The organism is Endozoicomonas sp. ISHI1 (assembly GCF_024606225.1).
Lineage (GTDB): Bacteria > Pseudomonadota > Gammaproteobacteria > Pseudomonadales > Endozoicomonadaceae > Endozoicomonas_A.
The window spans coordinates 57,672-172,433 of sequence record NZ_JAGRPU010000002.1 but is presented as its reverse complement, the minus strand read 5'-3'; the positions used below and the strand labels follow the sequence as shown (position 1 = coordinate 172,433).

108 protein-coding genes and 5 tRNA genes (2 of these 113 running past the window's edge) are annotated in these 114,762 nt (G+C 47.8%); 58 read left to right on the top strand and 55 right to left on the bottom strand.

The features are described 5' to 3' along the window. The 10 genes from KBW69_RS02855 to frdD form a co-directional block, all read left to right on the top strand. Positions 1–134 carry the 3' portion of a TyeA family type III secretion system gatekeeper subunit gene (locus KBW69_RS02855; RefSeq protein WP_257279842.1) on the top strand. Its footprint begins 1,141 nt before the window's first position, so the window shows 134 of its 1,275 coding nt (coding positions 1,142–1,275); its start codon lies off the left edge, out of view; the stop codon is at positions 132–134. 47 nt (positions 135–181) lie between these two features. Continuing rightward, a complete protein-coding gene (locus KBW69_RS02850) occupies positions 182–553 on the top strand; it encodes a hypothetical protein (protein WP_257279841.1) in 372 nt (123 codons plus the stop codon). A 60-nt stretch (positions 554–613) separates the two neighbouring features. After that, the gene (locus KBW69_RS02845) at positions 614–1,030 is read left to right on the top strand and encodes an EscI/YscI/HrpB family type III secretion system inner rod protein (RefSeq protein WP_257279840.1); all 417 of its coding nucleotides are present in this window, start codon (positions 614–616) and stop codon (positions 1,028–1,030) included. A gap of 78 nt (positions 1,031–1,108) precedes the next feature. Then, a complete protein-coding gene (gene sctJ, locus KBW69_RS02840) occupies positions 1,109–1,897 on the top strand; it encodes a type III secretion system inner membrane ring lipoprotein SctJ (protein ID WP_257279839.1) in 789 nt (262 codons plus the stop codon). Further along, complete coding sequence (locus KBW69_RS02835) at positions 1,897–2,592, top strand: Yop proteins translocation protein K (protein WP_257279838.1); 696 nt, start codon at positions 1,897–1,899, stop codon at positions 2,590–2,592. The genes sctJ and KBW69_RS02835 overlap by 1 nt, the downstream gene beginning before the upstream one ends. Further along, positions 2,571–3,236, top strand: a complete 666-nt coding sequence (locus tag KBW69_RS02830; protein ID WP_257279837.1) for an HrpE/YscL family type III secretion apparatus protein — start codon at positions 2,571–2,573, stop codon at positions 3,234–3,236. Before KBW69_RS02835 ends, KBW69_RS02830 begins: the two co-directional genes overlap by 22 nt. Before the next feature lie 486 nt (positions 3,237–3,722). Continuing rightward, entirely contained in the window at positions 3,723–5,507 is a 1,785-nt protein-coding gene (frdA, locus tag KBW69_RS02825) for a fumarate reductase (quinol) flavoprotein subunit (protein WP_257279836.1), read from the top strand. Positions 5,508–5,521: 14 nt separating this feature from the next. Continuing rightward, a complete protein-coding gene (locus KBW69_RS02820; protein WP_257279835.1) occupies positions 5,522–6,268 on the top strand; it encodes a succinate dehydrogenase/fumarate reductase iron-sulfur subunit in 747 nt (248 codons plus the stop codon). Then, positions 6,268–6,654 carry a hypothetical protein gene (locus tag KBW69_RS02815; RefSeq protein WP_257255520.1) on the top strand — a complete coding sequence of 129 codons (387 nt, stop codon included), beginning with the start codon at positions 6,268–6,270 and terminating at the stop codon, positions 6,652–6,654. Before KBW69_RS02820 ends, KBW69_RS02815 begins: the two co-directional genes overlap by 1 nt. An 11-nt stretch (positions 6,655–6,665) precedes the next feature. Continuing rightward, entirely contained in the window at positions 6,666–7,016 is a 351-nt protein-coding gene (gene frdD / locus KBW69_RS02810) for a fumarate reductase subunit FrdD (RefSeq protein WP_257255521.1), read from the top strand. Positions 7,017–7,076: 60 nt separating this feature from the next. Here frdD and KBW69_RS02805 read toward each other — a convergent pair whose 3' ends face one another. Continuing rightward, entirely contained in the window at positions 7,077–7,955 is an 879-nt protein-coding gene (locus tag KBW69_RS02805) for a hypothetical protein (protein WP_257255522.1), read from the bottom strand. A gap of 51 nt (positions 7,956–8,006) precedes the next feature. On the opposite strand from KBW69_RS02805, the gene KBW69_RS02800 reads away from it, so the two are divergent. Together KBW69_RS02800 and KBW69_RS02795 are read left to right on the top strand one after the other, a co-directional pair. After that, entirely contained in the window at positions 8,007–9,011 is a 1,005-nt protein-coding gene (locus KBW69_RS02800; RefSeq protein ID WP_257255523.1) for an adenosine deaminase, read from the top strand. Continuing rightward, positions 9,004–9,693 carry an SDR family oxidoreductase gene (locus tag KBW69_RS02795; protein WP_257255524.1) on the top strand — a complete coding sequence of 230 codons (690 nt, stop codon included), beginning with the start codon at positions 9,004–9,006 and terminating at the stop codon, positions 9,691–9,693. The genes KBW69_RS02800 and KBW69_RS02795 overlap by 8 nt, the downstream gene beginning before the upstream one ends. Positions 9,694–9,738: 45 nt before the next feature. Here KBW69_RS02795 and KBW69_RS02790 read toward each other — a convergent pair whose 3' ends face one another. The 5 genes from KBW69_RS02790 to KBW69_RS02770 form a co-directional block, all read right to left on the bottom strand. Then, positions 9,739–10,434 carry an anti-sigma factor domain-containing protein gene (locus KBW69_RS02790; RefSeq protein WP_257255525.1) on the bottom strand — a complete coding sequence of 232 codons (696 nt, stop codon included), beginning with the start codon at positions 10,432–10,434 and terminating at the stop codon, positions 9,739–9,741. Then, on the bottom strand, positions 10,416–10,991 hold the full coding sequence (locus KBW69_RS02785; protein WP_257279834.1) for an RNA polymerase sigma factor: 576 nt from the start codon (positions 10,989–10,991) through the stop codon (positions 10,416–10,418). The genes KBW69_RS02790 and KBW69_RS02785 overlap by 19 nt, the downstream gene beginning before the upstream one ends. Positions 10,992–11,237: 246 nt before the next feature. Continuing rightward, a complete protein-coding gene (locus KBW69_RS02780) occupies positions 11,238–11,561 on the bottom strand; it encodes an Hpt domain-containing protein (protein ID WP_257279832.1) in 324 nt (107 codons plus the stop codon). A 65-nt stretch (positions 11,562–11,626) separates the two neighbouring features. Continuing rightward, complete coding sequence (locus KBW69_RS02775) at positions 11,627–13,975, bottom strand: DUF1631 domain-containing protein (protein WP_257279831.1); 2,349 nt, start codon at positions 13,973–13,975, stop codon at positions 11,627–11,629. 229 nt (positions 13,976–14,204) lie between these two features. Beyond that, the gene (locus tag KBW69_RS02770) at positions 14,205–14,483 is read right to left on the bottom strand and encodes a hypothetical protein (protein WP_257255529.1); all 279 of its coding nucleotides are present in this window, start codon (positions 14,481–14,483) and stop codon (positions 14,205–14,207) included. Positions 14,484–14,721: 238 nt separating this feature from the next. Here KBW69_RS02770 and KBW69_RS02765 point away from each other — a divergent pair, with 238 nt between their 5' ends. Then, positions 14,722–15,027, top strand: a complete 306-nt coding sequence (locus KBW69_RS02765) for a hypothetical protein (RefSeq protein ID WP_257255530.1) — start codon at positions 14,722–14,724, stop codon at positions 15,025–15,027. Between the two features lie 79 nt (positions 15,028–15,106). After that, a complete protein-coding gene (locus KBW69_RS02760; protein ID WP_257255532.1) occupies positions 15,107–15,634 on the top strand; it encodes a GNAT family N-acetyltransferase in 528 nt (175 codons plus the stop codon). A gap of 109 nt (positions 15,635–15,743) precedes the next feature. Here the strand turns inward: KBW69_RS02760 and sctV are convergent, their stop codons facing one another. Genes sctV through KBW69_RS02745 form a run of 3 tightly spaced genes read right to left on the bottom strand, consistent with a single transcriptional unit; the run spans position 15,744 to position 18,571 of the window. Then, positions 15,744–17,831, bottom strand: a complete 2,088-nt coding sequence (gene sctV / locus KBW69_RS02755) for a type III secretion system export apparatus subunit SctV (protein WP_257279830.1) — start codon at positions 17,829–17,831, stop codon at positions 15,744–15,746. Between the two features lie 51 nt (positions 17,832–17,882). Continuing rightward, complete coding sequence (locus KBW69_RS02750) at positions 17,883–18,176, bottom strand: hypothetical protein (protein ID WP_257255534.1); 294 nt, start codon at positions 18,174–18,176, stop codon at positions 17,883–17,885. A 23-nt stretch (positions 18,177–18,199) separates the two neighbouring features. Continuing rightward, positions 18,200–18,571 carry a hypothetical protein gene (locus KBW69_RS02745; protein WP_257255535.1) on the bottom strand — a complete coding sequence of 124 codons (372 nt, stop codon included), beginning with the start codon at positions 18,569–18,571 and terminating at the stop codon, positions 18,200–18,202. A 252-nt stretch (positions 18,572–18,823) separates the two neighbouring features. Between KBW69_RS02745 and sctC the strand changes: the two genes are divergently transcribed. From sctC to yvcK, 3 genes are all read left to right on the top strand, one after another. Further along, complete coding sequence (gene sctC / locus KBW69_RS02740) at positions 18,824–20,986, top strand: type III secretion system outer membrane ring subunit SctC (protein ID WP_257279829.1); 2,163 nt, start codon at positions 18,824–18,826, stop codon at positions 20,984–20,986. Between the two features lie 151 nt (positions 20,987–21,137). Then, positions 21,138–22,709, top strand: a complete 1,572-nt coding sequence (gene glpD / locus KBW69_RS02735) for a glycerol-3-phosphate dehydrogenase (RefSeq protein WP_373690664.1) — start codon at positions 21,138–21,140, stop codon at positions 22,707–22,709. A 75-nt stretch (positions 22,710–22,784) separates the two neighbouring features. After that, on the top strand, positions 22,785–23,699 hold the full coding sequence (gene yvcK / locus KBW69_RS02730) for a uridine diphosphate-N-acetylglucosamine-binding protein YvcK (protein WP_257279828.1): 915 nt from the start codon (positions 22,785–22,787) through the stop codon (positions 23,697–23,699). A 20-nt stretch (positions 23,700–23,719) separates the two neighbouring features. Here the strand turns inward: yvcK and KBW69_RS02725 are convergent, their stop codons facing one another. The 3 genes from KBW69_RS02725 to KBW69_RS02715 are packed head-to-tail and all read right to left on the bottom strand — an operon-like array spanning position 23,720 to position 26,666. Beyond that, positions 23,720–24,358 (bottom strand): sugar transferase, encoded by a 639-nt coding sequence (locus KBW69_RS02725; RefSeq protein WP_257253707.1) that lies wholly within the window; start codon positions 24,356–24,358, stop codon positions 23,720–23,722. Between the two features lie 60 nt (positions 24,359–24,418). Continuing rightward, on the bottom strand, positions 24,419–24,580 hold the full coding sequence (locus KBW69_RS02720) for a hypothetical protein (protein ID WP_257253705.1): 162 nt from the start codon (positions 24,578–24,580) through the stop codon (positions 24,419–24,421). Then, positions 24,555–26,666: a bifunctional diguanylate cyclase/phosphodiesterase gene (locus tag KBW69_RS02715; protein ID WP_257279827.1), complete on the bottom strand. Its 2,112-nt coding sequence runs from the start codon at positions 26,664–26,666 to the stop codon at positions 24,555–24,557. The genes KBW69_RS02720 and KBW69_RS02715 overlap by 26 nt, the downstream gene beginning before the upstream one ends. Positions 26,667–27,134: 468 nt before the next feature. Between KBW69_RS02715 and KBW69_RS02710 the strand changes: the two genes are divergently transcribed. Beyond that, complete coding sequence (locus KBW69_RS02710; protein WP_257253124.1) at positions 27,135–27,467, top strand: STAS domain-containing protein; 333 nt, start codon at positions 27,135–27,137, stop codon at positions 27,465–27,467. A gap of 121 nt (positions 27,468–27,588) precedes the next feature. Here the strand turns inward: KBW69_RS02710 and KBW69_RS02705 are convergent, their stop codons facing one another. The 7 genes from KBW69_RS02705 to KBW69_RS02675 all read right to left on the bottom strand — a co-directional run bounded on the left by KBW69_RS02705 (position 27,589) and on the right by KBW69_RS02675 (position 34,076). Next, positions 27,589–27,741, bottom strand: a complete 153-nt coding sequence (locus KBW69_RS02705; protein WP_257279826.1) for a hypothetical protein — start codon at positions 27,739–27,741, stop codon at positions 27,589–27,591. 23 nt (positions 27,742–27,764) lie between these two features. After that, positions 27,765–28,124: a hypothetical protein gene (locus KBW69_RS02700; RefSeq protein WP_257279825.1), complete on the bottom strand. Its 360-nt coding sequence runs from the start codon at positions 28,122–28,124 to the stop codon at positions 27,765–27,767. 90 nt (positions 28,125–28,214) lie between these two features. Continuing rightward, positions 28,215–28,883 (bottom strand): vancomycin high temperature exclusion protein, encoded by a 669-nt coding sequence (locus KBW69_RS02695; protein ID WP_257279824.1) that lies wholly within the window; start codon positions 28,881–28,883, stop codon positions 28,215–28,217. A gap of 58 nt (positions 28,884–28,941) precedes the next feature. Beyond that, positions 28,942–30,120: a glycosyltransferase family 4 protein gene (locus tag KBW69_RS02690; protein ID WP_257279823.1), complete on the bottom strand. Its 1,179-nt coding sequence runs from the start codon at positions 30,118–30,120 to the stop codon at positions 28,942–28,944. Between the two features lie 126 nt (positions 30,121–30,246). Continuing rightward, entirely contained in the window at positions 30,247–31,332 is a 1,086-nt protein-coding gene (gene trmA / locus KBW69_RS02685; RefSeq protein ID WP_257279822.1) for a tRNA (uridine(54)-C5)-methyltransferase TrmA, read from the bottom strand. A 74-nt stretch (positions 31,333–31,406) separates the two neighbouring features. Beyond that, the gene (locus tag KBW69_RS02680; protein WP_257279821.1) at positions 31,407–32,699 is read right to left on the bottom strand and encodes an NCS2 family permease; all 1,293 of its coding nucleotides are present in this window, start codon (positions 32,697–32,699) and stop codon (positions 31,407–31,409) included. Positions 32,700–33,062: 363 nt separating this feature from the next. Next, positions 33,063–34,076, bottom strand: a complete 1,014-nt coding sequence (locus tag KBW69_RS02675; protein ID WP_257279820.1) for a GIY-YIG nuclease family protein — start codon at positions 34,074–34,076, stop codon at positions 33,063–33,065. 684 nt (positions 34,077–34,760) lie between these two features. On the opposite strand from KBW69_RS02675, the gene KBW69_RS02670 reads away from it, so the two are divergent. Further along, positions 34,761–35,423 carry an RICIN domain-containing protein gene (locus KBW69_RS02670; protein ID WP_257279819.1) on the top strand — a complete coding sequence of 221 codons (663 nt, stop codon included), beginning with the start codon at positions 34,761–34,763 and terminating at the stop codon, positions 35,421–35,423. Between the two features lie 221 nt (positions 35,424–35,644). On the opposite strand, the gene rimI is transcribed toward KBW69_RS02670, so the two are convergent. The 3 genes from rimI to KBW69_RS02655 all read right to left on the bottom strand — a co-directional run bounded on the left by rimI (position 35,645) and on the right by KBW69_RS02655 (position 38,571). After that, positions 35,645–36,100, bottom strand: coding sequence for a ribosomal protein S18-alanine N-acetyltransferase (gene rimI / locus KBW69_RS02665; protein WP_257254733.1), 456 nt, complete (start codon positions 36,098–36,100; stop codon positions 35,645–35,647). Positions 36,101–36,196: 96 nt separating this feature from the next. Continuing rightward, a complete protein-coding gene (locus KBW69_RS02660; protein ID WP_257254734.1) occupies positions 36,197–37,018 on the bottom strand; it encodes a hypothetical protein in 822 nt (273 codons plus the stop codon). Between the two features lie 5 nt (positions 37,019–37,023). Then, entirely contained in the window at positions 37,024–38,571 is a 1,548-nt protein-coding gene (locus KBW69_RS02655; protein ID WP_257279818.1) for a 2-isopropylmalate synthase, read from the bottom strand. 545 nt (positions 38,572–39,116) lie between these two features. On the opposite strand from KBW69_RS02655, the gene KBW69_RS02650 reads away from it, so the two are divergent. Both KBW69_RS02650 and KBW69_RS02645 read left to right on the top strand, forming a co-directional pair. Beyond that, a complete protein-coding gene (locus tag KBW69_RS02650) occupies positions 39,117–39,686 on the top strand; it encodes a YajG family lipoprotein (protein WP_257279817.1) in 570 nt (189 codons plus the stop codon). A gap of 228 nt (positions 39,687–39,914) precedes the next feature. Further along, positions 39,915–40,598 carry a hypothetical protein gene (locus KBW69_RS02645; protein ID WP_257279816.1) on the top strand — a complete coding sequence of 228 codons (684 nt, stop codon included), beginning with the start codon at positions 39,915–39,917 and terminating at the stop codon, positions 40,596–40,598. A gap of 88 nt (positions 40,599–40,686) precedes the next feature. Here the strand turns inward: KBW69_RS02645 and hemH are convergent, their stop codons facing one another. The 4 genes from hemH to hemA form a co-directional block, all read right to left on the bottom strand. After that, the gene (gene hemH, locus KBW69_RS02640; RefSeq protein ID WP_257279815.1) at positions 40,687–41,709 is read right to left on the bottom strand and encodes a ferrochelatase; all 1,023 of its coding nucleotides are present in this window, start codon (positions 41,707–41,709) and stop codon (positions 40,687–40,689) included. Between the two features lie 155 nt (positions 41,710–41,864). After that, the gene (gene prmC, locus KBW69_RS02635) at positions 41,865–42,722 is read right to left on the bottom strand and encodes a peptide chain release factor N(5)-glutamine methyltransferase (RefSeq protein ID WP_257279814.1); all 858 of its coding nucleotides are present in this window, start codon (positions 42,720–42,722) and stop codon (positions 41,865–41,867) included. After that, positions 42,709–43,806, bottom strand: coding sequence for a peptide chain release factor 1 (gene prfA / locus KBW69_RS02630; protein ID WP_257279813.1), 1,098 nt, complete (start codon positions 43,804–43,806; stop codon positions 42,709–42,711). Before prfA ends, prmC begins: the two co-directional genes overlap by 14 nt. Positions 43,807–43,911: 105 nt before the next feature. Beyond that, positions 43,912–45,198: a glutamyl-tRNA reductase gene (gene hemA, locus KBW69_RS02625; RefSeq protein WP_257279812.1), complete on the bottom strand. Its 1,287-nt coding sequence runs from the start codon at positions 45,196–45,198 to the stop codon at positions 43,912–43,914. Between the two features lie 725 nt (positions 45,199–45,923). Between hemA and KBW69_RS02620 the strand changes: the two genes are divergently transcribed. The 9 genes from KBW69_RS02620 (at position 45,924) to pth (ending at position 56,497) form a co-directional block, all read left to right on the top strand. After that, positions 45,924–47,699 (top strand): tetratricopeptide repeat protein, encoded by a 1,776-nt coding sequence (locus KBW69_RS02620; protein WP_257279811.1) that lies wholly within the window; start codon positions 45,924–45,926, stop codon positions 47,697–47,699. 80 nt (positions 47,700–47,779) lie between these two features. Further along, entirely contained in the window at positions 47,780–48,427 is a 648-nt protein-coding gene (gene lolB, locus KBW69_RS02615; RefSeq protein ID WP_257279810.1) for a lipoprotein insertase outer membrane protein LolB, read from the top strand. Between the two features lie 122 nt (positions 48,428–48,549). Continuing rightward, a complete protein-coding gene (gene ispE, locus KBW69_RS02610; protein WP_257279809.1) occupies positions 48,550–49,434 on the top strand; it encodes a 4-(cytidine 5'-diphospho)-2-C-methyl-D-erythritol kinase in 885 nt (294 codons plus the stop codon). A gap of 40 nt (positions 49,435–49,474) precedes the next feature. Beyond that, a tRNA-Gln gene (locus KBW69_RS02605) sits at positions 49,475–49,549 on the top strand. Between the two features lie 222 nt (positions 49,550–49,771). Beyond that, positions 49,772–50,713 (top strand): ribose-phosphate pyrophosphokinase, encoded by a 942-nt coding sequence (locus tag KBW69_RS02600; protein ID WP_257279808.1) that lies wholly within the window; start codon positions 49,772–49,774, stop codon positions 50,711–50,713. A gap of 693 nt (positions 50,714–51,406) precedes the next feature. Further along, positions 51,407–51,826 (top strand): nucleotidyltransferase substrate binding protein, encoded by a 420-nt coding sequence (locus KBW69_RS02595; RefSeq protein ID WP_257279807.1) that lies wholly within the window; start codon positions 51,407–51,409, stop codon positions 51,824–51,826. Further along, positions 51,819–55,103 (top strand): HsdR family type I site-specific deoxyribonuclease, encoded by a 3,285-nt coding sequence (locus KBW69_RS02590; RefSeq protein ID WP_257279806.1) that lies wholly within the window; start codon positions 51,819–51,821, stop codon positions 55,101–55,103. Before KBW69_RS02595 ends, KBW69_RS02590 begins: the two co-directional genes overlap by 8 nt. A 111-nt stretch (positions 55,104–55,214) precedes the next feature. Beyond that, positions 55,215–55,847 (top strand): 50S ribosomal protein L25/general stress protein Ctc, encoded by a 633-nt coding sequence (locus KBW69_RS02585; protein ID WP_257255437.1) that lies wholly within the window; start codon positions 55,215–55,217, stop codon positions 55,845–55,847. 56 nt (positions 55,848–55,903) lie between these two features. Continuing rightward, complete coding sequence (gene pth, locus KBW69_RS02580; RefSeq protein WP_257279805.1) at positions 55,904–56,497, top strand: aminoacyl-tRNA hydrolase; 594 nt, start codon at positions 55,904–55,906, stop codon at positions 56,495–56,497. Between the two features lie 2 nt (positions 56,498–56,499). Here pth and KBW69_RS02575 read toward each other — a convergent pair whose 3' ends face one another. The 7 genes from KBW69_RS02575 to KBW69_RS02545 form a co-directional block, all read right to left on the bottom strand. Continuing rightward, entirely contained in the window at positions 56,500–57,504 is a 1,005-nt protein-coding gene (locus KBW69_RS02575) for a D-alanine--D-alanine ligase (protein WP_257279804.1), read from the bottom strand. 83 nt (positions 57,505–57,587) lie between these two features. Further along, complete coding sequence (locus KBW69_RS02570) at positions 57,588–58,301, bottom strand: glycosyltransferase (RefSeq protein ID WP_257279803.1); 714 nt, start codon at positions 58,299–58,301, stop codon at positions 57,588–57,590. A gap of 2 nt (positions 58,302–58,303) precedes the next feature. Then, complete coding sequence (locus KBW69_RS02565; RefSeq protein WP_257255497.1) at positions 58,304–59,164, bottom strand: MTAP family purine nucleoside phosphorylase; 861 nt, start codon at positions 59,162–59,164, stop codon at positions 58,304–58,306. Positions 59,165–59,189: 25 nt separating this feature from the next. Next, complete coding sequence (locus tag KBW69_RS02560) at positions 59,190–59,630, bottom strand: arsenate reductase ArsC (protein WP_257279802.1); 441 nt, start codon at positions 59,628–59,630, stop codon at positions 59,190–59,192. Between the two features lie 24 nt (positions 59,631–59,654). Next, on the bottom strand, positions 59,655–60,584 hold the full coding sequence (locus KBW69_RS02555; RefSeq protein ID WP_257255499.1) for a radical SAM protein: 930 nt from the start codon (positions 60,582–60,584) through the stop codon (positions 59,655–59,657). Next, the gene (locus KBW69_RS02550) at positions 60,575–61,627 is read right to left on the bottom strand and encodes a methyltransferase domain-containing protein (protein WP_257255500.1); all 1,053 of its coding nucleotides are present in this window, start codon (positions 61,625–61,627) and stop codon (positions 60,575–60,577) included. Before KBW69_RS02550 ends, KBW69_RS02555 begins: the two co-directional genes overlap by 10 nt. Then, positions 61,620–62,327 carry a DUF2064 domain-containing protein gene (locus tag KBW69_RS02545; RefSeq protein ID WP_257279801.1) on the bottom strand — a complete coding sequence of 236 codons (708 nt, stop codon included), beginning with the start codon at positions 62,325–62,327 and terminating at the stop codon, positions 61,620–61,622. The genes KBW69_RS02550 and KBW69_RS02545 overlap by 8 nt, the downstream gene beginning before the upstream one ends. A gap of 288 nt (positions 62,328–62,615) precedes the next feature. Here KBW69_RS02545 and ychF point away from each other — a divergent pair, with 288 nt between their 5' ends. From ychF to cls, 7 genes are all read left to right on the top strand, one after another. After that, positions 62,616–63,707 carry a redox-regulated ATPase YchF gene (gene ychF, locus KBW69_RS02540; protein ID WP_257255502.1) on the top strand — a complete coding sequence of 364 codons (1,092 nt, stop codon included), beginning with the start codon at positions 62,616–62,618 and terminating at the stop codon, positions 63,705–63,707. Positions 63,708–64,002: 295 nt separating this feature from the next. Then, a tRNA-Met gene (locus tag KBW69_RS02535) sits at positions 64,003–64,079 on the top strand. 90 nt (positions 64,080–64,169) lie between these two features. Then, a tRNA-Gln gene (locus KBW69_RS02530) sits at positions 64,170–64,244 on the top strand. 6 nt (positions 64,245–64,250) lie between these two features. Further along, positions 64,251–64,327 (top strand) — tRNA-Met (locus KBW69_RS02525). A 6-nt stretch (positions 64,328–64,333) separates the two neighbouring features. Then, positions 64,334–64,408: transfer RNA gene (locus KBW69_RS02520), tRNA-Gln, on the top strand. Between the two features lie 312 nt (positions 64,409–64,720). Continuing rightward, positions 64,721–65,500 carry a TSUP family transporter gene (locus tag KBW69_RS02515; RefSeq protein ID WP_257279800.1) on the top strand — a complete coding sequence of 260 codons (780 nt, stop codon included), beginning with the start codon at positions 64,721–64,723 and terminating at the stop codon, positions 65,498–65,500. Between the two features lie 113 nt (positions 65,501–65,613). Next, positions 65,614–67,080, top strand: a complete 1,467-nt coding sequence (cls, locus tag KBW69_RS02510; RefSeq protein WP_257255504.1) for a cardiolipin synthase — start codon at positions 65,614–65,616, stop codon at positions 67,078–67,080. Positions 67,081–67,301: 221 nt separating this feature from the next. Here cls and KBW69_RS02505 read toward each other — a convergent pair whose 3' ends face one another. The 8 genes from KBW69_RS02505 to KBW69_RS02470 form a co-directional block, all read right to left on the bottom strand. Continuing rightward, the gene (locus KBW69_RS02505; RefSeq protein ID WP_257253610.1) at positions 67,302–67,838 is read right to left on the bottom strand and encodes a DUF3299 domain-containing protein; all 537 of its coding nucleotides are present in this window, start codon (positions 67,836–67,838) and stop codon (positions 67,302–67,304) included. 13 nt (positions 67,839–67,851) lie between these two features. Next, positions 67,852–69,114 carry an ABC transporter permease gene (locus KBW69_RS02500; protein ID WP_257279799.1) on the bottom strand — a complete coding sequence of 421 codons (1,263 nt, stop codon included), beginning with the start codon at positions 69,112–69,114 and terminating at the stop codon, positions 67,852–67,854. After that, positions 69,114–69,863 carry an ABC transporter ATP-binding protein gene (locus KBW69_RS02495; protein ID WP_257279798.1) on the bottom strand — a complete coding sequence of 250 codons (750 nt, stop codon included), beginning with the start codon at positions 69,861–69,863 and terminating at the stop codon, positions 69,114–69,116. Before KBW69_RS02495 ends, KBW69_RS02500 begins: the two co-directional genes overlap by 1 nt. Position 69,864: 1 nt before the next feature. Continuing rightward, positions 69,865–70,527, bottom strand: coding sequence for a DUF2796 domain-containing protein (locus tag KBW69_RS02490; protein WP_257279797.1), 663 nt, complete (start codon positions 70,525–70,527; stop codon positions 69,865–69,867). Between the two features lie 569 nt (positions 70,528–71,096). Then, positions 71,097–71,591, bottom strand: coding sequence for a cytochrome b/b6 domain-containing protein (locus tag KBW69_RS02485; protein ID WP_257253615.1), 495 nt, complete (start codon positions 71,589–71,591; stop codon positions 71,097–71,099). Further along, positions 71,584–71,976, bottom strand: a complete 393-nt coding sequence (locus tag KBW69_RS02480; RefSeq protein WP_257253616.1) for a cytochrome b562 — start codon at positions 71,974–71,976, stop codon at positions 71,584–71,586. Before KBW69_RS02480 ends, KBW69_RS02485 begins: the two co-directional genes overlap by 8 nt. A gap of 159 nt (positions 71,977–72,135) precedes the next feature. Then, a complete protein-coding gene (locus KBW69_RS02475; protein ID WP_257279796.1) occupies positions 72,136–72,585 on the bottom strand; it encodes a rhodanese-like domain-containing protein in 450 nt (149 codons plus the stop codon). A 59-nt stretch (positions 72,586–72,644) separates the two neighbouring features. Then, the gene (locus tag KBW69_RS02470) at positions 72,645–72,935 is read right to left on the bottom strand and encodes a PA4642 family protein (RefSeq protein WP_257253619.1); all 291 of its coding nucleotides are present in this window, start codon (positions 72,933–72,935) and stop codon (positions 72,645–72,647) included. Between the two features lie 242 nt (positions 72,936–73,177). Between KBW69_RS02470 and KBW69_RS02465 the strand changes: the two genes are divergently transcribed. Then, positions 73,178–74,602, top strand: coding sequence for a hypothetical protein (locus tag KBW69_RS02465; protein ID WP_257279795.1), 1,425 nt, complete (start codon positions 73,178–73,180; stop codon positions 74,600–74,602). Between the two features lie 50 nt (positions 74,603–74,652). Here KBW69_RS02465 and KBW69_RS02460 read toward each other — a convergent pair whose 3' ends face one another. Beyond that, complete coding sequence (locus KBW69_RS02460) at positions 74,653–75,210, bottom strand: hypoxanthine-guanine phosphoribosyltransferase (RefSeq protein WP_257279794.1); 558 nt, start codon at positions 75,208–75,210, stop codon at positions 74,653–74,655. A gap of 287 nt (positions 75,211–75,497) precedes the next feature. On the opposite strand from KBW69_RS02460, the gene upp reads away from it, so the two are divergent. Beyond that, positions 75,498–76,124 carry a uracil phosphoribosyltransferase gene (gene upp / locus KBW69_RS02455; RefSeq protein WP_257253624.1) on the top strand — a complete coding sequence of 209 codons (627 nt, stop codon included), beginning with the start codon at positions 75,498–75,500 and terminating at the stop codon, positions 76,122–76,124. Between the two features lie 143 nt (positions 76,125–76,267). Next, entirely contained in the window at positions 76,268–77,527 is a 1,260-nt protein-coding gene (locus KBW69_RS02450; protein ID WP_257253625.1) for a uracil-xanthine permease family protein, read from the top strand. Between the two features lie 25 nt (positions 77,528–77,552). Here KBW69_RS02450 and KBW69_RS02445 read toward each other — a convergent pair whose 3' ends face one another. Further along, positions 77,553–77,927 carry an STAS domain-containing protein gene (locus KBW69_RS02445; RefSeq protein ID WP_257253626.1) on the bottom strand — a complete coding sequence of 125 codons (375 nt, stop codon included), beginning with the start codon at positions 77,925–77,927 and terminating at the stop codon, positions 77,553–77,555. A gap of 247 nt (positions 77,928–78,174) precedes the next feature. Then, on the bottom strand, positions 78,175–79,785 hold the full coding sequence (locus KBW69_RS02440) for an AbgT family transporter (protein WP_257253628.1): 1,611 nt from the start codon (positions 79,783–79,785) through the stop codon (positions 78,175–78,177). Between the two features lie 469 nt (positions 79,786–80,254). On the opposite strand from KBW69_RS02440, the gene KBW69_RS02435 reads away from it, so the two are divergent. Continuing rightward, positions 80,255–81,451, top strand: a complete 1,197-nt coding sequence (locus KBW69_RS02435; RefSeq protein WP_257253630.1) for a hypothetical protein — start codon at positions 80,255–80,257, stop codon at positions 81,449–81,451. A 127-nt stretch (positions 81,452–81,578) separates the two neighbouring features. Next, positions 81,579–82,634 carry an endonuclease/exonuclease/phosphatase family protein gene (locus KBW69_RS02430; RefSeq protein ID WP_257279793.1) on the top strand — a complete coding sequence of 352 codons (1,056 nt, stop codon included), beginning with the start codon at positions 81,579–81,581 and terminating at the stop codon, positions 82,632–82,634. Positions 82,635–82,703: 69 nt separating this feature from the next. Here KBW69_RS02430 and gatB read toward each other — a convergent pair whose 3' ends face one another. The 4 genes from gatB to KBW69_RS02410 form a co-directional block, all read right to left on the bottom strand. After that, positions 82,704–84,206 carry an Asp-tRNA(Asn)/Glu-tRNA(Gln) amidotransferase subunit GatB gene (gatB, locus tag KBW69_RS02425; protein WP_257253632.1) on the bottom strand — a complete coding sequence of 501 codons (1,503 nt, stop codon included), beginning with the start codon at positions 84,204–84,206 and terminating at the stop codon, positions 82,704–82,706. Positions 84,207–84,284: 78 nt separating this feature from the next. After that, a complete protein-coding gene (gene gatA, locus KBW69_RS02420) occupies positions 84,285–85,736 on the bottom strand; it encodes an Asp-tRNA(Asn)/Glu-tRNA(Gln) amidotransferase subunit GatA (RefSeq protein WP_257279792.1) in 1,452 nt (483 codons plus the stop codon). Between the two features lie 64 nt (positions 85,737–85,800). Then, the gene (gene gatC / locus KBW69_RS02415; RefSeq protein ID WP_257253635.1) at positions 85,801–86,088 is read right to left on the bottom strand and encodes an Asp-tRNA(Asn)/Glu-tRNA(Gln) amidotransferase subunit GatC; all 288 of its coding nucleotides are present in this window, start codon (positions 86,086–86,088) and stop codon (positions 85,801–85,803) included. 219 nt (positions 86,089–86,307) lie between these two features. Continuing rightward, a complete protein-coding gene (locus tag KBW69_RS02410) occupies positions 86,308–86,997 on the bottom strand; it encodes a tellurite resistance TerB family protein (protein ID WP_257253636.1) in 690 nt (229 codons plus the stop codon). 474 nt (positions 86,998–87,471) lie between these two features. On the opposite strand from KBW69_RS02410, the gene KBW69_RS02405 reads away from it, so the two are divergent. The 7 genes from KBW69_RS02405 to tldD all read left to right on the top strand — a co-directional run bounded on the left by KBW69_RS02405 (position 87,472) and on the right by tldD (position 97,851). Beyond that, positions 87,472–88,509, top strand: a complete 1,038-nt coding sequence (locus tag KBW69_RS02405) for a rod shape-determining protein (RefSeq protein WP_257253637.1) — start codon at positions 87,472–87,474, stop codon at positions 88,507–88,509. Positions 88,510–88,607: 98 nt separating this feature from the next. After that, a complete protein-coding gene (mreC, locus tag KBW69_RS02400) occupies positions 88,608–89,513 on the top strand; it encodes a rod shape-determining protein MreC (RefSeq protein WP_257253638.1) in 906 nt (301 codons plus the stop codon). Next, positions 89,510–89,998: a rod shape-determining protein MreD gene (gene mreD, locus KBW69_RS02395; protein WP_257253639.1), complete on the top strand. Its 489-nt coding sequence runs from the start codon at positions 89,510–89,512 to the stop codon at positions 89,996–89,998. Before mreC ends, mreD begins: the two co-directional genes overlap by 4 nt. A 5-nt stretch (positions 89,999–90,003) precedes the next feature. Next, positions 90,004–90,603, top strand: a complete 600-nt coding sequence (locus KBW69_RS02390; RefSeq protein ID WP_257253640.1) for a nucleoside triphosphate pyrophosphatase — start codon at positions 90,004–90,006, stop codon at positions 90,601–90,603. A gap of 232 nt (positions 90,604–90,835) precedes the next feature. Continuing rightward, a complete protein-coding gene (gene rng, locus KBW69_RS02385) occupies positions 90,836–92,308 on the top strand; it encodes a ribonuclease G (protein ID WP_257253641.1) in 1,473 nt (490 codons plus the stop codon). A gap of 31 nt (positions 92,309–92,339) precedes the next feature. Beyond that, complete coding sequence (locus KBW69_RS02380; protein ID WP_306674473.1) at positions 92,340–96,281, top strand: YhdP family protein; 3,942 nt, start codon at positions 92,340–92,342, stop codon at positions 96,279–96,281. A 130-nt stretch (positions 96,282–96,411) separates the two neighbouring features. Next, positions 96,412–97,851 (top strand): metalloprotease TldD, encoded by a 1,440-nt coding sequence (gene tldD / locus KBW69_RS02375; protein ID WP_257253214.1) that lies wholly within the window; start codon positions 96,412–96,414, stop codon positions 97,849–97,851. A gap of 29 nt (positions 97,852–97,880) precedes the next feature. Here tldD and KBW69_RS02370 read toward each other — a convergent pair whose 3' ends face one another. Together KBW69_RS02370 and KBW69_RS02365 are read right to left on the bottom strand one after the other, a co-directional pair. After that, the gene (locus KBW69_RS02370) at positions 97,881–98,507 is read right to left on the bottom strand and encodes an NUDIX hydrolase (RefSeq protein WP_257253212.1); all 627 of its coding nucleotides are present in this window, start codon (positions 98,505–98,507) and stop codon (positions 97,881–97,883) included. Between the two features lie 60 nt (positions 98,508–98,567). Continuing rightward, positions 98,568–99,626 carry an AI-2E family transporter gene (locus KBW69_RS02365; protein WP_257279790.1) on the bottom strand — a complete coding sequence of 353 codons (1,059 nt, stop codon included), beginning with the start codon at positions 99,624–99,626 and terminating at the stop codon, positions 98,568–98,570. Positions 99,627–99,942: 316 nt separating this feature from the next. Here KBW69_RS02365 and KBW69_RS02360 point away from each other — a divergent pair, with 316 nt between their 5' ends. Continuing rightward, positions 99,943–100,335 carry a hypothetical protein gene (locus tag KBW69_RS02360; RefSeq protein WP_257275303.1) on the top strand — a complete coding sequence of 131 codons (393 nt, stop codon included), beginning with the start codon at positions 99,943–99,945 and terminating at the stop codon, positions 100,333–100,335. Positions 100,336–100,587: 252 nt separating this feature from the next. Here KBW69_RS02360 and KBW69_RS02355 read toward each other — a convergent pair whose 3' ends face one another. Next, positions 100,588–102,084 carry a carboxypeptidase M32 gene (locus tag KBW69_RS02355; protein WP_257279789.1) on the bottom strand — a complete coding sequence of 499 codons (1,497 nt, stop codon included), beginning with the start codon at positions 102,082–102,084 and terminating at the stop codon, positions 100,588–100,590. Between the two features lie 272 nt (positions 102,085–102,356). Here KBW69_RS02355 and KBW69_RS02350 point away from each other — a divergent pair, with 272 nt between their 5' ends. Beyond that, a complete protein-coding gene (locus KBW69_RS02350; protein ID WP_257279788.1) occupies positions 102,357–103,316 on the top strand; it encodes a hypothetical protein in 960 nt (319 codons plus the stop codon). Between the two features lie 166 nt (positions 103,317–103,482). On the opposite strand, the gene KBW69_RS02345 is transcribed toward KBW69_RS02350, so the two are convergent. From KBW69_RS02345 to KBW69_RS02330, 4 genes are all read right to left on the bottom strand, one after another. Continuing rightward, positions 103,483–104,244, bottom strand: coding sequence for a sulfite exporter TauE/SafE family protein (locus KBW69_RS02345; protein ID WP_257279787.1), 762 nt, complete (start codon positions 104,242–104,244; stop codon positions 103,483–103,485). A gap of 9 nt (positions 104,245–104,253) precedes the next feature. Beyond that, positions 104,254–104,760: an 8-oxo-dGTP diphosphatase gene (locus KBW69_RS02340; RefSeq protein ID WP_257279786.1), complete on the bottom strand. Its 507-nt coding sequence runs from the start codon at positions 104,758–104,760 to the stop codon at positions 104,254–104,256. 80 nt (positions 104,761–104,840) lie between these two features. Continuing rightward, complete coding sequence (locus tag KBW69_RS02335; RefSeq protein ID WP_257279785.1) at positions 104,841–105,506, bottom strand: metallophosphoesterase; 666 nt, start codon at positions 105,504–105,506, stop codon at positions 104,841–104,843. Between the two features lie 54 nt (positions 105,507–105,560). Then, on the bottom strand, positions 105,561–106,922 hold the full coding sequence (locus KBW69_RS02330) for a hypothetical protein (RefSeq protein ID WP_257279784.1): 1,362 nt from the start codon (positions 106,920–106,922) through the stop codon (positions 105,561–105,563). 168 nt (positions 106,923–107,090) lie between these two features. Between KBW69_RS02330 and KBW69_RS02325 the strand changes: the two genes are divergently transcribed. The 7 genes from KBW69_RS02325 to KBW69_RS02295 form a co-directional block, all read left to right on the top strand. After that, a complete protein-coding gene (locus KBW69_RS02325; protein WP_257274807.1) occupies positions 107,091–107,516 on the top strand; it encodes a nuclear transport factor 2 family protein in 426 nt (141 codons plus the stop codon). Between the two features lie 343 nt (positions 107,517–107,859). Then, on the top strand, positions 107,860–108,426 hold the full coding sequence (locus KBW69_RS02320) for a recombinase family protein (protein ID WP_257279783.1): 567 nt from the start codon (positions 107,860–107,862) through the stop codon (positions 108,424–108,426). A 22-nt stretch (positions 108,427–108,448) separates the two neighbouring features. Then, complete coding sequence (locus KBW69_RS02315) at positions 108,449–109,552, top strand: RNA-guided endonuclease TnpB family protein (RefSeq protein ID WP_257279782.1); 1,104 nt, start codon at positions 108,449–108,451, stop codon at positions 109,550–109,552. 63 nt (positions 109,553–109,615) lie between these two features. Then, complete coding sequence (locus tag KBW69_RS02310; protein WP_257279781.1) at positions 109,616–110,926, top strand: MFS transporter; 1,311 nt, start codon at positions 109,616–109,618, stop codon at positions 110,924–110,926. A gap of 124 nt (positions 110,927–111,050) precedes the next feature. After that, complete coding sequence (locus tag KBW69_RS02305; protein ID WP_257274472.1) at positions 111,051–112,109, top strand: phospholipase A; 1,059 nt, start codon at positions 111,051–111,053, stop codon at positions 112,107–112,109. Positions 112,110–112,460: 351 nt separating this feature from the next. Next, on the top strand, positions 112,461–113,423 hold the full coding sequence (locus tag KBW69_RS02300; protein WP_257279780.1) for a hypothetical protein: 963 nt from the start codon (positions 112,461–112,463) through the stop codon (positions 113,421–113,423). A 436-nt stretch (positions 113,424–113,859) separates the two neighbouring features. Then, positions 113,860–114,762: the 5' portion of a hypothetical protein gene (locus KBW69_RS02295; RefSeq protein ID WP_257279779.1), read on the top strand. The gene runs 24 nt beyond the window's last position; 903 of the gene's 927 nt are visible here — the first part of the coding sequence; the start codon lies at positions 113,860–113,862; its stop codon lies off the right edge, out of view.

The window sequence follows — 114,762 nt, the reverse complement described above, 5'->3', positions numbered from 1 at the left end:
TTGAAGAAGCTGTTTTGGATACCGGGCTGGATGATAATTTCCTGGGTGAGATAACCGCCTCTCTGGATTTGCCATCAAGTAAGAAAGTTGAAACGCCTTTTTTTTCTGCTGAGAAGGAACAAAAATCTCAGTAGCCACCATTGAAGACTGTGAAAGCGGGATAGCATGAGGGAAGCAGGCTATGGATTGGCGCGATGAAGTGGTTTCGGATATTGGCCGGGGAGTAGGTATTGACGGGCTCAGTTTTGGCACATCCGGAGTGATCAGCATTGAGTTTGAATCTGAAAAGACGCTGTATCTGGAGACACAGGAAGAGGGTGTTCTTATTTACATGGTTCAGGGGTTGTCCCGATTTGATGCCTGCAAAAGCCTGGTTCATGCGCTAAGAAAATGTCATTACACCCAGTCTCTTGCGCTGCCATTGCAGGCAGGGCTGAAAGGAGAAGAGGAACTGGTCTGGTTGATTCATCTCAATAATGAACAGTTCTCCCGTCCAACTGTTGAAAGTGCCATCGAAACAATAGTAAGACAATCTGAGCAGCTTGCTGCTTGAGGTTGCAGGGTGGCAGGCCCAGCCTGCTGAAAACGGAGACCAACTCAAGAGGTCTGCTATATGGCCGAAAATATTATCAACTCAGAAGGCCTGACAGAGAAAGCGCTTGAATCTGCCGAAACGTTTGCCGTTCCGGAGAAAGTGGATGCAGGTGCGGCAGAAAAATTTGGCAGCTTGCTTTCGGGTGATGCCGATGGACAGCAGGCAATACAAGCTGCTTCAGCAGTTGGACAACCTGATGGGGAAGCCTTGACTCTGGGAGATAAGATTCTCAGAGGTATGCAGGGATTGAAAGAGCATGTTGAAGCAGGTAAGGAAAATGTCGTTTCTAACCTGCAGCCTGGTGAAACGATGACCATGCAGGACATGTTTAAAACCCAGATGGCCATGACCAACCTGATGGTCACCGAGGATTACATAGGGAAGATTGTCAGTAAGAGTACTCAGACGTTTGATACTCTGCTGCGTAATCAATAATTCCTGACAAAATCCTGAAGCAGGTGCACAGCCGTCTGGTTATTTTGAATCCAGAAATACAGCCGGAGTTACCCGTTCATGAGCAAGGGAACTGTGCACCGTACTCTGAAATACCTGGGATTCATCTGCCTCAGCTTTCTGCTGTCAGGGTGTCAGGTTGAGCTCTATTCTGGCCTTTCTGAAAAGGAAGGCAATGACATGCTGGCCATCCTGTTGGATGGCGAAATACCTGCGGAAAAGCTTATCAATAAGGACAAGATGGTGACCCTGATGGTGCCATCTGAGGAAGTTTCAAGATCCATCAAGTTGCTTCGTGGTTACGGATACCCCAAGGAGAAATACTCTTCAATTGGTGATATTTTTCCAAAAGACGGTCTGATCTCTTCACCCACTGAAGAGAGAGCTCGTTATACCTATTCCATGTCACAAGAGCTTTCATCAACATTATCCATGATTGATGGTGTTATCACCGCTCGTGTCCATGTTGTCCTGCCTCAGGAGCAGGATTCTCTGAGTGATGTCAATTACCCTTCCTCAGCCTCTGTGTTTATCAAGTACACACCAGAACTGGAGCTGGCTGGCTTCATTCCAAAGGTGAAAACACTGGTGTCTAACAGTATTGAAGGCCTGTCTCTTGATAAAATCACGGTTTCTCTCTTTCCTGCTACTCGCATTAATCAGGGGAGCAGTGCCGCGCCCAAAATGGAATCGGTTTTTTTCGTTAAAGTGAATCCTTCTTCCGCCGGTGCTTTGAGGGGCGTTGTCTACGGACTCCTGTTTCTCTTGATCGTGGCACTGGCCGGTTGTGGAGCACTGTACTGGATGATGTTCATGAAGAAAGGCAAGAAAAAAGTCAGGAAGAGTTAATGAACGCAGAGCAGCGATACCCCGAGGAAGACCCACAATTAGAGCTGTTTCAGTCCGTTGCTGAATTTAACCTGTACTTAGTGCGCTTTATTCATCACAGCTGGTTGAAAACCATCAAGTTATCACCACTGGTCAAACAGCTCAGAAAAGCCGGTAATGCAGATTACCATCTGTCTCATTTTTTACTAAAAGAGTTTGATCTGAGCAATGACTATGATTACGACTTTGATGAAAAGCACAAAAGAGTAGCCCTGGCGAACGAAGAAGCCATTACAAAGCTGGCTTTTTATTTGGGTATTATTCTAAACGAAAGCGTTATTCGAAATACCCTTCGTAAGCAGGAAAGACTGTTGCTAAAGAAAACACTGGGAGAGGATGGGTTTCGTTTTGCTGTTAAAAAGGCGCAGTTTTTCAGTCGCATCGGAAGTGATCTGGGACCAAGTTTTTTGATTGACTGGGATCATCTTGATAGTTTTAAACGTTATCTTATGCAATCTGGTTTTCAGGTGCTCGGAAGGGCTTTCTCAGACAGTCCTCCTGCCTTTATCAAAAGGCTGGAATTAAAACTGCCTGTTTCATTTCGCGATACTATCCGGAGTTCAGAGAGGTCGGACCTGGATATCAATCAGTGCAAGACACTGGTCGTTAAAGCACATAAAGAGGTGAATAGAGAATGGCGTCACCTGTTCGTCTGACTTCCGGACAGTTGACGATTGACCCGTCAGCGAAAGTCCTGAAAACACAAGATTATGCAGACTATCTTGAGTCTAAAGACATTATCAAGAAAGCCCGGGATCATGCCAGAGAAATACTGGAGCAGTCTCGTCAGGCCTATGAGAAGGAAAAGCAAAGAGGTTTTGAAGAAGGGTTAGCAGAAAGTAAGGTTGATCAGGCTGAGCAAATGCTTAAGGTCGTCAGCCGAACCATAAACTATCTCTCAGAGGTGGAGAAAGCTCTGGCTGATATTTTAATGTCGGGGATTAAAAAAATAATTGGTGAATATGATCAGGAAGAGCTTGCCGTAAGTCTGGTAAAAAATGCACTACAGCACGTCAGAAATGAAAAGCAAGTCACCATTCGTATCCCGCCCAGTCAATTCAAGATGGTTAAAGCAAGGCTTAATGAAATACTGGCGGAATACAAAGGTGTAGGCTTTATCAACCTGGTTTCGGATCAGCGTCTGTCTACGGGGGATTGTATCATGGAGAGTGATGTTGGGGTGGTTGATGCCAGCGTGGATCTGCAGATCAAGGCACTACAAAAACGTTTTGAAAGAATTAATTCTGAAGCTGTAAACAGTATTACCAATGATCACTCCATGTTCGATGAGACACAATGATCGTGACTCATATTTGAAAATATAATCTTCTATAGTTTTTTTCTCACTCCCTGACTCAGGGATGCTTACCGTTATCCACAGGAAAATGTCTGTCTGTTACACATCATGCTCAGAAACTGATTTCTCTGAATGTTTTTGTTTGAAGGAAAATGGTTCAGAATTTGTACTTTTCCCTGTGAGAGTCAGGATGTGTTGAATACTCATATCTATGGGATTTCACGTGATTGCTTCAGATGTTATTAGTGAGTATATTGAACTCGTTAACTTGTTAACGGGTTTGGCTGACCACTGCGATGGCATGAGCCGTAAGGGTCTTGAATAGAGCTATACTGATTTTCAATGTGAGCACTGAAAATCCTCTCAATAGGCAGTATCCAGACATTTCCCAATAGGTTTCCTTTCAACGATTTCACTTAACCCTGTCCGGTTGTGATGGAGTCTGCTGCCAGGCTGAAAGACCGGACCTTCAGTAGAGGTTGGCATAAAATGCAGGTCATCAAGACCGATGTTGCAATTGTAGGTGCTGGTGGTGCCGGACTTCGTGCTGCTATAGCGGTTGCAGAAAAAGACCCAAACCTGAATATTGCACTGCTCTCAAAAGTATACCCGATGCGCAGTCACACCGTGGCGGCAGAAGGGGGGGCAGCAGGCGTTATTCAGGATCATGATTCTTTCGAGAATCACTTCAAGGATACCGTTTCCGGTGGCGACTGGCTTTGTGATCAGGATGTTGTCGATTACTTTGTTCAGAACTCTACAGAAGAAATGATTCGTCTGGAGCACTGGGGATGCCCCTGGAGTCGTAAGCCGAATGGTGATGTTAACGTACGTCCTTTTGGCGGCATGAAGATTGAGAGAACCTGGTTTGCTGCCGACAAATCCGGTTTCCACATGTTACACACGCTTTACCAGACATCCGTCAAATATCCTGCGATTGAACGTTTCGACGAATACTTTGCTACCGATCTGATTGTTGAAGAGGGTCGTGTTCAGGGTGTGGTTGCTATTGAAGTAAAAACAGGGGAGCCGAAGGTTTTCCTGGCAAAATCCGTGATTCTGGCAACCGGTGGTTCTGGTCGTGTATTCCGCTTCAATACCAATGGCGCCATTGTCACCGGTGATGGTCATGGTATGGCTATGAGAGCGGGGGCGCCACTGAGAGATATGGAGTTTGTTCAATACCATCCAACCGGTCTGCCCGGTTCGGGCATTCTGATGACCGAAGGTTGTCGTGGCGAAGGTGGCATTCTGCTCAATAAGCATGGCTATCGCTATCTTCAGGATTACGGTCTGGGGCCAGAAACACCGGTGGGCCAGCCAAGGAACAAATACATGGAACTGGGCCCGCGTGACAAGCTCTCCCAGGCTTTCTGGAATGAGCAGCGTAAGGGCAACACCATTGAAACTCCTCTTGGTGATGCTGTGCTGCTGGATCTTCGCCATCTGGGTGAAAAGAAATTGATGGAGCGCCTGCCCCTGATCTGCTCACTGGCTAAAAACTATGTAGGTGTTGATCCTGTTCATCAGGCTGTTCCGGTTCGTCCTGCGGTTCACTACACCATGGGGGGGATCCGTACCGATATCAACTGTGCGGCCGATATTCCAGGCCTCTACGCTGCCGGTGAATGCGCCAGCATTGGCATGCACGGTGCTAATCGTTTGGGCTCAAATTCCCTGGCGGAAACGGTGGTATTCGGTGCAATGGCCGGTGATAAAGCGGCCGGGTTTGCTCAGCAGGCTGTGATGCCTGATGAGAAAAAGCTGTTGGATCAGGCGAAAATGCATCTCTCCAGCATCGAAAATCTGCGCAATGCGAAGGGCACTGAAAAAGCTTCTCACATTCGTCAAGAGATGGTGAAAACTATGGAGCGTTGCTTTGGTATCTTCCGAATTGGCGAAGAGATGCAGGAAGGGGTCGATAAGATTGCAGAGCTTCGTGAGCGCTTTCGTAATTTACAGGTTGAAGACCGCAGCAAGGTTTTTAACACTGAACTCTTGCAGGCTTTTGAACTGCAAAGCTCCCTGGCTGTTGCTGAAACCATTGCAGTAGGAGCGCTGAATCGAAGGGAATCCCGTGGTGCTCATCAGCGAATTGATGGTTTTGACAATCGTGACGACGAGAACTTCCTGAAACATACTCTGGCATATTATAACGGTGACTCAGCTCCCCGTTTGGACTATCAGGATGTCAATATTACTCGTTATCAGCCAGAAGAGCGTGTTTACGGTGCAGCGGCTGAGAAGGGTGCTGCGGTGCCGGATGCAAAGTGACGGGAGGGCTGTAAATGAGTAAAAAGACAATCAACATCGAAATTCTGAGGTACAACCCGGAAAGCGATGAGAAGCCCGGCTACGGTAGATTTGAGGTTCCTTTTCTTGAAGAGTGGTCTGTGCTGGATGCCCTTGAGTACATCAAGGACGAACTGGACTCTTCTCTGGCCTATCGCTGGTCTTGCCGGATGGCTGTTTGCGGAAGCTGCGGCATGGTCATTAATGGCACGCCCAAGCTGGGCTGTGAGACCTTCCTGAGGGATTACAAAAGCACCATCAAGGTAGAGCCACTGGCCAACTTCCCGATTGAGCGTGACCTGGTGGTGGATGCAGAAGACTTCATCAAAAAACTGGAGTCTGTGAAGCCTTATATTATTAATGCAATGGAAAAACCGGTTGCAGAAGGTGTAAACAAGCAGACACCCAAAGAGCTGGGCCTTTACAAGCAGTTCTCCAGCTGCATTAACTGCATGCTCTGTTACTCAGCCTGCCCACAAATGGGGATTAACCCACTGTTTACCGGGCCAGCCGTTATCGCACTGGGACACCGTTACAATCTGGATACAAGGGATGACGGGTATGATGAGCGCACAGAAGTGATTCAGAGCAAGAACGGTGTTTGGTCCTGTACCTTTGTGGGCTATTGCTCAGAGGTCTGCCCAAAGAATGTCGATCCTGCTGCAGCTATCAACCAGAACAAGTTGCATGGTGCTCAGGATTGGGCTTTGTCTTTCCTGATGCCGCGTAAAGGAGGTAAGTGATGAGTCGTCGTCCTTATGTGCGTCCTATGAAGCGCACTTGGTATATGGATCATCTTTTTTATCGCACCTACATGATCAGGGAAGCGACCTGTGTGTTTGATGCGCTATACAGCATCAACTTGTTCTTTGGTATTGTTCAGCTGACCCGTGGTGGAGACGCCTGGGAGGGCTGGCTTTCTTTTCAGGCTAATCCTCTGATGATTCTGTTCACGGTTGTGACGCTAGGGATGACTCTGTTTCATGCAGCCACTTATTTTGATATGACACCACGGGTATTGCCTCAGCAGATTCGCAAGATGGTGGCTGATCATGTAGTCAATAAACTGATGTATGCAGGTCTGGCAGGTGTTTCTGTCATTATTTTCGCTGCTGCTGTGCTGTTTTGAGGGAGATGGTCATGAGTCAGAAAAGACACATTGAGCCGTTGCTTTGGAGCCTGTTCGGCGCTGGTGGAACAACAATCGCTTTTTTCTTCCCGGCTACGATCCTGGTGATTCTGGCGGTATCTTTGGGCGTGATTCCAGCAGAAGCACTGTCTTATGAAAGAATGTCTGGTTTCTTCTTGAATAATCTGATTGGACAGTTGGTTCTTCTGGTCGCCCTGGTGCCTTCCTATTGGGCCTGTATCCACCGTATTTACCACGGCCTGCATGATTTGGGTGTTCATCCGGGGGCAGGGCTTAAAGTAATGTTATATGGAGCTACTCTGGTTTTGAGTGTGGTGACTGTGATTCTGGTACTGTCCTGATTTAATGAGGTTTCCGATCAAGAAAAGCCGTCAGACAGCCTTTGACGGCTTTTATCATATCTAAGTGCCGTTAAAAGCCGACATTTCGATGCGCATCTGACGAAGCTGCTGTTCCACAGCTTTCTGCTGGTCAGGTGTCAGCTCACCTTCCTGTAACATTAATCCGAGTTTGTTGGCTGTCTGACTTAAAGAGAAGAGGCATTTCTCCTCCATGAGTCTGGTCATTTCCTGAAGTTGGTTCTGTCCCAGACTGCTGTTACTGAGGTACTCATCTGCCCTTATTTTGGCAATTGTTCTGACCGGGCTCTCTGAGGTTCCCAGCTGGGTCATGTAGCCACTGATTTGTTCAAACTGTTCTTCCAGTGAAACGTCTGAAACCACCAGTTTACTGACAATATCGTCAGCAGTGAGCTGCCCAGCGAAGGTGACTAACAATTTTTTGGCTCCCTCTGATTGATCTTTTGGTAAGGTAGAAATCAGTTTATCGAGTTGATTCAGATCCTTGATGAAACGTTCCATGGATTCCCGAGCACCGACCAAATCACCTTTTTCAAAAAATTTCAGCATCATACCCAAGTCTGCAGGTGCCAGTTTACCTTCTGAAGGCGTTGATTTGACGCCTCTGGAGAGAATCGATTTCTTTTCTGGTCCTGACAGCGGCTTCTCTTTTGAAAGATATTTCTTCGGTTGCGTTTCATCAGAAGCACCACTGCCCTGATTTACAGGCGGTCGGCTGGGTTCAAATTGTGTTTGGGAGGGAGGTTGTCCTGAGCCATCAATCTTCGACATAGTGCCATTCCATGGTTTTTTGCCGGAAAAGACGCCTGAAAGCGAAAGCATCCTTCCTGATATCGCTGCCTGACTTGCAGCCAGAGCGTTATAATAAGTATCTTTAGAAAGAATAGCTCTTTTTAACGTGGAAATGCAGTATTCATTCAAAGAACAAGTTCCTGACGATCTTTAATGACAGATGAAAAGGTAGATTCTTCCATGATTGACTCGTTACCCAAGGCAGAACTTCATCTGCATATTGAAGGTACCCTGGAACCTGAACTGATGTTGTCTCTGGCTGAAAGAAATGAAATCAGCCTGCCTTACCAAAGCGTTAAAGAAGTCCGGGACGCCTATCAGTTTTCCAACCTGCAATCCTTTCTGGACATTTATTATGCTGGTGCAAATGTTCTACAGACCGAACAGGATTTTTATGATTTGACCTGGGCGTATCTGGAGCGCTGTCAAAAAGACAATGTAGTTCATACCGAGATTTTCTTTGATCCACAGACCCACACTGGCAGAGGTATCCCGTTTGGCACTGTGTTTGAGGGAATGGATGCCGCTCTTCAGGATGGCAGAAAGCAGTTGGGTATCAGCAGTCATACTATTATGTGTTTTCTTCGTCATTTAGGAGCTGAGGCAGCGCTGAATACTTTTGAAATGTCCAAACCATGGCATCAGCGACTGGTCGGTGTGGGTCTGGATTCAACGGAGCTGGGGCACCCTCCGGAGATGTTTGCAGAGGTCTTTGACCAAGCCATACAGGCTGGGTTGAAGACCGTTGCTCATGCGGGAGAAGAGGGTCCGGCAGACTACATCTGGGGAGCTTTGAATGCACTTAAAGTGTTGCGGATTGACCATGGTGTTCGATGTTTGGATGACGAGAGTCTGGTTCAGTATCTGGTTGAGAACAAAATTCCCCTGACAGTGTGTCCCCTTTCGAATGTCAAATTGTGTGTATTTGACAGTTTGTCAGAACATAATCTGAAGCAGATGCTGGATAAAGGACTTTGTGTCACTGTCAATTCTGATGATCCTTCCTATTTTGGTGGTTATATCAACGATAATTTCCATGCTACGCAGCAAGCCTTAGGGTTGGACGATCAGGCTGTTTATCAATTGATACGAAACAGCTTCAATGCCAGTTTTCTTGAGAGTTCAGAACGATCCCGGCATCTGGCTCGTCTGGACACTCTCTATAAGGAGTTAAGTGATGACTAAAACGGTGGTGGTGACCGGTGCAAACCGGGGTCTGGGTCTGGAGTATTGCAGGCAGTTTTTGGAAAAAGGCTACAAAGTATATGCCTGCTGCCGGGCACCAGAGTCGGCAGAAGATTTGCTGAACCTGAAGCAGCAGAACAGCGAAAAACTGGAAACGGTACCTCTGGATGTCACCAACCCCGCACAGAGAATGAATCTTAAACATACGCTGCAGAGAGAGCAGATCGATATACTGATTAATAATGCGGGTATCTATGGTCAGCGGGCGAAATTTGGCGAGGTTGAATCTGAAGAGTGGCACAAGGTCATGGAGGTCAACACCATTGCACCGGTTTTGCTGGTGCAGGAACTGTTTGAGCTGATGCCTCAAGGTTCAAAGATTGTATTGATGACCAGCAAAATGGGGAGTATTGCTGATAACACAAGCGGTGGAAGCTATATCTACCGTTCCTCAAAAGCGGCATTGAATGCTGTTGGCAAAAGTATGGCGCAGGATCTATCTGATAAGGGGGTCAGTGTGGCTATCTGTCATCCGGGCTGGGTTGTGACGGATATGGGCGGACCCAATGCTTTGATTGATACCCGAACCTCCATAAAAGGGCTGATTTCTGTGATTGAGCAGCTTGGGCCGGAAAATACCGGGCAGTTTTTTAACTATGATGGTGCCCTGATTCCCTGGTAATTAGAAGATCAGGCACTGCCCCGTCAGGCAGTGCCTCGAAACAAGTTAGTAAGTTCGAGTGCTCCAGTCACCTTTATCCAGAACAGGCCCCATGTCCCAGCCGTTGGGTGCGCCCTTCTGGTCTTCAAGTGTGACAATAATTTTCGCTTTGGAAAGCTTCTCTGCCCATCCCTTGGGTATCGTCATCTCTTTTGTACCTGATTCAGGCAGCATTCCCAGAGAAACAGGCTCTACACCATCCACCACCAACCAGAGTTCACAGGCTTTCCCTTCAGGGATGGAATCAGGCTGAACGGTTTCCATAACCAGTTTTTTACTGCCCAATGATGCGTTAAGAATCCACCCGGGGCTTTTTTTCTGGTTGTTGACGACATAAACGTATTCCATGTTCGCCGGGTTTACCGACTGAAAATTCGCCAGAGCCACCATAAGAGCCAGGGCAACCGAAGCAAAAGCGGAACCTTGCCAGAACTTCAGGCTGCTCCAGAATGATTCTTTATTGTTGGTAGCTTGCTCAATATTTTTCCAAATATGCTTGGGAGGCTCGACAGGAGGCAGAGCCTCGTTCAGAGTATCCAGGTACTCTCGCCACTCGTCTACTTCACGCTGAACATCGTGACTAACAGCCATTAATACTTCAAATTGAGCCTTTTCATCAGGCGTCAGCAGGCCGAGCACATAGTCTGCTGCAGCCTGATTTCTTTCATCAGGATTGCTTAGATCTAAGCGGTCGTCATGCATTCCTTCAACCTCATCAGTCCACGTCGAATCCACGTTTTCACTGTTCCGATAGGAACTTCCAGCTGGTTAGAAAGATTCTGATGAGTCATTCCATCAAAATAGCTGAGTTCCAGACAGCGTCTCTGGTTATCATTCAAAGTTCTCAGACAGCGGTGGACTTGCTGACTGTTCTGTGTTTCTGTCATCTTTTGTTCCTGACTGGAACTCTGGTCGACCTGCAGGTCAAGCGCCTCCGTTTCCACCTGGGGCTCCCGGTTCAGTTTCCGCAGATGGTCCAGTGCCTGATTTCTGGCAATGGTGTTCATCCAGGTCATGGGAGCAGCTTTGCTGCTGTTATAGCTGGAGGAAGCCTGCCAGATCTTTATATAAACCTGCTGAAGACAATCTTCTGCAAGCTCTCTGTCTTTCAATATACGCAGGATCAAGGCAAAGAGTTTCGACGAAGTCAGCTGATAAAGATGTTTAAAGGCTTTTTGTTCCCCCCGGGCACATCTGGCCAGATCTTCGGCAAGACTCTGGGGAGAGGGTGTTGATATTGGGGTGGAGGTCAGACTCATTCGAGTTGTACTGTTTATGGGTTAGGACGCTTACTCTACCGGATAAATCACTCTCATCAAACCTCCATAAAAGACTCTCACCACATCCAGTCTGACGGCCTTATACAGGCAGGGGGTATGAGTCAGTGTTTATGCAACCTTGATCAGGTCATAGGAATGATTCTGGGAGTGACGATATTGGAGGTTGTCCGACAGTGTCTTTCTGGCTTGAGTAAAGGTAACATGACACATATACAGTTTTAGATTTCATAGCTTTTTGATAGCTTCAGAAACGCTGCTATAACACTTCCTGATATCAGAGAGTAATGATTCGAACTTCTCATTCTCAGCCTGTTTGCCCGCTTCTTCCAGCTCATTGGTCAGCTGTATCAGCTGATTGGCTCCCACAATCATTGATGAGCCTTTTATTCGGTGTGCCAGACTGGCGATCTCGCGGTGTGTCCTGTTTTCAACTGCCTTATCCAAGGACCTGAGATCCTCTTCTGTGGTGTTGAGGAATTCATCCAGAAGCATCTGCATCATTGGTGCATCGTCTTCGGTGAGTTGTTCCAGGTTCCCAAGGTCGATCAATGGATACCTCCTTTGTATCTGGATCAGTTGGGGAAAACATTCAGGTTATGTGTCGTCGACAGATGCTAAAACTTCAGGAATTTGTTCATGACAGCATGCAGAGCCTTGTCGAAGAATTGAGTATCTTCAATAATACGAATGCGCTCATTTTCTATACCGGACTTGATTGCGTAGCCAGACATTTCGGCTACTTTCATGCCAGAACTATTAATGAAGGTATAGCGATGGGAGACTGTATTAATAGAAGAGAGTTTACAACGGAAATGATGATCCTGCTTGCCAATGAATTCAACCCACTGGCCTATGCTAAGTTCTACTCCGGTATGCTCTTCCAGAACATCTTTTTCGATGACTCCGTCTTCCTTTGGAGTCGTATCAACGACCTCGGGAATGAGTAAGTCTGATTCAAGGTGAGGATGATCTAACCTTTGACTCTGAAGTACGATCTCTTCTGTATCCGATTCTGTAAGCTCTTCTTCTGCTGCTGAATCTTCGAGGGTTACATTAATAAATTCTTCTTCTATTGGGAGTTCAACAGGCATTGATATCAGTGTGGTCAAATCATGCATCCATTCAGTGAAGATAGAGGGGTCATGACCGGTTTTGTTGAGATGGTCGAGCAACATAGTTTTTAATAGGAGCCAGTCTTGAGCTGGGACCGAATCACGGTTTTCTGGTTGTAGATTCCATAACAAGATATCCAGTGTATTAATGGCATCGAACCATGGAATGTCAGCTGAATCATTGGTATTAGCAGTGCTCTTCATACCAGCGGTTTCCAGAACATCAGACCAAACTTCATTAACCAGCTTTTCCATTGAGTCCGGCACTGTATATTGCCGGGTAGAAATGAGATTGGAGATGATTAGTTGAAACTCACAGTTTACCTTGCTTGTCTGAGCTTCAAGAACAATATCTTCCGTACTAATGGCCTCTTCACCCTCTGCAGGTTCAGTCTGATTGGGCTCTGTTCTAGTTTGATTCTGGTCTAAAGAATCCCTGATTTTAAGTAGCTTATCGTTGAATGTTTTATGACAGCTGGAAAATATGTCAGGGTCTTCGGTGAAATGTTTGATAATGTACTTGACTGTTTCTTCAATCAACTCGATAACAGGCTTTTCTGTTTCTGGTTCCAGTGTCGTATGCATGCCGGCTGAGGTCATGTCATTGAGTAACTCTCTTGCCGCATGGCGACGGTCAGTTAAAAAACTTTCTTCCAGTAAAGTCAGTTTCAAAACAGGAATCTGAAGTAAACCAATCAGATTTTTAACGTCATCCGGTAACTCATGATCGTCCAGAATAAACTCGAACAGCATGCCGACCATGTTGATAAGGTCACGGTGCCTTGGTGAGAGCTTTTGTTTTACACCCTTGTCCTTCAAGGCACTCTTGATCGATTCTGCCAGACTGAAGATAGAGTCATGTTGACCCGAGAGCTCTTTCTGTATGGATGTCAGTGTACTGGCTAGCTCGATGCTGGCAAACAGTCTGGCATCACCACTCACCGTTGCATTAGAAGTCTCTGACGGGGTATGTAGTAGTCCTTCTACTCTGGAAAACAGCCTGTTTACCAGTTCATTCATGAACGCTTCATTCCAGGTTTGCGATGAATCCTCCGTTTTTGACGTCGTCTCAGGTTCAGGCGCTTCTGAGCGATATTGGGGAGCAGCCTCTCTGCTATTGGCTTCTGGTACTACTTGAATGTGTTTGGATTTTGAAAAGGGTTCATCTTCTGGTATTTCTGCAATTTTTGTAGCTGGCATGCTGATTTCAAGCCCCATAGAATCAAGGTACTCGTCTACTTCATGCCAGAGCTCCATCACAGCGGGTTTTATCTTGAGAGCAAATTGTAAAAGCAGTTCCTGGGTCAGGTCTGAAGACAGCTGAGCGGGTACCAGCGCTAGCGCGAAGCTCTCACAAATCTTCTGAGCTCCTAGTGGATTATTCTCTGGCTCAAGATGAATTAATCCAGACAGCCTGTTTTGTATATTGTTGAAGCGTTGAAGTTGGTCATTTATGCTAAGTTGACTGGCGGCATATTGCCACGCCAGCTTTTTCTCAAGATCGCCATTGTCAAGCAATGACAGCTCACTCAGAGAAACAGAGGCATGTGTATTGTCCTCTTCTTCAAGATTATTGAAATGTTTTAATGCCTCCTGCCGGAAGCATTGTATGATCTGATTTTTTGATCTTTCCAGGTTTTGCCTGGCTTCCATGAACTGCATGATTTGAGCGTTGTTTTGGCCAGCATCAGAAAGCTCCACGATATGCTGAGCCAGGTCAGTAAGAATATGATCGACAGGAGGGAATACCCATTTTTGGAAAGCATTGATGAGAGAGGTGTTTATTTCACCCACTTGAGAGAGTTTTGTTGAACTCGGTAGCGTGACAACATTGCTCGACGTTCCTGTCATAAATACTACTGCTCCCTGTATGACAATTAGGTCTGAGTTTACGTTTGATTGTTTATGGGGTTACCTGCTTAAATGGCCTGAGGCTTATTTCTGGCGGTGCCTTTAGCCAATATGTTTGACTTATTTGTCCTATTGTAATTTATTTGAATCAATATATTTATAATCAAAAGAAGTAAAAACGGCTAAAGGGTTAACCTGTTGTCAAACTTGTGATAACAGTAGTTGCAGGTTAGCCCTCTTTCAGCTCTTTAGATATTTCCCGGGCTTTCTCCATGGCCTTGTTGAAGCCGTTCTTGAAAAGGTTCTCCCTGATCTGCCTCTGAAGCTCTTCCGGGCTGATCATGCCGTCTTCCACTTCACTGGTCTCAGCTTCTTCCATTTCTGCCTGTTTTTTGAGATTAGCAAAGCGCTCTGCCTCAGCAGCATCAATTGGCTGTACTGGCTGGGTTGGGTCAACTTGACCGCGGTTGGAAGGTTGGATCGGTTCTGCGTCATGGTTAGTGATCATGCTTCTCTCCCTGTGGGTTGAAAATTCTGATGAGCGGTAATGTCTATCCTTATTTATATCGCCCATAACCATATTTCATTGTAGATAAAAAGGTTAAAGAGTTTGTTAGGGGACAAAATGGAAGTTGTTCTATAGACCATGGATTATTATTTCCAATCTATGTAAGAACAGGGGGTTCACACCTTAAAGCCCTCCATAGCTTCGCCGACAACTGGATTAGTTATGTTTGGAGAATGTTATGAGTGGACAGCATTTCACATTGACCATCAGTCAGAGTACAACAGACGCAGGCGATTTTGCCATCCACATGAAAGAAGAAGGTAAATCCGAGCAGCTTCTTGTACACCTTCGGTTTATGGATTCACCCATGCTGGACGAAAAGTTCCTTGATGATATCGTTGGCGTTCTGGCTCGAAAACTAGCCAAACGTGTCATTGAATGGCGTGTTGCCCCAGATGTTAACCCTGATACCATGCCCGATGCCCAGGATGAAGCTAGAGCCGTTGTCAATGCCATGCTCGATAAAATGAAAAAAGGGCAGTGACAGCTCTGATACCCCTCTTTAGCCACACAGTATTTTGCCGATTGAATACCTGATGAATTGATCATGTCAGGCAATGGATATGCGTTTTGATCTGGGTAACGGATATTGTGTTAGAAGCTTTCTTTACGGTGATGCACCATCACTTTCACGTCACGGCAACAACTGGAATGTGGCCAAAAATCTCAGGGATAGTTTTCCACATCCTTATACGATAGAGCATGCCAGAGCATGGATTCAGCATGTGAAGGAAAATGAAGCTGATACCCGTTTTGTGATCGATCATGAAGGGGAGGCCATTGGTGAGATCGGCTTTGTAACCCAAGTGGATGTTCATCGTTTTACGGCTGAAATTGGCTATTGGTTATCTGAATCCCACTGGGGAAAAGGGGTAATGACTCAGGCTCTCAGCCGTATCACACAGTATGCCATGGACGAGCTGGGTCTTGTCCGCATTTATGCCGATGTGGTTGATTACAACAAAGGGTCTGGAAAAGTACTCGAAAAGTGCGGCTTCCAACTCGAAGGTATCTTGAGAAAACATATTTTCAAAGGTGAAGACTACTTTGATCAATACGTTTACGGTCTGGTTCGCTCTGAACTCCAATGATCCTCAAGTGAATGGCCTCTGAGCAAACATCTTTTTTCACTTCCTGCATTTCTTTTCTGACCAGACAGCCTTTTACTAAAAAGAGTGGGCTGTCAGTTATCAACATTGATCAGAGTGATATACGACCCAGAGGTTGTACTGTGATTTCTTCTGTAAGCTCTTGGTGAGACAATACGGCCAGATCATAAACTTCCAGCTCCAGAAGCTTCCTGACGTATCGGCGAATATCCATCGATGTGATCAGTACAGGTTTATGTTCAAGGTGCCCAATTTTGCCTACTGTGTTTTTTACATTCTCAACAAAGCGAGCAGACTGGGACGGATCAAGAGCCAGATAGCTGCCTGCTGATGTCTGTCGGATGCCACCACGAATAGTATCTTCAACATCTTGATCAAGAAGGTAGACAGGCAGCATGTTTTTACCATTCGAATACTTGTAACTGATGTATCGTTTCAATGATGAGCGGACATATTCTGTTAACTGAACCACTTCCTTTTCTTTGTGGCCCCAGACGACCAGTGCCTGAAGTATGGATCTCAGGTTCCTGATCGAGATATCTTCCGAGACCAGTCGCTGGAATATTTCAGTGATTTTATTAACTGGCAGAAGACGCTGGACTTCTTTGATCAGTTCGCCAAAGGAAGACTCCATTTTTTCCAGCAGGTATCGGGTTTCTTGAATGCCGATAAACTCTTCTGCATATTTTTTCAATACGTGAGCCAGATGAAATGTCAGTATTTTCGGAGCATCCATGTAATTAACATTATTTTTTTCCAGCTTCTCTTTCTGGCTTTCTTCTGCCCAGAGCGTATCAAGGCTGGGCAGGAAATCTTCTTCCTGTTCATAAGGGATTTTCAGCATTTCCAGATGGTCAATGGTTTCACGAACGAAGACATAGCCAGGTCTGAAATGACCGCTCGCCACAGGAACTTCCTGAAGCATGATGGAATAGCTGTTGTCCATCATGGCGTCATTAAAGCGAAGATGGATACCAGGAAAGGGAACCCCGAGATCCATGTACAGAGCTTTTCGAACCTTCAGAAGCTCATCGTTAAGCATCTGGGTGTTCAGTGTTTCCTGAATGGAAGTAGGTACATCAATAATAAGTGGCAGTGTCTGCGTAAACTCTTCCTGCTGGTCCAGTCTGGACTTTGCATCTCCGGCTGATTCAGTCGCGGCAGCCATGGCTGGAATCCCGCCTTCGGCTTCCTGAGCCATCTCGCGGGAGGCTTTCCTCAGCAGGTAATAACCTCCGCCGCCAATTATCAGCGCCAGCATTAGAAATATGAAAGTGGGAAAACCGGGAATCAGAGCAAAGCCAAGCAGCAGGACGCCGCCCACCAGCAGCGCTTTGGGCTTATCAAGGAGCTGTCCACCAATTTCGTTACCCAGATCTTTGGAGTCTTCATTGGACACCCTGGTAACGATAATACCGGAGGTTATGGAGATCAGCAGAGCTGGTATCTGTGAAATCAAACCATCACCTACAGTCAGGATGGCATATAGCTGCAAAGCCTCACCCGCCGTCATGTCATTCATCATGGTACCAATGGCGACACCGGCTGTGATGTTCACAAAGATAATGATCAGACCTGCGATGGCATCACCCTTTACGAACTTCATGGCGCCATCCATTGAGCCGTACATCTGGCTCTCTTTCTGCACCAGTTCCCGACGTTTTTGTGCTTCTTCCATTTCGATAGAACCGGCACGAAGGTCAGCGTCGATACTCATCTGTTTACCGGGCATGCCGTCCAGTGAGAAACGAGCACTGACTTCTGCCACCCTCTCAGAGCCCTTGGTGATGACAAGAAACTGGACAATAGTGATGATCAGGAAGATCACGATACCGACAATCAGGTTGCCGCCCACCACAAAATTACCGAAGGTATAGACGATTTCACCCGCGTCAGCCTGAAGAAGAATCAGTCGGGTAGTGGTGATGGAGAGCGCCAGTCTGAAAAGGGTTGTTACCAGAAGTACCGCTGGAAACGAAGAGAATTCCAACGGAGATAACAGATAGATAGACGTCATCATCAGGATGAAAGAGAGCCCCATATTGAGGGCAATAAGAAAGTCCACCAGAACGGTGGGCATGGGCAATATGATCAGGCTGACGATGGCTACCAGCATGACTGCCAGCATCAGGTCATTTCTTTGGCCTAGTTTATTAAGCCCTGCGACGACAGGATTCATGCTTTATGACCAGTCTGTTTGCAGGGGAGAGCAGTCTGGTCAAGCAAGAGATTATTTTACAGCGGCTTTCTTTCTCTTTTTGAGCAGTGCTCGCCCCTTGATCCATTTAATGGCCCGGGTATCCATTCCAGGCTTCGCGTACTGCAAAAAAGTATCGGCGGCCTTGATAGAATCTTCAGGTCGATCAACTTGCAGGTAGGCGTAGCTGAGCATTCGATAAACATCGGGGTTTTGGGGTTCAAATCGTTTAACGGCTTCCAGCAAAGCGATAGACTTTCGTGGCTGAAGATACTCCATATAATAAGAGGCCTGAGCCAGTAACCACTGCCTTAATGGCTTATTCATGGTGTGTTTCCCTGTTGTTCTTATTAGCCCGCGACCAGAACATTCCGTGTCATGGTCAGGTATTCCTGCAATTCTTTTGACTCTTTTAATACGGCTAGAGCTGCTTTTGCTTCTGGCCACTCTTCGGCATGCTTGCTCAGAAGGCTCAGAGCCATATCCGTCATCATGTTATGTTCATCAGGGGAGAGTGAAGGAGCCTTTTCAGTCAGGTTGAGGGCGAATTTTTTTTCACGATCCTGGAAGGTGCGACCCATTTCAAGGGCTTTCCAGAAGTGAGCCGCAATGCTTTTACCGGAGGGTTTAAAAGAAGACTTGTCTTTCGGAAAGTCTTTATCAATAAAGTCATTGTTGACGAATGAAATACCAGAAAGGCCGTTTTTAAAAGACACGTCCATAATGCAGAGCCTCTGTTTAAATGAATTGATTCTCTTCGTTTTAGCGTCGGCTGGATGACAGCAAACTGTAGCACTGGCCCTAAAACTGTGTAAATGATTAGAATTGAAGAGTAATCTTGGATACACTGGTTTTATTCTGTTGTGTATTTAAATTAGCTATAAAAAATAAAAAATTGATTAGAAAAAGTTTATTTAGCCGTTAATACCTTTATTGTGGGTTGTTTAGAGGACGGGCATGGAGGCACTCTTCGGATGGGGTCAAAAACTCTCAAACTCTGGCTAGTTTTGTTGCCTGCTCTGGCTTTGTTGATTCCATTACTGTTTGCCAGCACGTTCTTGTCATACTCCCAGGCGGCGGTCTGGTCTTCCGTTCCACAAAATGACAGTACTCGAAGGCATATTGTGCGCCCTGGTGAATCGCTCTCCATTATTGCGCAGAACTATGGCTTTGAGCTCCGTGAGCTGGCTGAGTTTAATAGCATTACCAACCCTTCCAAACTGATGGTGGGACAAACCATATACCTTCCCGAGAGTTCTACTGAATATGTTGGGCCCGGGTTTCAGGCAGCCTCTCCCGCAGAGCCTCCGCCACAGGCTCTGGATGCAACCGCATTTCCTCCGACAAGATCAAGACCTGATGAAGAAGAGTATTTCAGGTTGCAGCAATGGATGGGTGGCCAGAAACAAACGACAGGTATCGAAAGTATCGATTACAACTATGTGAGAAAAGCTCCACAGCCTCAGGTCGAGGTGGGCTTTGATATTCCTCTTGAAGCTGAGGACCCATCCGGAGGAAACAGTACTTCTGAGTCATCGGTCAAACAGATGGAAAATATTGAAGTAGCCGGCAAGGAGTTGTTGGAAGAAGTGGAAGAGGAGGTCAAAGATTCAGAGTCTCCAGCCTTGGCCGTCTTTGGAGACCGTCCTTATTCCTTCTATGGCAGTGGTGAAGATTTGCTTGAGGCATTACAGAATTTTGCTGCCAGTTACTATGTTCCAGTCGTTATCTCTGAAGATGTCGTAGGTGAAGTAAACGGCAAGATTGGTCCACTGACGCCCGTCGATTTTCTGGATCACATGGCCAATATTTACGGATTCATCTGGTATTTTGATGGCCACTCACTCTATATCTACAGTGGCAGTTCAGCTGAGCAAAAGATTATCAGTCTTGGATACATGACAACCCGGGACTTCAAGACAACACTCAAAAAAGTGGGTATCTGGGATGGGCGTTTTTTTTGGAAAGAGCAGCCAAAAGATGGCCTGATCTATGTATCCGGACCGCCAAGGTACATTGAGATGGTGAGTCAAACGGCTGAGCTTCTCGACAATAAAGAAGGTGAGCGTCAAAAAAGCAAATTGACCGTGCGTATGTTCAGTCTCAAATACGCCTGGGCTACCGATAAAAGTTTCAATTTCAGAGGTCAGCAGATCGTTGTTCCCGGTGTAGCCAGCTTGTTAAGAAACATCATCAGTGGAGGGGGGGTCTCCAGCGTTGATCGCAAGCCTGTTGAGCCTCTTAAGATGCAGCCCGCAAAAGGTGTTGTTCGTAACGGTGTTAACAATAATCAGCAGGCCCGGCAAACTGAAGAAGCATTGAATTCCGGTGCTTATATTGAAGGGGCTTACATAAGTGCAGATCCAAGGCTGAATGCCATTATTGTTCATGATCTGGAGTCCAAGATGGCCATGTATGAAGGTCTTATTGAGTCTCTGGACAAACCTTCTTCCCAGGTCGAGGTCAGTGTCTCCATTATTGATGTAAATACCGCTGACATAGAAGCTCTGGGCGTTGACTGGAACAATACCCGTGGAACCAATTCCGAAGTTAAATTTGATCCGGGTTCTTCCGCCTATGCAGATGACTTCTCTTCATTCACGACGGTTCTGGGTATCAATATTGGCAGCTTTAATGCCCGACTCAGTCTGTTGGAGGATGAAGGTCGAGCCAAAGTGGTTTCCAAACCTTCCATTCTCACTTTGGACAACCTGGAGGCAGTCTTCGATAACAGCAGCACCTTTTACGTTCAGGTGGCCAGTCAGGAAGATGCAGAGTTGTTCCCTGTGACTTCGGGTACCGTCGTTCAAGTCACCCCCAGAATTGTCAAAGAAGAGATAGGTCGCCGGATTCACATGAGTGTGAATATTCAGGATGGTGGCGATTCCAACGACCAGAATCTTTCCCTGCCAAGGGTTAGTAACAGTTCGATCAGTACACAAGCGATCGTAAACGAAAATGAAAGTTTGCTGATTGGTGGCTTTTACAAGGAAAGCCAGGATCAGAAGACGACCAAAGTTCCGGTGCTGGGCGACATACCTGTTCTTGGTCGCTTGTTTCGTGCTGATAAGAAGCAAAACATCAGTCAGATGCGCTTGTTCCTGATAACCCCTCGCATTCTCAGTGCAGGAGCCTGATTGATTTGGAGCATTCCTGCACCTCCTACTTGTGTCATTCTCTTGTTATAAACCACCTGTATATTCGTATTTCTTCGAATTGGTAAATATGTTGGTTTTTTTTGTACTATAGAGTTCGCTATAGTTTGTATATATTCGTAAATATTCGTTTTTGGATGTAAGTGAAATGATGCAGGTGCAGACAGAGGGGCTCTTTGATATCTACGTAATTGGTGGTGGCATCAATGGTGTAGGTATTGCCGTAGATGCAGCAGGCAGGGGCCTGAAAGTGGGTCTTTGTGAAAAGTCTGATCTGGCTGGAGCAACCTCATCAGCCAGCAGCAAACTGATTCATGGTGGTCTCAGATATCTGGAACATTATGAATTCCGTCTGGTCAAGGAAGCGCTGGCAGAGCGGGAAGTTCTTCTTAAAATGGCGCCTCATATTGCTTCTCCCATGCGCTTTTGTCTGCCTCACAGACCTCACTTGAGACCCGCCTGGATGATTCGTGCAGGGCTCTTCCTTTATGATAACCTCAGTGCCCGTATTTCTCTCAAGGGATCAAAATCCCTCAGGTTTGGAAAGGATTCTGCGCTCAAGGAAGACTTCAAAAAAGGTTTCGAATACTCTGATGCCTGGGTAGATGATGCTCGTCTGGTCGTCCTGAACGCCATGGAACTTCAGAGAAGGGGTGGAGAAGTTCGTACCCGCACTGAGGCATTGCGTGCTGAACGAAATGACGGTGTTTGGCATATTACTCTTCGTGATGAGATCACTGGAGAAGAATCTGTTGTTCGAAGTCGCGCTCTGCTGAATGCGGCAGGTCCCTGGGTTCAATCTTTCTTTGATCAGGGGCTGAAGCAAAAATCCCCACGGAAAATCCGTTTGATCAAAGGCAGCCATATTATCGTTCCCCGCATTCATGAGGAGCCTCGAGCTTACATTCTGCAGAACGAAGATAACCGGATTGTTTTTGTCATTCCTTATCTGGACAAATATTCACTGGTGGGCACCACCGACGTTGAGTATAAGGGTGAACCTGCAGATGTGTGCTGCTCTGAAGATGAAAAACGTTATCTGTGTGATATTGTGAACAAACACTTCAAACAACAGATCTCCCTGAACGACATTGTCTGGGATTACTCTGGAGTGCGTCCACTCTGTGAAGATGAGTCAGACTCACCCCAGGCGATTACCCGTGACTACACCATGGAACTGGAGGACGAGGATGGCAAGGCACCGTTGCTTTCTGTCTTTGGCGGTAAACTCACGACCTATCGTAAGCTGGGTGAAGCGGCTGTTGGCAAGCTTCAGCCTTATTTTCCTGATATGAGTGAAAGCTGGACCAAAACATGCCAGCTGCCTGGCAGTGAAGGGTTCAAGGGTGTTCAGGGGTGCACTGAAGAGCTTTGTAATGTTCACCCCTGGCTGCCCCGAGAGATTGCTTCCCGCCTCAGTGGAACCTATGGAAATCTGAGCGGTCTCCTGATAGGAAAGAGCCGTTCACTGGACGGTTTGGGTGAGCATTTCGGTGCCGGACTCTATGCTGCTGAAGTGGATTACCTGATTGAGCATGAGTGGGCTTACCAGATTGAAGATATTCTCTGGCGTCGCACTAAACTGGGCATTGAGCTGGATGAACCTGGCAAGGCTAAACTGGAAGCCTACCTTGCAAAGAGATTACCTGAACTGATTCCGAATCGATTCAGTAGTGAAGAATCATCTCTGAAGAAGGTCGTATAAAGTCGTATAAAGGTGGATTCATCAGCCATCTTTTATATACAATTTTCTACTACAGTCACAACGTCTAAGTAATACATGCAGTCCGTCAACGCTCTTTTTAAATGTCGTCGTATTGCCGCTATCGGTGGTGGCCATGGTCTTGGAAGGGTTATGGCCAGCCTCGGTTTTATGAAAGGTCGACTCGCTGGTATTGTTGCTACCACTGATGATGGTGGTTCCACTGGCCGACTCAGGGAAGCCAGTGGCTGTATCGCCTGGGGTGATTTGAGAAACTGCATCAATCAGCTTTGTTCAGATAGTCCCAACCTGGCACGTATTCTTTTTGAGTATCGTTTCAAAGAAGACAGTGGAGATCTTACTCATCATAACTTGGGCAACCTGATTCTCCTGGCTATGGATCAGATGTGTGTCCGTCCTATGGAGGCTATTAATCTGATTCGTCAGATACTTCAAGTTGAAACAGACCTTATCCCCATGTCAGAAGAGCCTGCCAGTCTTGCAGCCATAATTGATAATCAACAAATTGTGGGTGAGACAAAAATAGATGCTCTGGATCAGAAGCCTGATCGTTTACTGTTGATTCCAGATATTCAACCGACTCAGGAAGCCCTGACGGTACTTGAAGAGGCCGACCTTATTATTCTGGGTCCAGGCAGTTTCATGACCAGTGTATTACCTGCCTTATTGATGAAGGATGTCGCAGAAGCTATCCAGAAAAGTGATGCTTTGACTGTATTTATCGGGAATCTCACTCCAGAGGTTTCGGCAGTCAGACAGATGCTTATTGATGAGAAGCTGAACTGGATGAAGGAAATGACAGGGGTTTATCCCGACGCACTCTTGTGGCCTGAAGAGCGTGAAACACCGGAAGGGATAAAGTGTTCACTGCTTCATCAGCCCCTGGCCGACCCTTTTCAGCCTGGCGTTCATAGCCGGGAAGGAATGCGCAGAGCGCTGGATACACTGGTAGCGAACCATCTGAATTATTGAGGGCATTAGCCCGATGGTTATTAGCGCTTGCCAGTGACCATAACCCAGATCGTTTTGAGTAGGATGCTAACGTCCATCTTCAGCCACTCAGCAGGGCTGCTCAAAGATAGTGCGTAGGCGTGGTCATAAGCGACGTTGTTTCTCAGATCATCGACGGTTTCGTAGAAACTCAGGTTTACTTGAGCCAGTCCGGTCATTCCGGGGACAACATCAAAGGTTCTTTCGGTATAGAAGGGGATGTTATCTTCCAGCTTTTGGCAAATGTCAGGGGGTTCAGGTCTGGGGCCTACGATGGACATATCGCCCATCAAAACATTCCATAACTGAGGTAATTTATCCAGATGGGTTCTGCGAAGAAAGTGACCTACTTTAGTGACTTGGGGAGCATTTCTTGTTGGCCGGACAGAACCGCTTGTGGCCTCTGTATCGACCTTCACCGTTCTGAATCGGGTCATCAGAAAGAGACAAACATAGTTTTCGCTCTGATAGCCAATGCGCATCTGACGATAAAAAACCGGACCAGGACTGTTCAGTTTGATCATTAAAGCAATCAAGGGGTAGAGAGGCAGTGTAAAAATAATGCCTGTCAATGCTATGGATAGATCCATTGCCCTTTTACCGAGAGCGGTAAGCGGGTGGACATACGTGGCATCTTTCATGTCTTTACTCCCTTTCATCTTCGGCTTTCATTTCATACGTCGTAAACCGTAAACCGAGGATTACTGGCTCACGTAAAGAGTCACAGAGAAGGGGTTGTCGTTTGAGACATAGGGTGTTTCATCAATATTGACTGTATTGACGGGTTTGCCACAGTGATTCACGGTCAGGCAGCGCTCAATTGCCCGAGTAGTTTTTTCAGTTGTCGCTGACGTCGGGTTCATTGGGGAATATCCTTTTTCGGGAGTTTGCAGGTGTGCTTTTCCAGGCTCTCAGAAATTCGGCAAATTCCTGATCAGGAACGGGTTTGCTGTAAAAGTACCCTTGGCCTTCTGTGCATCCTGAGTTGATCAGGTGTGTTTCCTGCTCTTTGGTTTCAACCCCTTCGGCGATGACTTCAATGCCAAAGCTTTGACCCAGTTGAATAATCGCTTCAACGATAACAGTGTTTTCTTTATTTTCTGGTAGCCCTTCGACAAAGGTTTTATCGATTTTCAATTTATCGAATGGAAACTGTTTCAGGTAACTTAGTGAGGAGTAGCCTGTACCGAAATCATCCATTGCCAGGGTAATGCCTGTTGCCTTGATTCTATTGAGCTGTTCGGAGGAAAGTTCTATATCTTCCATAATACTGGTTTCGGTCACTTCAATTTCCAACAACCGGGGTGGAATCTGGTATTTGCGCAACAGGTAATTGATACGGTCGACGATGTTTTTGTCTCTTAGCTGAATCGCAGAAAGGTTCACGGCCATTCTCAAATCATGGAATCCTGCTTTATGCCATTCATGGAGCTGATGGCATGCGGACTCAAGCACCCAGTCACCTATGGGAATGATATCCAGATTATTTTCTGCCATGGGGATAAACATTTCTGGTGAAATAAGCCCCTTCTCAGGATGCTTCCAGCGAAGTAAAGCCTCGGCACCGACCATCCGGGAAGTTTTGAAATCAATCTGTGGTTGATAAACCAGACTTAGCTCATGATGCTCCAGAGCTTCATGAAGGTCCCTTTCAAGCTTCTTACGCTGACGAATCTCGGTATCGATAGTGGCAATATAAAACTGATAGCGGTTGTGGTTTCTGGATTTGGCCATGATCATGGCGAATTCAGCCTGTTGCAAGAGATTATCAACTTGCTGACCGTCGTCAGGAAATAGGGTGATGCCTACAGTTCCGCTGATGGTTATCTTCTCTTCGTTCACTGTAATGGGAAGAGCCAGCTGTTTCAGAAGAGCTTGGGCCATTTCAGCTGCTTCGTAAGGTTGGGTGATCTTAGATAGAATGATTGCAAACTGGTCTTCTCCAAGCCTGCCTATGTAACCTCTGTTACCAATATTACCAATATGGTTTCTCAGGCGATCTGCAATTTTGACCAGTGTATGCTCTGCTGCTTTGAAGTTAAGCTGGGCATTCAGTGATTTGAAGTCATCAAGACCAAGACAGAGAATGGCAATATTGCCATCAGAGCTTGAGAGTTTATCAATCAGGCTCTGCAACTGCTTCTGCAAGGTTTTTCGGTTTGGCAGACGGGTTAAATAGTCGTACTGAGACAGTCTCATGATCTGAGCCTCGGCTTTCTGCCTCAGGTTCAGGTTTCGATCTATTGATTCCAGTAGCTGATTCGCTGTTCTGACCCAGAGACCCAGCTCATTGTTTTGATGACCTTTAGGCATAGGTAATTTATGAGAGCCGGGAGCGTCCGGGTTAATCTGTGACAGGCTTACGATCAAACGATTCAGAGGTTTGGTAAGAATAAATGTATAGATCAGGTAGAGCAGCAATGCCATCGCAATGGCCCTGAAAATACCGCTGACCATGACAATCAGTGAGCGCTGGATGAACTCCTGACCGTGGTAAGCCGTATCAATGGCCAGGAGGAGTTCGCCGTAGCTTTGATGAGAGGGTATTTCCCTTTGTAGAGGAATACGATAAATTCGAATAGGTTCAAATATGTAGTCCGAGAGCTGGCGATACCCTGAGTTGGAAAGGCCACGCTTTACCACAGCAAGCTCAGGTTTATCAGGTATTTTGATGGCAGCAATGTGGACTGACTGGTGCTCCATTAACCCGGAAAGAATCTCCCGGGCCATTGTGGGCTCCAGTCTACTGGCAGCCTGAATGGAAGGTTCCCTGATCATGGACAGCATTTGCAAGGCTTCTGAATCAATGATGTTGCTTGACTGGCGGGCATCAAAGAAAATTTGAACACAGCTGATAGCAATACCCAATAAACAGGCTGACATTAGAACAGCTTTAAGCAATTTGGCAGATAAACGTTGCTCAGCATCAATGCCTGTGCTGGTTTCCATATTCTGTGACTTCTTTCTATGCCATCCATAAAACGTTTAACAACGACGGACTCAATGTGGTTGGCTATTGATTAAAAAGTAGAAAGCAACTACTCAAAAAAGCTAGTAAGCAATCAGATGTTGGATACAGAGCTTTTCATTTCCTTGTGAGATTAACTATAGGAAGTTAAGAACAACTTACTAATACGAAATTGTAATCTTTAAATACGATTTTAATTGTTTTTTTTATTAGATAAAATAATTGTCGAAAGGTTTTTTATTTATTTTTTTTAAATAAAAGTGATGATAAGTTGGCAAAAAGCCTTTTTGATTAGTATGTGTTATCTTTATTTGGTTTTTTTATCGCCAAAGAATATAGAAGCATTCATCTTTTAAGCTATCACCTGTCTAGTCTGATAATAAGTGTTTGAAATGATCTCTGATTTTTTTCTTTTCAAATCTGGGAGTAATGTTAAGGGGTAGGAAGTAATGAATTACGAAATTTGGCAAACTCAGTCATGTGATGTCATCTCATTGAAAGATCAATTTAATGCTGAAACTGTTAATGATTTAAGACCTTATTTTGACTATTTGATCAAAGATTGTGCTGGAGATGTTCTTGTGGACATGATTTCCGTTAAAAAGCTTGATCCTTCTGGTGTAGGTGCATTGCTCTTTCTTTATAAGCGTTTAAAAATTGAAAACAGGAAGCTGGCTTTGGTAGGCGTTAATGGTAAGCCAGGTGAGCTTCTGAGCATGTTAAGAATTAATAGATCGATTAAGCAATATAATAATATGGAAGATTATTTCTCCAACTACTAAAAAAATGATAAGATAGTACCTTGGCGTTTATTAATACTCTTTCAATATCTGGCCAGTGACACCTTCCGACTTTAATTTTTGAAAGATGGCGTTGATCTTTCTTTCATGTTTTTCGGCAGACTTACTGAACATGAACATTACAGGAACACAGTCGAATGTTTTTTCTGTCACAAATAATCCCCGCAAACCGGGTTTTAATGAGGTGGCGAGCAACCAGTTCGTCTATCAGTGCTGCGTCATTACGACCTTTCTCCAGAAGCTTCAAAACATGCATTTTATCTCTGGTATTCTTACGAATCACTTCTCCCGATTGAAAGTAAGGTTCAAAAGTTTTATACGTACCGTTTTGCACCACCCCGAATTACTTTCACTTAACTGGACAATGACTTCTCCGTGCTCGCAAGAGGAAACTTTCCCGGACACTCTGTCTCGCCATTGAGGGTAGCTCGGGGCTTCCAGATCCAGACTGCCATTTCCTACCATGTAAATAAGCCGGTTGAAAGGGTAGTATTCTTCCTTGAAGTCATAGGCACTCCTTTGGCTAATGGCTTCAAGGGTTTTCTGGACAATGCCTTTTTTATTATCGATCCGGAAAAGAGGAGGATAGTTTGTTGGAAACAGTCCTGTTGAGATGGAGATCTTGTTCTTATCTGCCATAGCGAGTGTGTCGGGTAGAAAGAGGAAAAAGAGCAGAATCTGTAATCCTATCTTTTTTTGTTGATGATCACTCGCATTTCAGGTCTCGAACTATGTCGGGGGTGTACTACCAATATCGATCATTGGACCCAAGTACTTAGGGCCGGTGTTTAGCCAGTGAACTTCCAGAACGGCCAGAACTCTTGCAAGAATCTCTCTGGCCTTATTGTTCAGGTCACTGTTGGCACCGTCACCAGCGTTGAAAGCAATAGCATTAATTTCTTTATTCTGGGCGATATAGAGCGCCCGTTTATTGTGATAGGTTTGGGAAATGATTGTGAAGCTATTCAGCCCGAAGACAAACTTTGCCCTTATAATAGAGTCCAGAGTTCGAAAACCTGCATAATCCCTATAGATCTTTTCAGCAGGAATGCCCATTTTCAAAAGATCTTTTCGTATGGTACTGGGCTCATCGTAATAAGGCGTTCCATTGTCGCCACTGATCAAAATGTAATCGATCTTGTTCCGGGTGTAGAGTAGATATGCAGTCTTGAGCCTGAGAGCATAATGATCATTGTAGCCACCTTCACGGGCGTACTTGCTGGTGCCGAGCAGGAGACCGACTTTATTGTATGGAATACTTTCTACATTGGTGTAGAGCCGTGTGCCGGTTGTGGTATTGACCAGCCAGTTGGCGATAGCGACCAGGGAAATGAGTCCTATCACAACTCCGGCAAACAACCCAGTGACTACTTTTAGGCGGGTCAGCCTGCCTTGCATTGGGAAGTCTCCATAAAATAAGGAATTCAGAAACAGTTAACCATAATCATCCTGCTGATTAAAGTGCATCGGACTCTGATCGTCTCATATCCTCCAAAATAGTCTCGATTTCGATGGCAATAGACAATGAAGGCTGTTTGGCGGGTATACCCAGCGATTCCAGTGAGATAAGCTGGTTATCACCGGCAATGGCAGACTGAAACTTTTTGACCACTTCTTCCGGAGTAGAAGCCAGAAAGGCCGCCTTTTCGCGGATCAGAAAGTTGTCTGTTCCTGGTTCAGCAATGTAAATAACAGGTTTTCTTTTATAGTATGCCATTGTTCCAATAGAGGATTTATGAACCATAACAGCAACAGATATTTTTGTGAGAACAACGGTTGAATTGCGATTCTTTTCCATTAACCGGACATTCCCGGCACCTCTTTCCTTAATCCAGCGTCGCTCGACCTCACCATCGGTCTTAGGGTGATGGGTGACCAGAAAGGTCACGGACGGTAGCTTTCGGGTGGCTTCAATAAAGACTCTGAAATACTCTTCATACGTGTCGTCATAGCCACCGGCGAATACCACAACAGACTCATTGGGACCAAGGTTTAGTTCAAGGCGGAGAGATTGGTTATCTGTTTGTCGGTAAATATCATCCCAGGCCTCAAGCGCCGGTTGCCCGGATATCATGTAGAGGGGATTGGGGCAAAATACAAGATCGTTGAAGCTTTCTGCGGTTGCAGCACTGGGAATATGGAATTCATCGAGGGTTTGAATTGTTTTCAGAAATGCCTGTACATATTCCTTTTTGGTAATGGGATCAAAATTATCATAGAAAGCCAGAGTGAAGCTGCCATGTTGCTTCATATGATTGAGAATCTGGGCCTGTGCAGCACTGGCCATTCCGGAATAGACGATCTTAGGTTTAATACGTTGCGATAACTCAATAAGAGCGCTTCGGGGCCAGAGTGTTTCCCGGTTGTTCCGGAGCTGGTCTGGATCAGGTACAGGCACAGTGAGGTTCAGCGGGTGATTTCTGAAGATTTCTTCGGCCCTGCCAAGCGATAAAATACGGTAGTTAATACCCCGCTTTTTCAAAGCTTTTTCAAGCTGTTTAAAAGCATCACTTTCCCCCTGATCATAAGCGACCAGGAGAAGATCAATGTTTTTTGTTGCCAGTGCATTTGAGCTGAAAATGTTAATAAAGAAACAAACAAACAGCGCAAAGACAGAGGCTGGATAGTTTTTCATTCTGACTCCGTTAGAACCCCTGTTTCCGGGTTCTATCAGTTTTTGAAACAGGGGAACGTACAGTCTGGTACAGAATTCCGATAAAGGAAAGGTGGTTGGCTGGTCGCTTTTTAGCCTTTCAGGGAATTATTTTCGGGTCAGGAATACACCCATTTCACGATGATGGGTGTAGGGGAACTGGTCAAAAAGGGCTATTCGCTGCACTTTATGAGTCAGGGTGATTTTTTGTAGATTCTGCTTCAATGTATCAGGGTTACAAGAAATATAAACAATGTTGTCGAATTTCTGAACCAGAGCCTCAGTAGCTTCATCAAGGCCCGCCCTGGGAGGGTCTACCAGTATTGTGGATACGTCATAACTATCCAGGTCAATGTCCTGCAAGCGTCTGAACAGTCTCTCCCGATTCATGGCCTGAGTGAACTCTTCGCTGGACAATCGTGCTATCTGGACATTCTCAACGGCATTGAGCTCGAAGTTGTCATGGGCAGAGTGAACGGATGCTTTGGATATTTCCGTAGCCAGAACCTTGCAAAAGTGGTTGGCCAGGACGCACGTGAAATTGCCGTTTCCGCAATAAAGCTCAAGCAGGTCACCCTTCAGGCCAGTGCAAACCTCACTGGCCCAGCCAAGCATCTGTTCATTAACGCCGGCATTGGGTTGAGTGAAGCTGTTCTCGACCTGGGTGTATTGATAGGTTTTGCCCAGCACATTCAAGGTTTCGACAACGTAATCCCGATCCAGAACTATTTTCTGTTTTCTGGCACGGCCAATAATGCGAATGTTGTGGGAGATCTGTAATTTCTCCGCTGCAGCCTTCCACTCATCATTCAGTGGTTTGTGGTAAAGCATGCTGATCAGAGCCTCACCGGTCTGAGTGGTCAGAAACTCCAGCTGGAACAGCCTCTTTCGGAGAACCTCTTGTTGCTCGATGTCTTTCATCAGCGGCATCATTAATTGATTGATACGCTCCGAGCCTGCCGGGAACTGATTAATGCTGAAAGGTTGTCGGGTATCGGGATCAAACATGCGGTAGAAGCTGTGTTCTCCCTCATGCCAGATGCGGAACTCTGCCCGCATTCTGTAGTGCTCTGGTCGGGATCTGAAAACCTCCAGTTCAGGAACATCAAAAGTCTGAAACTCTTTTCGGGTAAGGTTCGCCTTCTCGGTCAGTTGGACTTCGTACTTTTCAGGCTTTACAACGGCTAATGACATGATGCGCTTCGATAAATAAAAACGGCCCGTATTATGGGCCGCTTTCGAAGTGATGAAAACTGATTTTCAGTGCATTAATTGAACATCACCAGTTTAACAGTGAATAACAAGGAGAGAATAACCAGCGCACTATTCAGGTCTTTTGCACGGCCGCTCAGGAGTTTGATGGCGGTATAGGAGATAAAGCCAAAGGCAATGCCTGTTGTAATCGAGTAACTCAGAGGCATAGAAACGGCTGCAATAACCACTGGAGCAGCTTCTGTTAGATCGTCCCAGTTAATCTGGAACATGCTGTGCGTCATCAAAACGGCTATGAAGATCAGAGCAGGGGCGGTGGCATAGGCTGGCACTACGGCTGCCAGAGGGGACAGGAACAGGCATCCCAGAAACAGTAAGCCAACAACCACGGCGGTCAGGCCTGTCCGACCTCCCACAGAAATCCCGGCAGTGCTTTCAACATAGCTGGTAGTGGTCGAAGTACCCAGTCCAGCCCCCGCCATACTGGCCATGGAATCTGCCATCAGAGCTCTGCCCAGACGAGGGAACTTACCGTCTTTGTCCAGCAGGTCACCTTTTTGAGCTACGGCAACCAGTGTGCCAGAGGTATCAAAGAGATCAACAAAAAGGAATGAGAATATAATGCTGATCATGCCGACTTCCAGCGCTCCGGCAATATCCAGCTGCAAAAGCGTCGGGGCCACACTGGGAGGCATGGAAAACACAGCGTTCATTTCTACTTTGCCGACAATAAGGCTGATGATGGTGATGGTTAGAATACCGATCATGACCGAGCCGGTGACATTGCGATAGTAGAGAGCCACAATCAGGGCGAAGCCAATGGATGCCATCATGGCGCCCCAGGAAGTCATATCTCCCAGTGTTACCAGTGTGGCTGGGTCGCCAACGATAATGCCGGCATTTTGTAGGGCAATAAAGCCGAGGAAGAGACCTATACCAGCAGCAATCCCCCCTCGTAGCGAAAGAGGAATACTGTTAATAATCCACTCGCGAATCCTGAAGATACTCAATGCGAAGAAACAGACACCTGAAAGGAAAACGGCCCCCAGTGCCACTTGCCAGCTGTAACCCATCTGACCGACAACGGTGAAGGCGAAAAAGGCATTCAGACCCATACCAGGAGCAAGAGCAATGGGGTAATTGGCATAGAAGCCCATAATCATGCAGCCGATAGCAGCAGCCAGGCAGGTGGCAACAAAGACCGCCCCCTGATCCATGCCGGTGGTCGCCAGCATGCTGGGGTTTACAAAAATGATGTAAGCCATGGTCAGGAACGTGGTAATGCCCGCCAGCACTTCTGTCTTAACATCGGTATGATGTTCTTTCAGTTTGAATAGCCGTTCTAACATGCTGATGTTTCACTCGGGAGTAAAAGCCTCCCATGATAACGATTTTTACAGTCAGGTAGAATATGCGAGTAGTATCGTCAATGTCTCGATGAGTCACAGTGTCTGGTGGAGATTGCTTAGGCTGATCTTTGTGGACGAGGCGGTGTCTTGTGCCTGCTTCCTTTTGCACCCCTATATCTAGTGGTCGCGGTTTTGTCTGAGCAAATAATGCCCACTTTGCTGTAAAGCTTGTAGCTGAAGGGGTCAGTATAGGATGACATGAGCCATTAACAGGGTTATCCACAGAAGTTGTGGTTAAATTGATAGTGCCTGCCCTGAAAATTGGATAATCGAGCCGACCCTTAGAGAGGTCGGCTCCAGCGATCAGGCTACTGCTGCCAGTTTCCCGGTTTGCATTTCCTGAATTCTTGCATTGAGTTCAGCCAGGCTTTGAGCGATTTTTCTTCTTTCGTTTTCCTGGCTTTCAGCACTGCGCTGTGCGCGTTGTTTTCTGTGGCGTTCAATGGCCTCACGTATGCGAAGCTCTTTTGGGCAGATAGGCTTGGCAACATCGACCTCTGTTTCGATGATGGCTGCCGGTTTTGGCTCAATGGTTTCTGGTGGTGTGCCTTCTTGAACTTCAGGTTGGGGCTGAACGTCCAGTTGATTCATAGCACTGTTATCACCGGCCAGACAGGCGTCGGCCGCGGCAGTAATTGCAGCCAGCTGAGCTGTGATGTCATCGCTCATTTCAATGCTGTTCATCTGAACCATCGCATTGGCCCTGGAGCCTAAAGACCGGGTTGATTCAGGCTTTGGCTTTTCTGCTTCAGACTGGGCAGCTTCCAGCCTGATCTCTGCCGGGTCCGGAGCCGTGCTGGCTAGCGCAAGCGCAGATGAAGGCTCGGCAGCTGAGTGTTGAGCGGCCTGATTGACAGGCGACGGCTTGGTTTCTGACGGTGGAGCAGAATCATTAGTCGTTTCATTGGCAGCATTGCCGGATTTCACGGCAAGGCTTGGAGGTGCATTGGTATCCCCTTCATTAATTTCTGCAAAAATGGAGGCCAGTTCTTTTTCAATGCTGGATTTGCGCTGGCGCTTCTTCTTTTTGGGCAGGATTTTTACGGTGCTGGTCTTATAGCCTCTGAGACTCTCTGCACCAAAAAAGTTGATGGCGTCCTGCTCGAGTTCGGCCAGCTCTTCACGGGACTCGGCTCTATCCCATTCCTCTACGGTAAATTCGTCTTCGCCGTGAATGCGGATTTCTCTGTAAAGCGGGTAGTCCAGATCCTGGTGTGCGGCCGCCACCATTTTTTCCCACTGGCTTTCAAGGTCATTGCGAGTGGAGCCTACAAAAACTTGTTTTGTTACTTTATTGGTGACGATGAAGATAATCAACGCTGGATGACCTTTCTACTGACGGTGACAGGCGCGCAATTATACCTGCCGATTTTCTTCTGTGTAGTGGGGATTGTGCGCTATTCAAAAACTGTTTTAACGGATACCGGTCTGAGGTGACATTGAAACGGTAAAAAAGGTAGGAAAATCCCGAAACCAAGAGGGTTTCTATACTTTTGTTTGTCGGGCTGCAGAAGCAGTGGGTCGGTGGCTCTGATCGCCCGTTATCGTTTTGACAACGAATTTTGATCAGCTAACGTCAAAATAATTACTAAAGAGGGTGGCAATGAAGATGGCAGGTAGGTGGAGCTGCAGAAATGGACTGGTAGTTATTCCTGTTTCATTACGTGTATTTTTTTACTTCGGGGCTTTTAATCCTTTATCAGTATTCTTTATTTTCTTCCCGTCCCTATCTGGGGCAGATGCACCAGACAGTCATCGAGTGGATGAGCATTTTGCCGATCAATTCTTTCTTAAGCAGGTGGACGGTTCTGATTGTCTGGCGCTGGATGTTGAAGAGGTTGATTTTGCAACCTGTGAACATCAGAATCCCGAGCAGAAAGGGCTCTGTTATTCCGGAAATCGGGCTGTAATCAAACCCTGCGATGACAATAGTTTGGCGCAGAAATGGCATTATGACTTTCAGAAAAAAACCATTCATTATCAGGGGTATTCCGCCAGTATGTGTTTATCCAGAGTGATAGAGGGTTTGGAGATGTTGCCCTGCACAGAATCGACCAGCGCTGCTATAAAAATCTTCACACGGGACAAATCATCTGTGAGTCAGAGCAGAAGCCGGGTAATGATCAGGAGCCTGAATCCGTTCAAGAGAAAGTCCAACCTGTTTTGAGCTGGGAAGAGCGGCCTGAGGGAGCATTCTGGGTCTCTGAGCGTTTGACAGAAGATATCCTGCTGGTGAATCAGAGCCCGAGGTTTTGTCTCGGTGTCAGGGCGGCAGAGAAATGCTTGTATGAATCTCCTGACAAAAGTAGTTGCTATTCGTCGACGCCCATTGAGCTGGCTGCTTGCGAAAGCCAAAGCAATCAGGTCTGGCGTCATGATCTGTTAACCAAGCGTATCTTTAATCGTGCAGCAGGCTACCGGTATTGTCTGACCCGGTACCCGGAAGGCTTTTCTCTCTTACCCTGTTTTCCCGGAGGGAGTCCGTCACAAAGGTGGTATTTTGCCCGCGGCAAGAGTGCGTCGTCCCCGGAAATAGGGCAGCTGAGAACTATGTTGAACGGCATCCTTGATCCCCACTCATACACTCGGGCACTGACTCTCCCGGTCACTGTCAACGAGCCAAAGAAGAAGAAACCAGGGGCGCTAGCAGCCTGTCGGACTTAAGCGTCCGTAGCGAGGATTGCAAGAAATTGAGGATAAAAATTTCTGCTTCTGAGGAGAATAGCGAGCTATTTGACGAAGAAGCAGGAATTTTTAGACCAATTTATTGCAACCGCAGTAGGACAGCCTTAAGTCCGACAGGCTGCTAGAAGTGTACTTTGAGTGGCTGCTTGCTGAATGTGGCAGAGATCCTGTTACCGGCAGTTGGCTGGGTGATTGTCCGGTCACTCCCTGACACTCAGATCCAAGGCCATAACAATAGCGTCCTCAGCCTTATGATTTTTGCTGGCCGGGTAGTAGTTTTTGCGGCGGCCAATTTCGCTGAAGCCTGACTTCAGGTAGAGGCTGAATGCTTTTTTGTTGGATTCCCGCACCTCAAGAAACAGGGTTTCAGCCTGTTTGGCTGAAGCGTCGATGAGTTGATTCAGCATGGCAGCGCCGAAGCCTTTGCCCTGTTCGTTGCGAGAGACAGTCAGAATCAACAGGCTGGCCTCTCCTGCAACCAGCATGACGACTCCCTGGGCAACAATTCTGCCCTCGTGCTCGGCTACCATGCAGAGATAGCCTGAGTCGATACTATTCAGGTAGTGCTTTTGATTCCAGGGGTGAGGCCCGGCTTGCTGCTCGATAGCCTCTAGCTCCGGAATGTCCTGATGAGTCATTGCTCTAAATGACAGCATAATAAGTTTTCTCTTTCCGTGATAACTGAGGGATATCGGGCGTATGACACCAGCACCGGTTGCTGAGCATAATCAATTTTGCGTTTGTGGAGAGGATTATGACGAGGTCAGCTCTTTGATGATCGGAGAAATATCCTGCCAGGCTTCTGACTTGAGGGCTGGAAGTTTCATTAACTCATTAAGGCCGTGGGTGACGATAAAGTGTTGATGGGAATGAAGGCCTTTCTGCAAACCCCTCAGTTCGCTGAATGGTCGGTTGGGATCTATAACAAAACGGGCTGCTGCCTGACCAAAGAGCAGGACCACTTTTCGTCTGGCCAGTCCAAACTGGTTACTAAGGTAGGCGCATACTGCGTCAGCAGCGGCAGAGTCATTCTGACTAAGGTGCTCCATCAGGCCAATATTTCCCAGTGGCCAGACAAAGTCACTGAAAGGCAGAGTTTCAGACTCTGCTGGCAATTGAATGGCGCGAAGAATATCGCTGAGTAATCGCTGGTGAAAGCGTGAAAATTGATTCAGTCCGGAGTGAGGCATTTCAGCGACTACCAGACAGTGTTCGTTTGCAGCCAAAGTTACAAGCCTGAACTTGCTGGTTTCTTCTGACTGGTGTTCATTAATAACGCGCTGTTTTACTGGCGTTGCTGGCTTCGAATCTTGTTTCGTTTCGGCACGACCGGAGATGCCCAGCAAATCTTTTGCTGTTGAAGCACCCATAGCGCTTTCAGGGTGCTGAGCTGATTCCTGTTGGGAAGAAAGGGCTGAGTTCTCAGGCTTAAACGCTTCCCCTGGTTCTTCCTGTAAACAGTCAAATGCCCTGGGAGTCAGTGCATTAGGCAGGATCTGCCTGGGAAACCAGGTCTGGATCCCCATGGCATCAAGGTAGTGCTGTCGAGTTCGCTCACTGATCCTGCCTTCCATGACTGTTAGAGGTTTCCTGTCTGTGGGTTGGTTTTTGGGTGGTCAGCATTAAGCAGGTTCAAAGCATTGATGTATGCTTTGGCGGAAGCGACCACGATATCTGTGTCCGCTCCGGAGCCATTGACAATGCGACCCTGTTTTTCCAGACGCACGCTGACGTCACCCTGAGAATCGGTACCGCTAGTAATGGCGCTGACATTATACAATGCCAGATGGGCACCGGAATCAGCAATACTTTCTATGGCTTTAAAGACCGCATCAACAGGGCCGTCACCGGCACTGCGCGCTTCAACTTCCTCGGAATCCACCGCAATGACCAGGCGAGCTTCAGGTGTTTTGCCCGTGCTGGAGCCTGCTTCCAGCTCCACCAGGCGGTATTTTTCTTCTTCATTGCCTGAACGAACATCGCTGACCAGAGCCTGCAGGTCGTCATCGAAGATTTCAGATTTTTTGTCGGCCAGAACCTTGAAGCGGCTGAAGGCTTCCGTCAGTTCGTTACGATCAGCAAAAGTAATTCCCAGCTCTTCCATTCGCGACTGGAAAGCACTGCGGCCGGATAATTTACCCAAGGTCAGGCGGTTAGTGTTCCAGCCAACATCTTCAGCCTTCATGATTTCGTAGGTTTCGCGGTTTTTCAGAATACCATCCTGGTGGATACCGGATTCATGAGCAAAGGCATTAGCACCGACAATGGCTTTGTTAGGCTGAACCGGGAAGCCTGTGATACCTGAGACCAGGCGGGAGGTAGGAACAATATGCTGGGTGTTAATGCCGGTTTCCAACCTGAGTTCGTCCTGACGGGTGCGGATGGCCATAACAATTTCTTCAAGAGAGGCATTACCCGCTCTTTCCCCGAGGCCGTTGATGGTGCATTCAATCTGCCGAGCGCCATTAACGACAGCTGAAAGGGAGTTAGCCACTGCGAGCCCAAGGTCATTGTGACAATGAACCGAGAAGATAGCCTTATCAGAGTTAGGAATACGCTCAATCAGCTGAGCTATTGTATTGCCGAACTGGTGTGGCAGGGCATAGCCAACTGTATCCGGAATGTTGATGGTGCTGGCACCTGCATCAATAACCGCTTCAATGACACGGCACATGAAGTCAATGTCAGATCGTCCAGCGTCTTCAAGGGAGAACTCCACATCGTCAATCAGATTACGGGCCAGCTTAACAGAGGCTACTGCCTGTTCCAGCACCTGATCAGGCGTCATACAGAGTTTGTGTTTCATGTGCAGAGGGGAGGTTGCAATGAAGGTATGAATACGGCCTCGAGCGGCGGGCTGGACAGCTTGCGCTGCTGCCTCAATATCTTTGGGCAGTGCCCGGGAAAGACTGCAGACAGTGCTGTCTTTAATGGTTTCTGCGATGCTCTTAACCGCCTCAAAATCGCCCGGGCTGGCAATGGCGAAGCCCGCTTCAATGACGTCAACCTTGAGTATTTCCAGAGATTTGGCAATCCGGACCTTCTCATCTTTGGTCATGGCTGCGCCGGGACTCTGTTCACCGTCTCTCAAAGTGGTGTCGAAAATAATAACCTGATCGTTGCTCATGGCTGCTGCTCCCGCTGTTCTCTAATCAGCTCAATGTTTTTTTACTGCGTAAGGCTGTGTTGTTTGAAAATTCCGGTATGGGTGATGCTCGCGACAGGCGGCATTTTCTATAGCTGGCAGTCGGAATTTGTTCAAATGTAATCATTTTTCTGACTCTGGGGTCAGAGGGCCAGACGGCCGGGGTCGAAAGTGAAATTAAATAATCTGCTCAAGGCAGCAGGAGTAGTAGGCGGGAAGGACGAAAGATAGATTTGGGAGTAGACACCACAGTCTCGCGGGAAGCTGATGCCCGCACATTGCTGTCGCCATTGTCAGAGACCCGGAGGATTCCGGACCGTTGCTTATCGTTCGCTATAGGCATTGTAATCACGCTCAGCGTTCTGGAATCAGCGTAAGGTTGTTTATGGATTCGATGGTTCGAACTATATCCTCTATGAACAGCTTTGCCAAGCCGGTTGATCCGGTTTTCGAGACTGGATAGGATTTGCATCGACTCAATTTTCTTTCGCCAAGGGCATCCCGCCCACCATAGGATAGCCGGACTCATGAAAAAAACGTCGCTTATTATACTGGGAGCTCTTGCCCTGGGCGGATGTGCCCTGAGCCCTCAGGAAGTGGATGTAACCCCCAAAATTGCTGTGGAAAAGCCTGTCGAGCCGTTACAGGGAACGGTCAGTGTGACCGTTTACGATGAACGGTTGTCCCGCTCTCTTGGCCATCGGGGAGGGGTTTATTCAAGCACCAATGCCATCACGACCAATGACCGCCTGACGCTGGCTATTCGCTCGGCAGTTGAGCTGGGTTTGAGAGAGATGGGGTTAAGAGTGACTGAGTCTGAAGATGTCCCACAGTTCCAGGTTTATCTCGATGATCTGGAATACAAGGTGCCTGAAGGTAGCTACATTACCCAGGTGGATCTGAAAGCAAAAGTACGGGTCAGGGTGGTCAAAGAGGGTCAGCGTTTCGAAGGCGCCTACTCCAGTGAAATCGGTGAGCGTGTTCCCAAGGCACCCTCGGATGAAAAGAACGAGGAGTTGGTCAATAAAGTGCTTAGTGATGTTCTAAGCAGAGCATTGGACGACCCGAGGTTGAAAAGTTTTCTGAAACAGGCCTGAGTCTTTATTCTTCTCGACTGTTGCCCGTGGAATTATCGGTTAATACTGCGGGTAGACTGGATAATCATACACCGGGAAACCTGAAGCCGGAGGTCTTCACAGACAAAACAAAATACCACGTGGGAGTGTCCCGTGCGGAATTTTTCCCAGTAATGATTGTCTGATTCAGTAATGATGTTCCAAGAGTCCGTTGGGCTAAACAATAAGCTGAAAAAAGGAGAATAGATAATGAATGGAAACGAACTTACTGCCAACGCTGGCCAAACATTGCCCCCTGGCTATGAAAGTGGTACTGCTGAGCCCCCTTCTTATGAGAGCGTCATGCTCGCTGATCGGGCACGGTTTCGTTCTCTTGAAACGACCGTTCAAGAGAAGGCTCACAGACTTATCATAACGACGTCGGAGGAGCATCAATGTCAGCCAAAAGAGCTCGCCAAATCATTGGCTAACTATTTGATAGAGACTTTTGGTCTAACAGACACGCGACTTTCATCAACCGGTAGCGTTAACAGCAACGTTGACAACTGCACCGACCCGGATCAATGGAACTGGGATAGTTGGGAAAGACTACTTTATGAACCCATCTTCTTAGGCAGATATGGCGGTAATGCACATTCAGTAAAGGAGGACGAACTGCTTGGGAACGTTGAAATCAAAATCAATGTTCATTTAAGTGATGCCATGCTGTTTAGTCAATTAAAACGCCTGCCATCAGTCAAAGGGGCGGTCGGCGCCTGGAAGCTTCAGGATATGAATAGTTTTCTCGAAATTAAAGATGTGCTCCGTCATCAATGCTTAACAGTGACACCCATCATTAAGGATTGCATCAGAAATGGCCTGTTTCCGAGAGAGTTTATTGATGAGTTGTACGACATGCCAAACTCAGGCGGCATCAGCCAGCAGGGTAGGTAAAAACGCTAAAAGTCCTGAAAAAGGCGGCCATGAGCCCGACTCACTGAAATCCGACATGCTGAAAAAGCTTGCCGAGCTCATCCCGGAATCAACTCTGAAGCGGTTTCTCAAGCCATTGACTGACCAGCTTCGTCCAGGCTGGGTGGCTATTCAGGCAGGGAATGAGCTCCAGGGATTCACCGCCAGCCGCAATGAAGTCCTCTTTCGCTTCCATGCCAATCTCTTCAAGGGTTTCCAGACAGTCAGCTACGAATGCCGGGCAGATGACCAGAACCCTCTTCATACCCTGCTGTGCCAGTGATTCAATCGTACTGCTGGTAGCAGGTTCCAACCATTTATCCCTTCCCAGCTTTGACTGGAAGGCGACAGAGTATTTGTCCACTGGAATGTGGGCTTTCTCAACAAAACAGGCCGTGGTTCTGTATACCTGATGTCGATAGCAGCTGCGATGAGCAGGTGATGCTTTCTGACAACAGTCGTCGGATTTAAGGCAGTGCGAACCTGTGCAGTCATCCTTGCGAATGTGTCTTTCCGGAACACCGTGATAACTGAACACGATGTGATCGTAATCTTTCTCCAGATACTCTTTTGCGCTTTCAACCAGTGCATCAATGTAGGCATCCTGATCGTAAAACACGGGGTGAATTTTCAATGACACCGGCAGTTCGTATTCTTTGATGATTTTTTCAGCCTTCTCTACTACTGTCTTGACGGTCGACATGGCGAAGTGTGGGTAGAGAGGGAACAGCAGAACCTCCTTGATCTCGGGTTTGCTCGCCAGTCTGACCAGGGCGCTCTCCATGTCAGGGTTGCCATAACGCATGGCTAACTCTACTGGCATGGAGGTCAACTTCTGGACTTCTTTATGAAGGTCTTTGCTGATATTGATCAGAGGTGAGCCCTTCTCAGTCCAGACAGAGGCGTAGGCTCTGGCGGACTGAGCCGGTCTTTTGGGCAGAACAAACAGGCTGACAATCATGCGCCGTACTAGCCAGGGCATATCGATGACGTTACTATCCATCAGAAATTCATTCAGATAGCGTCGTACATCTTGTTCATGCGGGCTATCGGGTGAACCCAGATTAACCAGCAATGCTCCGGTATTTTCCATCCCTACTTCCTGTGTACCTTGAGAAATCTTTCAGTGTCAGATGCGAAAAGGCTTCGCTATCGCACATGACGGATTAATGGTTTGATGCTTCAGATCAGAGCTATGGAGTATAACCAAAGGTCAGCATAGGGGAAATGCACTGATCTGGCTCCTGTTCAAGCAGGTTTTTGCGCCAGAGTGACTCGATCCTGATCAGATAAGTCTTGTTGTGTGCTAATGGCGGTAAATCCATTAGCCTCCAGAATGATCCGGATATCACTGCCCTGATCGTAACCGTGCTCAAACAATAACCAACCAGACGGTTTCAGCTTCTCGAAGGCTTGCTGACTGATGGTGCGTATATCATCAAGACCGTCTTTGCCCGCTGTCAGTGCTGATCTGGGTTCAAACTGCACATCCCCCTGAATAAGGTGCTTATCGTCTTCACGGATATACGGCGGATTACTGACAATCATGTCGAGCAGGCCCGGCAGGGGCGAGCACCAGTCACCCTTCACAAACGATACGTTGCTGATCCGGTTGAGGGCGGCGTTCTCTTTGGCGATGGCGACTGGTTCGGGTAGCCTGTCAACGCCAATCACCACCCAGTGAGGTCTTTCGATAGCCATTGCCAAAGCAATGGCGCCACTGCCTGTGCCGAGATCGGCAACGGTTGCCTGTTCTGCAACGGGTATGGACAGGGCGAGTTCTACCAATCGTTCAGTGTCGGGTCTGGGGATCAGTACGGAAGGTGAAACATTAAGTTTCAGACTCCAGAACTCTTTCTCTCCCGTTATATAAGCGACAGGTGTTCCCTGTATCCGTTGTGCCAGCATTGATTCAAACTGTCCGGCCTGTTTGGGAGTCAATTCTCTTTCAGGCCAGGTGAACAGGTAGCTGTAAGGTTTGTCCAACACATGACAGAGCAGAACTTCGGCATCAAGACGGGCTGTGTCGCTTTGTTCCCTTCGGGCGGCATGACTGTCAGTGAGGCGTTGAGTGGCTTCACTGAGGGTCTGGTCAATCCTGCTCATTGGATAGGCCTGTCAGCAAGTCTGCCTGATGTTGCTGAAGAAGGGGGTTAATGACAGGATCCAGGTCGCCTTCGACGATCTCTGGCAGTTTGTATAGCGTGAGGTTGATGCGGTGATCAGTGACCCTGCCCTGAGGGTAGTTGTAAGTTCTTATTCGCTCGGAGCGATCGCCACTGCCGACCAGACTTTTACGGGTTTCGCTGATCGCTTTGGCGGCGGCCATCTCCTGAGCATCCTGCAGTTTTGCAGAAAGCAGGGCCATAGCCTTGGCCCGGTTCTTGTGTTGTGAACGTTCGTCCTGACATTCAACCACAATGCCAGTAGGCAGGTGGGTCAGTCGAATGGCGGAGTCGGTGGTGTTCACGTGCTGACCACCGGCTCCCGATGAGCGGTAGGTGTCGACTCTAAGATCTTCCTTCTTGATCTCAATGGCTTCCTGCTCGTCGGGTTCTGCCATGACGGCGACGGTACAGGCTGATGTGTGTATACGTCCCTGGGATTCTGTTTCAGGCACGCGCTGAACCCGGTGAGCACCGGATTCAAATTTCAGATGGCCGAAAACATTGTTGCCGACCACGCGGGAAATAATTTCCTTATAGCCGCCGTGTTCGCCGTCATTGGCGCTGATGACTTCGATTTTCCAGCCGCGTTTTTCAGCGAAACGGGAGTACATCCGGAACAGGTCACCAGCGAAAATAGCCGCCTCGTCACCGCCAGTGCCGGCACGAATTTCCAGAAAAGTGTTGTTGTTATCCCTCGGATCCTTGGGCAAAAGCAGCAATTGCAGCTCCTGAGCCAGGGTTGGCAGCTTTTCTTCGCAGCTCTGGATCTCTTCCTCAGCCAGGTCTGTCATTTCCGGATCATCTTTCATAGCCTGGGCGTCTTCCAGATCCTTCTGAATCTGGTCGTACTCCCTGTAGGCATTAACAACCGGTTCAAGTTCGGCGTATTCCCTGGAGAGTTTACGGAATTGGTCCTGATTGCCAATCACTAGCGGGTCACTCAGCAAAGCGCTCAGCTCCTCGAAGCGTTCCAGCAGGGTTTCAAGTTTGGTGCTCAGGCTGGCCAGGTTGGGATCTTTCATTTGGATTTAATCAATTCTTGGTTCAGGTGTGAACCTGATGGGTTATACAGGGATTCGATAACTTCTGACTGAGTTCCAGCCCGGTAGTGACAAGGCCAGGCATAGCTAAGAGTGATTAGGCTCTTTAGCGCGTTCTTCATAACGGCGATGAATACCCAGCAGCTCTTCGGCCCACTCCAGTCGGCTGTTTTGACCTTCTGCAGCTGCTTTCTTTAATTCCACGCTGGGCGTGTGCATGAGCTTGTTGGTCAGTGACCGGGCAAATTGAGTCAAAACCTGTTCGGCCGGAATGCCATTGGCCAGAGACAGCATGGCTTTTTCAAGTTCAATGTCTCTGAGTGTCTCAGTATTTTGTCGATAGCTGCGCAGAACATTCACAGCATCCAGTGAGCGCAGCTGGCTCATGAATTCAAAAGCGCCGGTTTCGATCAGCAGCTCAGCTTCCCTGGCGGCATCCTGTCGCTGCTGCATATTATCCTGAATAACGTCATGAAGATCATCGACGGTATAAAGGAAGATGTCTGGCAATTCAGTGACTTCAGGTTCAATATCGCGGGGAACTGCAATGTCCACCATAAATATGGGGCGGTGTTTGCGCTTTTTAATCGCTCTTTCGGCGCTGCCTTTACCCAGGACGGGGACCGGGCTGGCGGTAGAGGAGACCACAATATCAGCGGCTGGCAGTAAGTGAGGAATGTCTGAAAGCAGGGCGGGCTTGCCATCGAACTTGTCAGCCAGCAGTTTCGCCCGGCTCATGGTTCGGTTAGCGACAATGATGTTTCTAAGGCCTTGCTGGTGAAGGTGTCTGGCGACCAGTTCGATGGTTTCACCCGCACCAATCAGTAGCGCGGTGTTCTCAGAAAGGTCAGCAAAAATTTGTTTGGCAAGGGTAGTGGCTGCGTAGGCTATGGAAACGGGTTGTCTGCCAATGGCAGTGTTGGTTCGAACTTGTTTGGCGGTAGTAAAGCAGTATTGGAATAGCCTGGAAAGCAGTGAGCCAATAGTCCCGGCCTCCTGGGCCTGGGCGTAGGCTGACTTCATCTGACCAAGAATCTGGGGTTCTCCCAGAACCATGGAGTCGAGGCCGCAGGCCACTCTCATCATATGGCGAACAGCGGCTTTGTCGTGATGGATGTAACTGTGCTGGTTAAGCAACTTCTGATCCAGATTGTGATAGCCAGTCAGCCATTCGAGAGCTTTGTGATAGTCGGCGTTGCTGGCACAGTATAGTTCTGTCCGGTTACAGGTAGACAGAATGGCTACTTCATTGGTATGCATGAAATGGCGGGCATCCTGAAGCGCCTCAGGCAGTTGCTCAGGTGAAAAAGCGACCTGCTCCCTGAGTGCGACGGGTGCAGTTCTGTGATTGATACCGGCGGTAAGATACCCCATATAGTCCTGTTGCCTTTTCTTACGCTCTAATCAGTCCTAAATACCTGGCGAGGTACTTAGGGCTGCCTTCTTAGTTGGAAGGTTCATTTATTCAATCCAGTCTCCGTGCCTTCTGACGAAAGATTGGGCTGTCTGTTTGAGAGTCACTGCTATTATTGACCGTACAGTATTTTACAACACCGGACAGCAGGCTGTTGCCTGTGCCCTGAATTCTGCCACCTGAAGCAGATCGAAATTTTCGTTTCGGGTATTTAGGTGGCCTATGCGGCTTTTGCCATCCCACGATTGTTTCAATACGTGGTTGTTTCAATAAAAGCAGAGGGAATACCTGTCATGCCAGACAGATGATAAATATCAGATAGTCCGCAGTTTATTGTCAGAGCTTCGTTCAGTGCATGGCTCCGGTTCTGTTGACACACTGCATCAGCAGGGAGCGGCGCACTCAGGTCAACAAAGAATCTTGAGCTTTGCTCTGTTTTAACAGCTCTTTTGGCCGATCAATTCTCCTATGGAACGGCAACAACTGCAAACCCGGATGTATCCAGTCATACCCATAATAAAGATAAATATTTTGTAGGGTCTTACTGTGCAGGCTCTTTTGCAAAATGTTTTTCACAATAATTTGCGTATGTCATGATAAAGAAGGCCACAGTTCAATGCTGATCCATCCGGGACTGCAGGCTTCAGTGCAGACATTATTTCCAACGGGTAAAGGCATACCATTCATGAAGAAACTTAATGGTTTCTCTTTAGTGCTGATAGCCATGCTGGTATCAGGTTGTTCTTCAGTTCAATATTCAGAACAGCCCGGCGCGGCTGCTGAATCTGTTCCCGCCCAAGTCAGTGATGAGCCGCAAGAATCGGTAGCTTCTTTTGAACCTGATACCCTTTATGATCTGCTTGTGGCCGAACTGGGTGGCCAGCGTAAACGTTATGATCTGGCATTGGGGTATTACCTCAAACAGGCTCATAAGACTCAGGATAAGGGTATTGCCAAACGGGCTTATCAAATCAGTCAGGTGGTCGGGGCTCATCAGGCATCTCTGGATGCTGCATTACTCTGGGCAAATCTGGATGATAAAAATGCAGCAGCTTTGCAGGCCGTCGCTATTGAACTGATCAGGGCTGGTCAGCTGGATCGAGCCGTTGAGCAGATGAGAAAAGTGCTGGCTTTGGAGGGTGAGGCCAATTTTGATTTTCTCGCAGCCGGTGCCTCCGGGCTGCCTGAAGATGAAAGGGCGCGATTGCTGAGCACCTTTGACAGCATACTCAAGGATTATCCGGGTCATCAATCACTCAAGCTGGGTAAGGCCATTTTGCTACTTCAGGATAATCAGTCAGAAGCAGCGATCAAGCTTTGTGATCAGCTTCTTGCCAGGGAGCCAGACTACGTTAAGGCTATCATACTCAAAGGCCGGATCCTCAATAAGATGGGTAAAGGTGATGAGGCTGAGGCTATGCTGGCTAAGGCCGTCAAGGAGTATCCCGATATTCCCCGTCTGCGTCTGATTTATGCCAGCGCACTGGTTCATCTGGATAAGTTGAGTGAAGCTCGTGAGCAGTTTCAGGTGCTTTTGAATCAGTCGCCCTATGATGTCGAGATTCTGTTGTCTTTGGCACTGATTTCTCTTGAAAGCGGTATGGTAGCAGAGTCAGAAAACTACTTTAAACAGCTGTTGGCGCTGGGACAGAGAAAAAGTACCGCTAATTATTACCTGGGATGGATGGCGGAACAGAAAGGGGAATATGACCAGGCTCAGGAGTATTTTCTGAATGTGATGCCAGGCAAGGAGTTCATGACGTCAAGGGTTGCCCTTGTCCAGATGCTGCTCAAGCAGGGTAAAGTGGCAGAGGCTCGACAGCAATTGGAAGAAGATCGCAACCGATTCCCGGTGCATGCTGAGCAGCTTTATTTGCTTGAGACAGAAATTCTGGTGAATAGCGGAGAGCTTGACGATGCTTTAAAACTGTTTTCAGACGCTGTGCTGCGCTACCCCGACAATGTTAACCTGGTTTATGGTCGGGCTATGGTCTACGAGAAGTTGGGAAGAATCAAAGATCTTGAAGCAGATCTGCGTGCCATTATTAAGTCTCAGCCAGAAAATGCGGCAGCTCTTAATGCCCTTGGTTATACCTTGGCGGATCGTACCAACCGCCTTGAAGAGGCAAGAGAGTTGATCGAGAAAGCCTATGTGCTGGATGAAGATGACCCTGCCATTATGGACAGCATGGGGTGGGTACAGTACCGTCTGGGTAACTATCAGGCTGCCCTTGTTTATCTCAAAAAAGCCTATGAAAAGTATCCCGATCATGAGGTGGCTGCTCATCTGGGTGAAGTGCTATGGGCTCTGGGGCGCAAACAAGATGCACGAGCTTTGTGGGATGAAGCTTTGCAGAAGACTCCGGACAGTGACGTTCTGAAAAAGACCCGTGAGCGATTGGAAAGGCAGCACAAAGAGAGCGATGTTCTGGCGGACCCTAAGGTTTCTATCGTAAAGTAAGCTTGATGAGTCCTCTGTTATGCATCTAACACAACAGGCCGCAGGGCCTGTTTCATAAAACGCAAAAACTGGCAGGCTGTATGCAGATACCGTTTTTTTCCTCATACCTGACTGACCCTTCATTACAGCTAAAACTGGCTCTTCTTATGATTTTTGCCCTGATTCTCTCTGGCTGTGCCATTGCTCCAAAGCCGGAGAAAGGGCTTTCAGAGGCTCAGCGTCAGTCGCTGTGGCAGGTTCATCAAAAGCAGCTGAGAGGTCTGGGTCATTGGAACCTGAAAGGGCGAATGGGTTTGAGAGTTCCCGGAGATTCTGGAACCCTGTCCCTGGAATGGCAGCAGAATAAAGAGAGCTATCTCATCTATCTGGACGGCCCTCTGGGGCAGTCGGTGGCAAAAATTAGTGGTCAACCGGGTTTCGTAGCGCTGGAAGCCTCGGGTAAGCGTTATCAAGACCGCAATCCTGAGAAGCTTCTTTTTGAGCTGACCGGTTGGGATTTACCTGTCAGCCTGCTGCGATACTGGGTTATGGGGCTGCCCAGTCCTGAGAGTAAGGCTATTACCCAGTTAAATAACCGGGGGTATCCTGAGCTGATCGTTCAAAAGGGGTGGCAAGTTGAATATCTGCAGTACAAGGACTTCTCCGGAGTCACTCTGCCTGTCAGGATAAAAATCCGACAGGATGGGGTGCAGGCAACACTGTTTGCCAGAAGCTGGCAACTCAAATAAGCTTTCATTTTTTATCTTTAATATCTCTTTTGCTCAGCAGATTTGTGAGCGTTTTGCATCACCCTGCTATAAGGCAGAAGTTGTTTAATTATTCATGACTGCAATTTCAGGATGGTTCGTTGATGTCGTCTTCAACTCTGGTTCTGCCTGCTCCGGCCAAGCTAAACCTTTTCTTGCATATAGTCGGACGTCGGGAAGACGGTTATCATCAGCTCCAGACCATTTTCCAGTTTCTGGATTTTGCTGATGAACTGACCTTTGAGCATCATGACAGTTTATTACTAAGTTGTGACGTTCCAGAGCTGGTCAGTGATGACAATCTTATTCTCAGGGCTGCCCGTCTTTTACAAGACCTCACTGGTTGTGAAAAGGGCGCCAGGATCAGGCTCGTTAAACGTTTACCCATGGGGGGTGGAGTGGGTGGAGGAAGTTCCGATGCAGCCACAGCACTTCATGGCCTGAATATTTTGTGGGAGTTGGGTCTGGATGAAGATACGCTGGCAGAGCTGGGGCTGAAGTTGGGGGCCGATGTGCCGGTTTTTGTCAGGGGGCACGCTGCTTTTGCCGAGGGAGTTGGCGAGGAGTTAACGCCTGTCAGGCCTGAGGAGAACTGGTATCTGGTTCTCAAGCCTGACTGTCACGTCAACACAACCGAAATGTTCCGTCATCAGGAATTGACAAGAGATACTCGTCCCATTAAAGTTTGCGCCGCATTAAACGGGCTGCATGGAAATGAGTTGACCAATGACTTTCAGCCATTGGTTCGAAGGCTGTATCCGGAAGTTGATAAATGTTTAATGCTGTTGGATAATTCCGGAAATTCGAGTGTGGGGCAGGCCATGATGAGTGGTTCGGGTGCCTGTGTGTTTATGCCGTTTGCCAGTCGTGAAGAGGCGGAAACGACTCTGGCAGGAATCGACTCTGACGTCGAAGGTTTTGTTGTCAGTGGTGTCAATATATCTCCGCTTCACAACTCGATCAGTCAACTTCGATCATGTGTGAATTAAACTTCATTATCCCGCTGAAAGTGACTGTAAATTATGTTACTGGGGTGTCGCCAAGCGGTAAGGCAGCAGGTTTTGATCCTGCCATGCGGGGGTTCGAATCCCTCCACCCCAGCCACCATTCCGAATCCTATCCTAAAGATAGCTCTCTCCGCTGTTTTATGAGACGTAACGCTCAGGACAAAACATTCTCCTTCAAAGTGTTCGAAGGTGATGCTTCCAATCCGGGGAGCACAAATCAGAATGATGTGACGCTCATTGCCGTCGGCAGTCAGCGTTCTGCTCGTTTGGCGCAGAGCTACATCCACCCACGACTACGACCAGAGCAAGGTATTTATCCGTGTCCAAAATGATGGTGTTTGCCGGCAACTCAAATCCGGAGCTGGTGCACAAGGTTGTCAATCACCTGCATATCCCCCTGGGCAAGGCCTATGTTGGCCGTTTCAGTGACGGCGAAATTGCAGTGGAAATTCAGGAAAACGTTCGTGGTCGTGATGTTTTTATCATCCAGTCCACCTGTGCACCTACCAATGATAACCTGATGGAGCTGCTGGTCATGGCAGATGCTATGCGCCGTTCCTCTGCGGTTCGTATCACAGCGGTACTGCCTTACTTTGGTTATGCTCGTCAGGATCGTCGTCCGCGCTCTTCTCGTGTACCTATCAGTGCCAAAGTCGTAGCAGATATGATTGCCAGTGTGGGGGTGGATCGTGTTCTGACCGTAGATCTGCACGCAGATCAGATTCAGGGTTTCTTCGACATTCCCGTGGATAACGTCTACGGTTCCCCAATCCTGCTGGATGACATGGAACGCCAGGGTTATGAGAACCTGATGGTGGTTTCGCCCGATCACGGTGGTGTGGTTCGTGCCCGTGCTGTGGCCAAACGACTGAATACCGATCTGGCTATCATTGACAAGCGTCGCCCTGAAGCCAATAAATCTGAAGTGATGAACATCATCGGTGATGTTAACGGCCGTACCTGTGTGCTGGTCGATGATATGGTCGACACTGCCGGAACGCTCTGCGCTGCTGCTTCTGCGTTGAAGTCCAAAGGCGCAACCAAGGTGATTGCCTACTGTACGCACCCTGTTCTGTCTGGTCGTGCTCTGGAAAATGTGGCTAACTCCGAGCTGGATGAACTGGTGGTGACTAATACTATTCCTCTGAGCCCGGCTGCTCAGGCTTTGGGTCGAATCCGTCAGTTGGATATGTCCCCTCTGCTGGCTGAGTCTGTTCGCAGAATCAGTAATGCTGAATCCATCAGTGCTATGTTCCAGTAATATCAAGTGCTTACAACAATATCGGCGGCTTTTTAGGTATTCTTATAAAGCCGCCTTTTTTTGTCTTTTTGGGGGATGATCGGCGAAATATTACAAAACACTTGCTTAACTCCCCCTTCTGTCGTTCGTCAAGTACTATCAATTTTTACAGGAGTTTTCAGTTAAACTTTCCTGGCTGAGAGTGACTTGGATGGTGACATAAATATTATTAGGTTTCAGGTTGATGGGGTCTTCCTTGCTTATTATTTAAGTAGTTATAAGAAACGAAAAATTGCAAAGCTTGCTCAAGGTAATGCTGTCGTACATCTCTATGCATCTCACTTGAAGAGTCTAGCAGCCTGTCGGACTTAAGCGTCCGTAGCGAGGATTGCAAGAAATTGAGGATAAAAATTTCTACTTCTGAGGAGAATAGCGAGCTATTTGACGAAGAAGCAGGAATTTTTAGACCAATTTATTGCAACCGCAGTAGGACAGCCTTAAGTCCGACAGGCTGCTAGGGATTCAGCTTCCCCATCGAGATGAACAGGATAAAATAGCCAGCTGTCTGATGTCTATCGACCAAAAAATCGACGCCGTAGCCCGGCAAATAAAAACCATGGAAACCTTTAAAAAAGGCCTGTTGCAAAAAATGTTTGTCTAGAATGAGGTGTTTGTATAACAGCCTTCTACCTGAAAAAGCCATGAGGACACCCGATGAGTGAAGATATTCGGTGGATTCAACGCTTCGACAATTTTCAGCGTTCTACCAAGCAGATGGAAAACATTTTTGAGATTATGGATCGGAGGCCGCTCTCAGAGTTGGAGCGGCAGGGATTGATAAAGGCGTTTGAGTATAACTATGAACTGGCCTGGAATGTCGTCAAGGACTTTTATGAGTACCAGGGAGTTGCAGGTATTATGGGCAGTCGGGATGCGTTTCGTCAGGCGTTCAAGAGAGGACTTGTCAGTGATGGCAAGGTGTGGATGGATATGGTCGAAGATCGGATTAAAACCGTTAACACCTACCACGAAGAGGTGGCTGAAGAGGTTTTGCGGCATATCATTGATCATTACTTTTCAGCCTTGGTGGGATTGAGAAATACATTACTGGAGTGGTTAAAGAATCATGAATAAGGAGTTCGGGCTCCCTTGCGAAGACGTGTTACGTATTCGCAAGGCTCTGTTTCAGTTTCCTTTAGTGAATAAAGCTACTCTCTACGGTTCCAGGGTCAGGGGTAATTATCGTCCTGGTTCCGATATTGACCTGACCCTGGATATCAGTCCTGAGTGGACTACATCGGAAAAGAGTTATGAAGCTTACAAACTGCTGCTGGATGTGAGCGGAGTGCTTGATGACCTGAACCTGCCCTGGCTATTCGACATTTCTTTTCACCATCAAATTGACAATCCCAACTTGCTCGACCACATTCAACGGGTCGGCGTGGAATTCTACACCCCTGCAGCTTTTGCTGCCCAGCAGGAAAATGCCGAAAAGAAAAAACAATACTCTCAAGCGGCGACCCAGAGCGAGGCGCAATTGGAAGAAAACCTGATCAAGCGCCTGACCGGTCTCGGTTATGACCGGGTCGCCATCACCAGCATTGATGAATTAAAAGCCAATCTCAAGACTCAGTTAGAGAAACACAATAAGGTTGAATTGACTGAGGGCGAATTCAGGAAGGTGGTGAACCATCTCGACCAGGGCAGCGTCTTTGAGCGTGCCAAAACCCTGCGGGATAAAATGCAACTGACCCGTGACGATGGCTCTTCGCTTTATCTGGAGTTTCTGAATACCGAGCATTGGTGCCAGAATGAGTATCAAGTCACTCACCAGGTCACGGTTGAGGGTACTTATAAAAACCGTTACGACGTCACCCTGCTGATTAACGGCCTGCCTCTGGTGCAAATCGAGCTGAAACGCCGTGGCATGGAACTGAAGGAAGCGTTTAACCAGATTAACCGTTATCAGCGCCACTCCTTCTGGGCAGAAAGTGGTTTGTTCCAGTATGTGCAGTTGTTTGTGATTTCCAATGGTGTCAACACCAAGTACTATGCAAACAATCGAAAACAATCTTTCAAGCAAACCTTCTTCTGGACGGATAAAGACAACAACAAGACGACTGATCTGGAACTTTTTGCAGATGAGTTTCTGGAGAAGTGTCATCTTTCCAAGATGATCAGCCAATATATTGTGCTCCATGAGTCCGACAAGATTCTGATGGTTCTGCGCCCCTATCAGTACTATGCGGTGGAGGCCATTGTTGACCGTGTGGAGAACACGCGCAAGTTCGGTTATATCTGGCATACCACTGGCTCTGGCAAAACCCTGACCAGCTTTAAAGCTGCTCAAATTCTTACGGCTCTGCCGAAGGTGGATAAAGTGGTTTTTGTGGTCGACAGGGCCGATCTGGACTATCAAACCACTCGTGAGTTTAATCATTTCAGCAAAGGCAGCGTCGATGGCACTGTCAATACTCGTTCGCTGGTTCGACAAATAGCGGGTGATAACGGACTGATTGTTACTACCCTGCAAAAGCTCAATACCGCTATCAAAAAAACAAAGCATCAAGCGGCTATGGAGGCTTTACGGGACAAACGCATCGTCTTTATTTTTGACGAGTGCCATCGTTCTCAGTTTGGTGATACCCACAAAAATATTGTGAACTTTTTCACCGGGGCACAAATGTTCGGCTTCACGGGTACTCCGATATTCAAAGAAAACGCTACTATCAACGAACACGGCAAGCGCACCACAGACGACCTGTTTGAAAAAGCACTGCATAAGTACGTGATTACTAACGCTATCGCTGACGATAACGTCCTTAAGTTTTCCATTGAGTATTGGGGTCAGTTTGTTCAGAAGAGTGATAGCGGCACTGGTGAATGTTTTGATGAGAAAGTCACCGGCATCAATACCAAAGAGGTATTTGATGATCCTGTCAGGATAGAAAAGAATGTCGATTGGATTGTTGAGAACCATCATCGTAAAACCCACAACAAGTCGTTCTCAGCCATGTTGTGTGTCAGCAGCGTTGATGCCCTGATAGCCTACTACGAGACGTTCAGACGCAAGCGTGAAGCTGGGATGCATGATTTACGGGTTGTGACTATTTTCACCTATGGCACCAATGAGGATGATGCCGACGCTAATGGGCTGATTGGAGATCCTGACTTCGAAGCTTTTGATAACAAGAACAGGCAAGGCGGTGAAAACAAACACAGCCGGGAAAAGCTGGAAGCGTTTATTGCTGATTACAACGCACTCTACAAAACCAGTCACAGCGCAAGGGATAGCAGTGCTTTTTACGCTTACTACAAAGACATCGCCAAGCGCATGAAGGAACGGGACAGGGAAACTTTTCAGGACAAGGATCGTGCCGATATTCTGTTGGTGGTGAATATGTTCCTGACCGGGTTTGACGCCAAAAAGCTCAACACCCTGTATGTCGATAAAAATCTTAAATATCATGGTTTGTTGCAGGCTTATTCCCGAACTAACCGAACGCTGAGCGAGCTGAAGTCCCAAGGCAATATTGTTTGTTTCCGCCCTTTGAAAAAGAATACCGATGATGCCATCCAGCTTTTCTCCAATACCGATGCAGACGGCACCATTTTTGTAGAGCCTTACGATCGGTATACAGAGTTATTCAATCAGGGCGTTCTGGAACTCATGGTGATTGCTCCGACACCTCAGGATGTGGATGCCCTCATCAGCGAAGATGACCAGCTGAAATTTGTCAGGGCTTTCCGTAAGCTCATCCGTATGCTTAATGTGCTTAAGTCTTTTACAGAGTTCAATTTTGTGGATCTCGATTTAGACGAGCAAACCTTTGAGGACTACAAGAGTAAATATCTGGATATTTATGACCGTACTCGTTCTGACAGGGAAGCAGGGGTCTCGATTATTGATGAAGTCGATTTCGAACTGGAGCTGATTCAACGGGACGAAATCAATGTTACCTACATCCTCAGGCTCCTGGCTGATCTGCAAGGATCAAAAGACGCTTCATCTAAAGAGTTTGAGCAAAAGAAAAAAGGCATCATCGATTTAATGAATAATGAAGTTCAGCTTCGCAGCAAGCGGGAGCTGATTGAGAAGTTCATCAATTACTGTATGCCAGACCTCACAGCTGAAGACGAGATAGAGGAAGTCTTTGACCGATTCTGGAGTGAGGAGCGTAAACAGGCTGTTAAGGGCTTGTGCTCTGCGGAAAACCTGAATCAACACGCCCTTTACCAGATGATGGATGATTATCAGTTCACTGGCAAAGAGCCACTGCGGGAAAGGGTTTTTTCTGCCCTGTCCGTCAAGCCGAAGTTGCTTGAACGAAAAGCTATTTTTGAGCGTATAGTCGGTCGATTTAAAGAAATTATCCGCATTTTTGATGAAGACATTGGTGACTTGCCGTAAAACCCAAGCTTTTGTTTTGCAATTTATTGGATTGCCGGTATGATATGGCGCCTTTATTAAAGCCTTGGTATCTGGTCGCAAGATGCTGAGGTATTCCTTTGGAGAAAGAAAATGTCTGAAGCTATCGCTCTGAGCGCTGTTGTACGCAAGGACGTAGGGAAAGGTGCGAGCCGCCGCCTGCGTCGTGCAGAACGGGTACCTGCCGTTATTTATGGTGGCGAGCAGGAACCCGCGCAAATTACTCTGGAAGCCCGTGCTATCCGTAAGGCACTGGAATCCGAATCTTTCTACTCCCAGATTGTTACCCTGGACGTAGAAGGTGCTTCCCAGCAGGTTATCCTGAAGGACCTGCAGCGTCATCCGGCAAAAGACTTTGCTATGCACCTGGATTTCCTGCGTGTTGACGCTGCTCACGCGGTAACCACTCACATCCCGCTGCACTTCCTGAACGAAGACAGCTGTGTAGGTGTGAAAGCCGGTGGCGCTATCACTCACGCTCGTGTTGAAGTAGAAGTTAAATGTCTGCCTGCTGACCTGCCTGAATTCATCGAAGTTGATATGGCGGATGTTGAGTTGGGTGGTCACATCCACCTGACTGACCTGACCATGCCTGCAGGTGTTGAGCTGGTTGCTCTGCAGCAGGGTGAAGGCCACGATCTGGACGTTGCTTCTGTTCAGTCTACCCGTGGCGGTAAAGAAGAAGCTGAAGAAGCAGCTTCTGAAGAAGAAGGCGGCGAAGAGTAATCAGCTTTTTTTATGGTTCGGGGCTGTATATGCAGCTCAGGGCTATGGAGGATGTTATGGCGAAGGATCACTCGATCAGGCTGGTTGTCGGACTCGGCAACCCTGGTGCTCAATACGATGATACTCGCCATAATGCCGGCTTCTGGTACGTGGAGCAGTTGGCCCGGGCCTACGGTACCAGCTTGCAGCCCGAGAAGAAATTTTTTGGTTTAGCTGCCCGCGTTACCATCGGTGGACAGGATGTCCGTCTGCTAAACCCGACCACATTCATGAATCGCAGTGGTCAGGCGGTGGGTGCGATCAGCACCTTTTTCAAGATTCCTCCCCAATCTATTCTTGTTGTTCACGATGAGCTGGATCTGCCTGCTGGTATCGGTCGTCTGAAGCAGGGCGGTGGGCACGGTGGACATAACGGTCTTCGGGACATTATTTCAGCATTGGGAAATAATAAAGACTTTCTGCGTTTGCGTCTGGGTATTGGTCATCCGGGCGAGAGTAAGGAGGTGGTTAATTATGTGCTGAACAAGCCTTCCGTGGCGGATCGTCAAAAGATCGACTCGGTGATCGACGAAGCCATCCGCATCTCTCCAGAAGCCTTCAATGGTGCTCGTGCCAAGGCCGTTCAAGAGTTACATACCTTTAAAGCCTGATTTTACGATGGCTTGATATCCAGTTTGGGGATTGGCCAGTACTCTCTGTCATTGCGCATGTTTTCTCCCCGTTTCAAAGCCTGATCCACCAGTTTACAGATCAGGATGTCAAAGGGTATTCCTGCGTGTCTGGCACCGTCTGGAAACAGGCTGGTGGGTGTCATTCCCGGCAGGTTGTTCAGTTCTGCAAATACCGGCTCTCCTGATTCCGGAACGATAAAGTCAGAACGACTCAAGTCCTGACAGCCTAAAATCTGGTGTGCCTTGAGTGCAATCTGTTGAACTTTCCGACACTGATCCTCCGAAATTCTGGCGGGGATCACATGATCACTGAGGCCCGGTGTATAGCGGTGAACATAGTCATACCAGGCACCATCTGGTGTGGTAATTTCGGTAACGGGCAAAACCTGGTAGTCGTCATCCAGATGGAGAACGCCGGCAGTGATTTCCCGACCGGTGACAAACTCTTCGACCAAGAGTTTTTCATCCATTTGCAGGCCGGTTTTCAGTTTACTCATCAGGTCTTCATAGCCCACGGCAAACTGGATACCAATACCGGAACCCTGACCTGATGGTTTGATGATGACCTTATGTCCAAGGGATTCGATACAGTCGAGGGTGGCGTCTTCACAGTTCTCATTACGATAGACGACTCTGTCCTTAGCCATAGGGATGCCGACAGATTGCAGCAGGCGTTTGGTAACCACCTTATCCAGAGAGCAGGCGCTTGCCAGGGCTCCGGAACCCACGTAAGGAATGCCCATAATATCCAGCAGCCCTTGCAGGCGGCCATCTTCGCCGTAGGGGCCATGGGCGACAGGAAAGGCAACGTCAACCTGTTGGGCTACGAGTTGTTCCGGAAGTGTTTCGTCGAGTTCCAAATGGACAGCTCTCCCATAATGTTCTTCCAGGCAGGGGGTGATACGGTTTGCCGAGAGCCTGGAAACATCTGCTTCCGGAGACAGACCTCCACAGATGATGGCAATCGTTTTACTTTTGTCGGGCATTCGTCTAATGGCTTCAGTTTGGGCTGTGATCAGTCAAGCCTAGTACATAAGCCAAATCTGACCAGTCTGGTTTATGAGTCCATTTAGAGTCTGTTTCTGTCTGGTTTTATCCTGAGCCATTTAAAAAATTCCGGTGTCGCCTGCTTGAGCCAGAGACGCTGGTATTTCAGGGTTAGATTTAGCCAGCCTCTTTCATGATACTTTCTTGCGCTGGTGCCCAGTCTGGTCCGACAGGGGTGGAGGTGGATCTTGTTTTGCCGGGCTTTCCAGACAAATACATGATCTTCGCCGTAACCAGTGTTGGTAGGATAGCCCTTCAGGTTTAGAAACTGTGTCCTGCTAATGCAAAACCCTTGATCTCCATAAGGACACCCCAGAACATTGGAGCGGAATCTGGCTCCCCATTCGTTGATGGATAACCGGAGGGTATGCTTGTCGTAAAACCAGAGATCAAAATAAAACAATCGTTCTGGATGCTGATTAATGGCATTCAATAAACTCTGAACGTTCCCTTTGTTCAGTATTGTGTCTGCATGCAAAAACCAGAGGTAGTCACCTGTGGCTTCTCGAGCTCCTGCGTTGAGCTGGCAGGCACGTCCTTGTTCTGCAGTGCACCAAAACCATTTGAGATGAAGCAAAGGGGGCGGAAGTTGATCCAGTTTGGCAGGGCGCTGCTGGTCCTTATAGCCAACGAGGATAATCTCGCTGCCAGCTGGAAGCAGGCTAAATTGTTCAAGAAGAACCGGCCATTCTGGCTCACCGGGACCCAGAGGCACGATTGCTGTTATGCTGGACATGATTATTTTTGCAATACTTCGAGCAATGCTTTTTGTTCCTGACCCAAGTTGTTCTCAGGGGAGAGTAGTGCTGATTTCAGTGCGCTCCTGCAGTTGCATTGGGTGTTGTCGTGGGGCGTTTCTTGTTGTTGTTTCAGATACTGTCTTAACAACTCTCTGGCCAGTGCCAGGCTTCTGTCGTATCTGGCAACGATCTGCTCAACACTGGCGTGGGCTGAAGGATCGTCCTTCCAGCAGTCATAATCGGTGGCAATGGCGATGGTTGTATAACAGAGTTGAGCTTCTCTCGCCAGAAACGCTTCAGGCACATTGGTCATGCCCACAACGTCGCACTGAGCGGCATTTTTCAGGAACAGGCTTTCTGCACGACTACCCAGCCTGGGACCGTCAACGCAGGCATAGGTTTTCTCTTTGTGCAGTCCTATCTCTGCTGAGTTAGCAGCGCTGAGCAGCTGTTCTGATTGATGATGACAACTCGGTAGTGCGGTGGAGACGTGAGCGACAAGACCGTTACCGAAAAAGCTTTTTTCCCGCTGTCCTTTTACAAAGTCGAAGTACTGACTGACCAGAGATAATTCACCAGGCGCAATTTCCTCCTGCAGGCTGCCCACCGCAGAAAGGCCTATTACCCGAGTCGCCCCCAGACTTTTTAATGCCCAGATATTGGCTCGATAATTGACTTCATGGGGCAAGAGTTCGTGGCCACTTCCATGTCTGGGCAAGAACAACAGCTTTTGTTGATTAAAAAGACCTGTCGTTATTGTACCTGAATGAGAGCCGTAAGGTGTTTCAATCTTCTGCTCATTCAATACCTCAAGTCCATCGAGTTTATAGATGCCTGTTCCGCCAATCACTGCCAGCATAATGTTTCCTTTTCATTGTGGTGAATTAATCAGACAACTGTTGGATCTGGTCGGGAAGCTGATTTACCCACACTCTGATCTCGTCTCTTACACGACGGTAAATTGCCAACGATTCTTCTTCTGTTTTCACCGATTTAGCCAGTCGGGGAGGGTCATCGAAACGTTTGAGTATGATCTGCCCCTCTTTGGGCGTTGGGCAGGTTTTATGGGCGTGATCACAAACGGTGATAATAAAGTCGAAATGTTTCTGATTCAGATCTTCAAGGGTCTGCGACAGCTGTTGGCTGATATCAATGCCCGCTTCCTGCATGACCCTGACTGCGGATGGATTGAGCCCGTGGGCTTCCAGTCCAGCGGAGAAGGTCTCATAGCTTGAAGGGAGCAGGTTTCTGGCCCAGCCTTCCGCCATCTGGCTGCGGCAGGAGTTGCCTGTGCAGAGGAACAGTATTCGGGTTTTATCCATCATAAATTCCTTTTGATGTACTGATGATTAGAGTTCGCTGCAGGAAGAACCGAAAGCAAAACAGCTGTAACAGCGGTGGTGTTTCATACTGATGGTTTGAGTCAGGCTCGTTCGTAAATTTTTCCCCAGGTTGTACTCGCTATCGTCATCCACCAGTGTGCAGGCATAAACCTGCATCTGCCCATTCTGTTTGACCATCATTTTGGAAAACGCGCACATAAATTGACGACGACTCTCTTCTGTCTGGTAGCGGGTCATACAGTCTGTGCTGACGTGGGGGACATCCGGTAAAGAACCGGGTGGCAGGAAATCCGGAAAGGCCACTTGTTTCATATTGACCGGCAAACCGTTCAGTTCAAAAAGATCCCTGAAGGCCTGCTCAACCTCTGCAGTGTTTTCGTCTGCTTCCATATGTCTGGCGACTGATACGTTAAAGCCCTTTTCATGGAGTAATTTCAGTCCTGAAAGAGCGGTGGCAAAACTGTCTTTACCTCGTCCTGCGTCATGCTGTTCAGCGTTTGGATGGTCCAGGCTGACTCTCAGGGAAATGGAGTAAGGGTTATCACTCAAACGGGCCAGTTCATCGAGCCTTTTGATCATGGGTGTTGTGCCGTTGGTCAGAACCAGGCAGGGGCGATGCTGAGAGGCGTAGTCCAGAATCCGGATAATGTCTTTGATGACAAAAGGCTCACCTCCGGTAAGTGAGAACTGTTCAACACCCAGCTCAAGTGCTTCATCAATATATGGTTTTACTTCTTTGAGAGTGGGGGCATCCAGCCTCTTGCTGGCCGGACTTGAACCTTCCAGACAAAAGCTACAGGAAAGATTGCAGCGGGTTCCGGTATGAAACCAAAGCTCTTTCAATTGATGGGGTTTGATATAGCCTCTGGGGCTGCCATCAGGCGTAAAGTGCCAATTCTGGCTTTTAGCGTTTGGAGGTGTATCGGTTAGCAGCATGATCCATTACTTCCTGTGTTCTCATTGGTCGAAGATGAGAAGGGCAATGAAATTCCGCAGTCATCAAAAATGCCATAGTGGGTGCTGAAGTTGCCAATGAATTCAAAGTGTTCACGGAATCTTGTGTCGTGCAACATTCTCCAGGTGTTGCCGCAAACCGGGAAAACCTTGCCTTGGGTAATGGGATGATGTCCATCCAGATAGAAGGTGTCGGGGTGGTGATCAATCGTGCCTTTATAGATCACAGCCTGCCCATAATCCTCACAATGACTTTCCAGTTCTGGTAGTTTGAACAATCGATAAGTCGCAGAGAAAAACCGGATGTTACCTACTCTGGCTTCTATCTCACTATTATTGATGGTGACAGGCTTGTCTTCCACAAGCCTGGGATCCGTGAAACCGGCCTTTTTAGCCAGATTCAAAAAGTCATTCCAATAAAGAGCGCCACTCAGACATTCTCCATAAAGAACCGGATCATTAACCAGTTCAGCGGGAATGCGGCGATCAGAATAGACGTCAGAGAAGTAGAGTTCGCCGCCTGATTTTAGCAGACGCCAGGCTTCCCTGAGTACCGCTTCCTTGTCCGGAGAAAGGTTGATTACGCAGTTTGAAATGATCATGTCGAAGCTGTTTTCTTCAAGGCTCAGTTGATCCAGCTTCTCAATATAGCCTTTAAGGAACTCTGTGTTGGCTTTTGAATAGCCGAATTTTTCCCGGTGGTATTCGACATGTCGGTTGGCTATGGCAAGCTGTTCGTCTGTCATGTCGACACCGACGACATAACCCTGCTCTCCTACCATCTGAGCCAGAGCATAACAGTCACGACCCGATCCGGAGCCAAGATCCAGTATTCTGGCGCCCTGTAGTTGCTCAGGGCAGACCAGTCCGCAGCCGTAATAATGGCTCAGAACCTCGTCATGTATGTTGGCAAGAGCGCTTTTCAGATGGCCTGGCATGGCTGTATCTGTGCAGCAGGCATTGGTCTGGAGGTCGTTGCTGCCCTGAAGGGTCTTGCCATAGTAATTCTGTACTGTTTCATGCATGAGGGGTGTCTCCTTGTTTGAAAACAGTTCTAATGTGTTTTGCCAGTGCCCTTCGGGCAGGTCGGTTGTCACTATTCAGTTCGGGGAAAACTCCGAGCAAATCCTCTGAATGATCAACATCCTGACCAGAAAGAGCATAGCCGACGGATAAGCATGATTGACGACAAAGTTTGGCCAGTGAAGCTTCCAGAGATTCTGTGCTCCAGGGCAGGTTTGAAAGGTCAGGCCAATGAGTTCGGTTTGCCATGATGGTGACACCGCCATCACTGGCCTTGCTGAATACTGTGTCGTATGTCTTGAGTCTTTGTGCTGCGTCCGAGAGGTGCCTGAAGCTGAGTGTCGGAGAGTCACTGCCGATATAGATGAGGCTTTCTTTTCCCTGGCGTCTCAGTTCATTGTCGATGTGATTCAGTCTCGCACCGAGGTTACCTGAGCCTTGGGGTACTATCAGGGCGTGCTCGTCTTCCAGAAGCTGACTGGCCCATTCACAGTCGCTTTCATGAGAGGGGGCAATTACCTTTTGGCCTGGCCACTCTGATAAATCTTCCAGCGCGCAAGCAAGCAGGTGTTGAGCAACAGTCAGAGCCTCTTCAGTCCCTATGTCAGCAGCGAGACGCTGTTTTCCCTGACATAAGGTTGGTTTCTTGCACACAAGTATTAATGTTGTCTTTTGTATCAGATTAAGTTCGTGGCCCATCATTATTCTTTGATTTAGATTTGGCTGATGTGAACGAAAGAGCGAGATTCCCGTCTGCTATTGCATACCTATACTGCAGAAACTGTGATTTGGATTCATGGCTCTGGTTATTTTTTCAAAGCTTTCTGTGAGATTGTCTGCATGCCAGCTGCTGTTATGCTGACGTAGGAATCTCGTTAGTTTGGGTTAGTATAAATCCGGGAGCAACAGTCAGGCATAATACTGGTGTCAATTCAGGTCGGGCTTTATAATCGTTCCCCAAATTTTTTGAATTTCCCCTGGTAACTTTTTATGGGCTTTAAATGTGGCATCGTTGGTCTGCCCAACGTCGGCAAATCAACACTGTTCAATGCTTTGACCAAGGCAGGGATTGATGCAGAAAACTTTCCTTTCTGTACTATTGAACCAAATTCGGGTGTCGTGGCTATGCCCGATCCTCGTCTGAACAGGCTGGCTGAAATTGTTAAGCCTGAGCGTGTGTTGCCCACTACTATGGAATTTGTCGATATTGCTGGCCTGGTAGAAGGTGCCTCCAAGGGTGAAGGTTTGGGCAACAAATTCCTGGCTAATATTCGTGAGACAGATGCTATTGCCCACGTGGTTCGTTGCTTTGAGAATGACAACGTTATCCATGTGGCCAACAAGATCGATCCGGCGGCGGATATTGGCATTATCAATATCGAGCTGGCCATGGCCGACCTGGAAAGTTGTGAAAAGCAGCTGCAGCGTGTAACCCGTGTAGCCAAGAGTGGCGACAAGGATGCAAAAGCCCAGAAAGCCCTGCTGGAAAGAATTGTTCCTCATCTGGAAGAGGGTCGTCCTGTTCGTTCTCTGGATATGACTGACGAAGAGCAAAAGCTGACTAAAACCTTCCATCTTCTTACTACGAAACCCACCATGTACATTGCCAACGTCGATGAAGATGGCTTTGAAGATAATCCTTACCTTGATGTTGTCCGTGACATTGCTCAGAGCGAGGGTTCCGTTGTAGTGACTGTCTGCAACAAGCTGGAAGCTGAGATCGCTGAACTCGAAGACGAAGAGCGGGATGAATTTCTGGCCGATCTGGGTATGGAAGAGCCGGGCCTGGATCGTGTGATTCGTGGTGGTTATGAACTGCTTGGACTGCAGACTTACTTCACTGCGGGAGTTAAAGAGGTTCGCGCCTGGACCGTGAAGATCGGTGCCACGGCACCTCAGGCCGCAGGTGTGATCCACACTGACTTTGAGCGTGGATTTATTCGTGCTGAAGTGACGGCTTATGATGAGTTCGTTCAGTACAACGGTGAGCAGGGTGCCAAGGAAGCCGGTCGTTTGAGAGTTGAAGGCAAGGACTATATCGTTAAAGATGGCGATGTGATGCATTTTCGTTTCAACGTCTGATTCAAGCGGGGCGGCTTGTTCAGTTAGCCCTGTCTTTTATATCGGGTGTTGTCAGCATATAACGTTCTGGAAAGAGCTATTGAATGTTGCTATTGACATTGATCTTATTCAGACTGGTGTGAATGGATGCGCTGACCGTGCGTTTCGAGAAAATGAAAGGATTTTGAATAAGGCAAAATTCAGTGTCTTTAAAAATACGAAACAGCGATAGGGGTTTTCTGAAGGTGCCCAAAAAAGCCGCTTAAACAGTTGACAGGACAGTGTTAAATCCTGACAATGCGCACCATCTTTCGGCGGCTAGGTAGCTCAGTTGGTTAGAGCACAGCACTCATAATGCTGGGGTCGGCAGTTCGAATCTGCCCCTAGCTACCATTATTGAGCAGTTTGCGTGTAGGCGACTGTTAACGTAGGGTCGAGAGTGTCCACGGAATGTCCTCACCCGATAAAACATTTCGTATTTGCTGGGGTGTCGCCAAGCGGTAAGGCAGCAGGTTTTGATCCTGCCATGCGGGGGTTCGAATCCCTCCACCCCAGCCATTAAATGGCTAGGTAGCTCAGTTGGTTAGAGCACAGCACTCATAATGCTGGGGTCGGCAGTTCGAGTCTGCCCCTAGCTACCATTTTACTGGGGTGTCGCCAAGCGGTAAGGCAGCAGGTTTTGATCCTGCCATGCGGGGGTTCGAATCCCTCCACCCCAGCCATCTTTCTAAAGCCCGACTAAAACCCGTCGGGCTTTTTCGTTTTTGGTGTTTTCAGAGAGTATCAATGTTTACCGGTTTAAATTATGCCCAACTTGTTTTGAGCTGGGTGGTCTGATTTATTTGGGTTATCGTATGTCACATTGAACATGAAGTGATGTGTCTGAGTGTCCATCTGTTGTCATTGCAAATAGTCGAAGACCCAAAACATCAAGATAATTCCGTGAAAAAACAAATTTCGTCATTAAAGAATAAACATTTGCGTTAGTTTCTGAGAGATTACTAACCTGACACTCCATAAAGTTGAGGCCTGTTTTGGATTTTGTACTCACCCTTGATTGGGGGCTTTTGCTGTTTCTTGTTGCGGTTCTGGCTGGTTTTGTTGATTCTGTTGCGGGCGGTGGCGGATTGATTACAGTTCCTGCACTTCTGGCGGTGGGGCTTTCCCCGGCACAGGCTCTGGCGACTAACAAATTACAGTCCACAGGCGGCTCTTTCTCTGCCAGTGTCTATTTTGTTCGAAGAGGTCTGGTGAATCTCAGGGAAATGCGCTTCGCCATTTTCATGACCTTTGTTGGCAGCGCTGCAGGCGCGATTCTGGTGCAGATGATTGATGCTTCGGTGTTGAGGCAGACCATTCCCTTCCTGTTGTTGGGTATAGCTGCTTACTTCATTATTTCCCCCAGTGCCCGAATTGCCGGGGCTGCTACTGTCAGAATGAGCCTGACGGCTTTTGCCTGCACAGCAGGGCTGGGGATTGGCTTTTATGATGGCTTCTTTGGGCCGGGTACGGGCTCTTTCTTCGCCATAGCCTTCGTCAGTCTCCTTGGTTATTCCCTGGTCATGGCAACGGCTCACACCAAGGTTCTGAACTGTACCAGTAATGTAGCCTCCCTGCTGTTCTTTATATTGGGTGGTCAGGTTGTCTGGGCTGTAGGGGGAATCATGCTGGTTGGCCAGTTCATCGGTGCCCGACTGGGATCAAGAATGGTTGTGAAGCGTGGTCAGCAGATTATTCGTCCCATGATCGTCATTATTTCACTGGTTATGACCGGCAAGCTCATGTGGGATGATTACGGACACTTGCTGTTTTAAAAGGTTTTTCTGCGCAAGTGACAGATTAACGTTATTATAGATAGTCCGACAGGCTCCTCGTCCCGGAGTCTCATAACTGGTTTTGGCAAGAATAACGTCGCCCGAGTATTTGAATGGACAGCAGTTGGCTCAGTGCATTGTTCGGGGGAATCTATCTTGCCCTGATCATAGCCTTTGGAATACACATCATTATGCAGCGCAGGCCAGTAGGTGTGACACTGGCCTGGATATTGTTGCTGTTCATTCTGCCGATAGCCGGTTTCTTCTTTTACCTTTTGTTTGGCTCAAGACGTCTTGGAAAAAGAAGGCACCGACGTCTGGAAAGCCTCTATCCCGACTATGAACAGTGGTCCAGTCACCTGTCGAGAGTGATCACCCAGAGGCAGCTCGAGTGTCCCTCCAATACCCCTCACACGGGGATCTACAAGCTGGCGGAGCAGACTTTGGGCATTCCGGTGTTGCCCTGCAGCAAGCTTCAGTTGTTTCATGAAACCGATGCGATCCTTCATGGCCTGTTACAGGATATAGAGAAAGCCAGGCACAGCATTGTTCTGGAGTTCTATATCTGTGAGCCCAAGGGGCGAATCAAGGTTTTGGCAGAGGCCCTGATCAGAGCCTCACGACGTGGCGTTGACTGCATGGTAATACTTGATGCGGTGGGTAGCCGACAGTTTCTTCGCGGTGAGTGGGCAAGACGTTTCCGTCTGGAAGGCATCAGTGTGACAGGCTCCATGCCGGTTGGCCTTTTGAGGATGCTCTTTGAACGGGTTGATATCCGCAACCATCGCAAAATTCTCGTGATTGACGATGAGATCGCCTGGAGTGGCAGCTTTAATCTGGTCGATCCGGTTCACTTTCGTCAGAGAGCCAATGTCGGGCAATGGATAGATGCGATGGTAAGGGTAGAGGGTATTCCTGCCCACGTTATGGCGGTTATTGCTCATTGGGATAAAGCGCTTGAAACGGGTGAGAAGCATTCGTCGTTTAATGCCACTTACGAGTTTCCACCATCTTGTCTGGACAGTTATGCCGGTGCTGATGTTCATGTGTTGCCATCAGGACCGGGTATCGATCGGGAAAGGCTTCATCAGGTTTTGCTGACAGCGATTTATGAAAGCAAAGAAGAGCTGCTGATATCCACGCCTTATTTTGTTCCCGACGAATCATTGCTGACCGCCCTGAAGTCAGCAGCCATGAGAGGGGTGGACGTTCAATTGCTGGTTCCCCACAAAAATGACTCCAGGATGGTTCACCATGCCAGTCGTTCCTACTATGAAGACTTGTTAAATGCAGGGATAAAAATATTGCAGTTCAAGGGAGGGTTACTGCATACCAAGTGCGTTCTGGTCGATCGATCCACCATTTTGTTTGGTACAGTCAATCTGGATATGCGCAGTGTCTGGCTGAATTATGAAGTGACCATGATCATCTATGACAGAGCTTTCAGCCAAACCATGGCGACGCTTCTGGATCAGTATATGCAGAGTTCTGAGCGTGTTCGCTTGTCTTTGTGGAGTCAGAGGTCTGTCAACAGAAGATTTCTTGAAAGTTTATTTCAGCTGTTAAGTCCTTTGCTCTAGCAGCCTGTCGGACTTAAGGCTGTCCTACTGCGGTTGCAATAAATTGGTCTAAAAATTCCTGCTTCTTCGTCAAATAGCTCGCTATTCTCCTCAGAAGCAGAAATTTTTATCCTCAATTTCTTGCAATCCTCGCTACGGACGCTTAAGTCTGACAGGCTGCTAGTGGTTAAGAACCGCTGTTGTTTTTCTAAACAGGGGGTTCTTAACCGAAACAGGTTGTCTTATTTGTAGACTTCCAGCGAGTCAACAGTTATGGAATACAGGGTCTCTGTATACTCGGACTGAGTGGTCTCGACACGCAAAGTACCTACCAGCCAGTATGGGGTGTAGCCTGCCTCCTCGACTTTGATACCCCCTTTGCCTTCTTTGAATTTCACATAAACGGTCTGATTAGGTGGTGGTGGCGGTACGTGGATGCAGGCACCCATTGTTGGTACCAGCAACAACTCTGTCGCTCTTTGATCTTTATCCAGGTTCAGTGGCACGAGGTATCCCGGGATTTTTACCGTGCGCTTGTCCAGCTTTACAACCGGCGTCTGGCCCAGCTTATCCAGGTAGGCGATGACCTCATCTCTCCCCATTTCTCCGGCCTGGTAATTGTTAATGACTTGCTGATCCGGTGCAGGCATCAGCTCGTCCCAGGTGATTTCTATGGCGTCTGCTTTGGTTGTTGGCTTTTCCACCGGCTTGGCCTGAACGGCGACTGCTGGCAGCAAGGTGAGCAGTGTCGTCAGTATAAGGGATTTTCCTGTTTTCATGACGATTTCCTTTTTAGACTCTTATGGTCAGACCATCAGCAAGTGAGTTTTTATAGGCGCGCCAGGCTGGGATCACGCCCAGAACAATGGCACAGGAAATGATTATTCCAGCCAGAGACCATTCAAAGATCCCAGGTGCACTGATGGCCAGGTGCAGCCCCAGAACTTGTTGAACAACAGGCTGAATGGCGAGCAGCAGTCCATACAGTATAAGGAAGCCTAGCAGGGTTCCGGCTACTGCATAAATGACAGATTCAGTAATCATCAGGGTGAAGATATGGATGGGTCTTGCCCCTGCAGAGCGAAGAATGGCCATCTCACGTCGCCTTTCATTCAGAGAAGAGAGGATCGTAGTGAGCATGCCCATCAGACCAGCCAGTACTACCATGACGGAAACGACCAGGAGTGCTTTTTCTGCGGTGCTCACCAGTTGCCAGAGCTCCTGGAGGGCAACGCCGGGCAGAATGGCAGTCATGGCTTCCTGACGGTATTCATTCACTTTCCTCTGGTAGCGGAAAGCGCCAATACGGGATTTCAGGCCGACAAAATAGGCGGTAACACTGGCAGGCTGAAGATCCATAGCCAGCGTCTGATCTGCGGAAACCGAGAATGCGGCAATGGGTGGGGCACCGCTTACCCAGTCGATGTGGAGGGCTTCGATCCCCTCAAGGGAGATCATAATTATCCTGTCCGTGGGAGTGCCTGTTGGTTTGAGAATGCCTGAAACCGTGAAAGGTTTGTCGTCGTGTGACAGCAGGCTCTTACTTTCCACGCCGTGGCTCAGAACAAGGTTGTCACCGATCTCATAGCCAAGGCTGGCAGCGACTTCAGCTCCAAGAACAGCGTCGTACAAGGCCTTGAAAGGCTGACCCCTGGACAATTGCAGTGATTCGTCATCACCGTATCGAAAATGATTAAACATGTCATGGGTTGTACCTACAACCCGATAGCCGCGATGGGAATCGCCCAGAGAAATGGGAACAGACCAGGCAACGTTAGGGTCAGACGTCAGATCCTGATAAGTCTGCCAGGTGATATTGTTGGTGGCATTGCCAACGTGGAAAACAGAATACAACAGAAGATTTATGGAGCTGCTTCTTGCACCCACGATCAAATCGGTACCTGAAACGGTGTTGGTAAAGCTGTTTTTAGCTTCGACCCTTATACGTTCAACGCCCACTAGCAGAGCTACGCTGACAGCAATAGAGAATATCGTCAGCAGGGCGGTTGTTTTTCGGTTTTTAAGACTCTTCAAAGCCAGGCCTAAAATCGACATCAGTCCACCTCTATTGCTTTGCTGGTGGGAGAGGCAGGCGATGGAGGCTGACTGGCCCGGTTGATTTCATTAAGCACTATGCTGCGATCAAATAACGATTCAAGGCTCTGGTCGTGGCTGACAAACAACAGAGTGTTCCCCGCTGCTTCACATTCTGCGAACAGCAGATTGATGAACGCTTCCCGGGTGTCCGTGTCCAGGGCTGATGTGGGCTCGTCGGCAATGATCAGGTCAGGCTTGCCAATTAAAGCTCTGGCAGCCGCTACACGCTGCTGCTGTCCAATGCTCAGTTCAGTGACCGGACGATGGAGTAAGGATTCGTCCAGTTCCAGATGCCTGAGAAGACGTCTTGCTTCATCCTGTTCACTGTCAGCCATACTGGCGAGATTGCTTTTGCGCTGTTTGGCAAAACTCAGAGGCAGAGTAACGTTCTCAATCACAGAGAGATAGGGGATCAGATTGAACATCTGGAAGATAAAGCCAATATGATCAGCGCGGAAGAGATCGCGCTGTACCGGTGAAAAACGACTTATGTCGTTTTCTAGTACTTTAACCTGTCCCCGCTCCGCTGTAATGACGCCGCCGAGCAGTCCCAATAAAGTGGTTTTACCGGAGCCCGAAGGGCCTCGGACAAAAACCTTTTCACCTCTGAATACAGTCAGTTCAGGAATATCCAGAACAGGTATTCCTGCTTTCCAGCTGAACTCAATAGCATTGAGTTCAATAACGTGGGAGCGGGAGTCAGTCATTTTAGAAGCGAACCTCTGGCTTGCTTTTGGTCATTTCGGCAGCCGTCTGACCTTTCTGGGTAAAGCCCTGAACACTTAGGGATTTACTGCGCTCGAACACTTCGAAGATTGAGGTGTTGATGATGTTTAGCTGACCGGGATTGCCACACTCAAAGACGTAGGTGGCTGAGATGTCCATATGCCCGCTATGCCCTTTGTGACCATGTTCATCATGATGATCGTGAGATGCATGCTCATCATGATGATCGTGAGATGCATGCTCATCGTGATGATCGTGAGATACATGCTCATCGTGATGATCGTGAGATACATGCTCGTCATGATCATCATGCTGGCGATCAGCAGAGCTTGTTGCCGCCCTGGCGCTGACCAGTTTGCAGGAGGCGGCAGGGGTCATGCTCCAGAGGTTGGCAGCTTCCAGTTTTTTTAAAGCCTCATGGAGCTGGTGGCGTTGTTTATCGGTAGTAACAGTCTCGAAGCCCAATACATCGTTGGCAGGCATTGTAAGTTCCAGGTGGACTTCTGAGCCTTCGACTGCAAAGTTGAGTTCACCCTGTCCGTGAACATGAGCGTCAACGTGGCGCTGCTCTCCGTCAGCGGCAGAAACAGTCAGGGACAGAACTCCGCAGGCAATACCGGCAGCCAGTTTGGTAAAAGTGTGCATAAAGTCACTCGTCGGATTATTTATCTGAAAAATAGGTTTTTTGGTTGATTGGTGACATCAGATAAAGGCCGGCGGGGCTCGGGTCAGTCTTTTGGTGGGGGTTTCCCAAGAAACGGAACGGGTTCTTTCTACAACGTTGTAGGGAACGAACAACCTGCTTTCTACAGTACACAGGCCCAGAGACGGAGGCGCCTGGGCTGTTAGCTGACAGCCTGCTGAGTGATGCTGGTCCCAATGCCAGTGATCGGCATGATCATTCAGAGAGAGTTGCTGGAATAGACTCTGATAGTTTGAGCTGAAGTCTTTATGGGTATTGTGTGTGTGACTGACGGAATATTGGACAACTAATAAATAAACGACAGAAACCAGACAGAATCGAAGAAGATTCGGTCTGTTTCTGTGGGCAGTGTTTATAAGGCTTATGGTTAGCATTCAGTCGTGTTGTCGAGACCTGTGTCATCATTGCCCGAATTATTCTCTAAAGCGCTAACAAAAAGCAATGCTATAAAACGCAGTCATTTGCGTTTAACCGAACTGTTTACCGTGCGCCTTGATATGAGTTTTTCGAATTAGAGCATGGTTTTAATCAGATTGCGACGAGTTAGCCAGGAAGTAATCAATACTGCCAGTAAGTGCACGCCAACAAAGTAGTAAAGGCCATTCACTAGCATGGAGTGCCATTCGTAGACACCGTGCTCAAAGCCGAAGTCGGTATCCTGCAGCCACCCGGTAACCGCAGCCAGAGCCAGGATAATCCACATCAGCCAGACTGCAATAGCGCCCATCGGGTTGTGGCCATTTTCTCCCCGCTGTTGGGTTTTCAGCTCATGAAGGTGACGCTTGATGCCCGAGAACGAGGGTTTGATGTCTTCAATGCGAGCGGGTGCGGGGGCGAAAGTCAAGCCATAGAATAGTCTGAGTCCTATCAGGGCAAGGATGATCCAGCCAGAATATTCATGGTACTGTTCCCCCCCTTCAACCAGGAAATAGTTACTGAAAAAGAGCGCTGCAACCGTCCAGTGAATCAACTGAACGGCACGTGGCCATCGAAACCTTTCAGACATTGAACTCTCGATGGTATTTCTTTCTGATATCATTCAGTTTTTTCATTCTTTGTTTGGCCAGATCCAGATCTTTTTGATCGAGGGCTGCCTGAACACCTGCCAGACCGGTCAGCAGTTGATCAATACCTTTCTGGAATGCCTCAGGCGCGTCAGAGTAGCCGGTCTCTCTGGCGTTTTCTGCTTGTTCACGGAATTCAGTTACATAGCTTTGCATGTCTTCAATGGTTTTAGCTGAGCCAGAGCGTTTGAAATTGAAGCCCATTTTTTTCATCTCAGCGTTCAGCTGGTCGGAATGACCTGCGTGATGTGCAGAAGCAGGCATTGATGCCATGAATAAAGCGGACAGTACCAGTGGTATAAAGAGGGCTTTGGCAAGCGATTTCATCGAAACTTTCCGTATAAATATTTCACTCGGGCATCATAATGATTCTGGCGAGAAATAAGAAGGACAGTTGTGTAAACTTTTCGATTTAAGGGCACTGTCAATTAATGGCATGTCATAAAAAGATCTATCTATTTCCGTACATTTTTTACTGGCATAAAATTAGTTTGCTTTTCCTGTTGCCAGATTGTCCCCCTGCTCTTGCCAGTCTTTCAGGCCCCCTTTGAAGTGCATGATGTTGGTATAACCCCGGGCCGCAGCAAAGTCAGCACCGGCAAACCAGGACGTGCACTGTGGGCCACCACAATAAACAACAATGGGGTAATTTTTTAGGGTAGGGAGTCGGCTCTCCAGTGTGGTTTTGTCTGCCAGTGAGTAGGCGCCTGGCAGATGACCCTTGATGAAGGTATCAGCCCTGTTGGTATCCAGCACAAACACTTCTCCAGCATCCATTGCTTTTCGCAGGTTGGGGTATGAAATGGCTGGGTAGTCCTTACTGTAAGTCGAGAGCTTGTCTTCCACAGCCGTGTTCTCTGATGCTACCAATGTGGTGCTCAACAGGATCATAGTGCTAGCCAGCACAAGAGGGCATCTGAACCATCTACCTAACATGGGGCTTCTCCATTTTACTGCTAAAGCCCAGAGTATAGATGGTCGTTCAGAAGTGTGTGTTAGCTGGCTCCGAAGTTCTTTAAAGCCTGGATATAGGGTGAGGCGTGATGATGTGTTTCCAGGACCGACAGAAACGTGCGACCCTCTGGTGTGACAGGGTTTATCTCCAGACCTGTTTCCGAGTAAAAGTGCAGGAATCGTTCGAAGTCTCCGGCCCGAAGTGCACGATAAGCACGGGTCAGAATGTGTAAGGCTCGGTCCACTCCGGCAGGTGGCTCAAGGGTAAGCAGCTCTTTGATTCGTTCATCACTCAGTTCTTCGCCAATGACTTTCTGTTTGTCTTTTTTCATTGTTATACCCGATAGCTTTGACAATTTGACGGCATTGTACACGATGGGTTTTAAACTTTCAGGAACCTATATCTCAATGCTTTTATCAGGATTGTCGGAAATGTGGCGGATAAGGCATTTATAGCGGGTCAGGTGCACTGAATTATTCCGAAATGATATAAATTCTTCGAATAAGCATCTCAACTATGGATGATACTTAAATATATAAAGGAATAGACTGAAAGATTTAAGAGGAAGCAGGGATGTCAGTAACAGGTTCAGTAGGGGGGCAAAGTCCGATACAGACGGGTCAGCAGGGTTCTCATGAGGTTATAGAGAAAGCTGGTCCAAAAGCCCAAGGCCTGAATCGCAGTGTCGAAGTGCGTAATCATCCGAACTATTTGCCTCCCTCTTCACCATTGCATAGCGAGTTGCAGCAGTCAGTTCCTCCGGACACTTCACTCCATGAACGCAAGGGCGAAGCAGTAGAGGGTAAAAAGCACTTAGAAAAAGAGTCATCAGGCACTGCCAGCCCGGATAAGGCCAATGTCAAACGAGTCCTGAAGCAAAAGGTGGCTCATGTTTATGGAGAGTTGAAGCGTTTCTTCAAGCACGAAAACTGGAAGCCTGTGCCACGGGAATTGATTGATGGTGTTCGCAATAAAAGTTTGAAGCAGGATCTTACCACCAGAAATGACAAGGTAGAGCAATTGGCCGAGCTCAAAGGAAAAGCCAATGCCCTTGAGAAAAAACTGGTGGATTTTGATCAAAAGTACGCCAAATCACTGGAACTTTATGACAAGAGGGAAGCCCCTCCTAAAGAGGGTAAGTTTCCGGCCCCGGATGGAAAAACCTACGACTTTTCCAAGGCACAACTTTTTAATGAACGAAAGGAAATGTTGAACAATTTCAGAGACGCATTCAATAATGATGCCGGTTTCCAGAGTTACGACTCTGATGTAAGAGAGTTAAGAAGTACACAAGACAAGAGAGCCGAGCTGAAAGGGGAAATCAGGGAGCTAAGTCGATCCCTGAAGCTAAGGGTTGATTCCGCGGCATCGGAGAAAATTGAGTTCCGCCATCAACAACTTGACCGCCAGATGCAGGGCATTCAGCAGAAGGCTAATAAGAAAGTTAGTCAGAAATATAATGAGTACCGGGCAGAAATAACAAAATTGAGCAAAGCCGTAGTGGATAAAAAAGAAGAGCTGGCTGTCCAGAAAAGGGAGCATCAGCATAGGAGGGACTTTGAGATCCCGGCTTTGAAAGACAAGCTTAAAACGATCAATAACATGGCCCGACAGCGGCTTGCTGAAATTAATGACAACAAGTCATTGACTCCAGAGCAGAAACAGTCGGTCAAAAAGCGAGTGGTGGCCTCACTCAGTAAGCAGAGAGATAAGTTTGAAGGAGAGTTAAAGGTTCTTGAAGGCAAGGTTAAGGCTTATTCCAGTGACAGGGCTGCGCTAAAGCGAGAATACTCCGCTGCTATTTATATTAAGGCTGAGGCCAGTCAGGGAAAGGATTTTAAAAAAGAGATAGATGAAATTAGCAGGGGGCGGAAACATCAAGAGAAGGAAGTGCTTGAAGAGCGCAAGGCCGTTCCTAAGGACGTTGAACGGGAGCGTGCGGCGCTCAAGAAAAGCCTGCAGGGAAGAATGAACTCTACCGGAATTAAAAATCGTTGAACCAGTTTGCTGTCAGGTTTCCAGGTAAACTGGTTCAGTTGACTCAGTGATCAGTGGCCCTTCAAAGCAAAAATGCCATTGGCATTCCGCCAGTAACCCTGATAATCCAGTCCGTAACCAAAAATATAACGATCTTCAATTTCAAGACCGCAGAAGTCTGCCTTGAGGCCGGTGCGTGCTTTTCGGTCGTGCAGTTTGTCAACCAGAACAGCAGTCAGAACCTGCTCTGCACCCTGTTCCTTGCAGAAGTCGACAATAGCGTCCAGAGTGTGACCCTCGTCAAGAATGTCATCAACGATCAGAATCGTTCTGCCTTTCATGTCCTGTGAAGGGCGTACTTTCCAGTCCAGGTGGCCACCGGTTAATTGATCACGGTAGCGTGTGGCGTGCACGTATGAGGCTTCCAGGGGGAACTGCAGGTGGGTCAGCAGCTTTCCAGTAATGACCATGCCACCATTCATTACGCAGTAAACCAGTGGATTACTGCTGGACAGCTGTTCAGTAATAGCGCTGCCCATGTTCTTGATGGCTTCTTCTATCTGTTGTTCATTGTAAAGGCAGTCTGCCTCGTCGAGGACTTGCTGTATATGGTCGAGATCAACAGACATAGGATGGGAACCTCGTGGTAATTACTGGTAACGGGTCATTGGCTAACGACTGGCTTCTCCAGACCTTTTTGGTGGACAAGATTCGAGGCAGTGTAGACAAAAGTTGAACCGTCTAAAAAAGAGGGCAACGATACCTAGATTAGATGTGAACAGCAAGTTATAGCTTCACTCTGGTTGGGTGTGAGAAAAACTTGTAGGTGGGGTCGCAGAGGCTGTGTAAAAATAGGACCGTTTATGCCCGTGAAGTGGGTAGATTCAGTATTAACTGGAAGGCATCGGTAACTGACATGAGTGTACGTGAAATCAAGCACCCTCTGGTACAGCACAAGCTGGGCATTTTGCGCACCAAGGGTATCAGTACAAAAGGGTTTCGGACACTGGCTAATGAAGTGGGGTCGATGCTGACTTATGAAGCGACCAAAGACTTTGAGCTGGAAGATCATGTGATTCATGGCTGGGCCGGAGACGTCACTGTCAAACAGATCAAAGGTAAGAAAATCACTATTGTACCCATCCTCAGAGCAGGTCTGGGTATGATGGACGGAGTGCTTGATCTGGTGCCGAGTGCCCGGGTCAGTGTCGTAGGTCTCTATCGGGATGAAGAAACTCTTGAGCCGGTTCCTTACTTCGAAAAGCTGGTTAAGGACATCGATGAGCGCATTGCCCTGGTGCTGGACCCTATGCTGGCTACCGGTGGTTCTATGATTGCTACTATCGATATGCTCAAGAAAGCTGGCTGTAGGGAAATTCGCTGTCTGGTGCTGGTAGCGGCTCCGGAAGGTATCGAGAAAGTGCTTGCAGCACATCCGGATGTCACTCTCTTTACTGCGTCAGTGGATGATTGTCTGAATGAGCATGGCTATATCATGCCGGGTCTGGGTGATGCCGGAGATAAAATCTTCGGAACCAAATAGTGCTGAGAAAGCTTTCAGGGATGCAGTAAGTAATCAGTAGTTAAGATAAAAATTCCTTGTCGTTTATTTTTCCGTCGTAATGATCCGGGCTTTCTTCAGAGGCTTCGGATTCTGTGTGAGTTTCAATTTATAAGAGGCTAATTATGACTGATATAAACCTGTCAGATGATAGGATGCCGGCATGGCGGCAGATCCTGATGGGGGGACAGATGCTGTTTGTCGCCTTCGGTGCTCTGGTACTGGTGCCCTTGTTGACAGGGCTGGACCCCAATGTTGCTTTCTTTACCGCGGGTATTGGTACTCTGATATTCCAGTTGTGTACCAAGCGACAGGTGCCTATTTTTCTGGCCTCTTCTTTTGCCTTTATTGCGCCCATTACCTTTAGTGTTCAAAGTTGGGGGCTGCCTGCAACCCTGGGTGGTATGGTGGCAGCGGGCCTGTTTTATGTAGTGCTCAGCTTCATCATTCGCCTTAGGGGCAGCGGTATCCTTTATCGACTGTTTCCGCCAGTGGTAGTGGGGCCGGTGATCATGGTCATTGGTCTTGGGCTGGCGCCAGTTGCCGTTGATATGGCCAGTGGCGGTGACAGTTCCTCGATTGACGACAGTACCTCTCTGTTGCTGGCGGGCGTCACTCTGGTGGCAACACTGGCCATTTCCACTATGGCCGGTGGTATCTTTAAACTGATTCCGGTTTTGTGTGGAATCGGTGCTGGCTATATTGTTGCGTTGTTTATGGGAGTTGTCGATTTTCAGCCGGTCATTGATCGTCCATGGTTTGCTATTCCCGCGTTCACAGCCCCGGAGTTTAACTGGAATGCCATCCTGTTTATGGTGCCGGTGGCTATTGCTCCAGCCATTGAACATATTGGCGATATGCTGGCGATCAGTTCGGTTACCGGAAAGAAATACCTGGAAAAGCCCGGTCTGAAAAATACCCTGATGGGCGATGGTTTTGCTACTTCTGCTGCTGCAATGTTGGGTGGCCCTCCCAATACTACCTATTCAGAAGTCACCGGTGCGGTCATGCTGACAAAAGCTTTCAACCCTAAAATCATGACTTGGGCTGCAGTTATAGCCATTGCAGTGGCGTTTATCAGCAAAATCGGTGGCTTTCTGGCTACGATTCCAACGCCGGTGATGGGAGGAATCATGATGTTGCTGTTCGGTTCTATTGCCGTTGTCGGCCTGAGTACCATGATCAAGGCTCAGGTGGATCTGGGTAAACCTCGCAATCTGGTGATTGTCTCAGTTGTTCTGGTGTTTGGTATTGGTAATCTGGCTTTGTCGTTTGATGGGTTCACTCTGAAAGGGGTCAGCCTCTGTGCCATCACTGCCGTTTTACTGAATGCGATACTGCCTCATGCCGACAAGGAAGATAAGTTTCAGTCTTCAGATGTCTGAATTCAAGTGTTCCTGCCGGACAAGCTTATTTTACATTGATTCTGTCCAGCTCGGCATCAGATTCAAATAGCATGGATTCAGCTTCATCCAGATCATTGGCAATAGCGATGTATCGGGAGACACCCGTCAGATCCAGCAATGATCGAATAGGTCTTGAAACATTGCAAAGCGTGAGGCTGTGAAGCAGTGTTAATGTATTTCGAGTGTTGAGTAATACTCTCAGGCCTTCACTGCTGATACTGAATAGCTGTGAGCAGTCCAGGATCAGATGACGATTACCCTCAAAGGTGGCGGCTTCGATAGCGCGATCGAGCATTTGTGAGGTAACGGCGTCCACTTTACCTTCTACTTCCAGCAGGGTGTAATTGTAGTGATCTTCCAGATTGATGGATAAAGCCATAGTATTACTCCTTTAAAAATGGCTGTTTTGTTGGAGGATATCCTAAGACCTATTGGCAGGAAGTGGTATAACAAGCTTGACAGTATTGCTGACAATTTCAGATGAGCAGGTTTTGCTGGTAGGTCTTTTGGTGGGTGTGGCTATTCCAGTGGGGCAGCAGGTTTTAGATCTGCTGACTTTTCTCAATGAATTTTGAGCAATAAAAAGGGGTGCACTATCACCCCTTTTTAAATGTCATATCAGAGGGCTAGCCAGCGCTGTAGAAAGTCGCTGAGCCAGGTCCAACCGGCAGGCCCATTACAAAGACCCAGACGAAGAACAATACACTCCAGCCAATCACGAAGAACATGGAGTAAGGCAGCATCATGGAGATCAGGGTGCCAATGCCGAGGTCTTTCTTATAGCGTGAAGCAAATGCAACGATCAGGCCAAAGTAACTCATCATTGGCGTGATGATATTGGTGACTGAGTCACCGATACGGTATGCGGCTTGAATGACTTCAGGAGCGTAGCCCACCAGCATCAACATTGGCACAAAGATGGGTGCAGTAACGGCCCACTGGGCAGAAGCGGAGCCAATCATCAGGTTCACAAAACCACACATCAGAATGAAGACGACGAACAGCAGTGGTCCGGTCAGGCCGATGTTCTGGAGGAACTCGGCACCCAGCACCGCAAAGATGGTTCCCAGGTTGGTCATGCCGAAGAAAGCGACAAACTGAGCAGCAAAGAATACCAGGACAATGTACATGCCCATGGTGCTCATGCTCTTGGACATGCAGTCGATCACGTCTCTGTCATTCTTGACGGTGCCTACTGTTTTACCGTAGACAAAGCCAGGAATCGCAAAGAAGATCAGAATCATTGCAACAATGCCCTTCAGGAATGGAGAGCCTGCAACAGCACCTGTTTCAGGGTGTCTGAGTACGCCCCACTCTGGAACAATGGTCAGAGCCATCACACCCACCAAGACCAGCAATGCCAGTCCGGCCCGTTTCAGGCCGCGCCTCTCAAGGTCAGTGACTTCTTCCATTTTGTCTTCAGAAAGATCAACAGAAGCTTCCGATTCGTTATACTGGCCCAAACGAGGCTCAATGATCTTATTAGTGACCCAGGTACCCACGAAGGTGATCAGGAAGACACTGACAGACATGAAGTACCAGTTAGCTTCAGGACCTACGACATAAGCCGGGTCAATCATTCTGGCGGCAGTTTCAGTGATGCCGGACAGCAGTGGGTCAACGGTACCCAGCAGCAGGTTGGCGCTATAGCCACCGGAAACACCGGCAAAAGCGGCAGCCAGACCGGCCAGAGGGTGTCTTCCCAGCGAGTGGAAGATCATCGCCGCCAGAGGAATAACAACCACGTAGCCCAGCTCAGAAGCAGTATTGGACAGAATACCGGCAAACACAACGATCATGGTTACGGTGTTACGGGATGCCTTCATCACCAGTGAGCGAACCAGTGCACTGAGCAATCCGGAGTGTTCTGCGATAGCCACGCCCATGAGCGCTACCAGCACGGTGCCCAGAGGCGCAAAGCCGGTGAAATTGGTGACCAGCTTGGTCACAATCATTCGCAGACCATCACCTGTCAGCAGGTTAACGACATGAATCATGCCATCTGCTGCACGGCCTGCAACGCCTTCCGGACGGGGGTCAACAACACTCAGACCTGCCCATGAGGCGATACCACTGATGATAACAATACCAACAGCAAACAGGGCAAACAGGGTGATTGGATGGGGTAACAGGTTACCCAGCCACTCTACAGTAGCGAGGAAACGGTCAAAGGCGGTGCGATTATTGTTGCTGTTATTTGCATCACCTGTTGGGAGAGTTTCGGACTGGTACGACATACTTCCGCTCCAAACAGTTTTAGTAGGTTTTAGCCAGCGTCTTTACTTTTAGTTTTGACAGCCTGACCATAAGTAACACTCATTCGTTAAATGGTTGTGGTTGTGGTCTTTTAGCGAATAAGTGCGACGGATAAGTCAGGCAAATGGCCCTGACAAAAAGATAAGCTGGACTAATTTCCCAGAAAATCGGCCGGCATGATACTCTGAAACAGGATTTTTTTACAAATTTAGTTATAAATATTTATTTTTTATTTGGTTTGAATCTTATTTTAAAAGACGTTGGTCAAGTAAATTGAAAAGCTTATGCCCTTGTTATGCCAGTGACGGGGATCTTTTAGAGGTGAGCATGGCAAGTAAATCTTCCTCAGTGCAGCTAATCGTGAGTAAGGTCATCTTGTCGATGAATGGTCAGAGCCTGTAACGCCTTGATTATACTTAGGAAGTGATTTTGTAGGTAAGGAGTGCGGGCATGAACGCCGGGCGTAATAAATCTCACACAGACGGTCAACCTCCCAGGCCAATGGATACAGGCAATGCGCCTCATTCAAGGGGCGCATCAGGTAGTTCGGCAGCTTTCAATACTCGCAATGTGACAAGGGAGGAAGACCTTCCCTGTAAACTGACTGTTTACCTCGACTATGGCCATAGTTTTGTCAGGCTTGAAAACAAAGAAAGAGGCGTCAACATTGCCCGTGGTCTCTATCCATACAGGCCTCATGTGACCATTGAACAAGAAGTTTCACCATTGGAGATGCAAGAAGAGTCTGATGAGCTGGAAAAGCACTCTGCATATACTTCTTTACTTTTTCAAGAGGTTAAGCCAGCCAGCAGTGTGTCCGAGAGAGCTATCTTATCGGTTAATGGATCTAGTGAGATTTTTCGTGGATTGTATTCTTATGAAGACTCTGTGCACGTGTTGGATGAAGTCGAGAGCTATAAAGACCTTAAAGGTATTGATCATATCCCTAAAGTCACTTTCTTCATTTCCCGGAAAGAGGCTTTGGAGGTGGAGAAATACATCTCGCAATACACCGATGCTTGCGAAAAAAAAGAGGAAAGTTGTTTATATAAATTGATTGGGTTTAATTGTATTGATTTTGCTCAGGAAGTTTTTTCAAAAACCGGTTATCCCGGACATTATATTCAATATTTCACGCCTTCCCTTCTGGCTCACGACTGTGGCTATGCGACACTCTATGCAGCAGGCTGCCATCCAGTAGTCAAAAATACCGCTTCGATAGGTGGGACACTGATGTTGGCAGTCGTCGTTGGCAAATACGCAGTTCCCAAAATGAAGGAAACTGCCAGAATGGTTGGCAGCTGGATGTGTGGATGGGTGTGGCCTGAGCAGCCGGCAGTTGCTGCGAAACAGGAAGATGTGAATGAGTTGAAGCAGCTTCATAGCAGTGTTAAATCTACCAACCTATTCTGTGAGACGTTCTGGGAAGGTTGTAAGGAAAGAGATGCCCAAGCGAAAAGGCTGATCAGTGACAGTATTGATCTGCAGGCACGTTTTGATGATCTGGAAGAGCTGATCAAAACGGAGGGTTATCGTGGAAGAAATCAATCATTTATCTATGAAGAGCTTCAGAGTATTCAGGACGGTTTCACTGAATTCTTCAAGCAGGCTACTGATATGAAGAGTGCTAAAAACAGCAAAGAGTGAGTGGATTAATCTCTTTCATATAGTTCCATTTTTACAATGCTGTATCTGTATTCCCCGATTTTCTTCTATGTCTTTTCCGATAGCTTCTATCCTGTACATTTGATTTCCCAGTCAGTGAGCAAGCTTGATGAAAGAGTTCAGTTCCCTTCTGGCTATCCTTGTTGGGGTGAGTATCTTTGCAGCTGCAGATTCGCCCTTGCCGGGTGCTTCTGGAAAACGACAAAGTACGGAGCCTATTCCCGTATACACCAACCCTCCTACGACCTGTCCCTTGAATGCCGTTGATCAGTGTTCGCCTCTTAAACTATTGACCTGGAATGTGAACCTGATGACATCCTATGACTTTTTCGAGTTCTTGATGTGGTGGTTTGGTGGTCAAGACATGAACGACCCGGAAATCAGGGCTGAAGAAATCACCCAGTACATGGTCAAGAGGGATTATCACATTGTCGTACTTCAGGAAATGGGTGATCAGTATCTTAGAGATGTTGTCAATAAGGGCATGAGAGAGGCGGGGTATTATATGACGCCTGTTTTGGGTGAAGGATGGAAATGGCTGCTGTATGGCAGGCTATTCAATGGCGGGGTCATGGTTTACAGCAAGGCGCCGATTCTGGAGATGCGTGAATTTGTCTTTCCTATGCCGGCAGGTAATCAGGGCTGGTGTGCCGTCGGTGCCTGGTATATCAAAGTGCCTACCCGTAGTGGGAATCTACATGTGTTCGGTCTCCATTTGCAAACGGTGCAAAATAATGCCGACAATGAATACAAAGGTCTGGTCAAGCATTATGATTATCTTGGGAAAGTGAAGAATCAATTGAATATACCCAGCCATGAAGCGGTTATTTACATGGGAGACTTCAATTCTGATGCAGGCAGACAGGACGGAGAAGCCGTAGGGGATGAATATTTTCAAATTCTGCTGGAAACTCTGGTCAGTCGTCAGGCAGCCGATTTTGTCAAGACCTCTCTACCGTATTCCTTTGACATCTATGAAAATGAAATGGCCAAGGGGAAGGGCCCTTACCGGGGTACCCTGGATAATATTCTTTGCGACAAGAGACATGTCTGTCCAGTGAGTGGTTACATGACAATTCTCCAGGCCAATCAATCACGAAGCCGATTAGGTGTGATGTCTGATCATTATCCCGTTGAGGGTATTTTGTACTTCACTCATTATTAAGTCTTTGAATGTAATATCCCCCGCCCCCTGGGCGAGGTAGCTGGTATTCTTTGGGTTTTTATTCGGCTATCAGGCGTCCAGCTTCTCCTTGAGCATTTGGTTAACCATACCCGGGTCAGCCTTGCCTTTTGAGGCCCTCATGGCCTGACCGACAAAGAAGCCGATCATCTTGCTACGCTTTTCAGGAGGCGCAGCGCGATAGTTTTCGACTTGTTGGGCATTGGCAACAAGCACTTCGTCGATCATAGATTCAATGGCATCGGTGTCAGTTACTTTCCTGAGATCTTGTTTCTCAATGATTTCATCTGCATTTTTACCGTCGCCTTTCCACAGGGCCTCAAAGACCTGCTTGGCGACCTTGCCAGTGATAGTGTTGTCTTTGATGCGGGTAATCAGGCCTGCCAGCATGTCAGCGGTGACCGGGCTCTCTGAAATGCCAATGCTGTTGGCGTTCAGGGACTTGGATACTTCGCCCAGAACCCAGTTGGAAGCCAGTCTGGCATCGCCACTGATGTTCGCAGCAGTTTCGAAGAAAGCAGCTGTCGCCTGATCGCCTGACAGAATTTCAGCATCCACTTCACTCAGCCCCAAGTCACTGACAAAGCGGGCTTTTTTAGCATCTGGCATTTCTGGCATTTCAGCACGGAGCTTTTCCAGACGGCTGTCTTCGATCAGAACTGGCAGCAGGTCGGGGCAGGGGAAGTAACGGTAATCGTTGGCTTCTTCCTTGCTGCGCATGGAGCGGGCTTCATCGGTGTCGCCGTTGTAGAGACGGGTTTCCTGAATGACGTCACCACCGTCTTCTATCAGGTCGATCTGACGTTCCACTTCTTTCAGGATTGCTGCTTCCATGAATTTGAAGGAGTTCAGGTTCTTTGTTTCAGTGCGGGTACCGAGTTCTTTCTGGCCCTTTGGACGTACAGAGACGTTTACATCAAAGCGCATGGAGCCCTGTGACATTTCACCATCGCAGATGCCCAGGGTGGTTACGATGGAGTGCAGTTTTTTGGCGAAGGCCACGGCTTCTTCTGCGTTACGCATGTCGGGTTCTGTTACAATCTCAATCAGAGGTGTGCCAGCACGGTTCAGGTCGATGCCGGACATGCCGTGGTAATCTTCATGCAGACTCTTGCCTGCATCTTCTTCCAGATGGGCGTGATGAATGCGAACTGTTTTGGTCGAGCCATCTTTCAGAGTAATCTCAACGTGACCTGCACCGACAATGGGCTTCTCCAACTGAGTTGTCTGGTAGCCTTTTGGCAGATCGGGATAGAAGTAGTTCTTACGTTCGAAAACATTGACTTTGTTGATTTCGGCATCAATGCCCAGACCAAATTTAATGGCCATGTTGATGGCTTCTTCATTCACAACCGGCAAAACACCCGGCAGGCCCAGATCGACAGCACAGGCCTGAGTGTTGGGCTCGGCACCGAAAGCGGTAGAAGCTCCGGAGAAAATCTTGGTTTTCGTGGCAAGCTGAACGTGAATTTCCAGCCCGATAACGGTTTCCCATTGATCCGTTGACAGTGGCCAGTTATCAGTTTTCAGTTGGCTCGGAGTTGTTTGAGACACTTTTCAAATCCTCGAAATTTAATCCGTTGCAAATTGTGTCTCAGGAGGTAAACCTGAAGCACAATCTACTGAGTACTGTTAACTATTAATCGGGAACTGTTTATGAAAGTCGGTAACTTGCTGGAAACGGTGGGCGGCGTTCAGCAGTCCGGACTCGTCAAAGTGACGGCCAATCATCTGCAAACCGACTGGACGGCCATTGGCCATTCCGGCTGGAACCGACATGCCGGGCAGGCCCGCAAGATTAACAGACAGGGTGTAAATATCGGACAGATACATGGCAACAGGATCGTCGCTCTTCTCGCCAATGTTGAAGGCAGAAGTCGGAGCGTTAGGACCCATGATGATGTCACACTGTTCAAAAGCATTCATAAAGTCATCACGGATCAGGCGACGAATCTTTTGGGCTTTCTTGTAGTAGGCATCGTAGTAACCTGCAGACAGCGCGTAAGTGCCCACCAAAATACGACGTTTGACTTCTTCACCAAAACCTTCACTGCGGCTGCGTTTGTACATATCCATCAGGTCTTCAGGGTTTTCACATCGGTAACCAAAACGGGCGCCGTCGAAGCGAGACAGGTTTGAGGAAGCTTCAGCCGGAGCAATCACGTAGTAAGAAGGAATGGATAGCTCCAGGTTAGGCAGGCTGACTTCTTTGACCCTCGCACCCAGCTTTTCGTACTCGGCAACGGCGTCACGCACACGTTGTTCAACTTCAGAGTCGAGGCCCGTTGAAAAATATTCTTTTGGTAAGCCAATCGTCAGGCCTTCCAGGGAGTCATTCAAATGAGCAGTGTAATCGGGTACTTCACGATCCAGACAAGTGGAATCACGGTGATCAAAGCCGGCCATTACATTCAGCATCAGGGCGGCATCTTCTGCAGTCCGGGTCATTGGACCTGCCTGATCAAGACTGGATGCATAAGCAATCATGCCGTAACGGGATACACGACCGTAGGTAGGCTTAAGACCCGTGATACCACAATGAGATGCTGGCTGACGGATAGAGCCGCCAGTGTCAGTGCCCGTAGCGCCGGCTGCCAGTCTGGCTGCAACACAGGCTGCAGAACCGCCGGAGGAGCCGCCGGGAATGGCCTGGGTATCCCAAGGGTTTTTCACAGCACCATAGTAGCTGTTTTCGTTGGAGGAACCCATGGCGAACTCGTCCATGTTGGTTTTACCCAGCATGACAGAACCGGCTTCCTTGAGTTTATGGGTAACCGTTGATTCATAAGGTGCTATAAAGTTGTCCAGAATTTTGGAGCCGCAAGTCGTTTTAACACCTTCTGTACAAAATAGATCCTTGTGGGCCAGAGGAATACCGGTCAGCGCCGAGGCATCGCCTGTTGCACGACGTTCGTCGGCAGCCTTGGCTTGTTCCAGTGCCAGATCTTCGGTCACTGTTATGTAGCTGTTGTAGTTGCCGTCTAGCTTTTTGATTCGGTCAAGGTAGAGCTGGGTCAGCTCAAGACTGGACAGTTCGCCGTTGGCCAGGGCCCGGCTTTGTTCTGAGAGTGATTTGTCGTACATGATTCTGGGTAATCGCTTTAAATCAGGGTAAGGGGTTGAGGCTGCTGCTTGGCATCAAGTCAGCTCACTCAATCACTTTTGGAACCAGGAACAGTCCGTCTTCAACGACCGGCGCACAGCTCTGCAGCTGCTCGCGATTATTCTCTTCAGACACCACGTCTTTGCGCAGGCGCTGGGTGGCATCCAATGGGTGAGCTAAGGGTTCCACGTGATCGGTTTTAACCATCTGCATCTGGTCAACCAGTTCGAGAATGCGATTGATGGTATCGGCAGTCGTCTCTAACTGGCTTTCATCTATGGATAATCGTGCCAAATTGGCAACCTTCTGAATTTCAGAGGCATCAACGGCCATGGTTATCTCCGAATTCGGGCTTTAGAAGCGGTCATAACCAGCTTTCCCTGCTTTTGTGAGGCAAGCAGAGCGCTGGACGTGAGAAATAAAGGCTAAATGTATGGGGTATGAAGGGGAATCTCAAGGTGTAGTCAAGATTAATTCTTGTAGATAGGGTTTCAAGAGCAGGTTTGGGTCGGAACCACAAAGATAACAACGCTTTGTGGTTCCTCAAGGGAGTCAAGCTGCTTGCACATGGGCTTGGGCTTCGAGTTTCTCAACTAATCCAGGTTCCAGTTTCAGCTGTCTCCCCAACTCTTCAAGGTAGGTTTTTTCCATGGTGTTTTGTTCATCTACTACGAGAAGAGAGGCAAGGTAGACCTCAGAGGCTTCTTCAGGGCTGAACACTTCATTGGCAACTTCTACCGGATCAAGAGGTTTTTCCAGTTCCTGTTGCACAAATTGATTCAGTTCTGAAGTGGTTCCCATTGACTCGAAGGCTTTATGAATTCTTTCCCTTTCGGCGTCATCCACGTGGCCATCGGCTTTGGCAGCCGCAATCATGGCCTTGAGAATCACTTGACTTTGTCTCTCCTCATTTTCCGGCATCAGTTCCATATCGCTGGAGTCTTGTTGGTCACCTTCAGACTGATTGGCCCAGCCCTTGTAGGTTTTCAGAGCTAATGCTCCCAGAGCTGCCACACCACCCGCTTCGGCTGCTCTGCCTGCCATGGTGCTGCCTTTTTTGGAGTCAAGGAATAAAGACAACGCACCGCCAGTCAAAGCGCCTTTTCCCAGACCAGAAAATATGGAGCTGCCATCGCTGTCTGATGAAGAGGTGCTCAGTCCTTCCCCCAGTTTGCTTTTACCTTCACTGATCAGGGAAGAACCTGAGCTGAGAACTTGATTAAATAAACCTTTAAAATCCATAACGGCCTCCCGTTTAGATTCTGTTCATAACGAGGGGTACTTTACGCCCGTTCATCTGGTTTGCATGAATAGGCAGAGTAAAGGTTTGTTAGTATCGGGTAAGGATTATTAAAATTCTCAAAATAACCCAATAAGAGGGCGTTAAGTTTCGGGCTTTATATGAGAGATGCGAATAGTGTCTCATTTTTCAACGAGACACCAGATTAGCTAAGATCGTTCAAAAAAAGTGAAACGGAAGCTTAAGATTTTTCATAATATTTCAAAATTATGAATGGCGGCCATTGAGAACGCAAGCTAACTGCATTAGGTTATCCTATGGTCTGTGGTGAATGGCCATGTGGCAATCCTCCATTTTGGCCCTGAATAGCTCGTGTTGGACCATAGAGATTGTGGAATTGTCGCTTGCTCTGAGTACTGTGCATTGATAGAGTTTGCGGCATTTAAAGAAAGCCTTGAATCAAGGTAATACAGAAAATGCTGAAAAGGTTACGGGGTCTGTTCTCCAGCGATTTATCGATCGACTTGGGAACGGCTAACACATTGGTCTATGTCCGCGAAAAGGGAATAGTCCTGAATGAGCCATCGGTTGTGGCCATTCGAAACTGGGGAACACAGAAGAGCGTAGTAGCAGTTGGTGCTGACGCCAAGCGCATGTTGGGAAGAACTCCGGGCAATATCACCGCTATCCGTCCCATGAAAGATGGTGTGATTGCAGACTTTGATGTCTGCGAGCGTATGCTTCAGCATTTTATTAATAAAGTGCATGAGAACAGTTTTATTCAGCCCAGTCCTCGAGTGCTGGTCTGTGTTCCCTGCAAGTCCACCAAAGTGGAACGCAGAGCCATTCGTGAGTCCGTTCTGGGCGCTGGTGCCCGCGAAGTTTATCTGATTGAAGAGCCTATGGCAGCGGCTATTGGAGCCGGTTTGCCAGTAGAGGAGGCTAGTGGTTCCATGGTGGTCGATATTGGCGGTGGTACCACCGAGATCGCCATTATCTCTCTGAGCGGTGTTGTCTATTCCGAATCTGTGAGAGTGGGCGGAGACCGTTTTGATGATGCGATCGTAACCTACGTTCGCCGAAACTATGGTAGCCTTATTGGTGACTCAACCGCTGAGCGCATCAAACAGGAGATTGCGATTGCCTACCCCAGCGATGAGCTGATGGAAATTGACGTCCGTGGTCGTAATCTTGCTGAAGGTATTCCGCGTAGCTTTACCCTGAACAGCAATGAGATTCTGGATGCCCTGCAGGAATCCCTGAGTGCGATTGTTCAAGCGGTTAAAAGTGCGTTGGAACAGTCTCCACCGGAACTGGCTTCCGACATTGCCGAGCGAGGTCTGGTGCTGACTGGTGGTGGTGCCCTGTTGCGTGACCTGGACAAACTGATCAGTGAAGAGACCGGTTTGCCAGTTCTGGTGGCTGAAGACCCACTGACCTGTGTTGCCCGAGGTGGTGGTCGAGCTCTGGAAATGATGGACAAGCATTGCATGGATTTACTGTCTACAGACTGATCATGAGTGGGGCGTTGTTCCAGCCAAACAACAGGCCAAACGGTTATCGTCTGGCCTGTTGTTATGTGTGAAGCCTGTATTTTTGTAACATTAATAGATTGAGTTCTCCTTGCATATCACAGGAGCCAGCCATTAAACCTATATTTAGCCAGCAACAGTCTTTGGCGACGCGCTTTGTTTTTTTGCTGATTATTTCCATCGCGTTGCTGTTTGTTGACCACCGTTCTCATTATCTCTCTGCTGTTCGCTCCTGGCTAACAATGGCGGTTACCCCTCTGCAGTGGATCTCCGATTTGCCCTCCAGAGCTTTTAGCACGGCCGATGAATTGGTAACTTCCCGAAGTGAGCTGCTTGAAGAAAATACCCGGCTGAAAGCCCGTAACCTGATTCTTGAACAAAAAGTTCAGAAGCTGGCATCACTGACTGCTCAGAACCTTCGCCTGAAGGAATTGCTGAATTCATCCGAGCTGGTGGATGAGCAGGTTCTGGTGGCAGAAATCATTGGTGTTGATCCAGACCCCTATGAACATATCGTGACAATCAATAAAGGGTCTACCGATGGAGTATTTAAAGGTCAGGCCATTGTTGATGCTCATGGGGTTATGGGGCAGGTAATTGACGTTAGTCTGGTCAGTAGCCGCGTAATGCTGGTCACAGATACCGCCAGCAGGGTTCCTGTCCAGGTCAATCGCAGTGGCTATCGTGCCATTGCCGTTGGCACGGGCAGTAAGGATTCTGTGGAGCTGGTTCACATATCCGATACAGTGGATATTAAAGAGGGAGACCTTTTGACCAGTTCGGGTCTGGGACAGATTTATCCGGTGGGCTACCCTCTGGGAAAAGTCAGGAAAATAGTGCGTACACCGGGAGAGGCGTTCGCCAAGATTGAGGTTCAGCTGATGGCCGAAGTCAACAGAACCCGGTTCGTTCTGCTGGTCTTCCGTTCCAATGAAGAAGTAGCATCGGAATTGGCACCAGAGGCGAACAAAAAGGAGGGTCTATGAGTATTCAAAAAGCCAATGCTCATTGGATTGTCTGGTTTACCCTGCTGGTTGCTTTCCTGCTGAGTGTTTTACCTCTGCCAGCATGGATCTCCATTGCCAGGCCATCCTGGGTAGTTATGGTGGTTCTTTATTGGGTTTTGGCACTGCCGGAGCGTTTTGGGTTGTTTTTTGCCTTCTTGACCGGCTTGTTGATGGATGTTGTGGTAGGAACAACCTTTGGTCAGAGTTCAATGGGGTTGTTGTTGGTGGCCGTTATCGTACTGAGTCTGCATCGTCGTTTGAGAATGTTCCCCTGGTGGCAGCAGGCCTTTATGGTGTTTGTGATCGTCGGTTTTTATCAACTGCTGAATTTGTGGATTCGCAGTGCCCTGGGGAGAACGCCGCCGACACTCTGGTATCTGGCACCGGCACTGACCAGCGCCGCATTTTGGCCCTGGGTGTCTGCTGTTTTAGGAGCACTGAGGAGAAACTTCAGAGTTACCTGATTATCATGATCTATCTCGCTTCCCAGTCACCGCGCAGGAAAGAACTTCTCCGGCAGATCGGTATTGCCTTTCATCAGATTCATTCCGGGGTTGATGAGACCCCGTTCTCGAGTGAAGCTCCAGAAGCCTATGTTACCCGAATGGCAGAAGAAAAAGCGCTGGCCGGCTGGCGCCGGCTTACATTGGATCAATTGCCACTCAGGCCCGTGCTGGCAGCGGATACTGCAGTGATTCTGGGAGTGAAAATACTCGGTAAACCCGAAAATGAGTCACAAGCCTGTGATATGCTGTTGTCATTGAGTGGGAATAGCCATGAGGTATTCACAGCAGTTGCGGTCACTGATGGTAATAGTCTATCCGTGAAACTGTCCAGAACAGTGGTCAGAATGACTGCTTTTGACCGGAAAGTGGCTGAAGCCTACGTGGCCACCGGTGAGCCTATGGATAAAGCCGGTGCGTACGGTATTCAGGGAAAAGGAGCCGTTCTGGTAGAAAGCATTTCAGGAAGCTACACCGGTGTGGTGGGTTTGCCCGTGAAGGAAACCGTAGCCCTACTTCAGAATCTGGGCATTAGCCCATGGCACCCTCAGTTAGTAAAAAACTGATTAGAAAGAATCTCGGGAGACTGTTTAACAGCAGCTTTCCTGCCAGGCAGTGTTCCTCCGGGTCTGGTAAAACGTTTTCAGGTATTTATTTCGTTTATTTGGTTTTTCTGGCAGGACGGGATTGTTATTTAAGAATCGGCAGCCCTTCGGATTTAAGGCCAAGATGGCTTTAAGTCATACAGGCTTCCGTAATACAGTTTCCTGATCGACTGACCAGTTTAAGGGGAAGGGAATGAGTGAAGAGATTCTGATGAATATCACGCCAATGGAATCGCGAGTGGCGCTGGTTGAAAATGGGGTACTTCAGGAAGTCTATATTGAAAGAGCCTGCAGTCGAGGCATTGTCGGTAATATCTACAAAGGTAAAGTTGTCCGGGTCCTTCCGGGAATGCAGGCCGCTTTTGTGGATATCGGTCTTGAAAGGGCTGCTTTTATTCATGCCAGTGAAATTGCCCCCCGCAACGAGAGAGACAATGATGATCAGTCGGAGCGCCCGATTGTTGAACTCGTTCATGAAGGTCAGTCGCTGGTTGTTCAGGTCACCAAAGATCCTCTGGGGACCAAAGGTGCCCGCCTGACTACACACATCTCTATCCCGGCCCGTTATCTGGTGCTCATGCCCCATAATAATCATGTGGGTATTTCTCTGCGTATTGATGATGCAGAAGAACGCGAGCGTCTCAGAAAGCTGGTTGAAGAGGGCATGAAGTGCGACGGAGAAGATGAGAAAGGCGGCTTTATTCTCAGGACAGCAGCTGAAGGTATCACCGAGGCAGAAGTGAAGGCTGATATTCTTTTCCTGAGACGGCTATGGCAGACCATTGAAGAAACGGTCAGGGAAAATACTGCACCGGCCACGATTTATGAAGATTTGCCGCTGCACCTGAGAACGATGCGTGACTTGGTGGAGCCGGATATTGAGAAAATCCGAATTGATTCCAGGGAGACTTTCAATAAGGTATCCAAGTTTGTCAAAAAACTGGTGCCTCTGGTGGATGGCAGGGTTGAATATTACCCGGGAGAGCGTCCTATTTTTGACCTGTTTGGGGTCGAAGACGAAATTAACAAGGCGCTCAGTCGCAAGGTGCAATTGAAATCAGGCGGTTACCTGATTATCGATCAGACTGAGGCTATGACCACGATTGATGTAAACACGGGGGCTTTCGTGGGTCATCGTAACCTCGAGGAAACTATCCTTAAGACCAATCTGGAAGCTTCTGTAGCCATTGCCCGGCAGTTACGATTACGCAATCTGGGAGGCATTATTATTATCGATTTTATCGATATGGAAGACCCTGAGCATCAGAGACAGGTTCTGAGAACTTACGAAAGGTCTCTGGAGAAAGATCACGCCAAAACCAATATCACCGGAGTCAGTGAGCTGGGGCTAGTGGAAATGACCCGTAAGAGAACACGGGAGTCACTGGAAAATGTACTGTGTGAACCCTGTCCAACATGCGATGGTCGTGGCACACTGAAAACAGCTGAGACGGTGTGCTATGAAATTTTCAGAGAAATTCTTCGAGCCGTTCGTGCATACGACAGCCAGAGTTACACGGTTCTGGCGTCTGAGCATGTAGTCGACCGCCTGCTGGATGAAGAATCCAGTAACGTAGCAGATCTCGAAGAGTTTATTCAAAAACCGATTCGTTTCCAGGTTGAACCCATATACAGCCAGGAACAGTTTGATGTGGTGCTGGTATAAACGGGAATAGGAACGCGTCAATGAAAAACAGATGGCCTGGTATTTCATGAGGTCAGATTCAAGGCTGGTAACTTACCTCAAGTCTACCGCTATATGGAGTTTCCGCCTGGTCATGGCGGCCCTTCTGTTTATGGTATTGCTGGTTGCAGGGGCCCGAATCTTTATCGGATGCCTGCCTTTTTTTCAAGACCATCTTGTTGAATATCTTAACGACACACTCGATACCTCATTCGCTATCGATCAGCTGGAGACCAACTGGGCTGGCGGCAGTCCTACTGTCAGCATCAAAGGCTTGTCGCTTCAGGGGAATACTTCTGAAGCCCCCGGCTTTGCTATTGAGCGCCTTGATCTTGAGTTGGATTTGAAAGCCAGTCTGATGAACCGGGCTCCGGTCTTTACCTATCTGGAAGCAGAGGGTGTTACCCTGGCCATACAGAGTGACAGTGATGGCGTGTGGTCGCTCAGGGGAGTTCAATACATCCGCGATGATGGCAAGGGCCTTAACCTGCACAAAACTCTGGAGTTTTTGCAGCTTCAAGAGCACATTGATGTCACCAACTTTTCCCTCACCATGCAGCCTTTTGGCAGCGAGCCGTTAATTCTCGATACCCGCTACTTTTTCATGGTTAAGGAAGAGTCAGAGCTGAGGCATCTTCAGACCCGGATTGTGACTCAACAAGGGGCTCTGGAATTCAAAGCGCTCGGCAAGGGGATTCAAAGAAAGGACATGGCCTGGTCCGGGCTGATCAAGACTGATGCACTGGATCTGGCTCCCTGGACTGCGCTCATTTCACAAGGTGCTCTTCAGTTAAAAAGCGCTGAGTTAAAAAACGCCTATTTGCAAACCGCTCAGTTGAATCTGGAGGCCGACTGGGAATATCTTGATGGTCAATGGCAGTTGCAGGGAGATCTGAATCTGCCAGCCATTGTCTACCATAAAGGTCAGCAAGTGCTACCGGATGTTTCTCTATCCACTGAACTCTCACTGAGCAGCGATTATCTGGTTGGGAGTACAGATTGGAAGCTTGGGTTGAAAAATCTGAGCCTGACATCCGGCGATCATGCGTTTGGTCTTAACATCAAGATTCATGGCAAAAGGGGTAGAGAGTCGATTTACACGACTTCGGTAAGCTCTGTTGATCTGGCAGTCCTTAAATCTTTTCTGGTCAGTACCCAGTTAATGCCAGAGCTGGCTGATGAACTCTTCACTATTCTTAACCCGGCTGGTGAGCTGGATAACATTTCTGCCCAATATTTTCCCGATAAGCCGCTGCGAGAGCGGCTGGATCTTTCTGCGAATCTGAACAACGTTTCAGTAGATGCCTGGAAAGGAGCACCGTCTGCATCAAACGTCAATGGATATCTAAAAATGGGCACGATCAGCGGTTACTTCGACCTGGAAACAGAAAATTTCACTCTGGGGCTGACCGAAGTCTTTCGTAAGGTCTGGCACTATGATAGTGCCAAAGCAAAGCTTAGCTGGGACGTTCTGGATAAGGAGGATTTCTTTCAGCTGAGTAGCGACGATATCACCTTAAAAGCCCCCGAGGGTGATCTTAGTGGTCAGCTGAGACTGGATATTCCTCTGGATGGGAAGGAGCCCATTGTCATGGACCTGAATGTGGGCATGAAAAATGGTGATGCCAGCTATGCTCCGAAATACCTTCCCAGCCAGCTGTCTGCGCTTTCAAAAGAGCTGGTCACGTGGCTTGATACCAGTATCAAAGGGGCAGAAGTCTATGAAGGACGTTTCACCTATGATGGCCCGCTGGAGGACACTGACGACCCTGATGATGTGAAGTGGGGACTCTATTTCGATGTCAATAAAGCGCGCCTGGATTATCACCCTGACTGGCCTGAAGTCTATGACGCCCGGGGGCAGATCTGGGTGGATAACGACAATATAAAGATTGATATTGTGTCGGCAAAGTTACTGGATGCAAAACTCAGCAATGTCCAGGCTGATCTGGCACTGGATAAAAATCTGGATTTGAACATCTCCGGTCAGGTGGCCGCTCTTGGTCAGGATCTGGAAAAGCTCTTGACTGAAACCCCAATTAATAAGCGGCTGAAGGGAGAAGCAAAGAACTGGACGATTCGCGGAGACCTGGATGGCAGCGTCCAGTTGATGATTCCACTGGAGCATGCCATGGATACGTCAGTTGACGTCAGTGTGAAAACATCGGGAGCTTATTTTGGTATAGATACGGCTGATGTTCAGATTGACGACATTCAGGGGGCCTTGAATTTCAGTACCGAAACCGGATTGTCCGCTAAAAAAGTGCAAGGCCTTTTTCTGGGTGATTCTGTCGAGGCCAGTATTGACACCGATATGACGAATAAAGCTGAGCCTGAGGTCCATTTTAACTGGCACGGTTCTGTTTCTGCTGAAGGACTTCAGCAATGGCTTCAGCTGGATGCCCTCAGTTTTCTGGAAGGTGCCAGTCGTTACAAGGGCCACTTGGTACTGGGTGGCAAGCCTGCTGACATTCAGTTGAAAGTCACCAGTGACCTGAAAGGAATGGAAGTCGAGCTTCCAGCCCCCTTAAAAGTAGCGGCTGATCAGACAGTGCCCTTTGAATTGCGCCTTAATCAATTCGCTCATCGAGATGAACTGGATATCGTTCTTGGTAAGACGGGACAAGCCAGAATTCAGTTTGGTGACGGCTTTAAGTATCAGTCTGCTGTCGTTCTTGTTGGTGGTAAAGGTCAACTGCCGGCCATGAAACCTGATAAAATTGTACTGTCTGGGCAACTATCCAAACTCGATCTGATGCCTTGGAAACAGCAGTTCGAAGGGCAGCCGGGTGACAAAACTGAAAAGACCCTGGTGAGTCAGATTGAAGTCAGGCAATTGAAGATTGATCAGCTGCTCTTCAGTCAAGAGACTCTGAATAACCTGGTGTTTAACCTGTCTCATGAGACCGGTGGCACACGTCTTGTTTTAAGCAGTGACAAGATAGATGGCAGCTTGATGATACCAGAGGATCAGAAGCAGCCATACCAGTTGAATCTGAAAAAACTGTATGTTTCCCAGGGTTCGGCAAAGAATGAATCTACCGTAGAACACAGAGGTCTATTGGGTGATCTCAGGCCTTCAGAACTGCCCAATGCTGATATTTCCATAGACTCTTTTAAGCTGGGCGACAGGACTTTGGGTTCAGTTTCTTTTGGTTTGAGACCTTTTCCTGATGGGAAGCGGATTGAGAATCTGAAAATCAATTTGCAGAAGATGGCGTTATTCGGAGATTTGGACTGGACCTACATCAATGGTCAGCACAGGACTTCTTTTAATGAGCGCCTGACAGGGTCTGGCATTCAGGCTCTGCAGGAAGCTTTGGGTATCTCACCTTTTGTTTCAGCTAAGAAAACGACCATTCAGGGGAAGCTGGCTTGGGATGGACCTCCGATGGGTATCAATATAGTGTCACTGACAGGTGCCGTTCGACTAAAGCTGGAAAATGGTACCCTGCAGAAGGTAGAAGGGGGAGCCGGCGCCTTGAAAATGTTCGGCATCCTGAATATGGAGGCTCTGACCCGGCGTCTGCGTCTCGATTTTTCTGACCTCTACAAGAAAGGCATCAGTTTTGACCGTCTGGATGGGGTCGTGCGGTTCGACGAAGGAATTATCACTTTTGATAAGCCTCTTGAAATTGATGGTCCTTCGTCGAACTTCAAGCTGGATGGCCGTGTAGACAGTGTCACTGAAAGTATGGACATGAGTCTGGTTGTTACACTTCCATTATCGTCTAATCTGCCGATACTCAGTGTCTTGCTTGGATCTGCACCTCAGGTGGCCGGTCTGATTTATCTGGCGGATATGCTGGTGGGTAAACAGGTGGATCAGCTGGCCAGTATTCGCTACCGAATCAGAGGCTCTTTTGACAACCCTGAGGTGACTCTGGATCAATTATTCTCCAGCAAAGCCCGAAAACCAGGTCAGACAGAGATTCCCAAGCGGAAAAAACCCTGAGTCAGAAACAGCCTTAAGCAAAATGGGAATGCTTTTTTTGTCCATAGGTGTGACAATCTCTTTATAACGATGTAGGCCTGCTCCGAATAATCAAGCAGGCAATGGATAATAGCTAGGGCCTGAATAAACTATGACCGACATTCTTACACAGGCGCGAAATCATTTGCTGGCGCCGGCAAATATCGGTGACAACGAGCTGGGCAGAGTGCTTGACAGTATTCTGGGGCATTCGGTTGACGCAGCGGATCTCTTCTTTCAGTCAACACGTCATGAAGTCTGGGCGCTGGAAGACAGTATCATCAAAGAAGGCAGCTTCAATGTAGACCGGGGTGTAGGTGTACGTGCTATCAGTGGCGAGAAAACCGGCTTTGCCTATTCCAACGAAATCATTTTACCGGCCCTGGAGCAGGCTGCGGGCGCGGCCCGGAGTATTGCTCGTCTGGGTCAGGAGCATCAGATTCAGGCCTGGAACCGAAGTCAGCCACTGGCTCTTTACGGCACGGATAATCCTCTGGACTCCATGAGTCGTGAAGATAAAGTGTCTCTGCTCAAGGCTGTTGACCAGGAAGCCAGAAAAGCGGATCCAGCGGTTAAGCAGGTTAACGTCAGTCTGGCGGGTGTCCACGAAGTGGTTCTGGTGGCTGCTTCTGATGGTACTCTGGCTGCGGATATACGGCCGTTGGTACGTATGAGCGTCAGTGTTATTGCCGAGAAAGATGGCCGTATTGAGCGAGGTTCTGCCGGTGGAGGTGGTCGTGGTGACTATCTGCAGTTTATCCAAAATGATAAAGGCTTGAGCTATGCCCGTGAAGCGGTGCGACAGGCTCTTGTGAATCATGAAGCTGTTGCTGCTCCGGCTGGGACCATGCCGGTCGTATTGGCTCCGGGTTGGTCGGGTGTTCTGCTGCATGAAGCCGTAGGACACGGTCTGGAAGGCGACTTTAACCGTAAAGGCAGTTCTGCCTACGCAGGTCGTGTCGGTGAGAGGGTTGCTTCGCCGCTATGCACCATTGTTGATGACGGCACGCTGACAGGCCGCAGAGGCTCCCTGAATCTGGACGACGAAGGTGTACCCACCGAATCAACGGTTCTGGTTGAGAACGGTATCCTGAAAGGCTACATGCAGGATAAGCTGAATGCCCGTCTGATGGGCGTTGCTTCTACGGGTAATGGACGTCGAGAGTCTTATTCTCATCTGCCCATGCCACGAATGACCAACACCTACATGTTGGCTGGCAAAAGCGATCCGGGTGAGATTGTTGCCAGTGTTGATAAAGGAATCTACGTCGCCAATATGGGCGGTGGTCAGGTCGATATTACTTCTGGCAAATTTGTATTTTCCACCAGTGAGGCTTACCTGATTGAGAATGGCAAGGTAACCACTCCGGTTAAAGGCGCTACGCTGATCGGCAACGGACCGGATGTTATGAATCAGGTCTCTATGGTCGGCAATGATCTGGAGCTGGATCCGGGCGTTGGTGTTTGCGGTAAAGACGGTCAGTCTGTGCCTGTTGGTGTTGGCCAGCCCACGCTCAAAATCGATGAAATCACGGTAGGCGGAACAGCCTGATTCGTCAGGAAAATGGCAGGTAAACCTGCCTATTTATCGAACTCTGTTGGCAAACCATTGTTTTCATGATGTTGCTTCATCAAAGCAATGTCGGAAGCAATGGTTCTCCCCTGTGAGAGATGTGGCAGTTGATCCGGCTCGAAAAAACCGACCTCTGATATTTCGATGTTGGCAGTTGGGCTGCCACCCTTGAGTTCACACAAAAACAGCATTTTGATCAGGTGGTGAGGGTTTCTGGGAGAGTAGGGGTGTTTATGAACATCACGCACAGCCACCAGCTTCCGGGCTTTGACAATATACCCTGACTCTTCCAGAGTTTCCCGTTCTGCTCCCAGAGCTGGGGACTCGCAGACGTCGGCCCAGCCGCCGGGCAGAGCCCAGCAACCATCAGAGCGTTCTCTTACCAGCAGGATACGACCTTCCTGAAACACTCCAGCCCGGATATCGAGCTTGGGTGTGGTATAGCCTGTTTCAGGAAGAAAATAGTGATCGACTTTTTCAATGGGAGCGCCTGCAAGAAGTGCTGTCATTTCGTGGGCAATGTCCTGAAGCTGCTGGTAGCGCTCCAGATCAAAGCCGCCGTCGGTATAGGTTATTCCGTTCTGAGCAATGGCGCGAATCTTTTCAACCCAGTTTGTCCATGGATTTTTCTGCATAGTATTTGCCTGTCCATTGATGAATCTGTTCACTTTAGTACAGTCGGCTGATGCTAAGTATTATTTTGACTGTTCAGCGTCCACCTCCTCTTTTGGCCTTCCAGACCCCAAGAGCGCAGCAAATCTTCGGCTACCGGGCGAGGATTCCAATAGTACTTTTATGCTGATGGTCAGAGGGACTGAGAGCAGCATGCCAATCGGGCCCAATAACCAGCCCCAGATCAGCAACGATAAAAAAACGACCATGGACGAAAGACCGAGTCCCTTACCTAATACTCTTGGCTCAAGTATGTTACCAATCAGCATGTTGATCAGGAAATAGCCAGCTGAAACAAATAGTGCTTCAGAAAAACCCAGTTGCAGCAAAGTGATCAGGATGCCGGGAATGGCCGCCAGTATGGAACCAATGTTTGGAATAAAGTTCAGGGCAAAAGCCAGAATGCCGCCCAAAAGGTAAAAGTTAACCCCTCGCAATCCTAGCAATAGAGCGACCAGTAATCCTGTGAGCACACTGATGGCCGTTTTCAGGGCAACATAACGATTGACCGAGGCAACAAATCTTTCGAGATCTTTCAGCTGCTGGTCCGGATCAGACATGGAACGGATCAGTTTATTTCTCAGTAGCGGTGCCTCGGCCAGCATGAATATAACCGTCAGAAAGATCAGGAAAACATAACTGGTGGCACTGCCCATATGGGTCAGCATGGACGTTAAAAAGCTAAAGATGGATGAGGTATCCAATGGTTCAGCGATGGATTTCAGATCCAGATTAATGTTGCGTTGCGCCAGTTTGTCACTGATCTGATGAATCATATCGATCGTTTGCTGCTTATACCCTGGCAGCGCCTTGGCAAAGTCCTGTAAGGCACTGCCAATGGAAGCCACAATCATCATCATAGTGATGATTAGCACCGAGACTACTAACAGAATGCCCAGCACCCTGGGAATATGCAGTCGGCTCAAGGCGTTAATGGCTGGGTTGAGAAGAATCGCCAGGAAGTAGGAAAACAGCAGGAGAGAGAGTATTTCACTGCCCAGACGAATACCGGCAAGAATGATCACCAGTGAGGCAGCTGTCACTATGTAGCGGCTAATGTTCTGTATTTCGGCGGATTGCATACTTGATTCTTGCTCCTTTTGAATATGTTCAAGGTTCAAGATTTGAGCTCTGCTTGCAAAAATCGACTGTCACCATCGTTGCGAGCCATGGAGGGCCAGGGGCGAATACTATGTCGACCCACCCTGGCTAGCTTAGTGAGAAAGTTGCCATCATTATACTAGAATGCTTTCTAAACGGCCTTGAGTGTATCGCAGCTGAAGCAGCAGGGCGTTATGCACAGGGTGCCAGGACAAATGGGCTGGCCTTGATGTTGTCGTGCAAATTAAATAGTCGACCATGTACTAAAATCCTAATGCCAGATATGTGAGGCTAAACATGATGAGTAATGTCGCATGCTTATTTTTTATATCAATAATCGCATTTACCTCTAACGCTGCCTATTCTGACTATTGCACAATAGTTACAAAGACATACGTAGAAAGCCTTAAGAATGGTAACGAATGCAATGGCATATTGCCATTATTCAGTGATCAAGATGACTTGGTGTATTCACCCAAATATGGAAAAATTACAGCTAAATACTTATTTTGTCATGAAGATAATGGTGTGAAGTATGATGTTGTTAATCAACAGCTTTTGGCTGACTGTGTATTATATTTAACTCTAAATATTGATGGCACTAACAGGCCATATGTAGATGTTTTTAAACTTGATAAAAATGGGAAAATCAAATCTTTATCCATTTATCATGGCCCATCGACATTATAATTGACATCCACCACCATCTGGTATCAATAGCCTTTTGAATTTTTTTGATAACACTTCACCAACTAAGCTGATGGTTTTTGTAGCGTATGCTGGCCGTTAAGGCAGATAGTACAATGCTAAACAGTGCACACCAACTCCTGCTGTGTGTCGTATGAGTTTCTAAAATTCGATAGCCAATACGGGATGGTTGTTCAGTAAACCTGAACCCGACCTCGGAGTGAGTGGGTTCAGGAGCTTAAGGGGAGCGAGTCATCAAGTCTTCAGGTAACGACTCAGAATGTGCTGCTTGAAGTGATCTGCATTCAGCGGTTCGCCGGTGGCCTGAGTGTATAGTTCGTGAGTTTCCAGCTTGCAGCCTTGCTGCCAGATGTTTTCTGTCAGCCAGTTAAATACCGGCTCCAAATCGCCGGTAGCGATGCGGCTCTCTACATCGGGCAATTGTCGCTTAACAGTGGCAAACTGCTGTGCTGCGTACATGGCACCCAAAGTATAGCTTGGGAAGTAGCCAAAAGCGCCCATTGGCCAGTGAATGTCTTGCATACAGCCGGTGCTGTGATTTTCGCCGGTGGCAAGGCCCAGGTAAGCCTGCATTTTCTCATCCCAGATCTGGGGCAGGTCATCCACCAGCAGTTCTCCCTCGATCAGTGCCTTCTCGATTTCATAACGCAGGATGACATGCATGGGATAACTGATTTCATCGGCGTCTACGCGGATAAAACCGGGCTTTACCCGGTTGTAGATCTTCGCAAGGTTAATCTGGCTGAAACGCTCATCCTCCTGACCTTCTGACAGGTGTTTCACGATCAGAGGTCTGATGAGCTTCAGGAACTCCGGGCTGCGACCCAGCTGCATTTCAAAAAACAGACTTTGGCCTTCATGGACCCCCATTGAGCGGTAGGAGCCAAGTGGCAGCGACCTCAGATCTGCCGGAAGATTCTGGTTATAGCGGGCGTGACCTGTTTCGTGGATCGTTCCCATCAGGGATTCAACGAAGTCTTGTTCGTTATATCGGGTAGTGAGGCGAACATCTTCCGGAACCCCACCACAGAATGGGTGGACACTGACGTCCAGTCGGCCATGATTGAAGTCAAACCCCAGCAGTTTCATAACATCCAACCCGAGGGCTTTCTGGTTCTCGGCAGGGTAGTGGCCCTGACTGGCTATCAGAGAATCATTCTTTTGCTGTTCGACAACGGTTTGCAAGGTTTCTGGCAGCCAGCTCTTGAGGTGACCAAAAAGAACATCCAGCTCTTTGGAAGTCATACCGGGTTCATAAAGCTCCAGCAGGGCGTCGTAGCCTCTGGCGCCGGATGCGGCGGAGCGAATACTGGCCTCTTCACGGGCTAGTTTGACCACTTCTTTCAGGTTTTCGGAGAAGCCTTTCCAGTCATTTTTCGGCCGCTGGGTTCGCCAGGCGTGCTCACACTTCGAACTGGCCAGAGACTGGGCTTTGACCAGTTTTGCTGGCATAACAGAGGCTTTTCTCCAGCTTCGTTCCATTTCCCGGATAGAACTTTGTGTTACCGTGTCGTCAGCTTTTTCCCGGGCTTCCTGAAGCCAATGGCCTACCTGTTCTTCAGTCAGCAGCTCGTGCATCAGGCCAGAAAGTTCTGCCAGCGCTTCAGAGCGAGCCTGGTTGCCCCCGGAAGGCATTATGGCGGACTGATCCCAGCTGGCAATAGCGGAAAGATGTTGAAAACGGTAAAGCTTGTTGAAACGTTCTACCAGTTGGTTGTAGGCCTGGTTCATAGTTCTGGTTCCATTGTTTTGGTTATTGTAACGATTGAATTCTGTCGAGCGGTCATCCGGGCTTTTGCGTAAAGGCCGGTGAGGACCGCGTTTCGGACTTTTGGTCGTTGACAGAATGAAGCCTCATCCAGTGCAGTATGATTATCCTATACCAGACTCCATTTTCTGTCGGCTATTTTATTAAGGGTTAATTGATAGGGTTCTCCGGGTCGGCTGATCGTTATCGAATAGTTATCAATACTCCTGGTTGGAATGAGATGGAGCCTGAATTTATGCCAAAGCCGTTGTTCCTGGCTGTTTCAAAATCTTATTTTCCCAAATATAACTCAAAATGCTTCGTGCTTTTGTGCGCTATTCTCTTTTTCCATGAAGCGGTCAGCGGGGAACAGGTCTCTGATGAAGAGCCTGCCATTTGTCAACAATTACAGCCGCCTGAGAGCAAGTCAGAACAGTTGGTTGACTGGCTCTTGCAGAATGGCCCCAAAATGAAGCAGGAAGGCTGCTGGCAGACCTATATCCAATTGGGTACCCAAGGGATGCAGGAGGCGGCTGCACAGTCTCGTTGTCAGGACAGGGTTCAAATTGCCATAGGTGTATCTTCCATGTATTTCTATCGGGGCGATTATGACCATTGTCGCAAGCTGGCCGAGGAGGTCAGCAACTATGCCCGCGAGCATGAGGATTGGGATGGCTATGTTTCCAGTCTGTCTCTGTTGTCTGGGGTAGCCAGGGCTCAGGGTCACAAGGAGGCGATTGACTACGCTGAAAAAGGCATGGAAGTGTTACAGAAACGACGACCGGTTGACCCGTATCTTGAGGCTAAGACACTTTATAACCTGGGGGCAGCCCATAGTGATGTGGGTGAGCCTGATCTGGATCGTGCCAGAGTAGCATTGGTAAAATCTCATGCCCTCTATCACTACCTGAATGATCCTTACGAAATAGTTCGCTCTGGCTTGAGGTTGGCAAGAATTGATTACCTTGATGGCAACTGCGACAGAGCTCTGACCGTTATTAGATCCATAGAACCCCTTATTGAGGGTGCACGCTCACGGATGCTTTATCACTTCATGCTGGCAAAAATTCATCATCGTAAGAAAAATTGGGGCAAAGCCAGAGCGGAGGCTCTGGAATCACTGGCACTGGCCGATCGCCTGAATGCCAAAGTGGATGGGGAAAGAGCAAGAGCTTGGCTGGCTGCGATTGATAATAAGACTTTCGTTGAGGACTAGCAGCCTTTCGGACTTAAGGCTGTCCTACTGCGGTTGCAATAAATTGGTCTAAAAATTCCTGCTTCTTCGTCAAATAGCTCGCTATTCTCCTCAGAAGCAGAAATTTTTATCCTCAATTTCTTGCAATCCTCGCTACGGACGCTTAAGTCCGACAGGCTGCTAGCTATCAGAATAAGTCGGTAAGGAGCTTGAGTCCGGTTATGAAAAGACAGACGTACAAAACCTTGTAAAAAAAGTCAGTAGAGATTGTTTTAACCATCTTCATTCCAAGCCAGACACCCAGGGGGCAAACAGGCACTAACAAAGAGGACAGTAGCAGGTTGTTTGCGGTGAACTGGCCAAGGGCTGCATAGGCAGGGCACTTTATCAGATTGAGAGAGCCAAAAAAAATAGCCATGGTGCCTGCCAGAAATTCCTTTTCCAGCTTCAACGGTAGCATGTAAACACTCAGCGGTGGTCCTCCGGAGTGAATACCAAAGCTGGTGAAACCACTGACGGTTGACCAGAAAATACCGCTCAGTGTGCCGGGCTTATGGGGTGAGTGAACGTAATCACCAAACCATTGGTTCAGGCAGAACAAAATGGCAATGATACCAATTATGCCTCTGATAGCCCGTTCACTCAGGGATGCAAATATCATCAGGCCCAGAAAAATGCCGAACAGGCCCGGAAAAATAATGACCCTGAACACAGTCCAGTCTACGTGCTTCCGCCATCCCCAGATGGCGAATCCGTCCATAACTAACAGCAAGGGTAGGAGGATTGCAGCAGCCTGAACGGGAGGCATCGATATCGACATAAGAGGTACAGCAATCATCCCAAGAGCGTTACCCATACCTCCTTTGCCTAATCCTGTAATGAGGACTGCCGGGATAGCCGTTATAAAGAAGGACAGCTCTGGTGCTGATGACAGCGGTGGTGACAACATGGGGAAATGTCAGGTGAGGAGTTCGATTTCGTAATCCAGCATTTTATCCTTGTTGAACAGGTAGCGGCCGATAAAGTTCTTTTTCTTCATCAGCAGAGGTAACCAGTAGCGGTCATCCTCCCACATTTCATCGTAAGGAATATCTTTGATATGAAACCACAGGGGGATCGCCTCGTCGGTTTCTTCGGGAATACCATCATAGTCAGAAGCGGAAAAGGCGTAGACATGAATGGAGTAGCCGTCGACAAACTGGAACAGGCATTCACCATGAAAGTTCATATTCAGCGGGGTGACGTTCAGTTCTTCCTGAACTTCTCGCACTGCGCACTCCAACGTGGTTTCACCATCTTCAAGCCTGCCGCCGGGCCCATTGATTTTGCCGGCTCCCAGTCCGCGCTTTTTGCGAATTAAAAGAATATGATCGTTTTTAATGATAAACGTCAGGGTAGCAGGATCTTGAGCTTTCCAGCTTTCCCAGTCGATGTCGGAGAGTGTTCTGGCGGTTATGGGCTGCATGTCAGACTTATGATTTGTCGATACCTCAGTTACTCATTATAAAGCAGAGCTGCTGGAGATGGGTTGTTAATTTTTCATTATTACCTGAGTTGTGACAATGGCAGTAATGTCAGAGTGTTGGACTTGAAAGCTCCGGTATCAATAAAGTGGGTATTGCCCAGAGTCGTAGGGTTTTCGACAATGGTGTGGCCACAGATAATATGGTCCACACCTTCAACCCAGTCTGTATTCCCGGTTTGTACTTTTGTTCTTGACCACATCAATTGCCGGGTCAGTTCAGGATTGCTTGCAATGCTCTCAGGATTCCAATGGTTTAATGGGTATTCTGCGTGACAGATCGCCAACTTGCTTCCGTCAGATTGCTCAACGAGTATCAGGTAGGGCAATGTATCTACCCAGTTGGCATACTCCTGCATTTGTTTTGTAGACACTTTAAGATGCCAGCGACCACCGTTGAGAACCCAGTCTGCCAGAATAGCTGATGACTCTGGGTTTCGGGCAATGGTCCGCAGGGTATCTTCGTGATTGCCGCAGACAGGATGGAACCAGGGTTCATGGATTAGGGAGAGGCAACCGGGCGAATCGGGTCCCCGGTCAATCAGGTCTCCCACACTGAAACAACGATCCAGCTTAAAATCAAAATCCACTTGCTCCAGGGTTTCGAACAGCAAGTCATACATGCCGTGAAGATCACCGATTGCGAAATCTCTTCCTGACAAGTTGGGGCCGAAGGTTTGAAGAAACATGATAGCTCCTTTGCAATCCATTGCTTCTGGAGTTCGAAGCAGGCAGGGGTTGTGTCAGATCCCTTTCAGAGTCGCCAAGCCCGTTTTTGGATCAATCTCTATCCCGGGTGGTGCTGACTTGAGTATAATCTTAACCTGTTTGTCATTGGCCAAGACTCTGAAAGACAACGGTGTACTTTTAGGCAGCTCGCCGGTTTTTCTAGCCAGGGCTGCGACGTCCAGAGCACTCAGGTAAAAAGGCAACACCTTCTCTACTGTTTCGGCCAGATTGCTGAGAATCAGAGCGTTAGCCATTAGCGCAGGTGCGTAAGTCGGTGTTGCGTAGTCGGTGGTCTGAAGCTGAGACTGAACATGATCGACCCAGCGTTTCTTTTGCTCTTTGGGCAACGTGCTGAAGGCTTTCAGCAACAGACTGCCTTCTTCCGGAGTAAACAATCTCATCATTGCAGCCAGAGCACCCAGAGCTTCGACTTCCTGAGTAGACAGCCCTTTATCGTTCGAGAGCTTCAGCCACTGGGCTCGCGCCGTCAGATAGGCAGGAATGGGATTAAAATCCGGATCTTTCTGAAGCTTGTCCAGTTCGACCTTGATCTGGTTCATTGCCCGGAAGGTATTCTCCGTCAGGTACAGGGAGCCTTTGGCACTGACATGCCCCCTGAAGCCGGCAATGTTATCTACCCAGTAGGCATACCAGAGGCTCAGGTCTCCAGGCTTCAGTTTGCCACTGCGAAAGCCCTCTTTCAGAGTGCTGTACATATTGAGTGAACCTTCGTTGTACATCATATGTCGCAGATGACTGTCTGACAGGAACACGATGGTGAATTTGTGACCGTCGGAACGGTATTTTCTGGCAATTTCTTTTGCCAGCGGGTAAATGCTGGTGGCTTTATCAGCGGTTACCGCAAGGAACCGAGTACTGTCTTCCGGTAGTTTGGTATCAAGAACTACCGACGCTCGCTCCCTGGCAGTTGGTGACAGGGTGACGGCACTGATTAACGCTGCGGCAGCCAGTGTTTCGTAAGACTCCTCATCGAGCCCGCGAATCAGCCCAGACAATTGGTTGAAGTGCTGAAGGCTCAGGACCGGCACAGCCAGATCTTTCTGGGGCAGAATGAAGGCATCGTAGTCCTTTTCTGTACCGGACTTCAGCAACTGGAGTGAATAAAGGCGGGACAGGGCACGAGGGATTTCCCAGTGTATGTCAGAGGGTAGCCGGTCCGCCGACATTTCCGGGGTGGCAACAGGGTTATCCATGACCCAGCTTAGCTGCTCAATCTGGCTACTGGTAATGTTCAGATCCTTGCCATAGGTGACACGAATGTATTCTCTGATCAGGTCGATGGCTTCATTGGCCTGAGCCTGCCAGCCAGTCAGAATCAGCAGTAAGAGTAAAAGAGGCTTCAGAAGTGTTTTCATAACTGAAAGGGCAATTGACCAAATGCCTAAGCATAGCAACAGGTATGAAGTTTGCTCCGAAGTTTTTGGATCCGGTTATGAAAATTTCGTCAAAAAACCTGCGTTGACTCTACCTATAGTTTTATATGAATATTTTAGGAACAGGGCACTATTCAGGAGAGGGTCGACATGGCGGACACCAGAGAGACCATCCGATCATTGTTTGATCGGCAGGCTGAAAACTACATTCAGCAGGACAGTGCTGGTATGCTGGGTCATTATGCACCGGAAGACGACCTGCTGTTCTGGAGCTCAGAAGGTGCTCAGATTAACGGTCATGAAGCTCTGAAATTCTGGTATGAAACCCTCTTCAACCAGTTCGAAATCCTGTCCGTCAAATACCGGATAGAGTCTGCCTGGGAAGGACCAGATCAGATTTCCTGCTGCAGTACCTGGCAGTTAGAAACCCGGCTCAGGGATGTAGAGTGGGCGGTGGTAGAACTACAGTTTCTGAGGGCGACACATATTTTGAGACAGTATCAGGGAGCATGGAAAATAGCTCATATCCACTCCTCTCCCATTGGTCAGGCCTCAGCCGATTTTCCCGCCAGCTGACGATCCCTGAAGCAGATAGGCGTTCTTGTACTAGTCTTGAGTCACTCCACTTTTTAACCGTTCTGGTTGGGGCATGGGGCAGCGGGCTTTTCCCTGACTAACAGCAGTCAAATAAAATTGCAACAATCGCAAAATCAATTACGCTAGCAGCCTGTCGGACTCAAGGCTGTCCTACTGCGGTTGCAATAAATTGGTCTAAAAATTCCTGCTTCTTCGTCAAATAGCTCGCTATTCTCCTCAGAAGCAGAAATTTTTATCCTCAATTTCTTGCAATCCTCGCTACGGACGCTTAAGTCCGACAGGCTGCTAGACACAAGATAAATCATTAAAAGATGAATTTATCTTGTGGGTTTCGGCTACAAAGCTCGCCAAGATTGAAGGCCTAACCAGCCAAACTATAAGGCGCAAGATCGAAAGCGTTCACTACGAAAAAGTGAAGCAAACAGATGGTGGTCACTTCCGCATATTCATTAACCAGCAAAGGAAGATATGCTATGCAAGAGTTAGTTCTGGAAAGCAAAAATCCAGCATTAACACGCAAAAGCGTATCTTACTCCAAAAGCACCCTGATGCAGAATTTATCAGCGACATTGCCAGCGCTTTCAACTTTAAGCGAAAAGGACTGCAAACCATTCTGGAATCAGCGGTGTGCGGACATCCAACCCATATTGTGGTTGCCACAAAAGATCGCCTTGCCCGATCAGGATTTGAACTTATCAAGTGGCTTGTTGAATTATCGGGAGGACAAATCGAAGTTTTGGATGACCCGGATAACGCCAGTGGGTCATTCGACACCCAAGAGCTTATCGGTTTCATTACCTCACTCTGCAATAGCCACTACAGGAAGCGATCTGCTAAAAGACGCAAAGATAGTCGCGTCAAAAAAGATCAGGTTTTACCCAGAGAATGAGCAAGCCTATCACGATGCCCTGATGCTCTATCGGAGGTCGTACAACCTTGCTGTTGAGCGTTTCCGTAACAATGACTATAAAGATGCCAGCGGAAAGCTCATCAACATGCGACCTGCCATTAAAGCTCAAGTGGAGCAAGAGCAAAAAGAAAGTGGCAGGGCTTATAACTCGCTTGTTTCTGATAATGGAACACTGGCGGCAGCGACTACATTCAAAGCGGTCTGCAAGCACAACAAGAAGCTCAGGGGAGCTAAAGAGGGCTTTGCAGAAATCAGTTTCAAAAGCCGCAAAGGTAGCAGGTACTCATTCTCTATTGACCGTTTGCCAAAGGGATTAAATCCCTGCGTACAGGCTCTTGGCAAGATTCACCTGGCAGAAGATGTACCAGCCGAAGCGATGGGTAAATCTTGTGTCGTAACCTACGACAAAGGTCGCTGGTTCATTCAGGTTCAACAACATATTGAGCTAAATCCCGAAATCCAAGGGAAGGTTAGATGCGTTGGAGTTGACCCCGGAGTTCGCACCTTTGCTACTTGCTACAGCGAAAAAGAGGCGTTGATAGCGGGTGATAACGTTGCAAAAACAAAGCTGTTCCCACTGATGAAGCAAGTGGACAGCTTGATCAGCCAAAAGCAAAAAATCCTGAACACGCAGAAGGGCGTTAAGTTCCCCGATATGCCCCAGTGGGCAAGAGATCGGATTATTCATTTCAACAGGGAAATTGACCGTCTGAAATGCAAAAAGGATGACATTGTTCTTGATCTGCATAACCGGCTGGCGTTCGAGCTGGTGTCGAACTACGACGTTGTATTTTTGCCAACCTTTGAGACAAGAGGTATGGTCACACGCAAAGATAAGAAGGTTCGCACCATTCGCCGTAACACCTGCCGCCAGATGCTTGACCTCAATCACTACCCATTCAAAAAGCGGCTTAAGTGGTACGCAAAAAAGTATGGAAAGCATGTGGTTGATTGCAACGAAGCCTATACATCCAAGACTCAATCATGGAACGGGACCATTGACGAAAAATTAGGTTCTTCCAAAATGATTAAGGGTGAGGGTTTCACCGTTGACCGTGACATCAACGGTGCCAGAAATGTCTTTCTTAAGTGTTTGACAAGGTAGCTTGAACCTTATCCATAACAGCGAGTGTTGCGCTCGTTGCGGATTTAATCAAGAGAGTGACTTATGCCGCGTTGCATTACTGCACCCAGTGAGCATTACAAGCTGGCTCTGGCCGTCTCCATGGGAGGCATGCTGGAGCTTTATGATTTCCTGATCTACGCCCTGATGGCAAGCTATATCGCGGAGCATTTTTTTCCTGCCTCGGATCAGCTGTCCTCATTGCTGGGAACCTATGCTGTCTTTGCCACAGGATACCTGACCAGACCGCTGGGAGGCCTGTTTTTCGGGCATCTCGGAGATCGGTTTGGCCGCAAGAAAACATTCACTCTGACCATTTTTCTCATGGCTTTGACCACTGCTCTGATGGGCTGTTTACCTACTTATGAAGAGGTTGGAGTTATTGCTCCACTGACGTTGGTTCTGCTCAGGCTGACCCAGGGGTTTTCTCTTGGAGGAGAGTTGCCGGGAGCCATCACTTTTCTCAGTGAAAGTGCGCCGCAACGACAGGGGCTAATGATCGGTATCCTATTTCTGGCCCTGATGATTGGCATCTCTCTGGGCACTTTTCTCCATGGTCTGTTAAGTATGCTGCTGGGTCAGGAAACTATGGCTCAGTGGGGGTGGAGAATCCCTTTTTGGATTGGTGGTCTGCTGGGGCTGGTCAGCTATCAGATTCGCAAGCGCTTCAATGAGTCCGGATTATTTGCTGCCCTGGATCAGGCCCGTCAGCAGTCAACTATTCCCCTTATCCTATTACTGCGAGAGCATCGGAAGGGGCTGCTCTGTGGTCTGTTGTTGATGGCGCTTTGCGGTGCCACGGTAACGGTTTATGGGGTCTATATGTCAAGCTACCTCTCTTCCATACTGGGTTTACCACAGGCTAATGTGGCTTGGCGCACGGCGGTTGCTTTTTTTATTCTTTCGCCCCTGTCGCTGTTAGCAGGCATTTTGACTGATATTGTCAACAAGAGGCTGCTGGCTATCTCTATGGCTCTGGTTGTGATTATTTTGTCATTTCCAGCCTTCCAGTATTTTCTTACAGAGGCTCCTCAGGTCCGGCACATTATGATGACCTGCGGATTATTTACTGCGGTCGCCTCAGGTCTGCTTCCTCCTATTATTGTCCGCTTTTTTCCAACAGAAGTTCGCTACACAGGCATTGCTACCTCATACAATTTTGGCTTTGCCATTTTTGGCGGGCTTGCTCCTTTGAGTTCGACACTGATCGTACAAATGACCGGTACTGCATTAGGGCCCGCATACTATCTGGCGGTCATCGGTACCATCAGTCTGATAGCTGTTCTGATTCCCTGGCCTGACTTCGATATGGCAAAAACGGAATGTCTTGATACAACACCAACGGAAAAAGGTTGAGATTGCAGAGCCGGGGATTTATGTTCGAGCATTCGTTAAAGCTTTAGGTTGCCCTGTGATGAGCGCAGACTCTCACCGGCATTTCAGCCCGTTGCGCTCGTTAGGAAGAAAAAGAGTTTCAACTATGGATAATAATGTGACGCTTGTCTCAATCAAACAAGGGCCTTTTTGGGTTGCAGGTTTGGTCCTGAGTCTGTCGCCGGCTTTGGCTTTGTCATCAACTCCCCATGAACAGTGCCTCCTGAAACAGGCTATGGAAGCCGATGGTCAGACCACCATGGCGGAGATAAGGGCTGTTTGCGGCAAACCCCACGAAGAAGAGGCACTGCCTCTGGTGGTTGATGATTCTGATAGGGTCCGGGAGACAGAGGAAAGTGCTTTTGATGAACGAGTTAAAGGTGAACGTCAGGCGTTTGATAATCGTTTTGTGATAACTCCCCATCGTCCCAATTATGTGCTTCCGGTTTCCTGGAACAGTCACGTTAACAAGGAGCCTTACAAAGCAATAGGTGAGGAACTGACATCAACCGAAATCAAGTTTCAGCTGAGTCTGAAAGCGCCTGTCTGGGAGGGTTTATGGAACGGTTACGGTAATGTCTATGTAGCCTACACTAACACCTCCTGGTGGCAGGCCTACAACAACAACTCTGCGCCATTCAGGGAAACGAACCACGAACCGGAAGTCTTTGCGGTACTTCCGGTCGATCGTTCGGTATTGGGTATGGATTTGTGGGCGGTAGTGGCCGGTCTGTCTCATCAATCCAATGGTCGGTCGGGCGGCCTTTCCCGAAGCTGGAATCGAGTTTACCTGAATTTCCTGCTGGAAAAGGGCAATTTTTACGTGAGCTTCAAGCCCTGGTATCGGATTCCCGAACCTGAAAAAGACCCAAATAACCCGAATGATACGGAGGGGGATGATAACCCGGATATTGAAAAGTACATGGGACATGGTGAGCTTCATTTTGGCTATAAACTGGATGAATACCAGATATCCATGATGCTCAGAAACAACCTGCGGTCTTCAGATAACAAAGGTGCGGTGCAACTGGGCTGGTCCTTCCCTCTTAGTGACCGTTTCCGGGGTTATGTCCAATATTTTAATGGCTATGGAGAAAGCCTGATTGATTACAATGCCAGTGTGAACCGGCTCAGCATTGGTGTGATGCTGACTGACTGGCTCTGATACTACCTTTTTACGAGAACTCGACTACACTGGAGCGTCAATCACCAATGACATGGGATGCTTCAGTATCTCTGTGATTCATCTTTCAATAGCATCGCAATTCTTTGTATATATTTTTTTGCAAGAGCGAAGCTATCCATCCAAAAAGAAATAATAAGCAGGAAATTCAATGAAATTAATTGTGGTTTCAGGCTCACAAACGTCAATGAAAACTGTTTATCTTAAAATGCTGGAAGAAGGTTACTCCTCATTAAATTTAGTAACGGCGTTATTATCGTTAAGGCTCCCGGAGCTATCACTCTAATGAAACGCTAGCTCTAAACAAGTGTACAAAACGGGAGGCTAGATGACATGGTAACAAATATTATCATAGCAGTATCAGTAGTATATCTTTATCATTGTTTTTTTGGATTGGTACCAGATAATCAACCAAAAAAGACTGAGACGGAGTTGGAAGTGGATCAATTTACGCAGCAACCTTTGCCTCAATCATTGCCTCAACTTATAAATAGAGGGGCAGGCATAGAAACACTGTATCGAACTTCCAGCTTAGAAAAAACAATCATCAAAGAGCTGGAGCATTCAGATGGGGAAACTTTTCCTGAAGACTATGAGTACAGATTATTCACTTTAAGTAGGGGGAGTATAAATATTAATGCTCTTTCTGAAGATGAACTGGATGAGATAAATAAAATCTTTTCCGTAATAAAAGACCAAATGATTGAGTTATCAATAGGTGATCCTAATCTTAATCAGGAACTAATAAAAGCTGCTGATATTGAGGCTGTATATGTGTATTCTTTTAGCCACAAAGCGGCTACTCTCAAATGCCTTACATCGAACGATATTTGCCAACCTGCTGATACCCAACACTCAACGCTTAATGCCGAACGCACAGCTCAAAGCAATGATGAAAGCTCAATGTTGGATGATTATAAAAACATGTTTTCATCCGAATGGATTCTTGAACAATCCGAAGCGAGGCTGGCAGGCTATCGGGAATCAACTCCCGCATTATACCTTGTTGGGGCAGACTTTAACGAGAAAAAAATATTACAGAAACAAATTTCTGATTTTATATCGCTGACCAGACTCATTAATAAAAATGAAGCATTTCCCACTATGGGCTTCAGAGCTGTATTAGTAATGACAGGTTCTAGTAAGAAGAATATTTATATTCAAGCTGCCGCAAAAAGCTACACTCTCAAATTTGATGCCGAACAATTATCAAATATGCTTAAAACCATGCCAGGCAAGCAAATATCAAATCTCACAGGGTTGGCTAAAAAACTCAATAAAAAAAATAACCCCTGATAGTTTGATGGTATCACAGGCGTAACTTATCGGGAATGACAGGTGGATTCTGGCCGGAATCGCGGGTTACTCCGGTTCAGCCCTTAAATCGTTTTACAGCTCATCAGTTTCATAACCCGTTCCATTTCATTGCACATCAAGAGCCTTTTCAAGGCTCGCTCTTCCGGCTGCTGCCAAAGCATAAAGATATAGCATCGCCATTCTTTATACATCTCTGTGCAAGAGCGAAGCCATCCATCCACAAATAAATAATAACCAGAGAGTTCAGTGAACTTAATGGTGGTTTTAGGGTCAAAATATCAGTGAAAACTGTTTATCTTAAATCAATGTAGTAAGCCTTTATTTAGTAATGGTGCTATTATCAGTCAGGCTCTCAGAGCTATTACATAATGAAACGTCATCTATAAACAGTTAGACAAAAAAGGAGGTTAGCGAAATGTTATTAAAAGCTGTTGTATTAGTAGGGGCGGCCTATCTTCTTGGTTTTTTTTCAAAAGATGTACCAGATACTCAGACCAAAATGACCGAAACAGGCTTGGAAAATCATCAACCTGTAAATCCTGGGGTAGGCATACAAAAAATGTACCGAACTTCCAGATTAGACAAAACGATCATCAAAGAGCTGATGAATTTAGATGGGCAAACTTTTCCTGAAAACTATGAATCCAGATTGTTCACTTTTAGTAGGGGAAGTATTAACCCTCAGGCTCTTTCTGATGTTGAGCTCGATGAGATCAATCAAACCTTTGCCGCAATAAAACGCAATATGATGGAGTTATTCAGAGGTAAATATGGTATTGATATGGCAAGAGTAGAAGCTTCTGATGTTGAGGCTGTTTATATTTATTCTTTTAGTCACAAAGCCACTACTCTGGAATGCCTGACATCGAACAATATTTGTCAACCCGCTAATTCTCAACCCATAAATGCCAAACATACCACAGAAAGCAATGATAAAGGCTCCGTATTGGGTGATTATAAAAAAATGTTTACATCCGAATGGATATTAAAAAATTCTGAACCGAGAATGAAAGATAGTGTTGATGATGAAGATTATGAGAATGATATTTTTAGTGCGGATTTTACCAGGAAAAAATCATTGTTTGAAAGGATTAGTGGTTTTTTAACACTGTCGAGAATCGTTGAATCAGACGAGAAATTTCCCACTATGGGATTTAGAGCTGTATTTTTAATGACTGATCCAAATAAAGAGAATATTCATATTGTGACTACTGGAAGAAGCTACACTCTTGTTGAGCTTGATGCCGATCAGTTAACAAAACTGTACAAAACACTACCAGGTAAGCAAATATCAAGCTTCACCGGGTTGGCCGAAAAT

Excerpts from the sequence above, each read along its gene's own strand:
- KBW69_RS02850 (WP_257279841.1), top strand. The coding sequence starts at position 182 with ATGGATTGGCGCGATGAAGTGGTTTCGGATATTGGCCGGGGAGTAGGT.
- KBW69_RS02845 (WP_257279840.1), top strand. The coding sequence starts at position 614 with ATGGCCGAAAATATTATCAACTCAGAAGGCCTGACAGAGAAAGCGCTT.
- sctJ (WP_257279839.1), top strand. The coding sequence starts at position 1,109 with ATGAGCAAGGGAACTGTGCACCGTACTCTGAAATACCTGGGATTCATC.
- KBW69_RS02835 (WP_257279838.1), top strand. The coding sequence starts at position 1,897 with ATGAACGCAGAGCAGCGATACCCCGAGGAAGACCCACAATTAGAGCTG.
- KBW69_RS02830 (WP_257279837.1), top strand. The coding sequence starts at position 2,571 with ATGGCGTCACCTGTTCGTCTGACTTCCGGACAGTTGACGATTGACCCG.
- frdA (WP_257279836.1), top strand. The coding sequence starts at position 3,723 with ATGCAGGTCATCAAGACCGATGTTGCAATTGTAGGTGCTGGTGGTGCC.
- KBW69_RS02820 (WP_257279835.1), top strand. The coding sequence starts at position 5,522 with ATGAGTAAAAAGACAATCAACATCGAAATTCTGAGGTACAACCCGGAA.
- KBW69_RS02815 (WP_257255520.1), top strand. The coding sequence starts at position 6,268 with ATGAGTCGTCGTCCTTATGTGCGTCCTATGAAGCGCACTTGGTATATG.
- frdD (WP_257255521.1), top strand. The coding sequence starts at position 6,666 with ATGAGTCAGAAAAGACACATTGAGCCGTTGCTTTGGAGCCTGTTCGGC.
- KBW69_RS02800 (WP_257255523.1), top strand. The coding sequence starts at position 8,007 with ATGATTGACTCGTTACCCAAGGCAGAACTTCATCTGCATATTGAAGGT.
- KBW69_RS02795 (WP_257255524.1), top strand. The coding sequence starts at position 9,004 with ATGACTAAAACGGTGGTGGTGACCGGTGCAAACCGGGGTCTGGGTCTG.
- KBW69_RS02790 (WP_257255525.1), bottom strand. The coding sequence starts at position 10,434 with ATGCATGACGACCGCTTAGATCTAAGCAATCCTGATGAAAGAAATCAG.
- KBW69_RS02785 (WP_257279834.1), bottom strand. The coding sequence starts at position 10,991 with ATGAGTCTGACCTCCACCCCAATATCAACACCCTCTCCCCAGAGTCTT.
- KBW69_RS02775 (WP_257279831.1), bottom strand. The coding sequence starts at position 13,975 with ATGACAGGAACGTCGAGCAATGTTGTCACGCTACCGAGTTCAACAAAA.
- KBW69_RS02770 (WP_257255529.1), bottom strand. The coding sequence starts at position 14,483 with ATGATCACTAACCATGACGCAGAACCGATCCAACCTTCCAACCGCGGT.
- KBW69_RS02765 (WP_257255530.1), top strand. The coding sequence starts at position 14,722 with ATGAGTGGACAGCATTTCACATTGACCATCAGTCAGAGTACAACAGAC.
- KBW69_RS02760 (WP_257255532.1), top strand. The coding sequence starts at position 15,107 with ATGCGTTTTGATCTGGGTAACGGATATTGTGTTAGAAGCTTTCTTTAC.
- sctV (WP_257279830.1), bottom strand. The coding sequence starts at position 17,831 with ATGAATCCTGTCGTCGCAGGGCTTAATAAACTAGGCCAAAGAAATGAC.
- KBW69_RS02750 (WP_257255534.1), bottom strand. The coding sequence starts at position 18,176 with ATGAATAAGCCATTAAGGCAGTGGTTACTGGCTCAGGCCTCTTATTAT.
- KBW69_RS02745 (WP_257255535.1), bottom strand. The coding sequence starts at position 18,571 with ATGGACGTGTCTTTTAAAAACGGCCTTTCTGGTATTTCATTCGTCAAC.
- sctC (WP_257279829.1), top strand. The coding sequence starts at position 18,824 with ATGGGGTCAAAAACTCTCAAACTCTGGCTAGTTTTGTTGCCTGCTCTG.
- yvcK (WP_257279828.1), top strand. The coding sequence starts at position 22,785 with ATGCAGTCCGTCAACGCTCTTTTTAAATGTCGTCGTATTGCCGCTATC.
- KBW69_RS02725 (WP_257253707.1), bottom strand. The coding sequence starts at position 24,358 with ATGAAAGATGCCACGTATGTCCACCCGCTTACCGCTCTCGGTAAAAGG.
- KBW69_RS02720 (WP_257253705.1), bottom strand. The coding sequence starts at position 24,580 with ATGAACCCGACGTCAGCGACAACTGAAAAAACTACTCGGGCAATTGAG.
- KBW69_RS02715 (WP_257279827.1), bottom strand. The coding sequence starts at position 26,666 with ATGGAAACCAGCACAGGCATTGATGCTGAGCAACGTTTATCTGCCAAA.
- KBW69_RS02710 (WP_257253124.1), top strand. The coding sequence starts at position 27,135 with ATGAATTACGAAATTTGGCAAACTCAGTCATGTGATGTCATCTCATTG.
- KBW69_RS02705 (WP_257279826.1), bottom strand. The coding sequence starts at position 27,741 with ATGCATGTTTTGAAGCTTCTGGAGAAAGGTCGTAATGACGCAGCACTG.
- KBW69_RS02700 (WP_257279825.1), bottom strand. The coding sequence starts at position 28,124 with ATGGCAGATAAGAACAAGATCTCCATCTCAACAGGACTGTTTCCAACA.
- KBW69_RS02695 (WP_257279824.1), bottom strand. The coding sequence starts at position 28,883 with ATGCAAGGCAGGCTGACCCGCCTAAAAGTAGTCACTGGGTTGTTTGCC.
- KBW69_RS02690 (WP_257279823.1), bottom strand. The coding sequence starts at position 30,120 with ATGAAAAACTATCCAGCCTCTGTCTTTGCGCTGTTTGTTTGTTTCTTT.
- trmA (WP_257279822.1), bottom strand. The coding sequence starts at position 31,332 with ATGTCATTAGCCGTTGTAAAGCCTGAAAAGTACGAAGTCCAACTGACC.
- KBW69_RS02680 (WP_257279821.1), bottom strand. The coding sequence starts at position 32,699 with ATGTTAGAACGGCTATTCAAACTGAAAGAACATCATACCGATGTTAAG.
- rimI (WP_257254733.1), bottom strand. The coding sequence starts at position 36,100 with ATGCTGTCATTTAGAGCAATGACTCATCAGGACATTCCGGAGCTAGAG.
- KBW69_RS02660 (WP_257254734.1), bottom strand. The coding sequence starts at position 37,018 with ATGGAAGGCAGGATCAGTGAGCGAACTCGACAGCACTACCTTGATGCC.
- KBW69_RS02655 (WP_257279818.1), bottom strand. The coding sequence starts at position 38,571 with ATGAGCAACGATCAGGTTATTATTTTCGACACCACTTTGAGAGACGGT.
- KBW69_RS02650 (WP_257279817.1), top strand. The coding sequence starts at position 39,117 with ATGAAAAAAACGTCGCTTATTATACTGGGAGCTCTTGCCCTGGGCGGA.
- KBW69_RS02645 (WP_257279816.1), top strand. The coding sequence starts at position 39,915 with ATGAATGGAAACGAACTTACTGCCAACGCTGGCCAAACATTGCCCCCT.
- hemH (WP_257279815.1), bottom strand. The coding sequence starts at position 41,709 with ATGGAAAATACCGGAGCATTGCTGGTTAATCTGGGTTCACCCGATAGC.
- prmC (WP_257279814.1), bottom strand. The coding sequence starts at position 42,722 with ATGAGCAGGATTGACCAGACCCTCAGTGAAGCCACTCAACGCCTCACT.
- prfA (WP_257279813.1), bottom strand. The coding sequence starts at position 43,806 with ATGAAAGATCCCAACCTGGCCAGCCTGAGCACCAAACTTGAAACCCTG.
- hemA (WP_257279812.1), bottom strand. The coding sequence starts at position 45,198 with ATGGGGTATCTTACCGCCGGTATCAATCACAGAACTGCACCCGTCGCA.
- KBW69_RS02620 (WP_257279811.1), top strand. The coding sequence starts at position 45,924 with ATGAAGAAACTTAATGGTTTCTCTTTAGTGCTGATAGCCATGCTGGTA.
- lolB (WP_257279810.1), top strand. The coding sequence starts at position 47,780 with ATGCAGATACCGTTTTTTTCCTCATACCTGACTGACCCTTCATTACAG.
- ispE (WP_257279809.1), top strand. The coding sequence starts at position 48,550 with ATGTCGTCTTCAACTCTGGTTCTGCCTGCTCCGGCCAAGCTAAACCTT.
- KBW69_RS02595 (WP_257279807.1), top strand. The coding sequence starts at position 51,407 with ATGAGTGAAGATATTCGGTGGATTCAACGCTTCGACAATTTTCAGCGT.
- KBW69_RS02590 (WP_257279806.1), top strand. The coding sequence starts at position 51,819 with ATGAATAAGGAGTTCGGGCTCCCTTGCGAAGACGTGTTACGTATTCGC.
- KBW69_RS02585 (WP_257255437.1), top strand. The coding sequence starts at position 55,215 with ATGTCTGAAGCTATCGCTCTGAGCGCTGTTGTACGCAAGGACGTAGGG.
- pth (WP_257279805.1), top strand. The coding sequence starts at position 55,904 with ATGGCGAAGGATCACTCGATCAGGCTGGTTGTCGGACTCGGCAACCCT.
- KBW69_RS02575 (WP_257279804.1), bottom strand. The coding sequence starts at position 57,504 with ATGCCCGACAAAAGTAAAACGATTGCCATCATCTGTGGAGGTCTGTCT.
- KBW69_RS02570 (WP_257279803.1), bottom strand. The coding sequence starts at position 58,301 with ATGTCCAGCATAACAGCAATCGTGCCTCTGGGTCCCGGTGAGCCAGAA.
- KBW69_RS02565 (WP_257255497.1), bottom strand. The coding sequence starts at position 59,164 with ATGCTGGCAGTGATTGGCGGAACAGGCATCTATAAACTCGATGGACTT.
- KBW69_RS02560 (WP_257279802.1), bottom strand. The coding sequence starts at position 59,630 with ATGATGGATAAAACCCGAATACTGTTCCTCTGCACAGGCAACTCCTGC.
- KBW69_RS02555 (WP_257255499.1), bottom strand. The coding sequence starts at position 60,584 with ATGCTGCTAACCGATACACCTCCAAACGCTAAAAGCCAGAATTGGCAC.
- KBW69_RS02550 (WP_257255500.1), bottom strand. The coding sequence starts at position 61,627 with ATGCATGAAACAGTACAGAATTACTATGGCAAGACCCTTCAGGGCAGC.
- KBW69_RS02545 (WP_257279801.1), bottom strand. The coding sequence starts at position 62,327 with ATGATGGGCCACGAACTTAATCTGATACAAAAGACAACATTAATACTT.
- ychF (WP_257255502.1), top strand. The coding sequence starts at position 62,616 with ATGGGCTTTAAATGTGGCATCGTTGGTCTGCCCAACGTCGGCAAATCA.
- cls (WP_257255504.1), top strand. The coding sequence starts at position 65,614 with ATGGACAGCAGTTGGCTCAGTGCATTGTTCGGGGGAATCTATCTTGCC.
- KBW69_RS02505 (WP_257253610.1), bottom strand. The coding sequence starts at position 67,838 with ATGAAAACAGGAAAATCCCTTATACTGACGACACTGCTCACCTTGCTG.
- KBW69_RS02500 (WP_257279799.1), bottom strand. The coding sequence starts at position 69,114 with ATGTCGATTTTAGGCCTGGCTTTGAAGAGTCTTAAAAACCGAAAAACA.
- KBW69_RS02495 (WP_257279798.1), bottom strand. The coding sequence starts at position 69,863 with ATGACTGACTCCCGCTCCCACGTTATTGAACTCAATGCTATTGAGTTC.
- KBW69_RS02490 (WP_257279797.1), bottom strand. The coding sequence starts at position 70,527 with ATGCACACTTTTACCAAACTGGCTGCCGGTATTGCCTGCGGAGTTCTG.
- KBW69_RS02485 (WP_257253615.1), bottom strand. The coding sequence starts at position 71,591 with ATGTCTGAAAGGTTTCGATGGCCACGTGCCGTTCAGTTGATTCACTGG.
- KBW69_RS02480 (WP_257253616.1), bottom strand. The coding sequence starts at position 71,976 with ATGAAATCGCTTGCCAAAGCCCTCTTTATACCACTGGTACTGTCCGCT.
- KBW69_RS02475 (WP_257279796.1), bottom strand. The coding sequence starts at position 72,585 with ATGTTAGGTAGATGGTTCAGATGCCCTCTTGTGCTGGCTAGCACTATG.
- KBW69_RS02470 (WP_257253619.1), bottom strand. The coding sequence starts at position 72,935 with ATGAAAAAAGACAAACAGAAAGTCATTGGCGAAGAACTGAGTGATGAA.
- KBW69_RS02465 (WP_257279795.1), top strand. The coding sequence starts at position 73,178 with ATGTCAGTAACAGGTTCAGTAGGGGGGCAAAGTCCGATACAGACGGGT.
- KBW69_RS02460 (WP_257279794.1), bottom strand. The coding sequence starts at position 75,210 with ATGTCTGTTGATCTCGACCATATACAGCAAGTCCTCGACGAGGCAGAC.
- upp (WP_257253624.1), top strand. The coding sequence starts at position 75,498 with ATGAGTGTACGTGAAATCAAGCACCCTCTGGTACAGCACAAGCTGGGC.
- KBW69_RS02450 (WP_257253625.1), top strand. The coding sequence starts at position 76,268 with ATGACTGATATAAACCTGTCAGATGATAGGATGCCGGCATGGCGGCAG.
- KBW69_RS02445 (WP_257253626.1), bottom strand. The coding sequence starts at position 77,927 with ATGGCTTTATCCATCAATCTGGAAGATCACTACAATTACACCCTGCTG.
- KBW69_RS02440 (WP_257253628.1), bottom strand. The coding sequence starts at position 79,785 with ATGTCGTACCAGTCCGAAACTCTCCCAACAGGTGATGCAAATAACAGC.
- KBW69_RS02435 (WP_257253630.1), top strand. The coding sequence starts at position 80,255 with ATGAACGCCGGGCGTAATAAATCTCACACAGACGGTCAACCTCCCAGG.
- KBW69_RS02430 (WP_257279793.1), top strand. The coding sequence starts at position 81,579 with ATGAAAGAGTTCAGTTCCCTTCTGGCTATCCTTGTTGGGGTGAGTATC.
- gatA (WP_257279792.1), bottom strand. The coding sequence starts at position 85,736 with ATGTACGACAAATCACTCTCAGAACAAAGCCGGGCCCTGGCCAACGGC.
- gatC (WP_257253635.1), bottom strand. The coding sequence starts at position 86,088 with ATGGCCGTTGATGCCTCTGAAATTCAGAAGGTTGCCAATTTGGCACGA.
- KBW69_RS02410 (WP_257253636.1), bottom strand. The coding sequence starts at position 86,997 with ATGGATTTTAAAGGTTTATTTAATCAAGTTCTCAGCTCAGGTTCTTCC.
- KBW69_RS02405 (WP_257253637.1), top strand. The coding sequence starts at position 87,472 with ATGCTGAAAAGGTTACGGGGTCTGTTCTCCAGCGATTTATCGATCGAC.
- mreD (WP_257253639.1), top strand. The coding sequence starts at position 89,510 with ATGAGTATTCAAAAAGCCAATGCTCATTGGATTGTCTGGTTTACCCTG.
- KBW69_RS02390 (WP_257253640.1), top strand. The coding sequence starts at position 90,004 with ATGATCTATCTCGCTTCCCAGTCACCGCGCAGGAAAGAACTTCTCCGG.
- rng (WP_257253641.1), top strand. The coding sequence starts at position 90,836 with ATGAGTGAAGAGATTCTGATGAATATCACGCCAATGGAATCGCGAGTG.
- KBW69_RS02380 (WP_306674473.1), top strand. The coding sequence starts at position 92,340 with ATGGCCTGGTATTTCATGAGGTCAGATTCAAGGCTGGTAACTTACCTC.
- tldD (WP_257253214.1), top strand. The coding sequence starts at position 96,412 with ATGACCGACATTCTTACACAGGCGCGAAATCATTTGCTGGCGCCGGCA.
- KBW69_RS02370 (WP_257253212.1), bottom strand. The coding sequence starts at position 98,507 with ATGCAGAAAAATCCATGGACAAACTGGGTTGAAAAGATTCGCGCCATT.
- KBW69_RS02365 (WP_257279790.1), bottom strand. The coding sequence starts at position 99,626 with ATGCAATCCGCCGAAATACAGAACATTAGCCGCTACATAGTGACAGCT.
- KBW69_RS02360 (WP_257275303.1), top strand. The coding sequence starts at position 99,943 with ATGATGAGTAATGTCGCATGCTTATTTTTTATATCAATAATCGCATTT.
- KBW69_RS02355 (WP_257279789.1), bottom strand. The coding sequence starts at position 102,084 with ATGAACCAGGCCTACAACCAACTGGTAGAACGTTTCAACAAGCTTTAC.
- KBW69_RS02350 (WP_257279788.1), top strand. The coding sequence starts at position 102,357 with ATGCCAAAGCCGTTGTTCCTGGCTGTTTCAAAATCTTATTTTCCCAAA.
- KBW69_RS02345 (WP_257279787.1), bottom strand. The coding sequence starts at position 104,244 with ATGTTGTCACCACCGCTGTCATCAGCACCAGAGCTGTCCTTCTTTATA.
- KBW69_RS02340 (WP_257279786.1), bottom strand. The coding sequence starts at position 104,760 with ATGCAGCCCATAACCGCCAGAACACTCTCCGACATCGACTGGGAAAGC.
- KBW69_RS02335 (WP_257279785.1), bottom strand. The coding sequence starts at position 105,506 with ATGTTTCTTCAAACCTTCGGCCCCAACTTGTCAGGAAGAGATTTCGCA.
- KBW69_RS02330 (WP_257279784.1), bottom strand. The coding sequence starts at position 106,922 with ATGAAAACACTTCTGAAGCCTCTTTTACTCTTACTGCTGATTCTGACT.
- KBW69_RS02325 (WP_257274807.1), top strand. The coding sequence starts at position 107,091 with ATGGCGGACACCAGAGAGACCATCCGATCATTGTTTGATCGGCAGGCT.
- KBW69_RS02315 (WP_257279782.1), top strand. The coding sequence starts at position 108,449 with ATGCTCTATCGGAGGTCGTACAACCTTGCTGTTGAGCGTTTCCGTAAC.
- KBW69_RS02310 (WP_257279781.1), top strand. The coding sequence starts at position 109,616 with ATGCCGCGTTGCATTACTGCACCCAGTGAGCATTACAAGCTGGCTCTG.
- KBW69_RS02305 (WP_257274472.1), top strand. The coding sequence starts at position 111,051 with ATGGATAATAATGTGACGCTTGTCTCAATCAAACAAGGGCCTTTTTGG.
- KBW69_RS02300 (WP_257279780.1), top strand. The coding sequence starts at position 112,461 with ATGGTAACAAATATTATCATAGCAGTATCAGTAGTATATCTTTATCAT.